Annotated in this window: 109 protein-coding genes, 2 tRNA genes and 1 pseudogene (1 of these 112 only partly in view); 46 read left to right on the top strand and 66 right to left on the bottom strand. The window is 50.0% G+C overall.

Translation table 11 applies throughout. The features are described 5' to 3' along the window. Nucleotides 1-21, top strand: partial view of an LpxL/LpxP family Kdo(2)-lipid IV(A) lauroyl/palmitoleoyl acyltransferase gene (lpxL, locus tag Q0X64_RS00560; protein WP_297807594.1) — the 3' end only. Its footprint begins 894 nt before the window's first position; 21 of the gene's 915 nt are visible here — the last part of the coding sequence; the start codon falls outside the window, past its left edge; its stop codon occupies nt 19-21. On the opposite strand, the gene Q0X64_RS00555 is transcribed toward lpxL, so the two are convergent. The 4 genes from Q0X64_RS00555 to Q0X64_RS00540 all read right to left on the bottom strand — a co-directional run bounded on the left by Q0X64_RS00555 (nt 22) and on the right by Q0X64_RS00540 (nt 2,354). After that, entirely contained in the window at nt 22-510 is a 489-nt protein-coding gene (locus tag Q0X64_RS00555; RefSeq protein WP_297807591.1) for an acyloxyacyl hydrolase, read from the bottom strand. Between the two features lie 130 nt (nt 511-640). Further along, nucleotides 641-1,030, bottom strand: coding sequence for a 30S ribosomal protein S9 (rpsI, locus tag Q0X64_RS00550; RefSeq protein WP_297807589.1), 390 nt, complete (start codon nt 1,028-1,030; stop codon nt 641-643). A 12-nt stretch (nt 1,031-1,042) separates the two neighbouring features. Continuing rightward, the gene (gene rplM / locus Q0X64_RS00545; RefSeq protein ID WP_297807587.1) at nt 1,043-1,471 is read right to left on the bottom strand and encodes a 50S ribosomal protein L13; all 429 of its coding nucleotides are present in this window, start codon (nt 1,469-1,471) and stop codon (nt 1,043-1,045) included. Between the two features lie 85 nt (nt 1,472-1,556). Continuing rightward, entirely contained in the window at nt 1,557-2,354 is a 798-nt protein-coding gene (locus Q0X64_RS00540) for an undecaprenyl-diphosphate phosphatase (protein ID WP_297807584.1), read from the bottom strand. Between the two features lie 112 nt (nt 2,355-2,466). On the opposite strand from Q0X64_RS00540, the gene dld reads away from it, so the two are divergent. After that, a complete protein-coding gene (dld, locus tag Q0X64_RS00535) occupies nt 2,467-4,191 on the top strand; it encodes a D-lactate dehydrogenase (protein ID WP_297807582.1) in 1,725 nt (574 codons plus the stop codon). A 97-nt stretch (nt 4,192-4,288) separates the two neighbouring features. On the opposite strand, the gene serA is transcribed toward dld, so the two are convergent. From serA to Q0X64_RS00520, 3 genes are all read right to left on the bottom strand, one after another. Continuing rightward, on the bottom strand, nt 4,289-5,518 hold the full coding sequence (gene serA, locus Q0X64_RS00530) for a phosphoglycerate dehydrogenase (protein WP_297807579.1): 1,230 nt from the start codon (nt 5,516-5,518) through the stop codon (nt 4,289-4,291). 148 nt (nt 5,519-5,666) lie between these two features. Continuing rightward, nucleotides 5,667-6,011: a HopJ type III effector protein gene (locus Q0X64_RS00525; protein ID WP_297807577.1), complete on the bottom strand. Its 345-nt coding sequence runs from the start codon at nt 6,009-6,011 to the stop codon at nt 5,667-5,669. 215 nt (nt 6,012-6,226) lie between these two features. Then, nucleotides 6,227-6,613, bottom strand: a complete 387-nt coding sequence (locus Q0X64_RS00520) for a YbaN family protein (protein WP_297807575.1) — start codon at nt 6,611-6,613, stop codon at nt 6,227-6,229. A 171-nt stretch (nt 6,614-6,784) separates the two neighbouring features. Between Q0X64_RS00520 and Q0X64_RS00515 the strand changes: the two genes are divergently transcribed. Further along, the gene (locus Q0X64_RS00515) at nt 6,785-9,952 is read left to right on the top strand and encodes an HD domain-containing phosphohydrolase (protein ID WP_297807573.1); all 3,168 of its coding nucleotides are present in this window, start codon (nt 6,785-6,787) and stop codon (nt 9,950-9,952) included. On the opposite strand, the gene yeiP is transcribed toward Q0X64_RS00515, so the two are convergent. Further along, nucleotides 9,936-10,502: an elongation factor P-like protein YeiP gene (gene yeiP, locus Q0X64_RS00510; RefSeq protein WP_297807570.1), complete on the bottom strand. Its 567-nt coding sequence runs from the start codon at nt 10,500-10,502 to the stop codon at nt 9,936-9,938. The two genes, Q0X64_RS00515 and yeiP, sit on opposite strands and share 17 nt — an antisense overlap. A 165-nt stretch (nt 10,503-10,667) precedes the next feature. Here yeiP and Q0X64_RS00505 point away from each other — a divergent pair, with 165 nt between their 5' ends. The 9 genes from Q0X64_RS00505 (at nt 10,668) to gnd (ending at nt 21,221) form a co-directional block, all read left to right on the top strand. Continuing rightward, nucleotides 10,668-13,826, top strand: coding sequence for an HD domain-containing phosphohydrolase (locus tag Q0X64_RS00505; RefSeq protein ID WP_297807567.1), 3,159 nt, complete (start codon nt 10,668-10,670; stop codon nt 13,824-13,826). 73 nt (nt 13,827-13,899) lie between these two features. Next, nucleotides 13,900-14,817, top strand: a complete 918-nt coding sequence (gene ylqF, locus Q0X64_RS00500; RefSeq protein WP_297807564.1) for a ribosome biogenesis GTPase YlqF — start codon at nt 13,900-13,902, stop codon at nt 14,815-14,817. 123 nt (nt 14,818-14,940) lie between these two features. Further along, nucleotides 14,941-15,129, top strand: coding sequence for a hypothetical protein (locus tag Q0X64_RS00495; RefSeq protein WP_297807561.1), 189 nt, complete (start codon nt 14,941-14,943; stop codon nt 15,127-15,129). Next, nucleotides 15,126-15,386 carry a hypothetical protein gene (locus tag Q0X64_RS00490; RefSeq protein WP_297807559.1) on the top strand — a complete coding sequence of 87 codons (261 nt, stop codon included), beginning with the start codon at nt 15,126-15,128 and terminating at the stop codon, nt 15,384-15,386. The genes Q0X64_RS00495 and Q0X64_RS00490 overlap by 4 nt, the downstream gene beginning before the upstream one ends. A gap of 20 nt (nt 15,387-15,406) precedes the next feature. Beyond that, entirely contained in the window at nt 15,407-15,631 is a 225-nt protein-coding gene (locus Q0X64_RS00485; protein WP_297807556.1) for a hypothetical protein, read from the top strand. A gap of 113 nt (nt 15,632-15,744) precedes the next feature. Further along, a complete protein-coding gene (locus Q0X64_RS00480) occupies nt 15,745-17,901 on the top strand; it encodes a TonB-dependent receptor (RefSeq protein ID WP_297807553.1) in 2,157 nt (718 codons plus the stop codon). A gap of 128 nt (nt 17,902-18,029) precedes the next feature. After that, nucleotides 18,030-18,749, top strand: a complete 720-nt coding sequence (locus Q0X64_RS00475) for a peptidase (protein WP_297807551.1) — start codon at nt 18,030-18,032, stop codon at nt 18,747-18,749. A gap of 46 nt (nt 18,750-18,795) precedes the next feature. Then, on the top strand, nt 18,796-19,752 hold the full coding sequence (locus Q0X64_RS00470; protein WP_297807548.1) for a hypothetical protein: 957 nt from the start codon (nt 18,796-18,798) through the stop codon (nt 19,750-19,752). 2 nt (nt 19,753-19,754) lie between these two features. Continuing rightward, the gene (gene gnd, locus Q0X64_RS00465) at nt 19,755-21,221 is read left to right on the top strand and encodes a decarboxylating NADP(+)-dependent phosphogluconate dehydrogenase (protein ID WP_297807546.1); all 1,467 of its coding nucleotides are present in this window, start codon (nt 19,755-19,757) and stop codon (nt 21,219-21,221) included. A 72-nt stretch (nt 21,222-21,293) separates the two neighbouring features. Here the strand turns inward: gnd and modC are convergent, their stop codons facing one another. From modC to guaB, 13 genes are all read right to left on the bottom strand, one after another. Continuing rightward, nucleotides 21,294-22,361: a molybdenum ABC transporter ATP-binding protein gene (gene modC, locus Q0X64_RS00460; RefSeq protein WP_297807543.1), complete on the bottom strand. Its 1,068-nt coding sequence runs from the start codon at nt 22,359-22,361 to the stop codon at nt 21,294-21,296. Beyond that, nucleotides 22,358-23,038 carry a molybdate ABC transporter permease subunit gene (modB, locus tag Q0X64_RS00455; protein ID WP_297807541.1) on the bottom strand — a complete coding sequence of 227 codons (681 nt, stop codon included), beginning with the start codon at nt 23,036-23,038 and terminating at the stop codon, nt 22,358-22,360. Before modB ends, modC begins: the two co-directional genes overlap by 4 nt. Next, complete coding sequence (gene modA, locus Q0X64_RS00450) at nt 23,035-23,778, bottom strand: molybdate ABC transporter substrate-binding protein (RefSeq protein WP_297807538.1); 744 nt, start codon at nt 23,776-23,778, stop codon at nt 23,035-23,037. The genes modB and modA overlap by 4 nt, the downstream gene beginning before the upstream one ends. Nucleotides 23,779-23,836: 58 nt before the next feature. After that, nucleotides 23,837-24,178 (bottom strand): LysR family transcriptional regulator, encoded by a 342-nt coding sequence (locus Q0X64_RS00445; protein ID WP_297807536.1) that lies wholly within the window; start codon nt 24,176-24,178, stop codon nt 23,837-23,839. 132 nt (nt 24,179-24,310) lie between these two features. Continuing rightward, nucleotides 24,311-24,706, bottom strand: a complete 396-nt coding sequence (locus Q0X64_RS00440) for a phosphate-starvation-inducible PsiE family protein (protein ID WP_297807534.1) — start codon at nt 24,704-24,706, stop codon at nt 24,311-24,313. Nucleotides 24,707-24,999: 293 nt separating this feature from the next. Further along, nucleotides 25,000-25,191, bottom strand: a complete 192-nt coding sequence (locus Q0X64_RS00435; RefSeq protein WP_297807531.1) for a DUF6868 family protein — start codon at nt 25,189-25,191, stop codon at nt 25,000-25,002. Nucleotides 25,192-25,602: 411 nt separating this feature from the next. After that, nucleotides 25,603-25,911, bottom strand: a complete 309-nt coding sequence (locus Q0X64_RS00430; RefSeq protein WP_297807528.1) for a DUF3144 domain-containing protein — start codon at nt 25,909-25,911, stop codon at nt 25,603-25,605. A 165-nt stretch (nt 25,912-26,076) separates the two neighbouring features. Beyond that, nucleotides 26,077-26,238 (bottom strand): hypothetical protein, encoded by a 162-nt coding sequence (locus Q0X64_RS00425; protein WP_297807525.1) that lies wholly within the window; start codon nt 26,236-26,238, stop codon nt 26,077-26,079. A 115-nt stretch (nt 26,239-26,353) separates the two neighbouring features. After that, nucleotides 26,354-26,752, bottom strand: coding sequence for a DoxX family protein (locus tag Q0X64_RS00420; protein ID WP_297807522.1), 399 nt, complete (start codon nt 26,750-26,752; stop codon nt 26,354-26,356). Nucleotides 26,753-26,786: 34 nt separating this feature from the next. Then, nucleotides 26,787-27,215, bottom strand: coding sequence for a DUF6524 family protein (locus tag Q0X64_RS00415; protein WP_297807520.1), 429 nt, complete (start codon nt 27,213-27,215; stop codon nt 26,787-26,789). Between the two features lie 180 nt (nt 27,216-27,395). Continuing rightward, the gene (locus Q0X64_RS00410; RefSeq protein WP_297807517.1) at nt 27,396-27,671 is read right to left on the bottom strand and encodes an acylphosphatase; all 276 of its coding nucleotides are present in this window, start codon (nt 27,669-27,671) and stop codon (nt 27,396-27,398) included. Then, the gene (guaA, locus tag Q0X64_RS00405; protein ID WP_297807514.1) at nt 27,662-29,239 is read right to left on the bottom strand and encodes a glutamine-hydrolyzing GMP synthase; all 1,578 of its coding nucleotides are present in this window, start codon (nt 29,237-29,239) and stop codon (nt 27,662-27,664) included. The genes Q0X64_RS00410 and guaA overlap by 10 nt, the downstream gene beginning before the upstream one ends. Nucleotides 29,240-29,303: 64 nt before the next feature. After that, on the bottom strand, nt 29,304-30,767 hold the full coding sequence (gene guaB, locus Q0X64_RS00400; RefSeq protein ID WP_297807512.1) for an IMP dehydrogenase: 1,464 nt from the start codon (nt 30,765-30,767) through the stop codon (nt 29,304-29,306). Nucleotides 30,768-30,830: 63 nt separating this feature from the next. Between guaB and xseA the strand changes: the two genes are divergently transcribed. Both xseA and Q0X64_RS00390 read left to right on the top strand, forming a co-directional pair. Beyond that, nucleotides 30,831-32,339, top strand: a complete 1,509-nt coding sequence (xseA, locus tag Q0X64_RS00395) for an exodeoxyribonuclease VII large subunit (protein ID WP_297807509.1) — start codon at nt 30,831-30,833, stop codon at nt 32,337-32,339. Then, the gene (locus Q0X64_RS00390; RefSeq protein WP_297807506.1) at nt 32,323-33,144 is read left to right on the top strand and encodes a peptidoglycan DD-metalloendopeptidase family protein; all 822 of its coding nucleotides are present in this window, start codon (nt 32,323-32,325) and stop codon (nt 33,142-33,144) included. The genes xseA and Q0X64_RS00390 overlap by 17 nt, the downstream gene beginning before the upstream one ends. Here Q0X64_RS00390 and Q0X64_RS00385 read toward each other — a convergent pair whose 3' ends face one another. The 10 genes from Q0X64_RS00385 to Q0X64_RS00340 all read right to left on the bottom strand — a co-directional run bounded on the left by Q0X64_RS00385 (nt 33,145) and on the right by Q0X64_RS00340 (nt 43,308). Continuing rightward, on the bottom strand, nt 33,145-35,781 hold the full coding sequence (locus tag Q0X64_RS00385) for an ABC transporter substrate-binding protein (protein ID WP_297807503.1): 2,637 nt from the start codon (nt 35,779-35,781) through the stop codon (nt 33,145-33,147). It abuts the gene before it with no gap. A 120-nt stretch (nt 35,782-35,901) separates the two neighbouring features. Beyond that, a complete protein-coding gene (gene lptB, locus Q0X64_RS00380; protein WP_297807500.1) occupies nt 35,902-36,627 on the bottom strand; it encodes an LPS export ABC transporter ATP-binding protein in 726 nt (241 codons plus the stop codon). Between the two features lie 13 nt (nt 36,628-36,640). Then, complete coding sequence (lptA, locus tag Q0X64_RS00375) at nt 36,641-37,471, bottom strand: lipopolysaccharide transport periplasmic protein LptA (protein ID WP_297807497.1); 831 nt, start codon at nt 37,469-37,471, stop codon at nt 36,641-36,643. Continuing rightward, nucleotides 37,455-38,024, bottom strand: a complete 570-nt coding sequence (gene lptC, locus Q0X64_RS00370) for an LPS export ABC transporter periplasmic protein LptC (protein ID WP_297807494.1) — start codon at nt 38,022-38,024, stop codon at nt 37,455-37,457. The genes lptA and lptC overlap by 17 nt, the downstream gene beginning before the upstream one ends. Beyond that, entirely contained in the window at nt 38,008-38,529 is a 522-nt protein-coding gene (gene kdsC / locus Q0X64_RS00365) for a 3-deoxy-manno-octulosonate-8-phosphatase KdsC (RefSeq protein WP_297807491.1), read from the bottom strand. The genes lptC and kdsC overlap by 17 nt, the downstream gene beginning before the upstream one ends. An 11-nt stretch (nt 38,530-38,540) precedes the next feature. After that, complete coding sequence (locus tag Q0X64_RS00360; RefSeq protein WP_297807487.1) at nt 38,541-39,518, bottom strand: KpsF/GutQ family sugar-phosphate isomerase; 978 nt, start codon at nt 39,516-39,518, stop codon at nt 38,541-38,543. After that, nucleotides 39,518-40,507, bottom strand: a complete 990-nt coding sequence (locus Q0X64_RS00355) for a calcium/sodium antiporter (RefSeq protein WP_297807484.1) — start codon at nt 40,505-40,507, stop codon at nt 39,518-39,520. Before Q0X64_RS00355 ends, Q0X64_RS00360 begins: the two co-directional genes overlap by 1 nt. Before the next feature lie 102 nt (nt 40,508-40,609). Then, nucleotides 40,610-41,338, bottom strand: a complete 729-nt coding sequence (locus tag Q0X64_RS00350; RefSeq protein ID WP_297807481.1) for a VacJ family lipoprotein — start codon at nt 41,336-41,338, stop codon at nt 40,610-40,612. Nucleotides 41,339-41,479: 141 nt separating this feature from the next. Further along, the gene (locus Q0X64_RS00345; RefSeq protein WP_297807480.1) at nt 41,480-42,514 is read right to left on the bottom strand and encodes a glycosyltransferase family 1 protein; all 1,035 of its coding nucleotides are present in this window, start codon (nt 42,512-42,514) and stop codon (nt 41,480-41,482) included. Next, complete coding sequence (locus Q0X64_RS00340) at nt 42,514-43,308, bottom strand: UDP-2,3-diacylglucosamine diphosphatase (protein ID WP_297807477.1); 795 nt, start codon at nt 43,306-43,308, stop codon at nt 42,514-42,516. Before Q0X64_RS00340 ends, Q0X64_RS00345 begins: the two co-directional genes overlap by 1 nt. Before the next feature lie 140 nt (nt 43,309-43,448). Between Q0X64_RS00340 and prlC the strand changes: the two genes are divergently transcribed. Next, nucleotides 43,449-45,488 carry an oligopeptidase A gene (prlC, locus tag Q0X64_RS00335; RefSeq protein ID WP_297807475.1) on the top strand — a complete coding sequence of 680 codons (2,040 nt, stop codon included), beginning with the start codon at nt 43,449-43,451 and terminating at the stop codon, nt 45,486-45,488. A gap of 59 nt (nt 45,489-45,547) precedes the next feature. On the opposite strand, the gene Q0X64_RS00330 is transcribed toward prlC, so the two are convergent. The 3 genes from Q0X64_RS00330 to Q0X64_RS00320 all read right to left on the bottom strand — a co-directional run bounded on the left by Q0X64_RS00330 (nt 45,548) and on the right by Q0X64_RS00320 (nt 48,034). Next, complete coding sequence (locus Q0X64_RS00330) at nt 45,548-45,961, bottom strand: hypothetical protein (RefSeq protein WP_297807473.1); 414 nt, start codon at nt 45,959-45,961, stop codon at nt 45,548-45,550. A 317-nt stretch (nt 45,962-46,278) separates the two neighbouring features. Continuing rightward, entirely contained in the window at nt 46,279-46,545 is a 267-nt protein-coding gene (locus Q0X64_RS00325) for a DksA/TraR family C4-type zinc finger protein (RefSeq protein ID WP_297807470.1), read from the bottom strand. Between the two features lie 715 nt (nt 46,546-47,260). Beyond that, nucleotides 47,261-48,034, bottom strand: coding sequence for a nucleotide-binding protein (locus tag Q0X64_RS00320; protein ID WP_297807468.1), 774 nt, complete (start codon nt 48,032-48,034; stop codon nt 47,261-47,263). Between the two features lie 84 nt (nt 48,035-48,118). Between Q0X64_RS00320 and ubiD the strand changes: the two genes are divergently transcribed. Further along, nucleotides 48,119-49,588 carry a 4-hydroxy-3-polyprenylbenzoate decarboxylase gene (ubiD, locus tag Q0X64_RS00315; protein ID WP_297807466.1) on the top strand — a complete coding sequence of 490 codons (1,470 nt, stop codon included), beginning with the start codon at nt 48,119-48,121 and terminating at the stop codon, nt 49,586-49,588. 340 nt (nt 49,589-49,928) lie between these two features. Then, complete coding sequence (locus Q0X64_RS00310) at nt 49,929-50,507, top strand: MarC family protein (RefSeq protein WP_297807463.1); 579 nt, start codon at nt 49,929-49,931, stop codon at nt 50,505-50,507. On the opposite strand, the gene Q0X64_RS00305 is transcribed toward Q0X64_RS00310, so the two are convergent. Genes Q0X64_RS00305 through moaD form a run of 3 tightly spaced genes read right to left on the bottom strand, consistent with a single transcriptional unit; the run spans nt 50,504 to nt 51,577 of the window. Next, nucleotides 50,504-50,899: an MAPEG family protein gene (locus Q0X64_RS00305; protein ID WP_297807461.1), complete on the bottom strand. Its 396-nt coding sequence runs from the start codon at nt 50,897-50,899 to the stop codon at nt 50,504-50,506. The two genes, Q0X64_RS00310 and Q0X64_RS00305, sit on opposite strands and share 4 nt — an antisense overlap. Nucleotides 50,900-50,901: 2 nt before the next feature. Continuing rightward, entirely contained in the window at nt 50,902-51,348 is a 447-nt protein-coding gene (locus Q0X64_RS00300) for a molybdenum cofactor biosynthesis protein MoaE (protein WP_297807458.1), read from the bottom strand. Nucleotide 51,349: 1 nt separating this feature from the next. After that, nucleotides 51,350-51,577, bottom strand: a complete 228-nt coding sequence (gene moaD, locus Q0X64_RS00295) for a molybdopterin converting factor subunit 1 (protein ID WP_297807456.1) — start codon at nt 51,575-51,577, stop codon at nt 51,350-51,352. Nucleotides 51,578-51,624: 47 nt separating this feature from the next. Between moaD and moaC the strand changes: the two genes are divergently transcribed. After that, nucleotides 51,625-52,101 carry a cyclic pyranopterin monophosphate synthase MoaC gene (moaC, locus tag Q0X64_RS00290; protein ID WP_297807454.1) on the top strand — a complete coding sequence of 159 codons (477 nt, stop codon included), beginning with the start codon at nt 51,625-51,627 and terminating at the stop codon, nt 52,099-52,101. A 1-nt stretch (nt 52,102) separates the two neighbouring features. Here moaC and Q0X64_RS00285 read toward each other — a convergent pair whose 3' ends face one another. After that, nucleotides 52,103-53,173, bottom strand: coding sequence for a substrate-binding domain-containing protein (locus Q0X64_RS00285; RefSeq protein WP_297807451.1), 1,071 nt, complete (start codon nt 53,171-53,173; stop codon nt 52,103-52,105). A gap of 116 nt (nt 53,174-53,289) precedes the next feature. Between Q0X64_RS00285 and Q0X64_RS00280 the strand changes: the two genes are divergently transcribed. Together Q0X64_RS00280 and Q0X64_RS00275 are read left to right on the top strand one after the other, a co-directional pair. Continuing rightward, nucleotides 53,290-54,624: a porin gene (locus Q0X64_RS00280; RefSeq protein ID WP_297807449.1), complete on the top strand. Its 1,335-nt coding sequence runs from the start codon at nt 53,290-53,292 to the stop codon at nt 54,622-54,624. 61 nt (nt 54,625-54,685) lie between these two features. Beyond that, nucleotides 54,686-55,489: a substrate-binding domain-containing protein gene (locus Q0X64_RS00275; RefSeq protein ID WP_297807871.1), complete on the top strand. Its 804-nt coding sequence runs from the start codon at nt 54,686-54,688 to the stop codon at nt 55,487-55,489. Nucleotides 55,490-55,526: 37 nt separating this feature from the next. Here the strand turns inward: Q0X64_RS00275 and Q0X64_RS00270 are convergent, their stop codons facing one another. Together Q0X64_RS00270 and Q0X64_RS00265 are read right to left on the bottom strand one after the other, a co-directional pair. Continuing rightward, nucleotides 55,527-55,916 (bottom strand): cytochrome c, encoded by a 390-nt coding sequence (locus Q0X64_RS00270; RefSeq protein ID WP_297807446.1) that lies wholly within the window; start codon nt 55,914-55,916, stop codon nt 55,527-55,529. Between the two features lie 133 nt (nt 55,917-56,049). Then, nucleotides 56,050-57,111, bottom strand: coding sequence for a DUF2333 family protein (locus Q0X64_RS00265; RefSeq protein ID WP_297807443.1), 1,062 nt, complete (start codon nt 57,109-57,111; stop codon nt 56,050-56,052). 164 nt (nt 57,112-57,275) lie between these two features. Here Q0X64_RS00265 and Q0X64_RS00260 point away from each other — a divergent pair, with 164 nt between their 5' ends. From Q0X64_RS00260 to Q0X64_RS00245, 4 genes are read left to right on the top strand one after another with little or no spacing between them, the layout of a single operon-like run. Continuing rightward, complete coding sequence (locus tag Q0X64_RS00260; RefSeq protein WP_297807441.1) at nt 57,276-58,223, top strand: ATP-binding cassette domain-containing protein; 948 nt, start codon at nt 57,276-57,278, stop codon at nt 58,221-58,223. 2 nt (nt 58,224-58,225) lie between these two features. Beyond that, the gene (locus tag Q0X64_RS00255; protein WP_297807439.1) at nt 58,226-58,966 is read left to right on the top strand and encodes an ABC transporter permease subunit; all 741 of its coding nucleotides are present in this window, start codon (nt 58,226-58,228) and stop codon (nt 58,964-58,966) included. A gap of 15 nt (nt 58,967-58,981) precedes the next feature. Beyond that, nucleotides 58,982-60,895, top strand: coding sequence for a Gldg family protein (locus Q0X64_RS00250; RefSeq protein ID WP_297807436.1), 1,914 nt, complete (start codon nt 58,982-58,984; stop codon nt 60,893-60,895). Nucleotides 60,896-60,938: 43 nt separating this feature from the next. Further along, nucleotides 60,939-62,066: a DUF4340 domain-containing protein gene (locus Q0X64_RS00245; protein ID WP_297807433.1), complete on the top strand. Its 1,128-nt coding sequence runs from the start codon at nt 60,939-60,941 to the stop codon at nt 62,064-62,066. 49 nt (nt 62,067-62,115) lie between these two features. Here the strand turns inward: Q0X64_RS00245 and Q0X64_RS00240 are convergent, their stop codons facing one another. Beyond that, nucleotides 62,116-63,036, bottom strand: coding sequence for a chemotaxis protein CheV (locus tag Q0X64_RS00240; RefSeq protein ID WP_297807430.1), 921 nt, complete (start codon nt 63,034-63,036; stop codon nt 62,116-62,118). A gap of 140 nt (nt 63,037-63,176) precedes the next feature. On the opposite strand from Q0X64_RS00240, the gene flgA reads away from it, so the two are divergent. The 3 genes from flgA (at nt 63,177) to Q0X64_RS00225 (ending at nt 64,765) form a co-directional block, all read left to right on the top strand. After that, complete coding sequence (gene flgA / locus Q0X64_RS00235; RefSeq protein WP_297807428.1) at nt 63,177-63,872, top strand: flagellar basal body P-ring formation chaperone FlgA; 696 nt, start codon at nt 63,177-63,179, stop codon at nt 63,870-63,872. 89 nt (nt 63,873-63,961) lie between these two features. Continuing rightward, nucleotides 63,962-64,258, top strand: a complete 297-nt coding sequence (gene flgM / locus Q0X64_RS00230) for a flagellar biosynthesis anti-sigma factor FlgM (RefSeq protein ID WP_297807426.1) — start codon at nt 63,962-63,964, stop codon at nt 64,256-64,258. A gap of 18 nt (nt 64,259-64,276) precedes the next feature. Continuing rightward, the gene (locus Q0X64_RS00225) at nt 64,277-64,765 is read left to right on the top strand and encodes a flagella synthesis protein FlgN (RefSeq protein ID WP_297807424.1); all 489 of its coding nucleotides are present in this window, start codon (nt 64,277-64,279) and stop codon (nt 64,763-64,765) included. Between the two features lie 3 nt (nt 64,766-64,768). On the opposite strand, the gene hemH is transcribed toward Q0X64_RS00225, so the two are convergent. Together hemH and Q0X64_RS00215 are read right to left on the bottom strand one after the other, a co-directional pair. After that, the gene (gene hemH / locus Q0X64_RS00220; RefSeq protein WP_297807421.1) at nt 64,769-65,776 is read right to left on the bottom strand and encodes a ferrochelatase; all 1,008 of its coding nucleotides are present in this window, start codon (nt 65,774-65,776) and stop codon (nt 64,769-64,771) included. Between the two features lie 16 nt (nt 65,777-65,792). Continuing rightward, nucleotides 65,793-66,689 carry a TIGR01777 family oxidoreductase gene (locus tag Q0X64_RS00215; protein WP_297807419.1) on the bottom strand — a complete coding sequence of 299 codons (897 nt, stop codon included), beginning with the start codon at nt 66,687-66,689 and terminating at the stop codon, nt 65,793-65,795. 167 nt (nt 66,690-66,856) lie between these two features. On the opposite strand from Q0X64_RS00215, the gene Q0X64_RS00210 reads away from it, so the two are divergent. The 5 genes from Q0X64_RS00210 to Q0X64_RS00190 all read left to right on the top strand — a co-directional run bounded on the left by Q0X64_RS00210 (nt 66,857) and on the right by Q0X64_RS00190 (nt 75,947). Further along, nucleotides 66,857-67,801: a 2-thiouracil desulfurase family protein gene (locus tag Q0X64_RS00210; RefSeq protein ID WP_297807868.1), complete on the top strand. Its 945-nt coding sequence runs from the start codon at nt 66,857-66,859 to the stop codon at nt 67,799-67,801. 69 nt (nt 67,802-67,870) lie between these two features. Continuing rightward, on the top strand, nt 67,871-71,389 hold the full coding sequence (locus Q0X64_RS00205; protein ID WP_297807415.1) for an EAL domain-containing protein: 3,519 nt from the start codon (nt 67,871-67,873) through the stop codon (nt 71,387-71,389). A gap of 90 nt (nt 71,390-71,479) precedes the next feature. After that, nucleotides 71,480-73,810 carry an EAL domain-containing protein gene (locus tag Q0X64_RS00200; protein ID WP_297807412.1) on the top strand — a complete coding sequence of 777 codons (2,331 nt, stop codon included), beginning with the start codon at nt 71,480-71,482 and terminating at the stop codon, nt 73,808-73,810. Between the two features lie 19 nt (nt 73,811-73,829). Then, on the top strand, nt 73,830-74,807 hold the full coding sequence (locus Q0X64_RS00195) for a histone deacetylase (RefSeq protein ID WP_366517461.1): 978 nt from the start codon (nt 73,830-73,832) through the stop codon (nt 74,805-74,807). A gap of 243 nt (nt 74,808-75,050) precedes the next feature. After that, the gene (locus tag Q0X64_RS00190; RefSeq protein ID WP_297807408.1) at nt 75,051-75,947 is read left to right on the top strand and encodes a crotonase/enoyl-CoA hydratase family protein; all 897 of its coding nucleotides are present in this window, start codon (nt 75,051-75,053) and stop codon (nt 75,945-75,947) included. Here Q0X64_RS00190 and Q0X64_RS00185 read toward each other — a convergent pair. The 6 genes from Q0X64_RS00185 to Q0X64_RS00160 form a co-directional block, all read right to left on the bottom strand. After that, nucleotides 75,937-78,480, bottom strand: coding sequence for a hybrid sensor histidine kinase/response regulator (locus Q0X64_RS00185; RefSeq protein WP_297807406.1), 2,544 nt, complete (start codon nt 78,478-78,480; stop codon nt 75,937-75,939). The genes Q0X64_RS00190 and Q0X64_RS00185 overlap by 11 nt on opposite strands. Next, nucleotides 78,473-79,618: an HD domain-containing phosphohydrolase gene (locus Q0X64_RS00180; protein WP_297807404.1), complete on the bottom strand. Its 1,146-nt coding sequence runs from the start codon at nt 79,616-79,618 to the stop codon at nt 78,473-78,475. Before Q0X64_RS00180 ends, Q0X64_RS00185 begins: the two co-directional genes overlap by 8 nt. Before the next feature lie 153 nt (nt 79,619-79,771). Then, the gene (gene alkB / locus Q0X64_RS00175) at nt 79,772-80,386 is read right to left on the bottom strand and encodes a DNA oxidative demethylase AlkB (protein ID WP_297807402.1); all 615 of its coding nucleotides are present in this window, start codon (nt 80,384-80,386) and stop codon (nt 79,772-79,774) included. A gap of 1 nt (nt 80,387) precedes the next feature. Beyond that, nucleotides 80,388-81,368, bottom strand: a complete 981-nt coding sequence (locus tag Q0X64_RS00170; protein WP_297807400.1) for an FAD-dependent oxidoreductase — start codon at nt 81,366-81,368, stop codon at nt 80,388-80,390. A 23-nt stretch (nt 81,369-81,391) separates the two neighbouring features. Then, a complete protein-coding gene (locus tag Q0X64_RS00165) occupies nt 81,392-81,883 on the bottom strand; it encodes a hypothetical protein (protein WP_297807398.1) in 492 nt (163 codons plus the stop codon). Between the two features lie 97 nt (nt 81,884-81,980). Beyond that, a complete protein-coding gene (locus Q0X64_RS00160) occupies nt 81,981-84,239 on the bottom strand; it encodes a lipopolysaccharide kinase InaA family protein (RefSeq protein WP_297807395.1) in 2,259 nt (752 codons plus the stop codon). Nucleotides 84,240-84,444: 205 nt separating this feature from the next. Between Q0X64_RS00160 and Q0X64_RS00155 the strand changes: the two genes are divergently transcribed. Further along, on the top strand, nt 84,445-84,756 hold the full coding sequence (locus Q0X64_RS00155) for a DUF485 domain-containing protein (protein ID WP_297807392.1): 312 nt from the start codon (nt 84,445-84,447) through the stop codon (nt 84,754-84,756). Further along, on the top strand, nt 84,753-86,414 hold the full coding sequence (locus Q0X64_RS00150; RefSeq protein ID WP_297807388.1) for a cation acetate symporter: 1,662 nt from the start codon (nt 84,753-84,755) through the stop codon (nt 86,412-86,414). Before Q0X64_RS00155 ends, Q0X64_RS00150 begins: the two co-directional genes overlap by 4 nt. 2 nt (nt 86,415-86,416) lie before the next feature. Here Q0X64_RS00150 and Q0X64_RS00145 read toward each other — a convergent pair. From Q0X64_RS00145 to ilvD, 5 genes are all read right to left on the bottom strand, one after another. Next, nucleotides 86,417-86,490, bottom strand: a tRNA-Gly gene (locus Q0X64_RS00145). 55 nt (nt 86,491-86,545) lie between these two features. Continuing rightward, on the bottom strand, nt 86,546-86,914 hold the full coding sequence (locus Q0X64_RS00140) for a hypothetical protein (RefSeq protein WP_297807385.1): 369 nt from the start codon (nt 86,912-86,914) through the stop codon (nt 86,546-86,548). Between the two features lie 176 nt (nt 86,915-87,090). Further along, nucleotides 87,091-87,429: a hypothetical protein gene (locus Q0X64_RS00135; RefSeq protein ID WP_297807383.1), complete on the bottom strand. Its 339-nt coding sequence runs from the start codon at nt 87,427-87,429 to the stop codon at nt 87,091-87,093. A gap of 294 nt (nt 87,430-87,723) precedes the next feature. Further along, nucleotides 87,724-89,172, bottom strand: coding sequence for an autotransporter outer membrane beta-barrel domain-containing protein (locus Q0X64_RS00130; protein WP_297807380.1), 1,449 nt, complete (start codon nt 89,170-89,172; stop codon nt 87,724-87,726). Nucleotides 89,173-90,302: 1,130 nt separating this feature from the next. After that, nucleotides 90,303-91,976: a dihydroxy-acid dehydratase gene (gene ilvD / locus Q0X64_RS00125; protein ID WP_297807377.1), complete on the bottom strand. Its 1,674-nt coding sequence runs from the start codon at nt 91,974-91,976 to the stop codon at nt 90,303-90,305. A gap of 331 nt (nt 91,977-92,307) precedes the next feature. On the opposite strand from ilvD, the gene Q0X64_RS00120 reads away from it, so the two are divergent. The 4 genes from Q0X64_RS00120 to Q0X64_RS00105 all read left to right on the top strand — a co-directional run bounded on the left by Q0X64_RS00120 (nt 92,308) and on the right by Q0X64_RS00105 (nt 97,835). Beyond that, nucleotides 92,308-92,384, top strand: a tRNA-Arg gene (locus tag Q0X64_RS00120). Between the two features lie 119 nt (nt 92,385-92,503). After that, entirely contained in the window at nt 92,504-93,928 is a 1,425-nt protein-coding gene (locus tag Q0X64_RS00115; protein ID WP_297807374.1) for a site-specific integrase, read from the top strand. Next, nucleotides 93,925-97,242: a hypothetical protein gene (locus Q0X64_RS00110; protein WP_297807371.1), complete on the top strand. Its 3,318-nt coding sequence runs from the start codon at nt 93,925-93,927 to the stop codon at nt 97,240-97,242. Before Q0X64_RS00115 ends, Q0X64_RS00110 begins: the two co-directional genes overlap by 4 nt. Further along, on the top strand, nt 97,239-97,835 hold the full coding sequence (locus tag Q0X64_RS00105) for a hypothetical protein (RefSeq protein WP_297807368.1): 597 nt from the start codon (nt 97,239-97,241) through the stop codon (nt 97,833-97,835). The genes Q0X64_RS00110 and Q0X64_RS00105 overlap by 4 nt, the downstream gene beginning before the upstream one ends. A 109-nt stretch (nt 97,836-97,944) precedes the next feature. Here Q0X64_RS00105 and Q0X64_RS00100 read toward each other — a convergent pair whose 3' ends face one another. Then, nucleotides 97,945-98,397 carry an NIF family HAD-type phosphatase gene (locus tag Q0X64_RS00100; protein WP_297807365.1) on the bottom strand — a complete coding sequence of 151 codons (453 nt, stop codon included), beginning with the start codon at nt 98,395-98,397 and terminating at the stop codon, nt 97,945-97,947. Next, the gene (locus tag Q0X64_RS00095) at nt 98,394-99,044 is read right to left on the bottom strand and encodes a DNA-binding protein (protein WP_297807363.1); all 651 of its coding nucleotides are present in this window, start codon (nt 99,042-99,044) and stop codon (nt 98,394-98,396) included. Before Q0X64_RS00095 ends, Q0X64_RS00100 begins: the two co-directional genes overlap by 4 nt. Before the next feature lie 1,074 nt (nt 99,045-100,118). Here Q0X64_RS00095 and Q0X64_RS00090 point away from each other — a divergent pair. Further along, entirely contained in the window at nt 100,119-102,740 is a 2,622-nt protein-coding gene (locus Q0X64_RS00090; RefSeq protein ID WP_297807360.1) for an AAA family ATPase, read from the top strand. A gap of 150 nt (nt 102,741-102,890) precedes the next feature. On the opposite strand, the gene Q0X64_RS00085 is transcribed toward Q0X64_RS00090, so the two are convergent. Next, on the bottom strand, nt 102,891-103,331 hold the full coding sequence (locus Q0X64_RS00085; RefSeq protein WP_297807358.1) for a hypothetical protein: 441 nt from the start codon (nt 103,329-103,331) through the stop codon (nt 102,891-102,893). Nucleotides 103,332-103,425: 94 nt separating this feature from the next. Between Q0X64_RS00085 and Q0X64_RS00080 the strand changes: the two are divergent. The 4 genes and pseudogenes from Q0X64_RS00080 to Q0X64_RS00065 all read left to right on the top strand — a co-directional run bounded on the left by Q0X64_RS00080 (nt 103,426) and on the right by Q0X64_RS00065 (nt 106,468). Next, nucleotides 103,426-103,678: pseudogene (locus tag Q0X64_RS00080) on the top strand (helix-turn-helix transcriptional regulator). Between the two features lie 439 nt (nt 103,679-104,117). After that, a complete protein-coding gene (locus Q0X64_RS00075) occupies nt 104,118-104,807 on the top strand; it encodes a DUF4145 domain-containing protein (protein WP_297807355.1) in 690 nt (229 codons plus the stop codon). A 47-nt stretch (nt 104,808-104,854) separates the two neighbouring features. Beyond that, a complete protein-coding gene (locus Q0X64_RS00070) occupies nt 104,855-105,616 on the top strand; it encodes a hypothetical protein (protein ID WP_297807352.1) in 762 nt (253 codons plus the stop codon). Between the two features lie 81 nt (nt 105,617-105,697). Next, entirely contained in the window at nt 105,698-106,468 is a 771-nt protein-coding gene (locus Q0X64_RS00065; protein WP_297807349.1) for a hypothetical protein, read from the top strand. Here the strand turns inward: Q0X64_RS00065 and csrA are convergent. From csrA to Q0X64_RS00020, 9 genes are all read right to left on the bottom strand, one after another. Next, nucleotides 106,465-106,635, bottom strand: coding sequence for a carbon storage regulator CsrA (gene csrA, locus Q0X64_RS00060; protein ID WP_297807346.1), 171 nt, complete (start codon nt 106,633-106,635; stop codon nt 106,465-106,467). The genes Q0X64_RS00065 and csrA overlap by 4 nt on opposite strands. A gap of 226 nt (nt 106,636-106,861) precedes the next feature. Then, nucleotides 106,862-107,359, bottom strand: a complete 498-nt coding sequence (locus Q0X64_RS00055; RefSeq protein WP_297807344.1) for a hypothetical protein — start codon at nt 107,357-107,359, stop codon at nt 106,862-106,864. An 88-nt stretch (nt 107,360-107,447) separates the two neighbouring features. Next, complete coding sequence (locus Q0X64_RS00050; protein WP_297807341.1) at nt 107,448-107,915, bottom strand: hypothetical protein; 468 nt, start codon at nt 107,913-107,915, stop codon at nt 107,448-107,450. Nucleotides 107,916-108,008: 93 nt separating this feature from the next. Then, nucleotides 108,009-108,803 carry a hypothetical protein gene (locus Q0X64_RS00045; protein WP_297807339.1) on the bottom strand — a complete coding sequence of 265 codons (795 nt, stop codon included), beginning with the start codon at nt 108,801-108,803 and terminating at the stop codon, nt 108,009-108,011. A gap of 21 nt (nt 108,804-108,824) precedes the next feature. Then, nucleotides 108,825-109,361, bottom strand: coding sequence for a hypothetical protein (locus Q0X64_RS00040; protein WP_297807336.1), 537 nt, complete (start codon nt 109,359-109,361; stop codon nt 108,825-108,827). 134 nt (nt 109,362-109,495) lie between these two features. After that, entirely contained in the window at nt 109,496-109,729 is a 234-nt protein-coding gene (locus tag Q0X64_RS00035) for a hypothetical protein (RefSeq protein ID WP_297807333.1), read from the bottom strand. 697 nt (nt 109,730-110,426) lie between these two features. Continuing rightward, on the bottom strand, nt 110,427-111,185 hold the full coding sequence (locus Q0X64_RS00030) for a metallophosphoesterase (protein WP_297807330.1): 759 nt from the start codon (nt 111,183-111,185) through the stop codon (nt 110,427-110,429). Nucleotides 111,186-111,194: 9 nt separating this feature from the next. Beyond that, the gene (locus tag Q0X64_RS00025) at nt 111,195-111,599 is read right to left on the bottom strand and encodes a hypothetical protein (protein ID WP_297807325.1); all 405 of its coding nucleotides are present in this window, start codon (nt 111,597-111,599) and stop codon (nt 111,195-111,197) included. A gap of 1 nt (nt 111,600) precedes the next feature. Then, on the bottom strand, nt 111,601-111,921 hold the full coding sequence (locus tag Q0X64_RS00020; protein WP_297807322.1) for a hypothetical protein: 321 nt from the start codon (nt 111,919-111,921) through the stop codon (nt 111,601-111,603). Nucleotides 111,922-112,210: 289 nt separating this feature from the next. Between Q0X64_RS00020 and Q0X64_RS00015 the strand changes: the two genes are divergently transcribed. The 3 genes from Q0X64_RS00015 to Q0X64_RS00005 all read left to right on the top strand — a co-directional run bounded on the left by Q0X64_RS00015 (nt 112,211) and on the right by Q0X64_RS00005 (nt 114,706). After that, nucleotides 112,211-112,669 carry a hypothetical protein gene (locus Q0X64_RS00015; protein WP_297807319.1) on the top strand — a complete coding sequence of 153 codons (459 nt, stop codon included), beginning with the start codon at nt 112,211-112,213 and terminating at the stop codon, nt 112,667-112,669. Between the two features lie 71 nt (nt 112,670-112,740). Beyond that, entirely contained in the window at nt 112,741-113,574 is an 834-nt protein-coding gene (locus Q0X64_RS00010; protein WP_297807316.1) for an abortive infection family protein, read from the top strand. Between the two features lie 97 nt (nt 113,575-113,671). Then, nucleotides 113,672-114,706: a hypothetical protein gene (locus Q0X64_RS00005; RefSeq protein WP_297807313.1), complete on the top strand. Its 1,035-nt coding sequence runs from the start codon at nt 113,672-113,674 to the stop codon at nt 114,704-114,706. Nucleotides 114,707-114,828 lie beyond the last annotated feature (122 nt).

The raw sequence follows: 114,828 nt of genomic DNA, 5'->3' as shown, positions 1-114,828 counted from the left end.
CATCTCTACAAAAACGTTTAATCAGAAAGCCCTGCTGTAAGTCACAATCAGTGACTCCGATCCCGGATTATCATCGGCGATATCGGCGTTGGACATATGGTGCACGCCCAGCGACAGGCTGCTGTTGTCATTGAGCAGATAGCCCAGATCCAGACCGCTTCTGAATTCCAGACCATAACCCAAATCCAGACTGGCACCGTCTTCATAAGCGGCCACGGCAAAATGCGGCGTCAGCGTCCACTTTGGACTGAACTGCCAGTCATAGCGCACACCGGCATAAGCCCAGTAGCCGCCATCGGAATTCATTGCCAGTCCCAAGGTAGGAATCAGATCCCATGCCGAGGCTAAGGGGGCAAAGCGGTATTCCAGCCCGACTTCAGTGGCATTGTTGTTACTGTTAAACGCCTCGAACGCACCCAGATAAAAAGCAAGCTCAGGCTGATCGTCGGCGCTGGCGAAAGAAGAGAAAAGGGAGAGGGCGATCACTGCCCCGCTGATTGTTTTTTTCATTGTCGCTTCCCTGTAAATCACTGACCTGACTCAATATATAGCATGAGCCTGAAAATACAGGCAAGCAGGCAAAAAAAAAGCCACCCCGGAGGATGGCTTTTTGATGTCTGTAAAGACGGCGTCTCGACAATTAACGCTTGGAGAATTGTGGACGTTTACGTGCTTTATGAAGACCGATTTTCTTACGTTCAACGGCACGGGCATCACGAGTGATGAAGCCGGCTTTACGCAGTTCGGTTTTCAGCTCGTTGTCGTATTCGACCAGTGCACGGCTGATGCCTTGACGAATCGCGCCGGCCTGACCGTTGTTACCGCCACCACGGACGGTGATTTTAAGATCGAAGTTTTCCAGCATATCGACCAGTTCCAGCGGCTGGCGTACAACCATGCGTGAAGTTTCACGACCGAAGTAGTCTTCCAGTGTGCGGGTGTTGATCGAGATGTTACCGCTACCTGGCTTCAGGAATACACGAGCGGTGGAGCTTTTACGACGACCTGTTGCGTAGTATGAATCTGCCATGATGATATCCGATTAGATTTCCAGCGCTTTAGGCTGTTGTGCTGTGTGTGGATGTTCTGCGCCAGCGTAAACTTTCAGTTTGCCGAACATGGAGCGACCCAGTGGGTTTTTAGGCAGCATGCCTTTAACCGCGGATTGCAGAACGCGTTCCGGCGCTTTCTCCAGTTGTTTTTCCAGAGAGATAGACTTGATACCACCAATATGGCCGGTGTGGCGATGGTACATTTTGTCTTTCATTTTGTTGCCGGTTACACGCAGCTTCTCAGCGTTAATCACAACGATGTAATCACCGGTGTCAACGTGAGGAGTGTAAATCGCTTTATGTTTACCACGCAGACGACGCGCGATCTCAGTTGCCATACGGCCTAAGGTTTTGCCGTCAGCATCAATAACGAACCAGTCACGACGTACTTCTGCTGGTTTTGCACTAATGGTTTTCATCCGCGAGTTGCTCCTGATAATTACGCAGGCGGTCCAAATAAAGAGGGAGAATATTACGCATTCAGGGCATGACTGTCAACAGCTATTAAACAAACAGCCAAAGCAGGATAGCGCCCAGTATCAGGCGGTATACGACAAACGGCCACATGCCCATGCGCGCCAGCATTTTCAGAAACAGGAAAATGCAGATATAGGCGCTGATCGCTGACAACACCGCCCCTGTGAGCAGGGCCGTCCAGTCAACGGAAAGCGGAGATTGTACGAGTTCTACAGACTTAAGTCCACCGGCCAGTAGAATAACGGGTATCGACAAAAGAAAGGAAAAGCGTGCCGCCGCATCCCGGGTCAGTCCCAGCATCAGCCCGGCTGTGATGGTAATACCCGAGCGTGATGTCCCGGGTATCAGCGCCAAAGCCTGTGCGACACCAATTATGATCACATCGCGCCAGCCCAGGCTGTACTCATCACGTTGTCTTTTTCCCTGCCAGTCGGCCCAGCCCAGTAACAGCCCAAAGCCAATGGTAGTGATGGCGATCACCAGCGGACTTCTCAGCGCGGTTTCGATAAAGTCGCCCAATAACAGGCCGGCCAGGCCTACCGGAATCGTGCCGAACCCCACAGCCCAGGCCAGACGGCTGTCACCCACGGCTGTTCTGCGCAGCAGCGACTGCCACCAGTCGGCAGTGATTTTTCTTAAGGTATGACGAAAATAAAACACCACGGCTGACAAGGTGCCCACGTGCACCGCGACATCAAATGCCAGTCCCTGATCCTGCCAGTTGGCGATAATCGGCAGCAGGATCAAATGCGCTGAGCTGGATACAGGCAGAAACTCGGTGAGCCCCTGCAGCATCGCCAGCAGGAGGATTTGCATAAAGGTCATGATGGTTGTTTATCCCGGCACAAAGTCAGTGAGTGCAGCGTAGTCTGCACCCCCATGGTAACGCACTGCGTCGTGTTAGAATGTGATAGTTATAGAACAAAAGTGATCGAAAATGAACATGCCCGAAACTGCACACAACGCATTGATCAGTGAATTCAAGGCGCTGATCGGTGCGGCTTATACCCTGACTGACGCGGCCAAGATCCAGCCTTATTGTAAAGGCTTCCGCTTTGGTGAAGGCGTAGCCCTGGCGGTGGTCAGGCCGGGCTCACTGCTGCAGGTGTGGCAACTGCTGCAAGCCTGTGTCAGGGCCGATGTCGCTGTGATCATGCAAGCCGCCAATACCGGCCTGACCGGTGGTTCAACGCCTAATGGCGATGACTATGACCGACCCATAGTCATTATCAACACCATGCGTATCGATCAGATCCAGCTGATTGATAATGCCCGTCAGATCATCGGTCTGGCCGGTAGTACCTTATTCGGCCTGGAAGATGTGCTGGCGCCTTATGGCCGCGAACCGCATTCGGTGATCGGCTCCTCCTGTATCGGCGCTTCTATTGTCGGCGGCATCTGCAATAATTCGGGCGGCGCGCTGGTGCAGCGTGGCCCGGCCTACACTGAGCTGTCATTGTTTGCCCAGATTGATGAAAACGGTCAGCTCACACTGGTCAATCACCTGGGCATTGAGCTGGGGTCAACGCCGGAAGAGATGCTCAATAATCTCGATCAGCAAAACTACAGAGCGGAAGATATTCAGTATCCGGACAAACTGGCCTCTGACAATGAGTATCACCAGCGGGTCAGACAGGTTGATGAAGCCACACCAGCCCGTTTCAATAATGATGGTCGTCGCCTGCATGAAGCTTCGGGCTGTGCCGGCAAGCTGGCGGTATTTGCGGTGCGGCTGGATACCTATCCGATTGCGGAAAAGCAGCAGGTGTTCTACATCGGCACCAATGATGACAAGGTGCTGGCTAAAATGCGCCGTCATATTCTCTCAGAGTTTGAGAATCTGCCGGTTTCCGGTGAATACCTGGGGCGGGATTACTACGACGTCTGCAAAAAATACGGCAAAGATACCTTTCTGGTCATCGACAAACTGGGCTCCAAATACATCCCCAAACTGTTTGGGCTGAAACGCCAGGTTGATCGTATTGCCGGTAACTTCAAGTTTCTGCCCAGCAAACTGTCTGACCACATCATGCAGTACCTGAGCTATTTGTGGCCTAATCATCTGCCAAAAAAAATGGAAGCCTTTCGTGAGCGTTTTGAGCATCACTGGATCCTGGAGATGAATAACGCCGGGGTGGAAGAAGCCCGTCAGTATCTGCGCGAGTTTTTCCAAAACCACGAAGGCGATTTCTTTGAGTGCACGCCCAAAGAAGGCGAAAAAGCCATTCTGCATCGCTTTGTGGCTGGTGGCGCGGTCGGCCGTTATCACACCATCAAACGCAAACAGTTCGGGCCGATGATGACCATTGATGTGGCACTGCGTCGCAATGAAGAACAATGGCTGGAGAAGCTGCCGCCGGAAATTGAAGACAAAATCGAAGCCAAGCTCTACCTGGGGCATCTGTTCTGTCATGTTATGCACCAGAACTACATTCTTAAGAAAGGCGTGGATGCCAAGGCCTTGAAACAGCAGTTGCTGGCATTTTTTGATGCCCGTGGGGCGGAGTATCCGGCAGAACACAATGTGGGTCAGGAATACTTCGCCAAGCCGGCGCTCAAGTCGTTTTACCGCAAGCTGGATCCGACCAATGCCTTTAATCCGGGCATCGGTAAAACCAGTAAGCTCAAGTACTGGTCAGAGGGGCCGGTTAAAAAGTCCTGAACCAGATACTAAAAAGCCGTGCTGCAGTTAATTGCAGCACGGCTTTTTTATTGCCGGATTTATCGCGCTTTGTCAGCGTGAAGCTTGGCAATGGCTCCTAGTAAAGCACTCTCAGGCGAATCGTACCTTCAACGCTCTGCAAATGTTCGTAAGCCAGTGATGAGTCAAACTCTGCAACATCAATCAGCAGGTAGCCGATTTCATCCTTGGTCGACATACTCTGCGCCAGGATATTGATCTCATGCTCGGCAAACAGTCTGTTGACGTTGGACAACACGCCGGGCTGGTTGTGATGGATATGCACCAGCCGATGGGTGTTGGGCCGTGCCGGCAGTGCCAGTTGCGGGAAGTTGACCGAAGATACCGTGGTGCCGTTGGTGGCAAACTGAATAAACTTGTCAGCCACTTCCAGTCCGATATTGGCCTGGGCTTCTACCGTAGAACCACCGATATGCGGGGTCAGAATCACATTGGGGAAGCCCCGCAGTTTGGATTCCAGCGGCTCTTCGTTGGATTTCGGCTCCGACGGGAAGACGTCGATAGCCGCGCCAGCCAGTCTTTTCTCTTCCAGTGACTTAACCAGGTCATCAATCACCACACAGGTACCACGCGCGGCATTGATGAAAATCGCGCCCGACTTCATTTTGTCGAACTCGGCCTTGGTCATCATGTTTTTGGTGGATTCCAGCTCAGGCACATGCAATGACACCACATCGGATGTCCGCAGCAGTTCATCCATGCTGTCCACTTGGGTAGCGTTACCCAATGGCAGTTTGGTGACCACATCATAGTAGATGACATTCATGCCCAACCCTTCAGCCAGCACAGAAAGCTGCGAGCCGATACTGCCGTAACCGACAATACCCAGGGTTTTGCCACGCGCCTCGTAGGCGTTGGAAGCGGATTTCGGCCAGGTGCCGTTGTGCACGCTCCAGCTTTTCTCCGGGATCCCCCTCAGCATCAGAATTAACTGACCGATCACCAGTTCGGCCACCGAACGGGTGTTGGAGTAGGGCGCATTGAATACCGGGATGCCTTTCATTTTGGCTGTTTCCAGATCCACCTGGTTGGTGCCGATGCAGAAGCAACCGATAGCGGTCAGTCTGTCCGCTGCATCCAGCACTTTTTGCGTCAGCTGGGTGCGGGAGCGGATACCAAGAAAGCGCGCGCCCTTGATTTTTTCGATCAGGGTCGCTTCATCCAGGGCGTGGGGAATATATTCAATGTTGGTGTAGCCTGCTTTTTCCAGCGCTTCAACAGCATTTTTATGCACGCCTTCCAGCAGCAGGAAACGCGTGTCATCTTTTTTGTAAGGTTGTAGTTCCATTGCTAGGTTTCTGAGTTAAGAGAGTAAGCCGATAAAACCTTAAAATATTAACACGATACGGCAAATTTTAGATACTTGATTAGCTGCCATACAGGAACGCGGTAAAACCGCGCCATGCCGCAACAAGCAGACCAGTTCAGGCGAAAGCCTATTTGGGGCTCAGCGCCTCACCGGCGAAACGCACCTGATCCCAGCCGCTTTTGATGAAGTTGCGGATATTCTGGTGATCATCACCCTGCGGATTTTTCAGCACGTCCTCACGATAAAAGCGGCCGAAACAGGCCAGCGTTTCCTCTTCACTCAGTGCATTGAGCTGACCGAAAGCCAGAATTTTGCAGGAACCGGTGTTGCTGCCGGCGGCATTATCACTGTCCCCGTTAACGAAGGCAGTCGGGGTGAAATCATAATGCTGCTCAATCACGGCCATGGTGTCATCAAATTCGACACTGTCGGGGCGGTTTTTGAGCTGTTCCAGAAAAGCCTGCAGGTTCATATTCTCTCCATAAAAGCCGGTAATTTTGTCAGCCGGTTCAAGCCTGGTTGTACAGTGGATACTCTGCGAAAGGTCAGTGGTGAAGCCAGCTACAACCCTGCTTATAATAAACGACTGAAGAGAGATGCTAAAGTCAGTAAAAGCTATTACCCCTGCCACAGAGCGCAGCCTGTCTATGCAGGCATGTTGACACTAGCTGATAGCGCTATTGTGCTTTACTTGAGTAAAGTTTCAGACTCTTTAATACGCGAGATAAACCACAACAGCAGCATACACAACGCAACCAACATCAACTGCAGCCAGATTCGGCCGGATAAAACGGCAATGGAAATGCCAAAGGTCGCGATAATCAGCAAATAGACTTTTTTTTTCACCGCAGGGCGCATGGTGTGGGTTTTCTCCCACTGCTGCAAAGGCGGGCCGAACCATTTGTGATTAAGCAGCATGCGGTGAAAGCGCGGTGAGTTTTCGGCGAAACAGGCCAGCGCCAGGATCAGAAACGGTGTCGTTGGCAGTAACGGCAATACCGCACCGATTGCCGCCAGCGCGACAAACACCCAGCCCAGCGTGATAAAAAAGTATTGTTTGAGCTTTTTTCGCATTGCGTTGTCTGGGCAATCCCGTTCAGTACCTGTTGTCTGCAGCCATATCATAGCTGAGAAAAACACCTTAGATAAATCTGCCTGCTAACTATCTGCTTGCAAATTTTTGCGGTATAAAGGTATCAAGTTGTCATATACATTATGGCTTCATGCCTGCCCAGGGACGCCCGAATGGCAAACAATTTATTACACAGACTGACTCACCGTAAGCTGACGATTCGGGTGACGGTGGTGACGGTGTTTATCTTCGCGACGTTGATCACGGCGGCGCTGGCCGTCGGTCTGCAGTATTATTTCACTAAACAAATTGCCACCAATGCCACGCTGTCCCAGTTCAGCAACCTCAGCAAACACGCCAGCCAGTACCTCGAGTCTGTAGATGATCGGGCTGCAAAAGTTGCCAAAGTTCTATCCATTTATCCCAGCCTGCTGGAAGACAGTCTCAGCGGCAATGAAGTCCGCAATGTCTTTGCCGAATTCATGCGTAACAATCCGATGTTTTATGCCATTTACATCGGTTTCGAAAACGGCGACTTCTACGAGTTGATCAACCTTGAAAGCAGCCGCGCTGTTCGCCGCCAACTGGAGGCCGCCCCTGAAGACCGCTGGGTGATCATTCATATTTCTGGTCAGGGAGAGCAGCGCAAGCGGGAATATCAGTACTACAGTGCGAATTTTGAACTGCGTAAGGTGCGCGATGAAGACAGCGAGTACAACGCCACCCAGCGTCCCTGGTTCCAGCAGGCCACGGACAATGAGGTCAGAAAAACCAACCCGTATATGTTTCACAATCTGCAGGCGCCAGGACAGACGTACTCCATCAAGGTTGAGAATACGGATGCCGTGATTGCGGTGGATATCGCCTTGTCTTCGCTATCGGCCTTTTTCAATTTGAACAAGATAGGTCGGCAAAGCGAGATCTTCCTCTACGAGCCCTCCGGTGACCTGGTAGCGTCCAGCGTCAAACCACATGAAGAGATGACCTTGCCGCAGCCTGAACCAATGACGCTTAGTGAATCCCAGCAAGCCGTTGTCGCGCAATATCCACAGTTGACGGTGTCAAACGAAATTGACTGGGCACCGATAGATTTTGCCGTTTCCGGTCAGCCCCAAGGCTATAGTGTCGATTACCTGAATATGCTGTCAGCAATGACCGGTATTGAACTGAAATTTGTGAACGGCTTCACTTGGCTGGAACTGATTGAGCGCTTCAAGGACGGAGATATCGATTTGCTGCAACCGGTGTTTAAAACCCAGAGCAATCAGGCCTTGGGCACATTCTCCGCCCCCTTTATTGCCTTACCCTACTCACTGGTCACGTTGCCAGGGCAACAGCGGGTCAGCCACATCGATGAAATGGCGGGGCGGACAGTGGCTATCCCCGAAGGCTGGTCGATTGTTGAGGTCGTCAGAACGCATTTTCCCAGTATTGAGGTGCGGGAAGTGGCATCGACACGTCAGATGCTGCAATCAGTGAAAAACGGTGAGGTGGATGCGGGCCTGGATATTGACCTGATCCTGGATTACACCGCAGAGCAATATTACATTACCGGATTGCAGTTTCATCCGCAGATAGCGTTTGCACCGGTGGCCTTTCCTAATGAATTACACCTGGTGATGTCTGACGACAAAAAAGCCCTGATAGATCTCTTGAATCAGGCTATTGCCAAAATGGATGTCGCTCACAAACAGGCACTTGAGCAAAAATGGCTGGTTCGCGACAGTCATCTGAAAAGCACCGCAACGGTCCCTTATCCCGAACTGATTGAGCTGGCTGGCCAGCCACAGCATCAGCAGCGCCTGCGGAAAATGCAACTGGATAACAAACCGCATTTTGTCTATGTGGCACCGGTCGATAAGGGTAGTCAAAACCGGGAATATCTGGCGATTGTTCTACCCGTCAGCGATGTGTTGGGGCCGGCGATGCAGAGAGTCTGGTTGTCGATCGCTGTCACTATCGCCTTCCTTTTCCTTTTGATGCCAATTCCCTGGTTATTCGCTTCACCGATTACCGGGCCGATACGCGAGCTGGCGGATGAAAATGAAAAAATCAAACGGCGTCAGTTTGATCAGGTGAAAAAACCGGGAAGCCGTATCAGGGAAATAGACGAACTGGGTCAGTCGATGCTGGCTATGTCTGAATCAATTCAACAGTTTGAGCAATCGCAGAAGGATCTAATGGATTCCTTTATCCGTCTAATCGCCGAGGCCATCGATGATAAGTCACCCTACACCGCTGGTCACTGTGAACGGGTGCCGGAGCTCGCCTTTATGTTGACCGAAAAGGCCGAGCAGGCGGAACAAGGGATTTTTCAGGGCTTCCATTTTGAGTCGAAAGAAGAATGGCGGGAATTTAAAATCGCCGCCTGGCTGCATGACTGCGGCAAAATCACGACACCGGAACATGTGGTGGACAAAGGCTCCAAACTGGAGACGATTTATAACCGTATCCATGAAATCCGCACCCGCTTTGAGGTATTGCTGCGTGAAGCCGAACTGGATTACTGGCGACAGCGTGATAAAGCGCCGGAGCGGGAGTCCGAGTGGCTGGCGGAGTTGAATCAGAAACAGGCGCAGATTCGGGATGACTTCGATTTCGTAGCGCGTATGAATGTCGGCGGCGAATTTCTCAGTGAAGAGAAAAAAGCGCGGATAAAGGACATTGCCGAGATCACCTGGACGCGCTACCTGGATGATCGTATCGGTTTGTCTCCACTGGAGGAGACGCGGCTGAACGATGACCCTCCAACGCTGCCGGTGGAGGAAAAGCTGCTGCAGGACAAGCCGTCGCATTTGATCGAACGCCTGCACAGCACCGACTATGATCCCAAACTGGGCATCAAAATGGATGTGCCACATTATTTATATAACCAGGGCGAACTGTATAACCTGCTCATAGCGCGCGGGACGCTGACAGCGGAAGACCGCTTTAAAATTAACGAGCACATTATCAGCACCATCAGAATGCTGGAAAATCTGCCTTTCCCCGATGAATTAAAGCGCGTGCCGCGTTATGCCTCCACTCACCACGAGACGCTGATCGGGACCGGATACCCACGCAAATTAGCTGCCGGAGATTTGTCGATTCCCGAACGTATCATGGTGCTGGCTGATATTTACGAGGCTTTAACCGCAGCTGATCGCCCCTATAAAAAGGCCAAGCCCATTAGCGAGGCCATCAAAATTTTGTCGTTTATGGTGGAGGATCAGCATATTGATCGTGAGGTGTTTGAGCTGTTCCTTACCAGTGGTGTTTACCTGGAGTATGCGCGACGCTTTTTACCCGAGTCACAAATTGATGAGATCGATATCAGCCAGTATCTCAGGCGCGCGACATAAACTTCGCCGTGGCCGTGTTGATCTTGATGACTTCGCCAGTCTCGATGTATTCCGGCACCTGCACTTCAAGTCCGGTCGACAAAACGGCCGGTTTGGTTCGGGCAGCAGCGGTGGCGCCTTTTATGCCCGGCGCTGTCTCCACGATGGGCAGGGCGACCGTGGCAGGCAGTTCAATGGTGATGAGCTGACCCTCGAGTAATACCGCGACAATATTGTCCAGTGCTTCGCTGATAAAGGGTAAAGCCTGTTCGATGTCAGTTTTGTTAATCATAAACTGTTCGAAGCTTTCATTATCCATAAACACCGTGTTGTCGCCGTCCTGATAGCTGAACTGTACCAGCCGCCTCTCGCAGTCGACGTCCTTCAGAAAGTCTTCGCCTTTAAGCGATTCATCGCGTTTCTGGCCACTTTTTAGATGATTGAAGCGGACTTTGTACAAGGTGGCGGCACCACGTGATGAGGGATTGCGGATATCAATATCGCTGACAATATAGGGCGCATCATTCAGTTCCACCACCATACCGCGTTTTAACTCACTGGCTTTAGGCATCTTCAACTTTCCGGACTGATTAAAAGGCATCATTATAGCGCTTCAATCAGTTCTCTGAACGGCAAGCGGGGTGTGATAAAGTTGGGTAGAATCTGCCAAGACCAAGCAGTAATGAGGGATTATCTTCGCTGGTCTGTATTGATAAATATAAGAGGATGATCTCAGATGGTGTCATGGTTGGGGGGTAAGCCTATCCGTATATCGATCCGGGCGACGGTGATTGCCTTTTTCCTGGTTGCGACCATTATTACCGCCTCGGTGGCTATCAGCCTGCAGTACTTTTTCAGTACCACTATGGCGACCGAGTCGACCCTGGCGGTGTACCAGAAAACCGCGGCCAGCACCCGTGACTACCTCACCGGTGTCGATGGCAGGGCGACCGCAGCGACCCGTATTCTGGGTCAGTTCACACGATTTGTCGGTGATAACGCCATCAGTGAAGATTCACGCCAGCTTTTCGTTGAAGCCATGCAGCGTAACCCGCTCTATTACGGGATTTATATCGGCTTTGCCAATGGCGATTTTTATCAACTGGTTAACCTTGATGCCGATCCGCTGGTTCGCAGCCAGTTGCGTGCCAAACCTCAGGATCGCTGGCTGACCATCACCGTCAGCGGAGAAGGCGAGGCGCGCCAACGGCGCTTTAACTATTACGATGCCGAATTTAATCTGCGTGACAGCCGCAGCCAGAGCACTGACTACGATCCGCGAAAAAGACCCTGGTTTGTTGATGCCGAAGCCGGCGAGGTCAACAAAACCGATCCCTATTTATTCCAGCACCTGCAAGCTCCGGGCGAGACCTATTCCACACGTATTGCCTCCAATCAAGCGGTGCTGGCGATTGATATCACCCTGTCTTCCTTATCAGGCTTTCTTAATGAGCAGGAACTGGAATCAGACAGTGAAATTTACCTGTATCAGCAAACCGGTGAAATTATTGCCTCTAATCAGAAGCCGAGAAAAACAGCTACTTTGCCATCGGCGCCTGAACTGACACTGACTGAGGCGCAACAGCAGCTAATTGAGCAGACTGATTTCCTGACCGTCTCCAATGAGATTGACTGGCCGCCGATTAATTTCGCTGCCTCGGGACAGCCCTATGGTTATGCCATTGATGTGCTGAATTACATCTCGACAATGACCGGGGTGCCGATTCGCTACATCAACGGCCTGAACTGGAGTGAAATGGGCGAGATGTTCCTGAGTGAAGAACTGGACGTGCTGCAGCCGGTCTTTTCCGGCCAGAACCGGCAGTTACTGGGTAACCTCACCGAGTCATTCCTGCAGGTGCCTTATGGCGTGGTGACTGCTAAAGGCGCCGCAAAAATCAGCAGCATTGAGCAGTTATTCGATAAAACAGTGGCGATCCCCGAAGGCTGGTCATTGGGGCATAACCTGGAAGACAATTTTCCACAGATTGAGATCATCCGGGTTGAGAGCGTACGGGCTATGTTCAATGCAGTGCGAGAGGGTGAAGCTGATGCAGCCATTGATACTGCACCGATTCTGAATTACACCGCGGCGCAGTTTTTCATTGATGATGTAGACATTCATCAGCCACTGGACTTCGGTGAAGCTGACATGCCCACCCAGCTGCATTTTATGGTCAATAAATCCCGTGAAGGCCTGACCGAAATCTTCAATCTGGCACTGCAGCAGCTGGGGCCGGATCACTGGCAGGCACTGGAAAACAAATGGCTGCAACAAGGCGAACGCATGATTCGCCAACTGGGTGCGGTGCCCTATGCCGAACTGATGCAGATCGCGCAACAGGGCAGTGCGGACGGCTTACAGAAAATCACGATTGATGGTCGGGAGCATTTCGTTTTTTCGACGCCCTTTGGCGAAGCAGAAGGTAAGAATGATCACTTTGCCATTGTCACCCCTGTGGATACCGTGCTTGCGCCGGGGCTGGAAAAGGTCAAAACCTCGATCTGGCTGACCACACTGGCAGTGTTATTGCTGATGCCGGTGTCGTGGTTATTAGCTTCTCCGATTGTCGGGCCGATAAGACAACTGGCGGTGGACAGTGAAAACATCACCCAGCGTCGCTATCAGGAGGTGCAGGGCGTTTCCAGTAATATTGTTGAAGTCAGTGACCTCGCCGGATCGATGCGCAATATGTCGACAGCGATTCAGCAGCATGAAAAAGCCCAGCAAGAGCTGCTGGATGCCTTTATCAAGGTTATCGCCCAGGCGATTGACGATAAGTCACCCCACACCGCTGGCCACTGCGCTCGTGTACCGGAGCTGGCTTTCATGCTTGCCGCGGAAGCGGAAAATAAACAAGACGGCCCATTTGCCGAGTTTGCTTTCAAAAATGCTGAAGAATGGCGCGAGTTCGAAGTGGCAGCCTGGCTGCATGACTGCGGCAAGATCACCACGCCTGAGCATATTATCGACAAAGGGACCAAGCTGGAGACGATTTATAACCGTATTCACGAGGTGCGGATGCGCTTTGAAGTGCTGTGGCGTGATGCAGAGATTGATTACCTGATCGCACTGGCCGAGCCGGGTGCCGATCAAGCAGCGCTGGCACAGGACAAGCAGGACAAGCAGCAGCAATTGCAGAATGATTTTGCCTTTATTGCCAATGCCAATGTCGGCGGTGAGTTTATCAGTGAAGAAGATGTCGCCCGTCTCCATCAACTGGCGGACATCACCTGGCTCAGATATTTTGACGATAGGCTGGGCTTATCATCAGGTGAAAAGTCCAGACTGGAAGCGGATAACCGTCCATTGCCCGCTCAGGAAAAACTACTGTCAGATCGCCCCGAGCACCTGGTCGAACGCATGCACAGCACGGATTACGATCCCAAGTTCGGTATCAAGATGAATGTACCGCACTATCTGTATAACCTGGGAGAGCTGCATAACCTCGCGATTTCCAGAGGCACCTTGAGCGACGAAGACCGCTTCAAAATCAATGAGCACATGATCAGCACCATCAAGATGCTTGAGAGCCTGCCTTTCCCGGAAGAGCTCAAGCGCGTGCCTCGCTATGCCTCTACTCACCATGAAACGATGAAAGGTACGGGCTATCCACGTAAGCTGACCGGAGACGATTTGTCGACACCGGAACGCATCATGGTGCTAGCTGATATCTACGAAGCGCTGACCGCTGCGGACCGGCCATACAAAAAGGCCAAACCGGTCAGTGTCGCACTCGATATTCTTTATAAAATGGTGCAGAACGACCACGTCGATGTGGAAGTGTTTGAACTGTTCCTCAAGAGTGGGGTATATCTCAAATATGCCCAGCGTTTCCTGCCAGCCAAGCAAATCGATGAGGTCGATATCAGCCAGTATCTGCGTGATGGCTGAAAAACTGGGCTAGAATAGCGGCCATGAATCAGCGAACAGACTCACAGCCCATGCGGCTGCAAGGCAACATGTAATGGCCATTCAATGGTATCCGGGTCATATGCACAAGGCCAGCAAGGAGATGAAAGCGATCCTGCCCAAGGTCGATCTCATCATCGAAGTGCTGGATGCGCGCATTCCCTTCAGCAGTCAGAACCCGATGCTGGCTGAACTGCGTGGCAATAAGCCTTGCATCAAAGTGCTCAATAAAGCCGATCTGGCTGATCCTGACAATATTCGTCTCTGGCAGGACTATCTGGAGCAGGCACAGTCGGTCAAAACCCTGGCGATGAACGCGCAGCAACAGGATCGGATCGCCGAGCTGCTCACGCTGTGTCAGCGTATGGTGCCGGGCAAAGCCAGTAGTGTGCAGCAAATTCAGACGATGATCATGGGCATTCCCAATGTCGGTAAATCTACCTTGATCAACAGCCTGGCCGGTCGTCTCATTGCCAAAACCGGCAATGAACCGGCTATTACCAAAATGCAGCAACGCATCAAGCTGGAGCAGGGCATCGTTTTGCATGACACCCCTGGTGTGCTCTGGCCCAACCTGGAAAACCCGCATAGCGGCTATCGCCTGGCGGTGACCGGTGCTATCAAGGAAACCGCCATCGATAATGATGATATCGCCCTCTACGCAGTGGAATATCTGATGACGGCTTATCCCCAGCAGTTGCAACAGCGTTTTGAATTGACGGCTTTGCCTGACACGGGACTGGAACTCATGGAAATGATCGGTGCCCGGCGCGGTTGCCTGCGTGGCGGTGGCCGGGTAGATCTGGAGCGCACAGCCAAAATTCTTCTCACTGAAATCCGCTCCGGTAAGCTGGGCCCAATCAGTTGGGAAACGCCGGCGATGACCGAAGAAGAATGGGCTGAAGTATTGCGGGTTCGGGAAGAAAAAGCCGCCAAGAAAGCCGCAAGGAAAAACAAAAAACAGCGTCGTTGAGAGCCAAATCCGCTGTGAAGCCGCGTTCTATCTGAGGTTGAAGTTATTAAATGATAATGATTTGCATTTAGATTAATCTGTATTTATACTCATTCCAAACTGTTTTTCAGCACGGGGTGAGAGATGAAAACAGCGCACATCCACAATCAGGGAAGTAGCACCATCCATCTGGCTTTTGATCAGGACCGACTGGAAGCCTTGATCCAGGAGGGCAAACTGCACGCTGCCGATTTTAATTGCCTGGATAAATCCTCCAAACGCACGGTCTGGAGCATGTTGCTATCCGCAGCAGCAAGGACGTTGCAATCATGATCAAGACCGTCACACAAGCCGATTGGCAACAGCAGGCATTACTGGCGGCGAACCAGCAATTGGTCAAACGCTATCAACATCAGCCCAGCGCCTGTCTGGCATTGCTGATCAGCCGCAATTACCGCCTGCTGTTAACCCAGTCGGAAAGACCCGATATCAAACAACTCTGGCAACAAATGTCTCAACGCTGGTGGGAGATGTACTGCCGCCAGCGGCAATTGCCGGAGCTTTCCATGCACGAATTTTTTCCTCATTGATACCAGCAAGGAGTCACTTCATGGCCGCTACTGCCTGCCGCCCACAAACTGTATTCGAGTCCGCGACTGTGGCCATTCAACATTGTCCTGATTGCCAGATGATTCATCTGACCATGGGCTCAATCACCATGCGCATGTCAGAGCATCATTTTTCCGAGTTTGCCAAAGATATCAGCAAGGGCCTGTTTGAGTTTAATACCCCGGCAGAAGGACATATCCAACCCGGTTTGCGTGTGCTGATGTAGCAAAAAAACAACAAATATTTACAAAAATGTTACAAATGTAAATAAATGTAAAGACAATGATTCGCATTTACTCTAAGATATTCCGTGTTTATTTACGTGGAAAGGAAAATAGAGTGAAATTTAAGCGCACTATCTTGGCAAGCGGCGTGGCACTGGCGGCTTCGGCAGGCCTTTATTCTGCAGCGGCGCTGTCAGCACCTGTGGTCACAGAGCTCGATACTGTGACTGTTATTGGTGGTTCGGATGCAGCCAGAGAATTGCCTGGTTCAGCCGCAGTGGTCAGTAATGAGCAGCTGAACATTGAAGCGGCGACCGATATTAATCAAGTACTGAAAACCGTGCCGGGTGTTTATATTCAGGAAGAGGACGGTTTTGGCCTGCGCCCTAATATTGGTATCCGCTCTGCCGCGCCCGGCCGCAGTGAGAAGATTACCCTGATGGAAGATGGTGTGTTGATTGCCCCCGCACCTTACTCCAATCCTGCAGCCTACTATTTCCCAACCACTTCACGTATGCACTCGATTGAAGTGCTGAAAGGCGCGCCATTGCTGCGTTATGGCCCGCAAACCGTGGGTGGTGTCGTGAATCTGGTCTCTACACCTATCCCTGAAACCAATCAGGGCAGCGCTATGTTTATGATGAATGATCGTGGTTCTGCTGATCTGCATCTGAACTATGGCGGCAAAACCGGTCCCTGGGGTTACTCTATCGAAACCGCCCAGCGTCACTACCAGGGTTACAAAGACATCGATCGCTTTGATGACAACAGCGGCTTCCAGATTGAAGACTATGTCGCCAAGCTGTCCTGGGAAGGCGAGCGTAATAAATTCTTGTTCAAGATCCAGCGTTCAATGGAAAACTCGGATGAAACCTATGCCGGTCTCACCGATGTTGATTTCCGTCGCGACGAAAACCGTCGTTACGGTCTGACCCATATCGACGAAATGGATAATGACCACACCGGTATTAATCTCAGCCACGTATTTAACTGGACAGATAACCTGACTTCTACAGTGACCGTTTACCACAACAAATTTAACCGTAACTGGTTCAAGTTTGATGGTGTTAATCCGGAAACCGGTGAAAATATTCTGGATGATGCCAATGGCGGTAACGCTAATGCTCAGGCCATTCTTGACGGCACTCGTGATGTGGCCGGTCTGGGATACAAAAACAACAACCGCGCCTATGAATCACGCGGTGTTCAGGCCAACTTTAACTGGTTACTGGGTGACCACGATCTGAACTTCGGTGCCCGTGTTCACCATGATGAAATGGATCGTTATCAGCCAGTGGATGTTTATGATCAGGTTAATGGCAACCTCGTCTATGCCAGTTCAATTCAGCCAACCGGTGGTGATAACCGCTATGAAGAAGCCGATGCCTTCAGCCTGTGGCTGACCGATGATTATCAGGTCACTGACAGACTGTTACTGAACCTGTCTTTGCGTATGGAAGATGTGGAAACCGAACGTAATCAATACGCTAATCCACAGCGTACCGTTATGGACGAAGAGCGTGAAAACGATTACCGCGAATATATGGCCGGTATCGCTGCGACCTACGACCTGACTGATAACTGGCAGGTACTGGCAGGCTTCCATGAGGGTATGACCCCGCTGGGTGGCGGTGCCAATGATGGTGATGAGCCGGAAACCAGTGATAATTGGGAACTGGGCGTGCGTTTCAATAACGGCATGTTCTACTCTGAAGCGATTGCCTTCTACAGTGATTTCAAAAACTTTGCTGAACAATGTTCTGTGGGTAACCCCTGCAGCAGTGGACAGACATCGGGTTCTGAAACGCTGGGTGGTGCTGAGGTCAAAGGTCTGGAATTCCTGGCCGGTGCGCTTTTCACAGCAGGTGATTTCGATATCCCGGTGGATCTGATGTACACCTACACCGATGCCGAAACTTCGGATCAGGGTGGTGCTGAAGACGGCCTGACACTGCAGAGCATCCCTGAAAACATTGCCAGCCTGCGTGTAGGTCTGGAACACAACAGCGGCTGGAACAACTATGCCGTGGTGAAATACATCGATGAAACCTGTGCCGTGGCCGGTTGTAACAAAACCAGCAGCAGCTTTGATGAAACCGACGCGCTGACCACCGTTGATCTGATCAGCCGTTATCAGTTCACTGCGGGACCGGAAGTGTTTGTGAAAGTGGAAAACCTGTTCGACAGACAGGAAATCATCTCTCGCAGCCCGTTTGGTGCCCGCCCCAATATCGAAAGAACGGTTTGGGCCGGTGTCCTGGTTGATTTCTAATCATAATTTTCAGCACCCAGAAAAAGGCAGCTTCGGCTGCCTTTTTTGTCTCTGTTGGCCGTTGGGCTACACATCTAACTCTATCGCTGGCAGACTAAGCGCTGTCACCTGAACGGAAAAGCCAATTGATGCAGAGCCAAAAAAAGACTGCCGGCGTGATTGTTGTAGTTATCGCAGCGATGCTGATGCTGGCGCATATGGTCAGTGGTCTGCTGCTTAATCATGCGGCTGCTTTGCAACTGGAGAGGCATTTTGTCAGCTGGAACTGGTTACTCAAGCATTACGATAAGGGCGAGGTCGAAGCCGATGCGGTGTATCTTATCGATAATAAAATCTTTTCCCAGTTTGATGGTCGCGTGTTTGTTGATGCAAAACCCATCACACACCTGGAGCGACCAGTGGTGGGCGGTATCAAACTTGAAGATCTAATTGTGCTGGCGACGGATAAGGCACTTATCCTGTTGAACCGGGAGGCGGAGTTTGTCGATCGGCTGGGCGCAGCTGACGGTGTGCCGGCCCCGATTCAGAATATCGGCATTTATCATGGAGAACCCGTGGTGCAGGCAAAAAGCGGTATGTGGCGCAGCAACTTTATGCTGGATATCTGGGAACCGATGTCGTTACAGGGCGTCTCATGGAGTGAGCCTCATCCGATGCCAGACAACGTCGCTGCTGACTTGCAGACCTTTTTCCATGGCAAGGGCGTGTCGCTCGAACAATTGCTTAAAGATATACATCACGGCCGTGTTCTCGGCCCAGCCGGGGTTTGGCTGGTGGATATTATCAGTGTGTTGATGTTGATGCTGGCCATGGGTGGCTTGTGGTGCTGGGCAAAACCCCGCAAATAGCGGCATTTGTGTCATCATGAACTAAACTGGAGGCGGGATAAAAACAATGAGACAGGCAGATTTTCCCTATTTGCCAAAAGATTTTGTTCAGACAGAAGATGGTCTCATGTTTGCTGTGGTCAGTTATCACCCGCACCAGAATAAAGTCGGCTGCTTTCTTCGCTACGTCAATCACGATGGTGTCTGGCAGAAAGTTGATACTGCTCAGGCTAATCGCCTGCTTGCCCGCCATTACCCGCAGTACCTGTTCAAATCCCGGCAGTTTGATGCTGAATTCCATGCGGTTGATATCTGCGACATCATCGCCCACCACCGCCCCGAAAAACGATTGAAAACCCTGCTGGACGAGCAAAATCCGCAGGATGAGATCGAACAAAAACTATTTCGTCTGATCACTATTTTGGTGCAGTTTGGTGTCAAATGTGACTTTTTGGGGCTCACCGGTTCAATGTTGATTGCTCAGCAAAAAGCCGGTTCCGATATTGACCTGGTGGTTTACGGCCGGGATGCTTTTCACCAGACGCGCGATGCGGTCAGGCAGGGAGTGGCCTCGGGCCTGATCGAAGAGCTGGATTTGTCGCTGATGCGGGACAACTTTCAGCGCCGTGGCGGTGAATTAAGCTTTGATGAATTTGCCTGGCATGAATCTCGCAAATTCAATAAAGCAGCAATTGATGGCACTAAGTTTGATATCGGCATGGTCTGCCTTCCCGAAGAGCTGGAACATGACCACCATCATTACATCAAACAGGGAGTTTCTACCGTCAAAGCCGTGGTCCTGGATGACCACCGGGCTTTTGATTTTCCTGCCCATTATCTGATTGATAACGATATCACCCCCGAGGTGGTGTCGTTTACTCATACTTATGTGGGGCAGGCGCAGGCGGGTGAGACCATTGAAATAACGGGTGCTGTTGAATGTGACTCCGCCTCGGGTCAAAGGCGACTGGTAGTGGGGTCAACGCGAGAAGCTATTGGTGAATACATAAAGGTGTGTAGATAATTATGAGTGAAGTGGAGAACGCCGCTAAAGCGGATATTGGGCTGGTCGGCCTGGCAGTTATGGGCCAGAACCTGGTGCTCAACATGAATGACAACGGCTTTACTGTGTCGGTTTACAACCGCACGACCAGTAAAGTCGATGATTTTCTGGCTGGCCCGGCAAAAGGCACTAACATTCTGGGCTTTCATGAACTGAAGTCGTTTGTGGAGAGCCTCAAGGCACCGCGCCGCATCATGCTGATGGTCAAGGCCGGCCCGGTGGTCGATGCCTTTATCGAACAACTGGTGCCCTATCTCGACAAGGGTGACATTATTATCGATGGCGGTAATTCGCTGTATAACGATAGTGACCGCCGCACTCATGAACTGCACAAAAAAGGCATGCTGTTTATCGGCAGCGGTGTCTCCGGTGGGGAAGAGGGCGCGCGCCATGGGCCGTCTCTGATGCCTGGCGGGAATCATGCCGCCTGGCCTCATATCAAACCGATTTTTCAGGCGATTGCCGCCCATGTTGATGGCGAACCCTGCTGTGACTGGGTAGGTAACGACGGTGCCGGTCACTACGTGAAAATGGTGCATAACGGTATCGAATACGGCGATATGCAGCTCATTTGCGAAGCCTACCAGATGATGCGCGAAGGTCTGGGCATGTCCGGTGATGAAATTCAGCAAGTATTTGCCGAGTGGAACGAAGGCGTGCTGGATTCTTACCTGATCGAAATTACCCGCGATATCCTCGCCGTCAGAGATGAAGACGGTGAACTGCTGGTGGATCATATTCTCGATACTGCGGGTCAGAAAGGCACCGGTAAATGGACCGGTATGAACGCGCTGGATCTGGGCATTCCCCTGACCTTGATTGGTGAAGCGGTGTTTGCCCGCTGCCTGTCGGCGCGCAAAGATGAGCGGGTACGCGCCAGTAAGGTGCTGCCGGAGATTGTGAGCAAGTTTGAAGGCAATAAGGCTGAAATGGTCGATGCCATTCGTGATGCGCTTTACGCCTCCAAGATTATTTCCTACGCCCAAGGCTATATGCTGATGCGCGAAGCAGCCGAAATTTACGGCTGGCAGCTGAATTATGGTGGCATTGCCCTGATGTGGCGCGGTGGCTGTATTATCCGCAGCCAGTTCCTGAGCAAGATCCGTGATGCTTTTGATCTGAACCCCGAATTGGAAAACCTGCTGCTGGATGACTTCTTTATCGAAGCCATTACCCAGGCCCTGCCGGGCTGGCGTAAAGCCGTGGGCACCGCGGTGGCGCTGGGCGTACCGGTACCGACCTTCAGCAGTGCCTTGTCATTTTATGACGGCTATCGCAGCGAACGGCTGCCGGCCAACCTGCTGCAAGCTCAGCGTGATTACTTTGGCGCCCATACCTATGAGCGTCTGGATAAGCCGCGTGGCGAGTTCTTCCATACCAACTGGACCGGACGCGGCGGTGATGTGTCGGCATCGACCTATGATGTCTAATCTGCCATCGGTCTGAACAAAAAAGGCGGTCCTGTGACCGCCTTTTTTATGGCTGAAAGCCCTAAACATTTATCAGACCAGTGGTGACACGGCCTTGACCTGGGCATAAATGTATTTGCCCGGCACCAGCCCCAGCTTATCGGCGGATTTGGCCGTGACCCGGCTCAGAATAATCTGTCCGCCGGCATTGAGGCGAACCAGCCGCAAGGCTGTGCCATCGGCGACCATGGACTCGACCACGGCCGGAAATATGTTGAGGATGCTACTGTCTTCGGGGTGGCTGAGTGTGAGGCTGACATCCCGTGCCAGGATTCGCACTCTGACGCGACTACCCAGCGCTAACTCACTGCGTGTGACACGGATATGCCCGCCGGCAAAACGCAACAGGCTGAGACCGTAATCCTGCTCATGGCCGGCGACTTCGCTGTCGACCACCGCCGCAGCCTCTTCATAGCGCGCAAAGGGCAGGTTCAATTGAGATAACAGGTCCACCGTTTCACCACTGGCCAGTTGCTGCCCTTTATCCAGTAACACCAGGTTATCACTGAGGCGGGCGACTTCCTCAATCGCATGACTGACATATAGCATCGGAATATCCAGCTCCTGATGCAATGACTGGATATAGCGCAGGATTTCCTGCTTATGCGGAATATCGACGGCGGCCAGGGGTTCATCGAATAGCAGCACTGAGGGTGACGTCGCTACTGCACGGGCAATCGCCACCCGCTGCTTTTCACCACCAGAGAGCTTATCGATACGCCGCTTGAGTAAGGGAGACAAAGCCAGTAAATCAATCGCCTGCTCCAGAGATACGCGGCGTTTATCACTGACCTGGCGCTTCAGCCCGAACTGCAGGTTGTTATACACATCAAGGTGCGGAAACAGGCTGGCATCCTGGAAGACATAGCCGACATCGCGCTGGTGGGGCGGGCGGAAAAAGTCTGCATCCTGCCAGATCTCACCGGCCATTTTAACGTCACCATTAGCCGTGTTTTCCAGGCCGGCAATGGCCCGCATCAGACTGGTTTTACCACAGCCCGACGGCCCGAATACGGCCGTGACCTGACCCGGTGTCACCTCGAGCGAAACATTGACATCAAAGTCGCGCCGGGGAATGTTCAGTTTGACTTCAAGACTCATGAGCGCAGCACACTGAAACGTCGGTTAAGGCCATACACGGCCATCAGCATCAGGAAAGACAGCAACAACAATCCGGCTGAGAGCAGATGAGCCCGGGTATATTCGAGTGATTCCACATGATCATAAATCGCTATCGACACCACGCGGGTCTCACCGGGAATATTGCCGCCAATCATCAGTACCACCCCGAACTCGCCAATCGTGTGGGCAAACCCCAGCACGGCTGCGGTCAGAAAGCCGGGTCGGGCGATGGGCAACATCACGTTAAAAAAGCGATCCAGCGGCCCGGCACGCAGTGTCGCCGCCTGTTCCATCACATTATCGCCGATGGCGGTAAACACGTTCTGCAATGGCTGCACCACAAAAGGTAATGAGTAGAACACTGAGCCAATCACCAGGCCGCTGAAGGTAAAAGCCAAAGGCCGTCCGCCCATCGACTCCGACAGGCCGCCGATGGGACCATTAGGGCCCAACATGATTAACAGGTAAAAGCCCAGAACAGTGGGGGGCAGTACCAGCGGCAGAGCTATTACCGTCTCAATCAGAAACTTGAAGCGCCACTGACTCCGAGCCAGCCACCAAGCCAGCGGCGTGCCGATCAGTAGCAGGATTAAGGTAGTGATCGCTGCCAGTTTGACCGTAATCCACAGCGCCATCAGATCAGAATGCAGGCTCATGGCCGTGAATATCCGAAACTTTCAATGATCTGCCAGGCCGTATCGGACTTGATAAAAGCCATCAATGCGCTGGCGGCGGGTTTATCCGATAACTGAACAGCCTGTTGTTCTATCGGCTGGTAAAGGGTGGGGGGCACCAGCCAGTGGCTGCCCTGGTTGGTTGTATCCAGTGCCTGTAGCTGGGAGCGGGCAATCAGACCCAGTTCGGCGTTTCCGCTGATAATGTACTGAAAGGTCTGGCTAATATTTTCGCCGCGCACGATTTTATCCTGCCATTGTTGCCAGACGCCGCGGGCCTCCAGGGTTTGCTGCGCCGCTTTACCGTAGGGGGCGAGCTTGGGATTGGCGATGGCCAGATGACGAAAGCCGCCGTCCAGCAAGATGTTTCCCTCACTATCGATTAGCGTTTCATTGGGACTCCACAATACCAGTTGGCCCAGGGCATAACTGAATCGAGAGCCTGGCTGAATTCTTTTTTCCCGTTCAAGTCGTTCAGGTCGCTCGGTATCGGCAGCAAAGAAAGCGTCAAACGGGGCGCCATTGAGGATTTGCGCGTAAATTTTGCCGGTGGAGCCGAAGATCAGATCAACACGATGATCTGTTTGCTGCTCGAACTGTTCACTGATTGCCTGCATGGCATGGCTGAAATTGCTGGCAACGGCCACCCGGATAGTCTCGGCATGCAACGGCAAGGGTAATAACAGCAACAAGGGCAACAGCCATTTTGTATTTAAAAGCATCAGTGGGCCCAGTTCAGTATCGATCGGTATCAGTGCGCATAACGGTGTGCAAAATTTTTCAGCCCGGCAGTTTATCGGTCTGATCCGCCAGAAACTGCTCAAACTCGCGATCAGTGCGGCGATAGGCTGCAACGGCTGCTTTACCTGCCTCGGTCAGCGTGGCATGACCGCCGCCACGGCCACCGGCGTTGAGCTTGAGCAGAGGGGTGTCACTATGTTCATTCATTGATTTGACCAGCTTCCAGGCATAGCGGTAGGACATATCCAGCGCGCCGGCAGCCGCGCTCAATGAGCCCAATGCCTCAATTTGCTCCAGCAGTTCCACCCGTCCATGGCCAAGAATGCTGCCATCGGGGCCTTCAATCCAGAGTCTGCCATGTACGGTGAATTGCGCTGCCATGATCCTTACCTGTTATTAATCCAATATTATCGTAATGCACAGGTATGCATAACGCAAAATACTCAGCTTTTTGAACAGGGTTGCAGGCATAAAAAAAACGGCGGTATGAACTACCGCCGTTAACAAGGCCGGTTAGCTTTTGACCTCTTCTTTCATTAATGTCTTACAGTAATGAATCACAATGATGGATAGCCCCAGCAATAGAATCGCCGAGGTGACACCGATAATGCGCCAGGTATCGATGTTTTTCATATCCAGAATCAGGTAGCGAGCTAAGGCTACAATAGCGATATAAAGCGGTATTTTTATCGGCAATTCGCCCGACTGGTAATACACCGCCACCATGGTAATGACTTCCAGATAGATAAACAGCAGCAGCAGGTCGGTCAAAGACACAAAGCTGTTATCCACCATGATTTTGACTTCGATACCAATCGCTACCAACGTCGCCAGTGCCACAACGATAAGACCAAAGTCCTGGGCCAGAGCCAGCGCGCGGCTGACGGATTTTTTTACTTGGTGCTCCATAGGTTTTCCTCCTACACGTTAAAGCACCCTCGCCAGAAAGACTGTTTTTTAAACATGCTCGGAGAGTTGTTTAAGAAGCAGAGATCCTTGCGGGGGAGGAGGATATTAGCAGAAAAAAATAAAAAGGGTTGACCCGACGTCCGAAATTGAAAGTCGCTGTGGAATCAGAGACAAATCTGATCGGCGGATAGCAGCATGACAGGGAAGATGAGCGGCATCTTTAGCTTTGCGTCATGGGATAAGCGGTCACAGCCATTTCAATGCCAGGTATGGCACCAGATTAAAGACAATGATCAGTACTTTGTAAAAGCCAGAAAATAGAGGTAGGCGGGCATCAGTGTATCTGCCTCAAGGCCGGTCAGTCTGTTATGAATACGGATAACCCAGCGACGGCAAAGCGTAAGCATAAGGGTACTGAAGATCAGCAGACCGAGATTAATCAGGGTCATCCAGCCAAATAAACCTGTTAAAGCAGCGTGAGTCATGGGCAGGCCCTCCCTAGATAATTGGCAACCAGCGCCGACCACAAGCCACTCTTATAATGCCGGAATTGTTAACTTATTTCGAACGAAATTAGCAGGCTGGGAAACGGGGATAAGGAAGAAACTATTCTACTGAGCATTACTGTTGAGCGAAATACAACTGCTTCAACACGTCGGGATTCACGGCTGAGCTTGAAGGCTGTGATTGTGGCGGGGTTTCCGGCTCGGGTTTTTCGTAGCGGTCCGACGACATTAATGCCCTGGTAGCGCAGCCGCTCAAACTGAGTAACAGCAATAGCGAACAGATTATCGCGGTGAATCGGAGGGGAATAACGGGATGGCTGCTAATCATAAAAAACTCCGAAAAAACACACCATGCATGCTAGCGTATTTTTCCGGAGTCTGCCGTGAAATTTAAGAATTGGCCTGCATTTTTCTGGAAGCTTCAATGTACTTATCGAAGTTATCGATATAGTCATCGAGGTTCAGTTCCAGCATTTTCCGGTATTCGTTAACGAAAAACTCCAGGGTTTCGGCTTTGGCATCAGCCATATCCTCACCGGTTTTCCAGCCTGAAGCACTGAACCAGGCACTGTAGCGTGCCAGTCCGTACATAAATGCAGCACTGACCTGACCGGATTCTGTGCCCGATTGCATCTGTTCATTGGCAAGACGAATAAAGCTGTCAGCACGGTCAAAAAATTGGGGATCTCTCTCACTCATAGGAAGGTTGCTTTTTATATTGGTTTTATCAGCCTGAGTCAGGCATGAAAGAGCAGCTTACCTCAGCACCGGCCTGGAGTAATCAGGACTCACACACCTTTAAAGCCGGGAATCTTTCTTGTTGTAGAAACGCATGAATGAGAGACAGGGCAGGCAAGTCTGCTTTTAATGCCGGTTTTTCAATACCCGAATCAGTTTAAACACGGCCAGTACCAGCAACATACCCAGCCAGCAGGCATAGGCAGGAAACCACACGGACCACCATGTGGCATGAATGGGGTTTGCTGCAGTCTGATCCAGTATCAGTGCCGCCAGCAGATTCAACACGGCGACAATCAGCAAGCCTGTTAGGCCAATTCTCAGTAAGGAGTGGGGCATAGAGATGAGAGTTTGCCACTGGCAAGCGGCGTGGCTCACCAGTGGCAAAGTTATTTATGGCGGTTTAAGCCTTGTTACGTTTGCAGAGGCTGTCAACACTCCAGGAGCCGCCACCGGCAAAAGCAAAGTACAGGAAAACAAAACTGAACATCGTGGCCAGTTCACCGCCATTGTTCAGTGGCCAGAAACCCTGTGGAGCGTGGGCAATAAAGTAGGCAAATGCCATCTGACCAGAAAGCAGGAACGCGACCGGGCGGGTAAACAGGCCGATCAGCAGTAACAAACCACCGACGACTTCCAGCACGCCCGCCACCCCGGATAAGGAAAACAGTTCAAAGGGATAGCGCTGCTCCGCCGGAAAGCCGAACATTTTCTGTGTGCCATGCGCCATGAACAGAAAGGCGGAAACGATTCGTACCAGGCTCAGCACCCGAGGCTGCCATGCGTTGATCAGGTTGTCCATATAATTTCTCCTTGTTGTCTAAGTCAGTTTTTTATTATTCATCCACATCATCCATATCGGCCTGACCTGACAGGCGACGGCGCACATGTGACCAGGACATGCCCACAGCCAGCACGGCAGCTATCAGGAACAGAACGATAAAGCTGAACACGGATTCGTTTTGGATCCCCAGTAATCCCAGGTCAACCAGCCACCAGATAATAATGGCAAAAAAGGCGAGGGCCAGTAGCAGGCCGAAGCTGCCCAGTGAGCGTAAGGTCGCGCGCAGGTAGACGGTCCAGCCGATCAACAAAATGATCGAGACCAGCGCAAAAGGCGGAGTCATAAAGCTGCCACTGCCTAAAAAGGCATCGCGGGCCCAGTGGTAATAACTCAGGCCGGTGGGATTATAAGTGACATAAACCAGTGCCAGCGCGAATATGAAACGCCACAGAAAACCTTTGGAGTCGAATTGCTGAGCCATCAAATGTCCTTATGTTGATATTTTATTGTGAGGACATCATAGCTTTTGTGTCTGCTTTAGCAAACCGGGCAATTCACCCAAGTTCAAGTGGGTGTGTTTTTCTTAAAGAGAGGTAACAGAGGAGAAAGTGTAGCTGGCACAGTGCCAGGCAAGTCACGGCGAGAGGCTCATGTAACAGAATTAGCGTATCTTGAAATCCGGAAATTCGCCGGTGGGATTGTGTTCAGACACAGACACATCGGAGACATCCGCAAAGCGCGGGCCCTTTCGGGCCCAGGCCGACATCTGCTCAAGGATTTCAGTGTCACCCTCGATTACGATTTCCACACGGCCGTCAGTCAAATTACGCACCCAGCCGGTGAGTGACAACTCTCGGGCCTTTTCCCAAGCCGAGACCCGGTAACTGACGCCCTGAACGCGTCCGCTGATAATCAGATGGTAACGCTTTATTCCCATTCAATCGTGGCGGGCGGCTTGCCGGAGATGTCGTAAGTCACCCGTGAAATACCCGCTGTTTCGTTGATGATACGGCGTGAAACCAGATCCAGAAACTCATAAGGCAAGTGTGCCCAGCGCGCGGTCATGAAATCAATGGTTTCCACAGCACGTAAAGACACGACGTAATCGTAACGACGGCCATCCCCCATCACGCCGACTGATTTGACCGGCAGGAACACAGCAAAAGCCTGGCTGGTTTTATCATACAGGTCGTGAGCACGCAGCTCTTCAATAAAGATATGGTCGGCTTTACGCAGCAAGTCGGCGTAGTCTTTTTTGACTTCGCCCAAAATACGTACGCCCAGACCCGGTCCGGGGAACGGGTGACGGTAAACCATATCGGACGGTAGGCCCAGCTCAACGCCAAGTTTGCGTACTTCATCTTTAAACAGCTCGCGCAGTGGCTCTATCAACTTGAGCTTCATATGCTCGGGCAGGCCGCCGACATTATGGTGGGTTTTAATCACCTGCGCTTTGCCGGTTTTGGCGGCAGCAGACTCGATGACATCGGGGTAGATTGTGCCCTGGGCCAGCCAGTTAACGCTGCTCAGCTTGGCGGCTTCTTCATCGAACACATCGATAAACATGTTGCCGATGATTTTGCGTTTCTTTTCCGGGTCATCAACACCGGCCAGCGCATCGAGGAAACGATCTTCGGCATCAACCCGGATCACACGAATGCCCATATGCTTGGCAAACATCGCCATCACCTGATCGCCTTCGTTCTCACGCAGCAGACCGTTATCAACAAACACACAGGTCAGTTGATCGCCAATCGCCTTGTGCAATAGCGCGGCCACTACTGAGGAATCCACGCCGCCCGACAGGCCCAGCAGCACTTCATCATCGCCGACCTGCTCACGAACCTGGGCGATATGGTCTTCGATAATATTGGCGGCGGTCCACAGCGTGTCACACTGGCAGATTTCTACCAGGAAGCGCTCAATAATGCGCTGACCCTGGGTGGTGTGGGTGACTTCAGGGTGAAATTGAACGCCGTAGAAATGGCGATCTTCATCCGCCATACCGGCAATTGGCGCACTGTCGGTGCTGGCAATGACCTTGAAACCTTCAGGCAGTCCGGCAACGCGATCACCGTGACTCATCCAGACATCGAGCATCCCCCAGCCTTGTTCGGTGGTGTGATCTTCGATATCACGCAGCAATTGCGAATGACCTCGGGCACGGATCTGGGCGTAGCCGAATTCACGGTGTGAGGAAGATTCAACCTGTCCACCCAACTGGCTGGCCATGGTCTGCATACCGTAGCAAATGCCTAACACCGGCAGGCCCAGTTCAAAGACGCATTGCGGTGCGCTCGGAGCGGCTTCACCTATGGTGGAGTCAGGACCACCGGAGAGAATAATGCCTTTGGGGTTAAATTCACGGATCTCGGCTTCACTGATCTCCGGGTTTCTAAGCTCACAATAAACCCCGGCTTCGCGGATACGGCGCGCGATAAGCTGGGTGTACTGGGAACCGAAATCCAGGATAAGAATGCGGTGATCATGAATATTGGTGGTCATTGAAATCTCTTCAACAGGTTAAAAACAGCACTGCCCCGGGCGGGGCAGTGTGTGAGTTACTGCCTTAGTTCAGGCGGTAGTTGGGCGCTTCTTTGATGATGGTCACATCATGGACGTGACTTTCACTCATGCCGGCCGCGGTGACTTTGACGAATTCCGGCTTGGTGCGCATTTCATCAATCGTGGCCGAACCGGTGTAACCCATGCTGGCGCGGATGCCGCCAATCAGTTGGTGAACCACGGCGCCCAGGCTGCCTTTGAATGGAACACGACCTTCAATGCCTTCCGGTACCAGCTTGTCGGCTTCGCTGGACTCCTGGAAGTAACGGTCACTGGAGCCTTGTTTCTGTGACATCGCACCCATGGAGCCCATGCCTCGGTAAGATTTGTAAGCGCGGCCCTGATAGAGCTCGACTTCGCCGGGGGCTTCTTCAGTACCAGCGAACATGCCGCCGATCATGATGGTGTGGGCACCGGCGACCAGCGCTTTGGCAATATCACCGGAGAAGCGGATACCACCGTCAGCAATCAGCGGTACACCCGTGCCTTCGAGGGCGCCAGCAACATTACTGATTGCGCTTATTTGTGGCACACCGACACCGGCGACGATGCGGGTGGTACAGATAGAACCGGGACCGATACCGACTTTAACCGCATCTGCACCGGCTTCAACCAGCGCCAGCGCGGCTTCGGCCGTGGCGATATTACCGCCGATGATCTGTACCTGAGGGAAGTGTTGTTTGGCCCATTTGACCATGTCCAGTACGCCCTGCGAGTGACCGTGGGCGGTATCCACCACGATGACATCAACACCGGCCGTGGCCAGCGCTTCAATACGGGTTTCACTTTCTGCGCCAATACCAACGGCAGCGCCGACCCGCAGACGTTCCTGGCTATCTTTGGAGGCCAGTGGGTTATCGGTTTGTTTCTGAATGTCTTTGACGGTAATCATGCCGGTCAGGTGGAAGTTGTCATCAACCACCAGCACTTTTTCAATCCGGTTGGTGTGCAGCAGGTTGAGCACTTCCTCGCGGGAGGCATCTTCCTTGACCGTGACCAGTTTGTCTTTCTTGGTCATGATTTCTGAAACCGGGTTGTCGTAATGGGTTTCAAAACGCAAGTCGCGGCTGGTGACGATACCGACCAGGTCATCGCCATCCACCACCGGCACGCCGGAAATATTATGTGAGCGGGTCAGCTCAACTACTTCGCCGATGGTAGTGTTCGGGCCAACAGTAATCGGGTCACGAACGACACCACTTTCGAATTTTTTGACCTTACGAACTTCCTCGGCCTGTTGCTCGATGGTCATGTTTTTGTGCAGAATACCCAGACCGCCTTCCTGCGCCATCGCAATGGCCAGACGGCTCTCGGTGACGGTATCCATCGCCGCTGACAGCAGCGGAATGTTGATCGTGATATCACGGGTCAACTTGGTGGTAAGACTGACATCACGTGGGAGGACGTTCGAGTACGCTGGCAGTAGCAGTACGTCATCAAACGTCAGGGCTTCTTGAGCAATTCTCATCAGACTTGTTCCTGAAATTAGCTGTAATATGATCCTGCAATTATATCAGGAAAAGCGCTTTTAATGGCATCCCCAAATACATCTAATTCAACCGGTACACTGGCAAACCGGGCGGTCAAAGATATCTATCCGGTCTCGCGTCTGGTGCGAGAAGCCCGTGTGCTGCTGGAAGGCTCTTTTCCCCTGCTGTGGGTGGAAGGCGAGATTTCCAATCTGGCGATGCCGGCTTCCGGTCATATCTATTTCACTTTGAAAGACGAAGTGGCGCAGGTGCGCTGCGCCATGTTCCGGGGGCGTAACCGTCAACTGCGTTTCACACCCGAAAATGGTATGCAGGTTCTGTTACGGGCGCGTGTCAGCCTTTACGAAGGCCGCGGTGAGTTCCAGATTATTGTTGAGCATATGGAAGAGGCCGGCAGCGGTGCGCTGCAGCGGGCTTATGAAGCGCTCAAGCAAAGACTGGGTCAAGAAGGCCTGTTTGATGAGGCGCATAAAAAACCGATTCCCGCTCTGCCACAAACCATTGGCATTATTTCCTCACCAGACGGCGCCGCATTACACGATATTCTGAGCGTGCTTAAACGCCGCTTTCCGGCGGTGGCTGTGGTGTTGTATCCGGTGGCGGTACAGGGCGAAGCCTCGGCACGGCAACTATTAGAAGCGGTGCAACTGGCTGATGCCCGTAAGGACTGTGATGTGCTGATCATCAGCCGCGGCGGTGGTTCGCTGGAAGATTTGTGGAGCTTTAACGATGAAAAGCTGGCACGGGCCATATTTGATTGCGAACTGCCGGTGATATCGGCGGTCGGCCACGAGATTGATTTCACTATCGCTGACTTTGTGGCCGATGTCAGGGCACCCACGCCGTCGGCGGCGGCGGAAATGGCCGTACCGGATGGTCAGCAATTACTGGCCACCATCCAGGGCCTGATGCAGAGACTGACTGCCCGCACCCGCCAGTGGCTCAGCGGTGAACAGCGCCATTTGCTGCATTTGCAACGCCGCCTGCCCAGACCTGAACTGCAGATCCGTCAGCAAAGACAAACACTGGATCAATTCAGGCGAATGCTGGATTCCGGCTGGCTGCGCATCCAGCAAAACCGGGCCCAGAAGGTCGACTTTTTGGCAGCACGGCTAAAGCATCCCCAGTCACAAATCGACAGTCAACGGAATTTGCTGAGCAATCTCCGTCACCGATTGCAGACCGCATTCAAAGCTGAGCACAAACAGGCCTGGCAGCAGCTAACCTCGCTGGATTCCCGCTTGCAACGCCAGCTTCCGGCACAGCGCGTCGAACAACAGCAGGGCCATGTCACCGGCTTAGGGCGACAGATCGACAAACTGATGCAGCTACAACTGGATGCGGCTCGGCAGCGTCTGGGCGAGCAGCTAAGAACCCTGGACGCCGTGAGCCCGCTTAACACGCTTGAGCGCGGTTACAGCATCAGCAGTCGGGCTGATTCCGGAGAAGTCATTACCCGCAGTGATCAGGTCGGACAGGGTGATGAGATCCGCGTTCGTTTGCACCAGGGCGAGCTGGCCTGTGAGGTGAAAAGTGTTAACGACAAGTAAAAACCTGCTGCTGGCTCTCTTGTTTTGGCCACTGATGCTGTCGGCGCTGCCGCAGGAAAATGCCGTACCCGGTGGCGTGGTGATACTGCCGCTATCACCGGCATCAAGTTATAAGCCCAAGGCCAGCTTTGACGATAAACCGGTGCTGGTGGTGGCCGAAAATGGCCTTTGGCAGGCGGTGATTGGCGTGCCTTTGGATTTGCAGCCGGGCACGCATCAGCTTGAGGTGGATAAAAACGGCCAGCCGCGCAGCCTGACATTCAAAATCAACGATAAGCAATATCCGACCCAGTACATCACCATTAAGGACAAACGCAAGGTCAATCCCAACCAGTATGATATGGAGCGGATTAACCGCGAGAGAAAACGCATTGATGCCGCCCTGCAACACTGGACTGAAACCAATGAGGTTGACTTTAACTTTGTCTGGCCGGTGAAAGGCAGAGTCAGCGGCCTGTTTGGCCGCCGCCGGGTGTTTAACGGCGAACCGCGACAACCGCATAGCGGTATGGATATCGCCGCCGCTACCGGCACGCCGATTCAGGCCCCGGCAGCGGGAATTATCCGTGGCACGGGTGACTATTTCTTTAATGGCAATACCGTGTTTATCGACCATGGTCAGGGTCTAGTCACCATGTTCTGCCATCTGAGCCGGATCGACGTCAAAGACGGCCAGCCGGTAGAGCAGGGAGAATCCATCGGGCTGGTAGGCGCCACCGGCCGGGTGACCGGGCCGCATCTGCATTTTGGTATCAGCCTCAATGACGAGCGGGTGGAGCCGAGACTGTTTTTACCGGCGCAATAATTACAGCAAGGGCTGCAAGGTTCGGCTCAGTAGTTTGAAGTCGATCGGTTTGGTGATGTAAACCCGGAACAAATCTTCCGCGGCATCAATATTTTCCTGCATCGCCGCCGCCGTCACCGCGATCAGCGGAATATGGCTTAGTTCGCTGTCTTCACGGAGAATGCGGGCCATTTCAATACCGGATATGCCGGGCAAGTTAATATCCATCAGAATCACATCAGGGGTCATGGTCTTGAGCAGTTCCAGCCCTGCTTCCGCACTCTCGCAGGTATGCAAACAGACACGCTGATGACGGGAGAAGAACACTTCCAGCAACCGGATATTGGCCGGGTTATCCTCAATGTAAAGCACATGGCGCATGGGCTTGTTATGACTGTTATCACTGCGCCGCAAGAGTAATTCATCGTAATGACTATCGGCTGGAGGACCCGGCTGCGCATGATCATCACCGCGCTGTTGATTGGAGAGCGGCAACTCTACCCAGAAGCTGCTGCCCTGGCCTTCACTGCTGGCAAAATCAATGCGACCGCCCATAGCCTCGATCAGGCGCTTGCAGACGCTGAGTCCGATACCTGATCCTTCATTACGGCTGTGTTCCTGTCCCAGCCTTTCAAAAGCGGTGAAAACGCTATGCTGTTTGTCTTTGGGAATCCCCGGACCGGTATCAGTGACGGTCAGCTTCAGCATGTTGTTATGGGGCTGCATGCTAGTACTGATGTGCACTTTGCCACCGGCCTGATTATATTTAATGGCATTACTGACCAGATTGATAAAGACCTGCTTGAGCTTAGTGAAATCAGCCAGTACCACGCCGTCCGTTTTTTCCGTCTTTTCAATCTGCACCTGATGCTGATCGGCCAGGTTTTCCAGCAAGGGCAGGCAGTCTTCAATGACGGCATTGATATGCACATGATCACTGGAAGTACGGATATTGCCTGATTCAATTTTGGACAGTTCCAACACATCATTAATCAGTGTCAGCAAATGTTCACCACTGTGAATGATTTGATTGATATTCTTTTGCTGGTGGGCGCTCAGTGGTTCATCATTGTCATTAAGCAGTAACTGGGCAAAGCCGAGAATGCCGTTCAGCGGCGTGCGCAGTTCATGGCTCATTGCCGAGAGAAACTCTGACTTGGCATTGTTGGCACGCTCGGCTTGCTGTTTGGCCTCTAAAAGCGCTTCCTGTTCGGCTTTTTTGCGGGAAACATCACGGGCTATGCCGGTGAAAAGATGCTGTCCCTGCCATTTAAAGTCGCTGATAGTGAGCTCAATGGGAATGGTTTTACCGTTTTTGTGCAGCGCTTCGACTTCCACCGCTTTACCCAGAATACGGCTCTCTTCGGTAGACATAAAACGCGCCATACCCAGTTTGTGCAGATCGCGGTAACTGGCCGGCATCAGCATGGTGATGTTCTGGCCGATAACTTCTTCGGGTGGGTAACCAAACAGGCTGATACAGGCTTTGTTGTAGTGTTCAATGTCACCGGCCTGATTGATGGTGATCACGCTGTCGATCGTATTATCCAGCAGGGTTTGTAAACGTTGACCTTCATGCCGGGCAGCCGCTTCCAGAGATTTACGGTTTTGCAGTTCCTGTTCCAGTTTGGTGGTGCGATCACGGATCTGTTCAGTAAGCAGCTTGTTATGATGTTTCTTGAGCAGATAACTAATCAGGGCCAGCAATGCCAGCAGACCCAACGCCAGAGTCAACCATTGGTATAACTTCGATTGGCGTACTGACTCATGATAGAGAAAGTTATCCAGCCCACTAATCTCGTCATAAAGCCCCAGATCGCGGTAGGTTCTGGCAATTTTCTGCCAGCGGCTACGCGTCATATGACCGAATTCCACGGTCGGATAGAGGCTGAGCTTGAGTAATTGCTCAGCTTCATAGCGCAAATGCGCCCGGCTTTTGCTCTGGGTATTGTATTTGTCCAGAATCAGATCAATCATCGCCTCGGGGTTGTCGGCGGCATAGCGCCAGCCCTGGTAAGTGGCCTCACGAAAAGCCTTGACGACGTCTGGGTGATGCTCCAGGTACTGGCGCGAGGTGAACAGGATATCGCTGTAGAAGTTGATACCGTAGTCTTTGGGCGCAATAGTCCGATAGGGAATACCGCGCTCTGACATTCGAAACGGTTCATTCGAAATATACGCGGTCAGCGCATCGACCCGCCCGGCAACCAGGTCATCAATGTCACTGGATTCAGGGGCGGTGAAATTGATCTCACTGGTATCGATATCCTGTTTGAGAAAGATGGCTGCCAGATCGTCGGCATAGGATTGGCGGGTCAGGGTTTTACCGGCAAAGTCATCGGCGGAGTAGATTCCCGAATCATCACGAACCAGCCACACATACGGGCTGTTCTGGAAGGTCGCGCCCAGCGCCACCAGTGGACGACCCTTGAGATATTCAACGACGATGCCGGTGCCCGACAGGCCGAATTCAACCCCGCCGTTTTCAACTTCATCGTAGGGGTGGCTGAAACCGGTTTCTATTTCAACATCAATGCCGGCTTCGTCATAAAAGCCCAGTTCTTTGGCGGCGTAAATACCGGCGAACTGAAACTGGTGCTGCCAGTGCAGTTTAATGGTGACGTCATGCGGCTGATCCTCGCCGGTTTCATATGCCATAGCGGCACTGGAAAAAAGCAAGAACAGACTGGCAAATAGGTATCGTAAAGTCATATATGACGGCGCATCGGGTGAAATTGCATCTTATCCCGAACCGCTCAGTTTCGCCACTGTTTATGCTTACATTCTGAAGTCGCGGCCCAGGTAGACACTGAGTACTTGTTTATCCTCAAGAATTTGCTCCGGCGTGCCGCGGGCAATGACTTCACCTTCATTGAAAATGTAGGCGCGCTGACAGACATTGAGGGTTTCGCGCACATTGTGGTCAGTGATCAGAATGCCAATACCACGCTCGGCCAGTTGTTTGATAATGCCCTGAATATCCAGCACGGAAATTGGATCAACGCCGGCAAACGGCTCATCCAGCAGAATAAATTGTGGGTCCATGGCCAAAGCCCGGGCGATTTCCACCCGCCGGCGTTCACCACCGGACAGTGCCATGCCCTTGGAGTGGCGGATATGCTCGATATGAAAATCCTGCAGTAGCTGTTCCAGCAGCTCTTTTTTGGCATCCATGCTGAGTTCGTCACGGGTTTCAATAATCGCGAAGAGATTATCCTCAACACTGAGTTTACGAAACACCGAGGCTTCCTGTGGCAGATAGCCAATGCCCAGCTTGGCCCGATCATGAATCGGATAATCGGTCAGATCGTATTGATCCAGGAATATAAAGCCATGATCAACAGGTACCAGCCCTACGATCATGTAGAAGCTGGTGGTTTTACCGGCGCCATTGGGACCCAGCAGTCCGACGATTTCACCACTTTTGACATCCAGCGAGATATCTTTGACCACCTGGCGGTCGCCATAACGCTTCGCCAGTTGCTGCGCAGACAGAATACTCATAATGCCCCGGCTTTTATTGCAGGTAGCGGCTGTTGACCCAGCCAATCACGACTTCACCCTCGATCATGCCCCGCACCTGGGTCCAACTGGACTGGCGGGTCAGGACGATCACTTCAAGCTCCTGGTCGAATGTGCCCAGTCGCTGATAGCCGGTACCGGGACCGGAGCGCACATTCAGACGGCTGGTCGTCATCGCGGTTGGGTAGCTTTCAGGCTCTTGATCTGCTGCAACTTCAGGCTCAGCCGGCTGACTGGGTGCTGATGTGGAGTCAGGCGTTTCTGTTGCTTTTGGTTCAGTGGCCTCTTTGGGTTCGTCGCTCGCCGGTTCACGGGCAGTTTGCGGCTGGATGATGATATGAACGCGGCCTTTTTTCTGCTCCTGTCCATCGACGGTGACCGGGTTGGAGTTGGCACTGACCACATTACGGGCGATGTCGTATTCGATATAGTTGCCGGTGAATTCGTCACCGTTTTGCCAGACATAGCCATCGCCGGTGAGGTAAATTTCCTGACGGTCAGCAAAATATTCCATTTTCAGCGCTTTGGCTCTGACCGGGTTTTCACCGGGTTGATGAACCTGTTCATAGGTGGCGCGTTTACCTTCGGCTACCGCCTTGGTCAGCTGTTTATTCTCATCATAAAAGAAGGTAATGATATCGCCGGTAATGCGCAGGGTGCCCTGGGTCAGGATGGCATCTCCCTTGTACTGGGTCACGCCCTCGCGATCATCCATTTGCGCATGATCCGCCTCGATATTGATCGGTTTCTGGCGGTCGCTGGGCAGACCCCAGGCCAAGGCTGGCATCAACATCAAAGCGACAAAAAATTTAATTGGCAGGCGCATCATATTGTCCTTTTACCCTCGAATGTAGATTGATGGTTTCGTCATCCAGAACTGCATGCAGGCCGACAGACTCCGTCACGCCCTGTGGCGAGTTGATGGTCACCGGCGCATCGGTATAAGCCGTGTTATCCAGGTTATGCAAAGTCAGCTTCTCGGTCAGCATATTGAATGCCGGATTGTTCTTGTTTGTGATAATAACATTTCCGGTCAGCAGGATTTCGTCAGCTTCGCCCTGGGTGTAGCCATGATTGGAGGTCACTTCCCAGTTATCCTGGCCCGGTTCCAGGAACTCAGTGGTCGGATTGAGGATTTCGGTGGAGTCATCGTCCGGATAGTGGGCCATTTCATCACCGGTGATCAGCCGGGCTGGTTCACCATTGAGGTTCATGATGGTCATGGTGAAGTCGGTCATCGCCATATCGCTGGTACGACGCAACTCACTGGTCTGCTGAGGCGGCTTGGCACTATCGTGAAAAATCATCCACAGGCTCAGCCCAGCCAGAACCAGCAGGCCGATACGGGCATAGATCGGCAGATTAAAAATGGCGTTCAATTTGGTCCTGCAGGTTGCCCTGTCCTTCCATAATCAATTCACACACTTCCCGGGCCGCGCCCATGCCGCCTCTTGACGGGGTGATCCAATGCGCATGTTTTTTGACCACATTGTCGGCATCCTGCACTGCCACGGCGAGACCCACACGACTCATAATCGATAAATCAACCCAGTCATCGCCGACATAGGCGCATTCATCAGGGCTTAAACCCAACTCTTCGATCAGTTCCTCGAAGACCGGCAGTTTGATGCGTTTACCCTGATAAACATGGTTGATGCCCAGGCCATTCATCCGGTGTTCCACGGTTTTTGACGTGCGGCCGGTAATAATCGCTATTTCGACCCCGGTGTATTGCAGCAGTTTCATACCGTGGCCGTCACGTGAATTGAAGGCTTTGTACTCCTGACCATCATCGCCAATAATAATGCGTCCATCAGTTAGCACGCCGTCAACATCAAAGACGACCAGTTTGATTTTCTTCGCTTTTTCCAGAATATCCTGCATTTTTTGTCCTGTCAGACCACCCCGGCGCGGAGCAAATCATGCATATTGATCGCACCTGCCAGCCGTTGCTGATCGTTGATAATTAAAAGGCCGTTAATTTTATAACGCTGCATCAGTTCCAGCGCTTCCGCCGCCAGCATGTCAGGGCGGCCGGTTTTACACTCACGGGTAATAAACGCTGAAAGAGGCTGCTTGTGAATATCGATTTCCTGGGCCAGCACCCGGCGTAAGTCACCGTCAGTAAAGATGCCGACCACTTGCTGCTTGCCGTCGATAACCGCTGTCATGCCCAGTCCTTTTTCCGACATTTCAATCAAGGCATCACTGATTAAGGCTGACTCATCAATGGTCGGAATGGCAGTACCAGTGTGCATAATATCACTGACGTGCAGCAGTAAACGCCGCCCAAGCAAACCACCGGGGTGCGACAGGGCAAAATCCTCGGCGGTAAAACCGCGGGCCTCCAGCAGGGCAACCGCCAGGGCATCGCCCATCACCAGTGCGGCAGTGGTGCTGGAAGTGGGGGCCAATCCTAATGGACAGGCTTCTCTTTCCACACTGACATCAAGGTGGGCACTGGCGCACTGTGCCAATGTTGAACCGGGCCGGCCGGTCATCGTGACCAACGGTACGCCCAGGCGTTTGATAAGTGGCAGGATAGTTAGTATTTCTGTGGTTTCGCCGGAGTTGGATAAGGCCAGCACCACATCTTTATTAGTGATCATGCCCAGATCACCATGACTGGCTTCACCGGGATGAACAAAAAAAGCCGGGGTGCCGGTACTGGCCAGGGTAGCGGCGACTTTGCTGCCGATATGGCCGGATTTCCCCATACCGATGACCACAATGCGGCCGCTGCATTCAAGCATAAACTGACAGGCTTGCAAGAAGTCTTCGTTGATCCGGTCTCTGAGTGCCGAGACGGCTTCCAGCTCGGTATCAATGACTGCTGTTGCCAGTTGCCTGATTTTGTCCTGTTCTATCTGCATTAACTGAGTCCGGGCACGTTCTGATAAGCCAGAAGACTGTTATAGCTAATATAGGTGACTATCAGCAAGAGCCCGGCAAAGCGGCCGATACGTCCTTGCGAGCAGAAACGGGCAAATAGATAAAGCCCGATAGCCAGCCCAATCATGAATGGCAGGTCACGATACAGCAGCATGGGGTCGACTTCGGTAGGAGCAATCAGTCCCGGCATTGCTAACACCGCAAGCAGGTTAAAAATATTGGAGCCGAGTACGTTACCGACTGCGATATCGTGTTCGTTTTTGAGCGCTGAAATAATGCAGGCAGCCAACTCCGGCAGACTGGTGCCAATCGCCACAATGGTCAGGCCGATGACAAGATCACTCACGCCCAGCATGGTGGCGATGCCACTGGCGCCCCAGACCAGCGATTTAGAACCGATAAGCAATGAGGCCAGACCAATTATGAAAAGCCAACTGGCCTTACCGGTGGACATGGATTGTTCGGCATATTCCTGCGCGAATTCGGCCTCCAGCGGGTCATTTTTACCCAGTCCCCGGTAGGCCATCCAGCCCATGCCACCAATAGTCAGCAGAAAACCGGCAAACAGGATACTGCCGTCAACACGGCTTAATACGCCATCAAGCAGCATAATGATTGATACCAGCATGACAAAAGCCAGTACCGGAAACTCGCGACGCAGTGTGGCGGAATTGACAACCAATGGGGAAATCAGCGTCGTCACCCCCAGCACCAGGCCGACATTGGTGATATTGGAGCCTACCGCGTTACCTATACCCATTGCCGGTACACCGTCAAAAGCGGCCAGCGCTGACACCAGCATTTCTGGTGCTGAGGTACCGAAACCGACAATAGTGACACCGACAATCAGCGGTGATACGCCGAGGTTACTGGCGATATTGGCGGCCCCGTCAATAAAACGATCGGCCCCCCAAATCAATACGGCAAAGCCAACTACGATGGCGAGAACAAATAAAATACTGCTGGTCATAAAAGTCCGTTATGGCGGCTGAATGTCATGAATTTGAAACATAAAAAAGCCGGGTCAAACCCGGCTCTTCATTATAAGGTGTTGTCTGTGGCTTGTCGTCAATCACTCGTCTTCAAAGATGTCGAACTCGTCATCTTCCAGCGGTGGGTTGCCGTCATAGACCAGGTTCTGGCGACGCTGCATGTAGGCATCGCGGACATAGCTGTATTCATCCAAAGCCGCTTCATCAAGGACTTTTTCAGCTTTCAGCAGATTGGCGCGGGTATCTACAACGCGAGTACCGACGAATGCCAGACGTGCATCGTCACCCTCCACATACATGACAGGATCCGTAAACATGTCGCCGATCAGGCCGAAAGTGTCACGGACATTACGTGGACCGAAGAAAGGTAGAACCACGTAAGCACCGGGATCAGCGCCCCAGACACCCAGCGTCTGACCGAAGTCTTCATTGTTTTTGTTAAGACCGGAGAGACTAGCCACATCAAAAATACCACCGACACCGACGGTGGTGTTGACCACGAAACGGTGGGTGTCTTTGTAGGCCTGATAGAACTTGCCCTGCAGCAGGTCATTGATGATCACAGTGATGTCGTTGAGGTTGCTGAAGAAGTTGCTGACGCCCTGACTGATGGGATCAGGGACCACTGCATCATAGCCTTTGGCTACCGGTTTAATGACGGCGGTATCCACGGCGTCGTTAAACTTGTACATGGCGCGGTTATAACCTTCCAGTGGATCACCGGCAGTCTGGTTGGTGGTAGCGCAGCCGGTCATGACGAGCAAAGCTGCGACAATGCCTACTTTGAATAAGTGCTGAAAATGTGGCATCGAAATTAAGTCCCTGTTTGTTCTTATTGACTGGCAAATAATCTCACGGCGATTAGGGCCGATCAAGTTTATCTGTTGCAATATTGGCAAACGAGGGGTCGGTTGAGTTGTAAAAATACAACACTTCAGCGCTGATTGACTTCAAGTCTCGCTCGACAGGGCCTCGGTGTTGCTGGCTTGACGGTTGTCCACCATATAGCCGGCAAACACGCTCGAACAGGCCTGCCAGTTGTGTTTGCGTGCATAGGCGATACAGGCCGCCGGGTCTATGTGATGTGCCATTCTTACAGCTTCACCCAGATCATCACTGAGACTGCCGGTGAGTCCATGCTGCACGACATCGGCCGGACCGGTCACCGGGTAAGCTGCGACCGGCACGCCACAGGCCATGGCCTCCAGCAGTACCAGACCGAAGGTATCCGTTTTGCTTGGGAAAACAAACACATCGGCAGCGGCGACATAACGGGCTAGCTCCTTGCCAAAGCGGGCGCCGGTGAATAACACATCCGGATATTTCTGACGTAGTTGATCCAGATCGGGCCCGTCACCGACCACAACTTTACTGCCCGGTACATCCAGATCCAGAAAAGCTTCAATATTTTTCTCTATCGCCACCCGCCCCATATTAAGCAAGACAGGACGTGGCAAATCGAGTGGCTGCGGATTATCGGGCGTAAAAATATCGGTATCCACACCGCGGCCCCAGACTTCAACATGATCAAAGCCGCGTTCCAGCAGCCGCTGTTGTTGCGATCGGGTCGGGACTAAAGTACGAACCGCCTTGCCATGAAAGCGTCTTAGCCAGGCATAGGTCCAGCTTAAAGGTATCGGTGCCCGCAGCCGGACATATTCCGGAAACTGGGTGTGGTAAGAGGTGGTGAAGCTGATCTTGTTACGCAGGCACCAGCGCCGCGCTGCCATGCCCAGCGGGCCTTCGGTGGCAATATGCACGGCATTGGCATTGAGGTCATCAAGCAGTTTTTTCACTCGTCTGCCGGGTAACACGGCAAGGCGGATACTGGGATAGCTGGGGCAGGGGATGGTGTTGAAATCCTGCGGGGTGATGACATGCACCTCATGCCCCATTTGCTCCAGACATTGGCGGGTTTGCTTGAGGGTACGCACAACCCCGTTGACCTGGGGTTCCCAGGCGTCAGTGATAATAACGATACGCATCAGGCTGCTTGCACCAGGACTTTGGGCTGCTCGACCAGTTCGGTCCAGTTGAGGATTTCCATTTCACCGTTGGGGTGTTCAACCAGCGCAGTACAGCTTTCTACCCAGTCTCCGCAATTGTAGTAATCAACATCGTGATGGCGGGCGATTTCAGCGCGGTGAATGTGACCACAGACTACGCCGTCCACACCCTGGCGCGCAGCTTCATGTGCTACCGCTTCTTCAAAGTGACTGATGTACTGCACGGCGTTTTTGACTTTGTGCTTGAGAAAAGCTGCCAGAGACCAGTAGGAAAAGCCCATTTTGCGGCGCACCAGGTTGACGTAGCGATTGGCCCGTAACAGCCATTCATAAAGGCGGCTGCCGACCTTGGCCAGCATCGGCGAAATTTTCACGACACTGTCGAACTGGTCACCGTGCAGGATCAGCAGTTTGCGGTTGTCGGCGGTGGTGTGAATGATTTCATTCTGGATTTCGACATTGCCGAACACGGCGCCGTCAAAGTCCCGCAACACCTCATCGTGGTTACCGGGGACATAGACTACCTTGGTGTTATGCTTGGCTTTACCCAGCAGGGTGCGGATCACATTATTATGTGCCTGAGGCCAGTACATTTTCTTTTTCATTTCCCAGACATCAATAATGTCACCGACCAGGTAGAGGTAATCACATTCAACTTTATGCAGAAAATCGAGCAGAAAATCGGCGCTACAGCCGCGAAAGCCGAGGTGGATGTCTGAGATCCAGACACTGCGAACTTTTATCTTTTCTTTCTGACTGACTTGTTTTTGCATAATGTGCCCTTACCTTTTATCTTGAGCGCACACTAACCAACTCTTGTTGCAGCTTTATTAACTTTTTGTTGCAAAAACATGACGTAAGACCTGTTGAAAGGCGGTCCTACCTACATTGCCTGCTTTGACCAGAGAGAATTATGACGAATCCATTATTAGAGAATTACACCCTGCCGCCGTTCTCCAAAATCAAGCCGGAGCACGTTGAACCGGCTGTGACCCAGGCCATTAAACAGGCCCGCGAGGCGGTCAATGAATTGCTGACCAATATCTCCCAGCCGACCTGGGACAACCTGGTTCAGCCAATGGAAGAAATCGAGGCCAGCATCGATCATGTCTGGTCACCGGTCAGTCATATGAACTCCGTGGTCAACTCCGAGGAACTGCGTCAGGCTTTTAACGCCTGCCTGCCCATGCTCAGTGAATTCGGCACCGAACTGGGTCAGAACGAAGACCTGTATCGGGCCTACAAAAATCTGGCTGACAGTGATGAATACCAGAAGCTGGACACCGCGCAGAAGAAAGTCATCGACAATGCGGTACGCGATTTCCGCCTGTCCGGCGTTGAACTGCCGCCCGAACAGCGCGATCAATACAAACAGATCACGCAGAAGCTGACCGAGCTCAGCGCCAAGTTTGAAGAAAACCTGCTCGATGCCACCCACGCGTGGAAAAAGCATATTACCGACGAATCAATGCTGTCAGGCCTGCCGCCATCCACGGTCGCCATGGCTGAGCAATTCGCCAAACGTGATGGTCTGGAAGGCTGGGTGTTTACCCTAGACTTCCCATCCTACATGCCGGTGATGTCCTATGCCGACAACCGTGATTTGCGCGAGGAAATGTACACCGCCTTTGCCACCAAGGCCTCTGATCAGGGCCCCAATGCCGGCAAATGGGATAACACCCAAGTCATGGCCGAGATTCTCAAATTACGTCATGAACTTGCGCAACTGCTGGGCTTTAACAACCACGCTGAGCGCTCGCTGGCGACCAAAATGGCGCAAAGCCCCGACCAGGTGATGGACTTTTTGAATGATCTGGCGGCACGAAGCAAACCGATTGCTGAAGAAGAGTTCGACGCGCTCAAGGCCTATGCCAAAGAAACCGCCGATATGGACGACCTGGAAGCCTGGGATGTGACTTATTTCGCCGAGCAACTGCGCCAGCAGCGCTATGCCATTTCAGCGGAAGAAGTGAAGCCCTACTTCCCCGAAGACAGAGTCGTTAACGGCCTGTTTGCGGTGGTCAATAAGCTTTACGGCCTTGAGATTAGCGAGCGCAAAGATGTCGATACCTGGCATAAAGATGTGCGCTTTTTTGAAATCCGCGAGGCCAGTGGTGAATTGCGCGGCCAGTTCTATCTTGATCTTTATGCTCGCCAGCGCAAACGCGGCGGTGCATGGATGGATGAATGTCTGGTTCGCCGTAAAGTCGGCGATGGCGTGCAAACGCCGGTCGCTTTCCTGACGACGAATTTTTCAGAACCGGTAGGCGATAAACCGGCGCTGTTTACCCATGACGAAGTCACCACGCTGTTCCACGAGTTCGGCCACGGTCTGCATCATATGCTGACCAAGATCGATTATTCGGGCGTGTCGGGCATCAATGGTGTGGCCTGGGATGCGGTCGAGTTGCCCAGTCAGTTTATGGAGAACTGGTGCTGGGAACGTGAAGCGTTGGATTTGATTGCCGGTCATTATGAAACCGGTGAAGCGCTGCCCGATGAGCTTTATAACAAGATGATTGCGGCGCGTAACTTCCAGTCAGCGATGATGATGCTGCGGCAGATTGAATTTTCGCTGTTCGACTTCCGCCTGCACCTGGAATTCGATCCGAACGAAACCAATCAGGTTGAAAAAGTGCTGGCGGAAGTGCGTGATCAGGTTACCGTAGTCAAGCCGCCCAAGTTCAACCGCTTCGCCCATAGCTTTGCGCATATCTTTGCCGGTGGCTATGCAGCCGGTTATTACAGCTATAAATGGGCGGAAGTCTTGTCGGCCGACGCCTTTTCCAAGTTTGAGGAAAAGGGCATTTTCGATCGTCAGACCGGTCTGGAATTTCTGTCTTCAATTCTGGAGCAGGGCGGTTCAAAGGAACCGATGGAACTGTTTATCGAGTTTCGCGGCCGTGAGCCAGAAATAGATGCCTTGCTCCGGCATTCCGGTATTGCCGCTTAAGGCAGCCACAAAAAAAGGGCCGGGAGGCCCTTTTTTTATGTCACTCAGATAGTGGCAAATTAAGAGTTCATGCAGGCCTGCACGTTTTGCTGTGCTACCTGAATCATATTCATCACTTCGTCTTTAGTGATTTTGCCTGATTCCACATCCTGCTTGAGTTGTTGGTTCAGCGCCTGGGTGGTGGTGGAAACCTCTTCACCTTCAGCAACCGGCACGACCGCCATTTCCTGATAGTTTTCCGGGAAGTGGCTCATGCCCTTCAACTGGCAGCTTGCCATTTTGGCAACATAAGCATTGGTTTCAGATTTAATCGCCTGGGCTGTCATATCAGGTCTGTCACTGCTGAGTTTTTTCATCACCAGCGGTTTAACCTGTTCGCTGTAGTTTTGTTTATATTTTTCTTCAACTTCGGCATCCAGGGCCATAGCCGGGCCGGCGAAGAAAAACGGAATGAGTAAAAGCAACTTTTTCATAATGTCCTCCATTGGGCGCCCTGATAAAACATCGGACTTCGATGCGCTACCTTATGGGCATTGAGATCAATTTCCTGTGAACCGGTCTTGCTTATAGCAAATTCAACCATGATGTTCGCTTAATACAGACCACGTAGCCTCTCACAGAATTCATATACTTACCAACTTTTGCCAGCAAGTCGGAATCAACGCCCAGGCTCAAATACTGATTTGCTGGGAGTAGCAGGCAATCAGATTGGCTTTTGATAAGTTATCTGGAGATAGCGAACACAAAAAAGGGGCGCGTGGCCCCTTATTGATAGACATGCAAGCCGTATTTAACGTAGCTGGCTGTCCTTGCTGCCACGACGGTTAAATAGACCGGCGGCTTTGTTCTCATTATCGATTTCTTCCTGACACTGCACGCAAAGACGCACGCCGGGAATCGCCTCGCGGCGCGCCTCAGGGATTTTTTTCTCGCATTCTTCGCAGTGGGTCAGGCTTTCGCCCTTGGGCAAGTTGCTGCGTGCCTGTTGCACGGCATCTTCTACACTGGCGTCGATTTGATCTTGTACTGCCCCGTCTCGGGACCATCCTCCAGCCATGACGAACCTCCTGATGACTGTTTCAGTATTATTACTTGATTATAAAGGATTGTTTGGGGGAAACCCAAAGGTTTTGGTTTGCTGATAAATGTTTGTTTTGTGTTCTGTTCTTAGATGTTTGTGTGTTTGATTAAGTTCTTTTCATCATCCTGAATTGGGACGCTGCCGCGGGGCGTTCATTTATTTTGCTTGCCCAAAATAAACGAACCAAACAAAAGGGCACCCCTTGCGCTGGCCTGCGGCTCCACTGCGTTGCTCGCTTTGTCTGGCGTCTGGTCAAAACTCGCTAACGCTCAGACACTGACCAGCCGTCATCCAGACAAAGCTGCGCTACTCGTCAGCACAAAAGGGGAAAGAAAAGCGGGAACAAAACTTAAGTTGGGGTGTGACTCTCTCCCTCTCCCTTGAAGGGAGAGGGCTGGGGTGTGGGTGGATCCGCCCTTTTGCAAAGCCGAGCATCGGAGAAATATTCGGATCAGCACGACGTCTGTTTGAGCCAGCGACAAACTTGTCTGGAACAAGTTTGGACGTCACAGACGCCCGAAGGGAGAGAGACAGGGATGTCGCGAATCAGTTTCGGCGTGCCCGAATATTTCGAGAAGCGCAGGGAACCCGCAGGGCAAGCATGAGGCTGGCCTTTTTTGGTTCGTTTTTTGGCCACGCAAAAAATGAATTGCTGAAAGTGATTTCAGCAGCACATTTAACACTAGAAAAATCAACTTTTGTCAGAGCCGTTGTCTGGCACGATAAATTGATTTCTTATTGACAAAGTATCTTGATCATTAGTGTGTTGGAAAAGGTCGTCTTTGCTGTCATAAGAGAATCTACTGTGAACAGCCCCATCAAGTTGAAGTAATTCTAAATTTTGATTGGATATTCTCCATTTGTGTTCATTTCTATTGTTACCCTCTGTGATATAACCATCAGGACTAAATACAACTCTTTTGGAACGTTTAGTTTCAGGGTTGAAGAAAAGTCTGTATGGACGTGTTGTTAATAATTCGGAAAGTGAAGCTGGTAATTTACCTACAGGATCTTCTCTAGGTATCAGTACGCGTTTTATTTTGTTTGAGGATGGACCAAGAGCCGCACACAAATTCCCATCCGATCTTTCACCTTGATAATCTGTACTTGTCACGCCCAAAAGGTCAGTAGGTAGGTCTAGGTTAGAAAACGAGCGAGGTTTCACTATAAAACAACTCTCTCTTCCAAGGGCACCAATGAAAAGGCCAAGCTCGAAGATAACATTATCCCTGACGGATTGTTTTGATTTATTGCGGGAAATGACTTCATCGTCTGGGGTGAAAACAAAAACTGCGGCATCAAATATCTTTGTCTGTTTAAACAACGATTCAATGGACGTTTTTGAGGGCTCAAAAACGCCTTGCGGCCATACAGTTATTTCAAAGTAGTATTCAAGGTTTTCTTGAATTGCGTAGGCAACATCTAATCCTTCAGTAGAAGACGCAATAAATATACGCTTTTGCATTGCATGCTATCCCTAACATTGGCGTTTATGTGACGTAAAATTGCTAAGCTACACCAATAAAATTAAAAACTAAATTATTAAACAATGAAATACACCGATCTCCGCGACTTCATCGACGGCCTGGAACAGCAGGGCGAACTCAAACGTATTACCACCGAAGTCGATCCTTCGTTAGAAATGACCGAAATTGCTGACCGGGTTTTACGGGCTGGTGGTCCGGCCTTGTTGTTTGAGAATCCAAAAGGCTCCAATGTCCCGGCTTTATTGAACCTGTTTGGTACGCCGAAACGGGTGGCGATGGGCATGGGCGAGGATTCGGTGACGGCTTTGCGTGAGGTGGGTAAGTTGCTGGCTTTTCTGAAAGAGCCGGATCCGCCCAAGGGTATGAAGGATGCCTGGCAGAAGTTGCCTATCTTTAAGCAGGTGCTCAATATGGGCCCGAAAGTTGTCAAAAAGGCGGCTTGTCAGCAGCAGGTGCTGGAGGGTGATGACATCGATCTCGCCAATTACCCGATTCAGCTTTGCTGGCCGGAGGATGCGGCGCCCTTGATTACCTGGGGGCTGGTGGTCACTAAAGGGCCGCATAAAGAACGTCAGAACCTGGGGATTTATCGCCAGCAGGTGATTGGCAAGAACCGGGTGATTATGCGCTGGCTGTCGCACCGCGGCGGTGCGCTGGATTTCAAAGAATGGCAGCAACAATATCCGGGTGAGCCGTTTCCTATCAGTGTGGTTTTGGGTTGTGACCCGGCCACCATTCTGGGGGCGGTGACGCCGGTGCCGGATACGCTCTCGGAATATGCGTTTGCTGGGCTGTTGCGTGGTAGCAAGACCGAACTGGTGAAGTGTTTCGGTAATGATCTGCAGGTGCCGGCCAATGCCGAGATTGTGCTTGAGGGCATGATTTACCCGGAGGATATGGCAGTGGAAGGCCCTTACGGCGATCACACCGGTTATTACAATGAGCAGGAACGCTTTCCGGTAATGACCATTGAGCGCATCACCCAGCGTCAGAACCCGATTTATCACAGCACTTACACCGGTCGTCCGCCCGATGAACCGGCGGTGTTGGGCGTGGCTTTAAACGAAGTGTTTGTGCCGATTCTTCAAAAGCAATTTCCGGAGATAGTCGATTTTTATTTGCCGCCTGAGGGCTGTTCCTACCGGATGGCGGTGGTGAGCATGAAAAAGCAGTATCCCGGTCATGCCAAACGGGTGATGATGGGCGTGTGGTCGTTTTTGCGGCAGTTTATGTATACAAAATTCGTGATCGTCGTTGATGATGATGTGAACGTGCGTGACTGGCAGGATGTGATCTGGGCGATTACTACCCGTATGGATCCGGTGCGGGATACGACGATGGTCGAAAACACGCCAATTGATTACCTCGACTTTGCTTCGCCGGTCTCAGGGCTGGGCTCTAAGATGGGGATGGACGCCACCAATAAACTGCAGGGAGAAACTGACCGCGAGTGGGGCAGACCCATTGAGCGTGACCCGGCTGTGGTGGAGCGCGTTGATGCCATCTGGGCTGAATTGGGGCTAGATAAATAGTGCTGGGATGGAGATGCCTCCGCTTCGGTCGGCATGACAGAGGGAGGGGGCACATAACAGTGGGAGGGCGGCATGATAAGTGAAAGGTCGGCATGACAGAGGGAGAAGCGGCATAACAGTTGGCGCTACGGTCAGCATGACATTCGGACTATGGCACGGCTCCAATACCGGCCGGGCTGAGAACTTGATGGCCGATATGACACCGATACGCTGATTGTTTATATCCCCGATTTTGTCACCTCGAGCGAAGCCGAGAGGTCTCATCAGCACTGCTCATGCCGGGACAGGGATTGCGTCATAATAGATTGAGTCCTGAGTAACTATCGTCAGGGAGAACACTATGATTGAAAGCGCTTTGCTATTGTTTCTGGTGATCGACCCGTTCGGCAATTTGCCGTTTGTGTTGGCGGTTTTGAGCGGCGCTGAAAAGCACCATTATCGGAAAACCATTCTGCGTGAAACTTTCCTAGCATTTCTCATATTAGTGGTGTTTGTTCTGGCCGGTGAGGCTTTGCTGGGGTACCTGAATATCGAACGGGCATCTTTGATGGTCGCCGGTGGCGTTATTCTGTTTCTGATCTCGCTGAAGATGATTTTCCAGTCGGCCAAGGATGTGTTTGCCGGCGACTACAGCCGTGATTCTTTTCTGTTCCCGATTGCCGTGCCCTGTCTGGCCGGGCCTTCTGCCATTACCACGGTGATGATTCTGCGCTCTCAGCAACAAACCGATTTGCTGGGTTTGTTGCTGGCGCTGCTGGCGGTACTGACGGCCACCTTTATCGTCTTTCTGCTGGGGCGCAGGCTCAGTGACTGGCTGGGTGAGCGCGGTATTCGCGCAGTGGAGAAACTGATGGGGCTGTTGTTGAACCTGGTCGCCGTCAATATGTTGTTGATTGGTGTGCGTGATTTTCTAACTTAGTTACCACCAAGAAAATAACCGGCAATCAGATAAAAGATATTGAGCAGCGCCAGCACAATAATCAGGAAGAAGGTCACTTTCATACCCAGCACCCGGCGCTTGCCATCCGCATTTTTCAGTGCTGAAGCGTGGATAAGACGGCCGCTAATCAGGGCAATACCGGCCAGATGAATCAGCCACCAGAAAGCGCCCATTAATTCCAGCATCAGCATCAGGATGAGCGTGATAGGCATATATTCGGTGGCATTGCCCTGGGTGCGAATCGCGGCCTGCAAATCGGGATGTCCGCCATCCCCCAGTGCAACCCGATGCTGGCGTCTGAGGGCAATCACGCTCAGGGAGAGTTTGACCAGAAGCAGGGCGCAGAGGCTGGCATAAAGGGCAGTAATCATAATCAGGCTCCCTGGCTGTGTCCGTCAGTGTTTTCTTCTACCCAGTGTTCGCCCTCGGGCCCGTATTCTTTCTTCCACAGCGGGGCGTTGTGTTTGAGTTCTTCAATCAGCCAGTCGCAGGCATCCAGTGCGGCGCGGCGGTGGGACGACCAGCAGGCAATGACCACGATCGGATCGCCGGGGTAGATATCTCCCACCCGGTGCACGATCAGGCAATCCTGCAGAGGCCAGCGGCAGCGGGCCAGCTTTTCCAGCTTCTCGAGGTAGCGTTCGGTCATTTGCGGATAGTGTTCCAGCACCATCTTTTCAAGGTTTTTTCGCTGGCTGAAATCCCGCATGGTGCCGATAAATGTGGCGGTGGCGCCGATTTCACCAGCTGACTGCTGCGCCTCAGCGTCCATGATTAACTGCCAGGGCTGAACAGGCTTGTCGCTGATCCCGCTACTCACGCTAGCCTCCGGTCACCGGTGGGAAAAAGGCCACTTCATCACCGTCTTTCACGGGGGAGTCGAACTTGGCATAGTCGAGATTGATCGCGACCAGCACATTATCGGGACGCGGTGCATTATCGGTGGCCTGCTGCCAGGCTTCAGCGGCATTAGCGGCCTGATTCAGCTCGACTTCGGCCTTACCGACTTTTTCCCGCAGGCTGGCAAAAAATTTGACTTGAATACTCATCTGGTTGATCGTTTTAGCGAAATTAGAACTCTAGGATAACATCTGCCATGTCTGAATTGACCCATTTTAATCAGTCCGGTGAGGCCCATATGGTCGATGTCGGCGGCAAAGACGTGACCGACCGGGTTGCCGTTGCTGCTGGTAGCATCAGCATGCTGGCCGACACCTTCAAACTGATTGAACAGGGCGGACATAAAAAGGGCGATGTGCTCGGCATTGCCCGGATAGCGGGCATCATGGCGTCCAAGAAAACCTCGGATCTGGTGCCTTTGTGCCATCCGTTGGCCCTGACTAAGGTCACAGTCGAGTTTGAACTCGATGCTGACAACGCCACAGTCCATTGCCAGAGTCGGGTTGGCACCAGCGGCCAGACCGGCGTGGAAATGGAAGCGCTGACTGCCGTGCAGGTCGCTTTGCTGACGATTTACGATATGTGCAAGGCGGTCGATCGCGGCATGGTGATGAGTAATATTCGCCTGCTGGAAAAAGCCGGTGGCAAGAGTGGTCACTGGACCAGAGACTAAGCTAGCCGAATATCTCGCTGAAACTCACCAGTTCGCCGGAGCGGCCGGTGTCATAACCGCTAAATCCAGCGAGTTTGTCATCAAAGGCCTCACCTTTTAGCAGGGCAATGATTTCCTGAACTCTTTCATCATCAATCAGCTTCTTGGGCACGGCCAGACAGTAGTGTTCCCACACCTGCGGGATAAACTCCAGGTTGAACTTGTCCGCCATCGGCGCAATGCCGAAACCGACATCAGCAGCGCCACTGGCCACCATCGCCGCTACCGCCATATGGGTGAACTCTTCATGTCGATAGCCGTTGATCTGGCTGGCCGGCACATTGTTGGCGAGCAACAGCTGATCCAGCAGCAGGCGGGTGCCGGAATCGGCCTGGCGATTGATAAAGGTCAGACCGGGCTTGGTCAAAGAATGAATGTCCCGTATTTGTTTGGGGTTGCCGGCGGCGACCATCAGGCCCTGATTGCGTCTGACCACGTAAATCAACTGATGGTTGTCTTCGCTGAGGTTATCCAGGTAATCGTGTTTGAGGTGATGACCTAGCTCACCCACCGGGATATGAAAACCGGCGATATGGCAGTCGCCATTACTCAAAGCCCGCAAACTTTCCAGACTGCCGTGAAAGTGCAGGTCCAGCTGAAAATCGGACTGCTGATTAATCAGATCCCGCAGCGCTCCGACAGCCAGCCCGTGACTGGCAAAGATGTTGAAGCCATCAGCCTCACTGCGGTTGATGATGGATTCAAAGTCGCGTTTGAACTGGGTGGAAAAGTTATCCAGTTCCGGTGAAAAGGTCGCCGCCAGGTGGCGGTTGCCATGCATCAGTTTCTCGCCTGCCGGAGCCAGTTTTGCGCCGCGGCCCCGTTCCAGCAAAACCAGTGGCTGACCCAGTAAGTCCTGCCATTTATTGAGCAAGCCCCAGGCAAAGCGATAGGACACGCCGATTTTATCGGTGGCCTTTTTCAGTGAGCCTTCAGTTTGCACAGCCTCCAACATTTGAAACAGCACCGAATCGATATTATACGTCTCGCCGTGATGTGACAGCTGCCAGTGAAAGTTGATTTTGATATCCATATTTATGAATTTTATTTCATATTTTAAATCAGGTAAATCCCAAATAAGCTGGCTTTTAAGCATATTTAATATGCAGATAAAAACATATAAGTAAAATTCACCACAAGGAATCAGTTATGAAACTCAAAACACCTGTATTGCTGGCAGGGCTGGCAATGATGACAGTGAGCCCGGCCTACGCTGGCTCGGAAATTGAAACACTGATCAACATGCTGCATGAGAACGGCTCGGTCAGCGATGAACAATACGAGCGTTTAATGGCTGAGCTGAATCAGAACCAGACTCAGGCGGCAGCAGAGAAAGCCGAAGTGGATGAAAAACTGGCCGAAGCGACCAAGCCGTCTGATGTCGAAGTCAGCACCAACGGCGGCCTTAAGATTCAGACCCGTGACGGCAAGTTCGCGACCAAAATCGGAGGCCGGGTTCAGGCCGATGCCGCGGCTTACGGCGGCGATCCGAAGATGGGGGATGGCACCGAGATCCGCCGTGCACGGCTTTACCTGCAGGGCACCATGTACTACGACTGGGGTTTTAAACTGCAGTATGACTTTGTGGATGACGGGGCCAGCGGCATCAAGGACGCCTATCTGAGTTATAACGGTTTTGACAATCTTGAGCTCAAAGCCGGTAACTTCAAGGATCCATTCAGCCTGCAGGAGCAGACCAGCTCCAAATTTGTCACCTTTACTGAGCGGGCATTGCCCTCGGCGTTTTCTGCCGGACGGCACATCGGCATGATGGCCAGCACCGCTCATCAGCACTGGACACTGGCCGCTGGTCTGTTTGCTGATACCGTCAGTGCTGAAGGCGGACAGGATGATGAAGGCTGGGGCGCCGGCACTCGGGCAACCTGGGCACCGGTCAATAACAAAAGCGAAGTGGTGCATCTGGGACTGGGGCTGAACTATCGTGAAACCGGAGGCAGCAACCAGACCCGCTTACGCCAGCAGCCGGAAACCCATATTGCCGGCGTCAATATTGTGGATACCGCTACGATTGACGCCGTCAGCGATTTTTATAAAGTCGGTGCTGAAATCGCCACCGTGCAAGGCCCGTTCTCAGCCCAGGCCGAATATATCACCACCTCGGTGAAGCGTGATATGGGCAACAATCTGGATTTTGATGGTTGGTATGCTCAGGCGGGTTATTTTCTCACCGGCGAATCACGTAACTACAGCAAGGGCAAATTCGGTAGCATTACCCCCAAATCCAACGTCGGCGAAGGCGGCATCGGTGCCTGGGAGCTGGCTCTGCGTTACAGCACGGTGGATCTGAGCGATGCTGATATTGATGGTGGCGAAGCCGACTCGATGACCCTGGGGCTCAACTGGTACCCGACACCGACACTGCGCTTTTCGGCCAACTACGTGAATGTGCTCGATGTCGAGGGCGGAACCTACGATAACGATGAGCCCAGAGTGTTTCAGGTCCGCAGTCAGTGGGCGTTTTAGTCATTGTTTCCACTTAAATTTATGCTAAATTCGGGATAAGACCGGAAAAGGAGAAATCGTGATGTTAAAAAAATGGATAAGCGTTCTATTTTTAGTGCTGATGACCAGTTCAGTGCTGGCCGCGGATCGTTTACGACTGGCTACCACCACCAGTACTGATAACTCAGGACTTTTGGCTGTTTTAAACCCGGCATTTGAAGACAAATTCGGCGTCAAAGTCGATGTCATCGCCGTGGGCACTGGTAAAGCATTACGTTTGGGGGAAAACGGTGATGTCGATGTGGTGCTGGTGCATGCACCCAAGGCCGAGCTGGAGTATGTCAAATCAGGCCATTTTATTGACCGTACTGCGGTGATGCACAACGATTTTGTTATCGTTGGGCCGGCTTCGGATCCGGCTAACATTGCCAGCGCCCGCAATGCGGCCGGTGCCTTTAATCGTATCGCCAGTGCCAAAGCCGACTTTGTTTCGCGGGGCGATGACTCGGGGACTCATAAAAAAGAAATTACATTATGGGATAACGCCAATCTGCCGGTACCGTCAGCAAGCTGGTACGTGGCTGCCGGTCAGGGCATGGGCGCGGTATTGAAAATTGCTGATGAGAAGCAGGCTTACGCGCTGGCTGACCGGGGCACGCAGATTGCCTATGCCGACAAGATGGATCTGAAAGTGCTGTTTGAAGGCGATGAAGTGTTGTTCAACCCCTACCACGTGATGGCCGTGAACCCGACCAGGCACAGCGTAAAATATGAACTCGCCAAGCGTTATATCAAATTTATTACTGGCGCCGAGGGGCAAAAGATTATTGCCGACTTCAGGTTGCGGGATCAGACTCTGTTCCATCCGGATATGCTGGACCAATGAGTTGAGGGGACCGGGCTGCGACGCAGCCCGGTCTCATTTACTTGGCTTTACGGGGTTTGACTTCACCAATCGCTCCGTCAGCGCGGGCTTTTAAGTATCGGTAAAGCTGCTCGCGGCCTTCCATCACCTTGGGATTGGCAGCCCAGGCTGGCATGCTGCCGATGGTGCCGGATTTACCGTTTTCCACCACGCTGAAAAATTCTTCTTTGCTGATAACGTTCAGGCTGTCAGCCAGGTTGGGGCCGACCATGCCCTGACCATAGGTACCATGGCAACGCGCGCACCAGTTACGGTAGAGCTTGAAGCCTTTGTAGGTTTCGGCATCCAGTTCATGTTCGTTGGTGACCGTGTAGGGGGCTTCTTCAGCAAAGCTGGCAGCAGTGAACATTAACAGCGCCAGGGCTGCAGATTTAAACAGGGTTGTCATTACAGTTTCTCCTCATTCAAACAATGAGCAGACCTCATCTCTGCTCAATGCTGAGAACTGTAAGGAATAAGTCCCTTCTGTGAATGGGTGATTTGCCCCGAGCCTATGGCAAATCACCCAGCAGTAGCCTCAATCAACCCCGGCTTAACAAGTCCCTTAAATCAATGATCGCCGCATTGGCCCGCGAGATGTAGGACGCCATTACCAGCGAGTGGTTGGCAAACAGGCCAAAGCCACCGCCGTTGAGGATGATGGGGCTCCACAGCGCGGCCTGAGTCGCTTCCAGCTCACGTATGCTCTGGCGCAGGCTGACCAGTGCGTTTTTCTTTCTGAGGATATCGGCGAAATCGTGCTCCACTGCCTTGAGCAGATGGATCAGCGCATAGGTCGTGCCACGGGCTTCAAAGAACACATTATCAATTTCATACCAGGGCGTTTTGGTGATCCGTTCATCTGCGCTGGGGGTGGATTGCTGGGCATCGGGTTCGCCGGCCAGATCTGTATTCACCCGGTTCTGGCCGACACTGGCACTGAGGCGCTGTGACAGACTGCCCAAGCGTTTTTCCACTATCGCCAGCCAGGCCGAGAGGTTATCGGCACGGGCATAAAACTGGGCATCATCGGAATTATTGCTCAGCCGTTCCAGGTAGGATTGCAAGGCTTCCACCCCGGTGCGATATTCGCGCTCGGTAGGCGGGAACAGCCAGGATTCGGAATTGAAATTGAACTGAGGTTCAGCAATCGCCAGGTCGGTGTCTTCCAGAGACTGCGACTGGCTACGACTGATGTCATTGCGCAAGGCGCGGGCGAAGTCACGGATCTGCACCAGTACACCGAACTCCCAGTTGGGAATATTGTCCATCCACACGGATGGCGGCATGACATCGTTCGACAGGTAGCCTCCCGGCTTGTCGAGCAGGTTCTGCGCCAAGCGGATGACTGTGGCGGTGGATGTGTAACCGGTCACCAGTTGCTGTTGCTGGCTGCCGGCCTGCTTTTGGGCAGACTGCAGCGGGTCGAAGCGATCCGGGGCCATGCTCCACCACATCATCAGCACGATCATCAGCAAGACAATACTGCCGATGACGAATCCGCCGATTTTCAGTATTTGCTTGCGGGTGGTGGTGTCGGCCATGCTGTCACTGACAGTCCAGCCGAGATCTCGGAATTTCTGGGATAAGCGTTTCAGGGCCATAGCAAACTCTTGTTGTGGTTGTTGGGAACAGCTTATGCGCTAATTCCCGGTAAAACAATGTGTGAAAGTCATTGGCCATCAGAGTTCGACTTGACTTCGCCGCGGTGACATCAGAATAATGACAGGTTTGCAAAAATGATTAGGAATCTAGGGACGCGCTGGGTATGACAACTAGAATAGAGATTGAGGACTTAGCCAAACATTTTGGTGCCATCAAAGCCGTTGATGGCGTGTCTTTCTCGGTCAGCAAAGGTGAAGTGCTGGGTTTCCTCGGGCCTAACGGTGCCGGTAAATCCACCACCATGAAGATGATCACCGGCTTTCTGAGCCCCACCCGGGGTACGGTTCGGGTCTGTGGGTACGACGTCTTGACCGATCCGATATCGGTTAAAGCCAACTTGGGGTATCTGCCTGAAGGGGCGCCGGCCTATGCCGATATGACCCCGGACAGCTTTCTCCACTTCATTGCTGAAATCCGTGGCCTCAAAGGCAGCGATAAGAAAAAGGCGGTGGCGCTGGCGGCTGAACGGGCCCGCATCACCACGGTGATGTTCCAACCCATCGAAACCCTGTCTAAAGGTTACAAACGCCGTGTCGGTCTGGCACAGGCGATTCTGCACAACCCACCGGTACTGATTCTGGATGAGCCCACCGACGGTCTGGATCCCAACCAGAAACACGAAGTGCGCACCCTGATTAACGAAATGGCCGAAGACAAGGCCATCATCATTTCCACTCACATCCTGGAAGAAGTGCACGCGCTCTGTAACCGCAATGTGGTGATCTCCAGCGGCAAGATTAAATTCGACGGCAGCCCGCAGGAACTGGAATCACGTTCGCGATACTACAATGCGGTCTGCGTCAATGTCGCCAATATCGAGCAGCAGACTTTTGAAAGCTTCCTCAGCTCACTGGAGTTTGTGGCCAGTGTCGAGCCACTGTCTGGCGCTGAGGGCTTCCGGGTGTATCCGCGAGATGGTCAGCAGATTACCGCTGAACTGTCGGAAAAAATCCGCGCCAACGGCTGGGACATCGATGCTCTGCATGCCGAGGCCGGCCGCTTGGATGAAGTTTTCCGTAGCATTACCATGCCCAACGCGGAGTCAAAATAATAATGAATATGCAAAATATCTGGTTCATTATGAAGCGTGAGTTCAACGGCTACTTTGCGACGCCGGTGGCTTACGTATTCATTATCATTTTCTTGTTGCTGACCGGTTTCTCGACCTTTTATGTCGGTAACTTTTTTGAACGCGGCGAAGCGGATCTTTATCCGTTTTTCTCCCTGCACCCCTGGCTCTATATCCTGCTGATACCGGCCATCTCGATGCGGCTTTGGGCGGAAGAGCGCAAAAGTGGTTCAGTCGAACTGCTGATGACCCTGCCTGTGTCTGTGTTCGAGGCCGTGCTGGGCAAGTTTATGGCTGCCTGGGCGTTTACCGGTCTGGCCTTACTGCTCAACTTCCCGCTGTGGATTACCGTTAATTACCTGGGTAACCCGGATAACGGCGTGATCATTGCCAGCTTCCTGGGCAGCCTGTTGATGGCGGGCGGTTTTCTGGCGATTGGCTCGTGCATCTCCGCCATTACCAAGAATCAGGTGATTGCCTTTGTAATTAGTCTGGTCATTAGCCTGATTTTCGTTCTGTCAGGGTTTGGCATTGTGATTGATTTCTTTGCCGGTTGGGCGCCGCAAACGCTGGTGGATGCCATCAGTTCTTTCAGTTTCCTGACCCATTTCGATGCCATCAGCAAAGGCGTTATTGACCTGCGGGATATGTTTTATTTCATCTCTCTGATTGCCATCTGGCTGTTTGCCAATGCGCTGATCGTCAACGCACGCAAGGCCGACTAGGAGACAATCGCGACCATGAACAAACAACTCTTATCAACAACCGGTCTGCTACTGGCCATTATTCTGTTCATCTCCTTCAATATCGTGGTGAACGGCAACTTCAAATCCGCACGGGTGGATTTGACGGAAGATAATCTCTATACCCTGTCCGAAGGCTCTCTGCAGATTTTGTCCTCGATCGATGAGCCTGTGACACTGCGCTTTTATTACACGGACAAGGTGGCGCAGGCACTGCCCAGTCTGAAGGCTTATGCCCAGCGGGTGCAGGAGCTGCTGCAGGAATATCAGCGTGCTTCTAACGGCATGATTCGTCTTTATGTGATGGAGCCGCAGCCATTCTCAGATGACGAACAGCGCGCCAAACAATACGGCCTGCAATCAGTGCCGATTGAAGGCGAGCCTGATCCTTTGTATTTCGGTCTGGCCGGAACCAACACGCTCGACGGCGTTGAAACCATTCCGTTTTTCCAGCCGGAGAAGGAAGACACGCTGGAATACGACCTGACCAAGCTGATCTACAAGCTTTCCAACGATGATCGTAAAACCGTCGGTGTGGTCAGCGCGCTGGAAGTCGATGGCGAGCAATACGATCCACTCAAGGGCGAAGTGTCTTCTGATAGCGGTGCCAAGCCCTGGGCGATGATGGATGAGCTGCGTGATATGTTCAATGTCACCACGCTGCCTAAGGACATCCGCCGCATTCCGTCGAGCATTGATTTGCTTGTAGTGGTGCATCCCAAGGAGTTTGCTGAAACCACGCTCTATGCCATTGATCAGTACGTGCTGAATGGCGGCAAGCTGGTGAGCTTTGTTGATCCGTATGCCGAACTGGATGAGCCGGAGAAAGATCCTGACAATCCGATGTCGGCCATGCTGGCCTCACGCAGTTCCAATATGGATAAGCTGTTCCAGGCCTGGGGCATTGAGCGGGCACCGGCTGATGTGGTGGCTGATCGCAAAACTGCCACCAAGGTGGACTTCGGTGCCAAGACTGACCATAAGCCGATTGATTATGTGCTATGGCAGGGGCTGGATGAAAACAACTTTAACAGTGAACAGCGCATTACTTCAGCGTTGAACCGGATTAACCTGGCGACGCCGGGTTATTTCAAACTGCTGGATGATCGCACCACCGAGATCACGCCACTGCTGTCATCAAGCAACGAGGCCATGCTGGTTGATAAGCGCGTGGTGCAGTTCCGTAATGATCCGGTCGCGCTGCTCACCAAATATGCCCCCGGCACGTTGAGTTACCCCTTTGCTGTCAGGGTGGAAGGCACAACTAAAACTGCATTCCCCGACGGCGCCAAAGCCATGACTGGTGAAATCAAGAAAATGTCAGGTCATATTGATGAGGCCAAACAGCCGATTGATGTGGTGGCGATTGCCGATGTCGATATGCTGGACGACCGTTTCTGGGTGCAGACTCAGGACTTCTATGGTGAGCAACTGGCGTTCAATACCTCTAATAATATTGATTTCCTGATCAACACCATTGAGGATTTGACCGGCAGTGAAGGTCTTATCAGTGTCCGCTCGCGGGCGGGATTCTCACGTCCGTTCCATAAGGTCATTGCCTTACAGCGTGATGCTGAAAAACGCTTCCGTACCAAAGAGCGTGAACTTCAGCAAAAACTGAAAGAAACCCAGCAGCGCATTGCCCGCATGCAGGTTCAGCGTAGTGGTAGTGGTGAGCAAATCATGACGCCGGAACAGCAAAAAGAAATCGCTCAGTTCCGCCTCACCGCCAACAAGACCGAACAGCAACTGCGTGAGGTGCAGGCGAACCTGCGTAAAGATATCGACAAGCTGGATACCCAGCTCAAGTTTTTCAACATCGGCCTGGTGCCCATCCTTGTTGCCTTACTGGCCGTATTCACCGGCTGGATGCGGATCCGCAAGCGTAACAAGGCCCGGGGCCAGCAATAAGCGATAACAAACTCAGTCGATAAGACAAACTAGGTTGAAAACGATGACAAAAAAACTCAATAGTCTGACTATCCTGTTTATCCTCACTGCACTGATGGTGGTGCTGATGCTGGTGACCATCTATCGGGCGGAGGACAGTCAGGATAGCTATGGTCTGCTGTTCCCGGATCTGTTTGAACAGCTCGGTGACGTTGATAATGTGCATTTCACCAGTGCCGAGGATGAGTTCACGCTCTACCGTGAAGGCGAAGACTGGTTTATTCGTGAGCATTACAACTATCCCGCCAATTTTGACGAGGTCAAACGCACGCTGATCGATATTGCCGAAGCAGAATTGCTGGAGCGTAAAACCGATAATCCTGACGAGTTTCCCCTGCTGGGCGTTGAGGGCGCAGCCCCCGACACCGAGGGTGGTGAATCAGTGAAAATCAGCATGAAAAACGGTGACGAGCAGGTCGCCGGTCTGATCCTGGGCGAGCAGCGTGAAGTGACCATGCAGGCGGGCCCCAGACAGTTTTATGTGCGCCGTGACGGTGAACAGCAAAGCTGGCTGGCAGAGGGTTACTTACAGATCAATCCGGTGATGCTCAACTGGATCCAGGGTGAAATTATCAATCTGGCGCGTGAGCGCATTGCCCGGGTTGAGATTAGCCAGCCCAACGGCGATACCGCAGTCATCGAAAACATCGGCAAGAAAGACCAGTTCGGCACGCCTGAAGCTGGTGAGAAAACCGTTTTCAAATACCCGCAACTGGGTTATGACATTGCCGGTTCGCTGCATCAGATGCGTATGGAAGACGTGAAACCGGTGGATGAATTCTCACGTGGCGATGCCGATGTGGTGACCGCAACCTTCATTACTTTTGATGGGCTGGAGGTCACCACCAAAACCTCTTTCATCGATGGTTTTTACTACACCACGCTCAGCGCCGACTTTAATGCCAAGGCGATTGAGCCGGCGCCCAGTGACATTCAGGAATTGGATGTCACCAAAAAAGCCGATGCGGTGCGTGAAGAAGTCGCCAAGCTCAACAAGAAGCTGTCACCCTGGGTCTACCGCGTCAGTGGCTTTGTCGGTACTAACCTGATGCGTGCCAAAGCGGATATCGTTACCGAACGCAACAATGCGATACCGATGCCGCCGGATATGACCGGTTTCGGCCCACGCTGATTGGAATTGGCTCAGACAAGAAAAAGGCTCCTGCGGGAGCCTTTTTTGATCAGGCGATGAGTTTTTGCACTTCGGCTGCCAGTTCATCGGCCGAGAACTTGGGCAGAAACTTGTCGGCCCCGACTTTTTTTACCAGCGCCTGATTGAACGTGCCGCTCATCGAGGTATGCAGTAAGACCTGCAGATCTCTCAGTGCCGGGTCCTTTCTGATTTCCGAGGTCAGTGTGTAACCATCCATTTCCGGCATTTCAATATCAGATATCAACAGCGAGACATGGTCTGCGACTTTGAGCCCTTCAGCTGCCCAGTTCTGCAGGATCTGTAAAGCTTCACGGCCATTTTTAGCGATGGTGGTGTCGACGCCTATTTGCTCCAATGTACGTTTGATTTGGTTACGGGCGACACTGGAATCTTCGGCGACCAGCACCCTTTTGCGTTGTTCGCTGTTCTGCTCCGAAGCCTGTTCGGCAATATCGGCCGATACTGCCGTATTGCTGCCCATGACCTCGGCCAGAACCTGCTCCACATCAATAATCTGCACCAGTTGCTCATCAACCCGGGTAATCGCCGTCATGTAGTTATCGCTGCCCGAGGCTGCCGGGGGCGGCAATACATCTGACCAACTGATATTGATGATGCGGTCCACGGCACTGACCAGAAAGCCCTGCACCGAGCGGTTATACTCGGTCAGAATGACAAAGTTGTTGTTGGGCTCATTGACCGCGGCGCGGCCAATGCTTTGTGACAAGTCCACAATATTGACAGTCTGTCCACGGATCGAGGCGACACCTCTGCTGAAGCGATGGCCACCGGGTATTTTGGTCAGAGAGGGGCAGGGAATGGCTTCGCGAACTTTGAATACATTAATCCCGTAGAGCTGGCTGCCACCGAGACGAAATAATAGTAATTCCAGGCGGTTGTTACCGGCCAGGTTGGTACGCTGGTCGATACCATCAATCAGACTGTCCATAAAAACTCCCGAGAAGCTGTTATAACGCTATCGGCCTTAGCGGCAAAGTCTTGAGCCAGTCCGCTATCATCAAATACAGGCATGGTCTTTGCAGATGAATTGCTGAATCCACTGGATGCGCTTTTCCGAGGTCAGCCATCATGCGTTTGTTAAAAATTATACTGAGTTTCACTGTCGTTTTTCTGACACCACTGCAGGCAGAGTCATTGCAGCCACTGCCGGGCATTGAACAAGCAGCTTATGAGCATGCCTTGAACGATGCGCAGGCCAGCTACAGTCAGCCACAGGTGGTGGTGGAACCCTTGGATAAACGCTTGCGTCTCAATCAATGTGAGCAGCCTTTGCATACCTTTTCCAACTCCTCGGCAAATAGCGTCGGCAACCGTACTATCGGTGTGAAATGCCAGCATCCCAGCGAGTGGACGGTGTATGTGCCGGTCAGGGTCAAGGTGATGAAGCAGGTGGTGGTGGCTGCCAGACCACTGGCCGCCAATCGCAACCTCACCCGCCAGGATGTCAGGCTGCAGGCGATGGATATTGCCGATTTGAGACAAGGATACATCAGTTCACCTCAGCAGGTGGTAGGCCAGCAACTCAAGTATCCGCTGGCGGTGGGTCGGGTGGTACCCGGCCGCAGCCTGAAGCTGGAAAAAATAGTCCGTCGCGGAGAACAGATTGTACTGGTGGCTGCTGCTGGCTCAATGGAGGTGCGGATGAACGGTACCGCGCTGGATGATGCCAGCATCGGTGACAGGGTCAAAGTGAAAAACAGTTCGTCAGAGCGTGTGGTGGAAGGCATCGTTCAGGCCCCGGGCATTGTGAAAGTGACCATGTAGCGTCAAAATTCAGACAATCGTGGAAAAGGCTCAAGTTTTATCCGGGGCGACCGATAACTGAAACATAAATGTATTCGGAGACAGCATAAATGGCTGAAATCAATAACATCAAACCGACTCTGCAACCGGATGTCGGTTCCTCGCGTAACGTCAGCGAGCGGGGTGGGCGTACCTCGCAGTCGACAGACGTTTCACAGGCAAGCGCACAAACAGATAAAGTCAGTTTGAGTGATGCTCTAGCCCAGCTCGAACAGACGCTGGCTGAGGTGCCGGAAGTGGATAGCGCCAAAGTCGAAGCTATCAAAAATGCGATTGAGGATGGCTCTTACAGCATTGATAGCCAGGAACTGGCACGAAAAATGATTGATTTTGAGGGAGACCTGTAAACCAAAGGACACCCCATCATGTCGATGAATGCGCTGCAACAAGTGAGTTCTATCCTGCAAGCCGAGCTCAATCACAGCGTCAAACTGGCGCAACTGCTGCAACAGGAGCGCGAAGCGCTGAAAGCCGCCAACCTTGAACAGGTCAACCATCTGACCCGCGAAAAACAGCCGCACCTGGTGCAACTTGAACAACTGGGCCGTCAACGCGAACAACTACTGAAAGCGGCAGGATTTCCCGGCGGCAAATCCGGTTTGCAGGCATTTATTGCCAACCATCCTCCAGAACAAGCTGAGCCGGTCACGGCGCTGGTCACGCAACTGCGTCAGGCGGCAAAAGATTGCCGCGACAATAATCAGATAAACGGCGGCATTCTTAACGTCAACCGTCAGCACCTGGTAAGAGCTCTGAGCATTTTAAGGGGCCGCGATCCGGAAAGCAGTGCCTATGGCCCCGGCGGTGAATATACCAGTCAAGTGGTCAGGCAACCGTTGATAGGTCGGGTCTGAGCCTCAGCGGCACCAGTCAGCCAACAAGTCCACCCACACCGGGTGGTCGTTCATGCAGGGAATTAACTGCAGTTTTTCCCCGCCCGCCTCTTTGAACACTTCTTCGCCCTGGATCGCAATTTCTTCCAATGTTTCCAGACAGTCGGTAACAAAAGCCGGACATAACACCAGCACTTTCTTAACGCCTTGTGCGGCCAGTTCTTTGAGCCTGTCTTCAGTACTGGGGCCGAGCCACTTGGCCCGCCCCAGCCTGGATTGAAAAGCCACCGAATAACGCTCTGCCGGCAGGCCTGCCTGCTCAGCGAAAAGCTGGGTGGTGCGCATCACCTGATGGCGATAGCAGGTTTTGTGAGCAGGGTGCGGTACCTGACAGCAATCTGACCGTTGCAGGCAGTGGCTACCGCTTTTATCCAGTTTGGTGATATGTGTTTCCGGCAGGCCGTGGTAACTGAACAGAATGTGGTCATAATCCTGCTCAAGATAGGGCTGAGTGCTCTCGACCAGGGCATTGATATAGCCCGGGTGTTCGTAAAACGGTTCGATGATAGTCAGTTTGATATCAAGCTGATGCTTGGCGATCACGCGCTCGGCTTCGGCCACAGCGGTGGTGACCGTAGAGTCGGCAAAATGCGGATAGAGCGTTACAAACAGGATTTCGCTGATATCAGGGTCTTGGCACAGTTTGAGCAATTGCTTTTCAATGCTGGGGTTGCCGTAACGCATCGCCATTTCCAATGGCAGATCGACTTTTTTCTGAACCGCCTGTTTGAGCTGATCAGACAAAACGATCAGCGGCGACCCGTCATCCAGCCATACGCTCTGATAAGCCTCGGCCGAGGCTTTGGGCCGGGTGGGCAGTACAAACAGGCTGACGATCAGCCGTCGCAGCAGCCACGGCAATTGAATCACATAGCGATCCATTAAAAACTGATTGAGGTAACGGCGAACGGCCCGGGTTTCGGGCGCATCGGGCGAGCCAAGGTTGGCCAGTAACACTGCGCGTTTTGTCATGTGTCTCCGTGATTATTTATTGCAAAACGTTATCCAAAGCGGATTTCAGATCAGTATATTCAAACTGGAATCCGGCTGCCCGGGCTTTTTCCGGCTGGGCACGTTGCCCCCCTAAGAGCAGTTGCGACATTTCACCCAGAGCCAGCTTCAACACACAAGCGGGCACCATCATAAAAGCGGGTCTGTGAAGTTTTTGTGCGAGTGTGCGGCTGAACTCAGCATTATTGACCGGCATTGGCGCAGTGCCGTTAAAGACGCCCTCTGCCTGCGGTTGTTTGCTGAGGAAAATAAACAGGTTGGCAATATCTTCCAGATGGATCCAGGGCATATACTGCTGACCATCAGAGACCGGGCCGCCCAGGCCCAGTTTGAATGGCAGCAACAGTCGCTGCAAAAAGCCGTCATCTGGCGCAAGTACCAGCCCGGTGCGGACAATGCAGACCCGCACACCGAGGTCTTTGGCTTTAAGCGCGGCCTGTTCCCAGCGCTCACACAACTGGTGAGCATATTCATCGTTGAAACTGCTTTGCTCGTTGATCAGCTTGTCCTGCTGATCGCCATACCAGCCCACGGCCGAACCGCTGATCAGCGTCAGGGGTTTTTTGTCGCGCTTGGCGATCCAGCTGACCAGTTGCTCGGTGATGCCGATGCGGCTTTGTTCCAGGATCTGCTTGCGACGCTCGCTCCAGCGTGCATCTGCAATGGGCGCACCGGCCAGGTTGATAATGACATCGACCTGCTCATGGTGGCCGATTTCATCAAGGCTGGTAATCGCCACGGCAGAAAGGCCACAGCGGCGGTGGACTTTGTCACGGCTGCGGCTGAGCACAATCACGGTATGTCCGGCCGCCTGCAGTTTTTGGCAGAGGCGGGTGCCGATAAGCCCGGTACCGCCGGTAATCAGATAATTCATAAGTCATCCATTTATTGATTGTCTGAATTATAGAACATCGCTTCTCAGCTAAAGTTTGCACGGTGATAAGATAGTGTCAGGCTTTCACAGGATTTTGCACTCAGGCCCATTACATTCGCGATTAGAGCAACCATGGCTAAGCAGGTGAGGCAACAGTGACAGAAGACATGAAAATCAAGGTCGGCATCAGCAGTTGCCTGTTGGGTGAGTCTGTGCGTTATGACGGCAGTCACAAGCACTTGCGTCTGGCCACAGAAAGCCTGTCCCGCTATTTCGACTTTGTTCCCGAATGCCCGGAAATGGGCATTGGCATGGGCGTGCCACGCAAACCTATCCGGCTGGTGGGTGATGTGGACAAGCCCCGTGCCGTAGCGGTCCACGATGAAAGCCTGGAATATACCGACGCCCTGACAGCCTTTGCTCAGCAAAAAGCAGATGAGCATGATGACTTGTCAGGTTATATCTTCATGAAAAACTCGCCCAGCTGCGGCGTGTTTCGAGTCAAGGTTTATCAGGAAAATGGTTATCCCGCTCAGACACCGGGACGTGGGCTCTATGCCCGGGCTTTTATCGATGCCCACCCGCTGCTGCCGGTAGAAGAATCCGGCCGTCTCTGTGACCCCATGCTACGGGAAAACTTTATTACCCGGGTGTTTGCTTATGCCAACTGGCAGGCGCTGAGGAGGGAAGGGCTGACTGCCAACCGTATCATTGATTTTCACTCGCGTTATAAATATTGCCTGATGGCACACTCGCCGGATAAATATGGAGAGTTGGGGCGGATGCTGGCCGATGCCGGCAACCATGATCCGGAGGAACTGGGCGAGCGCTACTTTGCCGCGTTGATGGAAACACTGCGCAGCCTGGCATCGCGTAAGACCCACACCAACGTATTGATGCACCTGCAGGGCTATCTGAAAAAGAAAATCAGCAGCCATGAAAAAGCGGAGCTGAAAGGCATCATTGAGCAATACCGAACGGCTCAAGTGCCGCTTATCGTTCCGATGACCCTGCTCAAACACCATTTCAATAACCACCCTGATCCCTACATTAACCGACAGGCCTATCTTCAGCCGTATCCTGATGACCTCAGCCTGCGCAATGCCATCTAGTCTGACTCCCCATCACAGGCCATTCTGATTTACACTGGAGCATCAGCATGATCAGGGACTGATGCTTGAGTGAATAAAACTATTGTCAACAATGGCCTGATGGCATTGAGTCTGCTGGTGAGCGGAGAGCTTGCCAGCCTGCTGACTTTGCCACCGCACGGTGCCTCACCGTTCTGGCTGCCAGCGGGTATTGCGGTGGCTGCGGTGCTGCTCTGGCGATATGCCTTATTACCCGGCCTGATTATCGGCGCGGTGATATTGGGCATCAGCCAGCACCATGCCGATGCCGGTATATCCTGGTGGGTAGCCGGGCTGCTGTCCGGTGTCTGGGTAAGCTTACTGGCGCTGATTGCCAGAACCCTATTGCGCCGCAAGCGGCTTTGGCCGGATGCGCTGCTGCGTGAAAAACAGATCATCCGTTTTCTGATACAGGCGGCTTTGATTGCGCCCCTTGTCCCTGCCTGTTTGCTGGCACTGGCGCAGTGGCTGCCAGAGAGTCAAACTTTATCTCAACTGCTGCATCTGATTTTGCAATGGTGGCTGAGTAGTGCGGTGGGTGTGGGAATCGTGACGCCGCTGATGCTGAGCGGGTTTGCTCAGCCACGCAGAGACTGGCAGCCGAGGATCTTCAGTGTCTGCTTGCCTGTGGTGTGTCTGCTGATAGCGGTGCTGGTGGTGGTGATCGTAGCCCGTGACCGCGATGCGGCACTCAATAAAACCCGCTTTGAATCCAGTATCAAGGTGGTTCAGACCCTGGTAGAAAATGAAATCAACTACCACCAGTCGCTGCTGCAATCCCTGCAGGCTTATTTCAATCACAGTGAACAGGTCTCTGGCCGCGAATTCCAGCAGTTCGTGCAGGATTATTCTTCACATACTCATGACATCAGTTATCTGGCCTGGCTGCATTTTCGAGCTCAGGACACCACGCCAGCGCTGACCGTTCAATATCTCAGTCATTTTGAGCCCAGCGAATCGATCACCGCTCACCAGGGTCGGGACCTGTGTCCTCTATTGGGCAAAGCGATGTGTCAGATGCTGCCTCAACGCAAGCGCCTGTTGCTCAACAGTGAACGATTGGCGACTTTACTGGGTGGTAACGAAGGGGATTACAGTCTGTTTCAGCGCCTGGATAGTCCTGATGGTCAGCCTCTGGGCTGGCTGATGCAGACGGTCAATTATGTCACCCTGTTTGCTGATTTGAATCAGCGGCTGCCGCAGAGCTGGGTGGATTTCACGGTGACCAACCTGAATGAAGGCAGACTGATTCATGATGGCATCAATAAAGCTGGTGAAGCATCAGGCTGGCAGACGCCATTGCAGGCTTCCCGCATTATCAGTCTGGCGGAACAGCGCTGGCGTATTGATTATCAGCCCTCTGAATTATTTGTTCGTAGCTATGCCAGTTGGTTGTTTTATTGGGTTGCCGTGCTGACATTGCTGTCAGTGTCACTGATGCTGACCTGGCTGCTGGCGATGAGCGGCCGTGTCAGTCTGGTTGAAGAGGAGGTGGCGGATAAAACTCGCGAACTCAATAGTCGCAGTGAGTTGCTCGCCGTCAGTGAGGAAAAATACCGGCGGCTGGTGGAGAATATTCAGGATGAATATTTCCTTTACAGCCATGACAAAGAGGGCATATTCCACTATATCAGCCCCTCAATAACGCCGATGCTCGGCTATAGTCAGGCAGAATTTATGACTCATTATTCGCGGTTTATGCCTGACAACGACAGAAACCGTGATGTGGCGTCATACACAGCCTCAACGCTGGCAGGAAGCAAAAGTAACTACGAACTGGATATCTTCAATAAATCCGGCAAGCTGCATACCCTGGCAGTGACAGAAATGCCCAGCTATAACGATGCCGGGGAGGTCGTCGGTGTCGAAGGTATTGCCCGCGATATTACCGAGTTCAAGGTGTCTCAACAGAAGCTGGAAAAGCTGTCACTGGCTGTTGAGCACAGCCCTAACGCCGTGCTGATCATGGATAAAAATGGTCAGGTGGAATATGTGAATCCCAAATTTACCGCCATCACGGGCTTTAGTAACGATGAAGAGCTGGGACAGTGGCCTGACCTGATTAATTCGGGCATCAACGCGCCCGGTATTTATGAGGAAATCTGGCGCCTGATGCTGGCAGGGCAGGAGTGGCAGGGCGAGTTGCAGAACCGCAAGAAAAATGGTGACTTGTACTGGGCGCAGGAGCTGATCGCGCCGATGATGGATGAAACGGGTGAGGTCACACACTTTGTTGCTACCCAGGTGGATATCACCGAAGCGAGGCGACTCAGCGAGGAAACGTCTTATCAGGCCACCCATGATCAGTTAACCGGGCTGATTAACCGCTATGAATTTGATCAACGTCTGAACCGGGTGATTGTCGCCGCCAGACACAACCTGACTGAACATGCGCTGTGTTTTATGGACCTGGATCAGTTCAAGTTGATCAACGATACCTGTGGCCATATTGCCGGTGATGAATTGCTGAGACAAATTGGCAGCCTGCTGCAGGGTAATGTGCGCTCGCGTGACACCATTGCGCGCCTGGGCGGTGATGAATTTGGCATTCTGATGGAGCATTGCGGCATTGACCAGGCTCATCAAGCCTGCCAGCAAATTCTGACCTTGCTGCAGGATTTTCGTTTTCACTGGCAGGACTATACGTTTACCATCGGTGCCAGCATAGGCCTGGCCATCATTGACCAGCACACGCGTGACGCCAACGAAGCATTACGTTATGTGGACACTGCCTGTTACTCCGCCAAGGATGCCGGCCGTAACCGGGTTGAAGTGCATCGTGAGGACAGTCTGCGTCTGCAACAGCGACGCGGTGAAATACAATGGAGCACTGAAATCAGTGAAGCGCTGGATGATGACCGCTTTCTGCTCTACGCGCAGCCGATTATGCCACTGCAGTCGCCGGATCAGGGCATGAGTTATGAAGTGCTGATCAGGATGCTGCGAAAAGATGGCGAGATATCTCCCCCCGGTGCCTTCCTGCCGGCGGCAGAACGCTATAACTCGATCACCCGTATCGACCGTTGGGTGGTCAGCCATACCCTGGACTGGCTGACTCGAAACGCCGCTGATTTGAACCGTGTCGCGTCGATTTCAATCAACCTGTCGGGACTGACGCTCAGTGATGAGTCTATGTTGCGCTTTATTATCGAAACGCTGGAACAGGGCTCGGTCCCGGCCGAGAAAATCAAGTTTGAAATCACCGAAACCGCCGCCATCGCCAACCTGAGAGCGGCCACCCAGTTCATAGAAACTTTGCTGGGGTATGGCATCCGCTTCGCTTTGGATGACTTTGGCAGCGGCCTGTCTTCCTTTGCCTACCTGAAAAAGTTACCGGTGGATGCGCTGAAAATTGATGGTATGTTCGTCAAGGACATGCTCAGTGACCGGCTGGATTTTGAAATGGTGAAATCAATTAATGAAATCGGCCATGTCATGGGACTTAAAACCATCGCCGAGTTTGTCGAGAATAACGCTATTCTGGAGCGCCTGCGCGAAGTAGGTGTGGATTATGTGCAGGGCTACGCTATCGGCAAACCGATGCCGATTGATGATATTCTCAAAGATTAAGTTGACGGACACTGAGCCATGAACAGGGATGATCCACAGATATTAAAACAGCAGGCACTGTTACTCTATCAGCAAGCACTGTCTTCCAACGTGACCGTTATTGGTGTTGCGGTGTTGATGTCTTACTTATTCCATGACCACAGTCAGGGTCATTTGCTGATGGTTTGGAGTATTGTAATCAGTGTATTGGCATTTTCACGTCTGCTGTTACTGTTTCGGTTCAAATTTCATTCAAAGAATAGAACAATTGAACCGCTGAAGTGGATTCATGCCTACGTGTTCGTGACCTTCTTGATTGGTCTGGCCTGGGGAAGTTCTAGTATTTTTTATGTGCTCATTAATGAGATACAAATCAATACGCTCTTTTATATTCTAATTTGTACGGTAGTGGCAGCAGCCGTGCCTGTTCTATCAGCATGGTTCCCTGCTTATCTTGCCTATACCGTTCCCCAGTTGGTTTTACTGACTTCAATGTCCTTTTACCAGATGCAGTCTACGCAAGCCCAGAGTCTGCTCTATTTCCTGACTTTTGCCTTTGTCGCCTATTACCTGATGATGATGTCACTGGCAAAAAAAGCCAACGTGAATGTGGTTCAGGGGTTGTTGTTACAGCGAAGGAATCAGAGTCTGCTGGATAAGCTTAACCATGAAGCCAGACAGCGTGATCAATTGGTTAAGGAGCGAACACAAGCGCTGCTAGAGGCAAACAAAAAGCTCAAGTCCAGTCAGGGGCATATGCTGAAACTCTCACGTGCGGTGGAATCGAGTCCCAACCCTATTTTGATCACGGATGCTGATGGTTATATCGAGTATACGAACAAAAAGTGTGAGCAGGTCTCGGGTTACAGCTCAGATGAAGTACTAGGAAAAAAGCTGGACAGTTACATGTCCACTACTTTTCCGCGCAGAAAGTTAAAACAGATTTGGTCGACACTCGCCAGACGCGGTGAGTGGAGTGGTGAAATCCGTAACCTCAGAAAGGATCAAACGCACCACTGGATAAAAGTCTATCTGGCCGCGGTCCAGGATAGCGGCAAGGTGACTCATTACGTTGTTATTTATGAAGACATCACCAATTCAAAACAGCTCGCTGAAAGGCTGTCCTATCAGGCGACGCATGATGACTTGACTGGTCTGATTAACAGGGTTGAGTTTGAGAACAGACTCACGGAGATGGTGGCCGATGCTAAGCGCCATGAATCGGAACATGCACTGTGCTTTCTGGATTTGGACCAATTTAAAATTATCAACGATACCTGTGGCCATATCGCTGGCGATGAATTGTTACGTCAACTTGGTAAGTTACTGAGTGGCTCTACCAGAAAAACTGACACTCTGGCCAGGCTGGGAGGAGATGAGTTTGCTATTTTGATTCCTGATTGCCAGTCTCAACAGGCTCAGCAGATCGCTGATAAATTCAGAGAATTGATTGAGGCGTTTCAGTTTATCTGGGATTCACAGGTCTTTACCATTGGCGTGAGTATTGGCGTTACGGTGATTGATCGCCGCTCGGCCAACCGCACAGAAGTACTCAAACAAGCAGATACTGCGTGCTATGCAGCTAAGAATGCAGGCAGAAACCGTGTCTATCTTTACGAGCACCAGGATTCGCGTCTCGCAGAACAGGAAGGTGAGTTCAAGTGGGTCAATGAGATAAGAGAAGCTTTGCTGGAAGAGCGACTGGAACTGGAAGTTCAGCCAATTATCCACACCGGATCTAACCAGTTGGATGCTTTTGAGGTTCTGGTTCGTCTGCGGGGAAGACAGGGAGAGCAGTATCCGCCGGGCGCATTTCTTCCTTCGGCCGAGCGTTATAACTTGTCAGATAAGATCGATAAATGGGTTATCGACAATGTGTTTGATTGGTTGGAAACGCATATACAAACGTTACCTTTTCTCAAAACAATGGCGATTAATCTGTCGGGTGCCTCATTGGGGCATACTGATATGCTGGCTTATATTACCAGCAAGCTCGCCACAGCTGGTTTCAGTGCTTCGTTGATAAAGTTTGAAATTACAGAAACGGCAGCCATCGGTAATATGCGTAATGCCAACGCTTTTATCAAAGCCTTGTCAGAAATAGGTTGTCAGTTCTCGCTCGATGATTTTGGCAGTGGTTTATCATCATTTGGCTATCTCAAAAACCTGCCTGTGCAAAGCATCAAAATCGATGGCATGTTCGTGCGGGATATGATGAGTGATCCTATTGACCTCGAGATGGTTAAATCAATTAACGATATCGGTCATGTAATGGGGCTGGAAACCATTGCAGAATTTGTTGAGAGTGAAGACATCTGGGCAAAACTAAAGTCGATCGGCGTCGACTATGGCCAGGGTTACTACCTTGGCAAACCCATGCCGATTGATTTTATTCTTCACCCCGACAGTGTCAGTTGGATGAATACTTCGAAACTAGCCTGAAAACAGATAGGCAAACGAAATGAATCGACGTGATTTTATATCAGTCATATTAGGGTCGGTTGCATTCAACCGATATGCTAATGCGGGACAAAAAAGTCACACTGCTGTCCTGCTTGATGATCGTTTCAGTCAGCATCAAATCTCTCCGGCTCACCCTGAGTCGCCAGCACGATACCGGACACTAAAAAAGGCTGTTATGGCCATGCCCGAGCAGCCTGTGCTGGAAAAAATGGAACCACTGGCTACTGAACAGGTAGAACCCTGGCTGTTGCAGATCCACAGTAAGCAACATATTGACGCGATAAAATCAGACGCTGAGACATACAATAATGTCCTGCCAGCTACCGCTGCATGTCTTGCTGCCGTTGATGCCGTCATGCAGGGGAAAGTCAGAAATGCTTTTTGTGCGTCCCGGCCACCGGGCCACCACGCGCTGAACACCGGCCGTGAAGAAGGTTTCTGCTATTTCAACCACATTGCGATTGCCGCCCGCTATGCTCAGCAAAAATATGAAGCGGAAAAAGTGCTGATCATTGACTGGGACTATCACCATGGCAATGGCACAGAGTGGGCTTTTTACAGTGACCCCTCGGTGCTGTTTTTCTCCACCCATGATCAGTATGCCTATCCCGGCACCGGCAGCCCATCCCGAACCGGTGAGGGGGATGGTGAGGGCTTCAATATTAATGTGCACCTTGGTTGTGGTACGGACGATAAAGCCATTCTGGCCGCCTTTGAGCAACACCTGCGACCCGCACTGACCAAATTCAAACCAGATCTAATCCTGGTCTCTGCCGGGTTTGATAGCCGCGTGGATGATTTACTGGGCTGTTTTGCCATCACTGATCAGGGCTTTGCGCAACTGACGCGCTGGGTCATGCAACTGGCGGATGAGTTTTGTGATGGGCGTCTGGTTTCGGTGCTTGAAGGTGGATATAACATTCAGGGCAATGCCCGGGCTGCAGTCAGTCATCTTGAGGCATTGACACAGCAATAAGTAAAAGTCAATTTTCTGACAGATCGTTTCGATCACATTTTTCAGCGTTTGTCCCTGCTAATCTCAATAAACTACGCTTGTTTTTAAGTTATTGATATTTATTGATTTTATTCCTTGTCGGCAGGTTTCTATAAAGGCGTAGTGTCGGGGTGGCACAGCTTCTGCAAATAATCTGTTGTACACGCCGAGAATACAGTTTCCAGCTGGCTTCAAGGTCAAGACAATAGGTTCAAGGAGAACGCAATGAACGCCACTGCCCAATTGAAACAAAATGTGTCAGATGTGCAGACAGCAAGCACGTCTGAATATGAACAACTGAAGACTTTTTATGATGCCAAGTACAAAGCTGGCTGGTTTTCAATGAAAGGAACGCCGCGGCCGTGCTTCACCCCAACACTGCTGAGCAGTATTTCCTCTTACTTTTCCAGTGTCAGACAGGAAATGCTGGCAAGCCAGGGCGAAAAATATGACTATCTGGTGCTGGCATCAGATATTGATGGTGTTTTCAATCTGGGCGGTGACCTGGAGTTGTTTTCTAAACTTATTGCCGAACAGGATGCGGATGGCCTGCTACGGTATGCCGTCAGTTGTATTGATGTGCTGTATGCGAACATGATTCACCTCAATACTGATCTGACGACCATTGCCCTGGTGAAAGGCGATGCACTGGGTGGCGGTTTTGAGGCAGCTTTGTCCAGCAACGTGCTGATTGCAGAGAAGGGCACTAAGTTAGGTCTGCCGGAGGTGTTGTTTAACTTATTCCCCGGGATGGGGGCGTACTCGTTGCTCTCCAGAAAAATTGGCGCTGCGAGAGCGGAACAGATGATTTTGTCGGGCAAGCTTTACAGCGCGGAAGAATTGTTTGAGATGGGCGTGGTTGATGAACTGGCTGAAGCCGGAGACGGTGAACTTGCTGTCTATCGCTACATCAACAAAGCTTCCAAAAATCAGAACAGTCATCAGGCCCTGCGCAGAGTGCGCGATCTATGTAACCCGGTGAGTTACGATGAGCTATTGAATATCACCAAGATCTGGGTCGAATCAGCTTTGAAGTTAAGACCCAAAGATTTGCGCATGATGCAAAGGCTGGTGCAGAGACAGTCGCAGAGAACACAACACACTGAAGCTGTTACTGGCTAGTTTGATGGGCCTCGGTTTGAAGCGCGCTCTTGAGTCCCGAGAGCGTGTCTTCAAACACTTGGTTGATTTCCTGTACCAGGCCCTGCATCTCGTCAGAGTTGATTTGATCAGGCTTCAGTTGCTCTGCTTCTCGGCACAGCGAAGATAAGCGCTGTGCCCCCAACTCGGTTGAAGTACCTTTCAGGGCGTGCAGGCTTTCGCGGTACTGATAGTAGTCATCTGACCATGACCGATTGATGATTGTCAGATGTTTTCTGCCGTCCATGGAAAACCCCTCAACCAAATCTGCCATGAAATGAGCACCACCACCCAGCGCCTCAAGATCCTGCAGATGGCGGTGATTGATAAGCGCTTCTTTTGACTCATCCTGTGTTGCCGTTTCCGTAACATCTGGCTGCAGTTCAGCAAGCTGATTCGAGATAACTGCAATGTGGGCGAGCAGTTTTTTTGAGTCTATGGGTTTGGTCAAAAACAAATCGGCACCGGCCTCTTTGCTACGTTGTTCTGCCTCGGGCGTGGCATCAGCCGTCAGCATAATAGAGGGAATTTTTCTGGATGAGTCGATAAAACGCATTGCCTTGAGGATCTCGGCGCCCGAGTACTCCGGCATATTCATATCCAGTATCATCAAATCAATATCATCGTGTCTGTCGCTGATGATATCCATCGCGATTTCACCATTATCAGCGAGTAAAACATGATGGCCCAACTTGCCAAGCATGCCTTCCAGTACCCGCTGGTTAACATGATTGTCCTCGGCTACCAGAATAGTGAGGGCTTTTTTACTGGTTGCTTGTGAGTGATAGAAATCGTTCAGGCTGACCACATTGCTGGATGATTGATGTGAGGCTTCTGAAGCATGCAGTGCATTGAACAACGTGCGTTTATCGGCTAAATCCCGAATTGATGACAGGTAATAGAGGTTAAGCGCATCATCCGTTAACAAATCGTCTTCGGGATGAATCAGGATGAGCGATAGCTGTTCAAGTTGTTGTTCCTGGGAGAGCATCTGAGCGTATTGCACAGGGGTGATGCCCGACATACTGTTTTGTTCAACAATCAGCGTATCAAAGGGTTGGTTATGACTGTCAGCATTCATTAGCGCAGCCATGGCCTGTGCTGAGGAAGTGACTGTCTGGTGTTGAACATGCCAGCTGTCAAGGTTTTGTCGCAGCTCATGGGCTGATTGTTCACTGGTTAACAGGAGTACTTTTTGGTCAGTTAGTTGCAATGCGTGACTAGAGTCGGTGTCAAAAGCGAGCTCGAACCAGAATGTGGTACCTGAGCCCAATTCGCTTTCTACGCCTATCTCTCCTCCCATGAGTTCAACGAGTTGTTTTGAAATAGTGGTGCCGAGTCCCGTCCCCTGATATTTAACGGCGCCGCTGTTGTTCGCTTGAGTGAAATCTTCAAAAATTGTTTCAATATTATCCTCTGAAATACCAATGCCGGTATCCTGAATTTCAAAGCGGATTCTCACTTTATTCGCCATTTTATCAGCATCAAGTTGCTGAATGAGCAGCTTGACGCTGCCTGTATTTGTAAACTTTATCGCATTCCCCATCAGGTTGATCAGTACCTGCCTCAGGTGCTGCGGGTCACCCAGTAAGTGGAAGTCGATTCTGGAGTCGATGCATTGCGTGACTCTCAAGCCTTTAGCCGTGCCCATCGTTGACTGTAACTGAGTGATGTTGTTGGTAAGACTGTGTAAATCGAAGGGTTCTCTGGCGATGTTGATTTTACCAGCCTCAATTTTTGAGATATCGAGGACGTTTTCGATCAGCCCCAGCAGTGTATTGGCCGAACTACGCATAATGCTGACGAATTCATGCTGTTGACGGCTCATCGAGGTCTCACCCAGCAAGTCAGCAATACCAATGACGCCATTCAAGGGCGTACGCAACTCATGTGACATATTCGCCAGAAAGCGGCTTTTGGCCTCATTGGCAAGTTTTGCTGAGCGGATGGCTGCGTGGAGTTTGTTGATCAGGAACGCGGAGTAGAGCGGGATGAGTAGCAATAACAAAAGCAGACTGTAGCCGATTGGCTTGTGTTGAATATCCTGCCAGTAATCGCCTGTGCTCAGTGCGGTAGTGAAGCCAAGGATACCGATGGCCAGTGATATGTAAAGGTAATGACTGCCAAAACGAAAGCCGTTGCCGAGAATAACCCACAAATAAATGACAAATAGAAAAACACTCTCATCACCGGAGTAAATCATCAGAATGGAGAGCGATGTCAGATCCAGCCAGATACCGGCGACACGCCTGACAGGTGAAGGTCTTGGTCTGAGATAAATAGCAATGGCAATAGCAATGGCACCCGCGTAGTAGACCATGGTAACCAGGCTGGGGGTGGAGAGCAGGGTTGTCAGAAACTGTTCATCTGCTCCCCATGGCACACAGAAATAGAGCAGTATGGCCAGTCCAATGCCCAGGCGGACTTTGATTGCCTGTTCAGGTTCACTGTCACCTGTTTCAGGTAAGAGGCGTGATGTCTTTTTTGTTTGTTCCGTCTCGCGGGTTTCAGACATTTGGCTCAGTCTCTGATGCCGGCGTATCGCTGTAATCTTGCTGAATCTGTCGTATCGCATCCAGTCGTTGCATAAATGCATCGACACATTGTGGATCCAGATGCGTGCCCGATTGCTGCTGTATGTAAGCGATGGCCTCATCCGTGTCCCAGGCCTCTTTATAAGGGCGGGCTGACACCAAAGCATCAAACACGTCGGCGACGGCAACGACACGGGCAATCAGGGGAATATCGTCACCGGCCAGTCCATTCGGATAGCCTTTACCGTCAAAACGTTCATGGTGATTGAGGGCAATGATGGCCCCGATCTGCATGTAGCGTGACTGGCTGTCAGAGAGAATGGCGTGTCCAATCGTGGTATGGGATTGCATAATTTCCCACTCGTAACCATTGAGCTTGCCGGGTTTGAGCAGAATACCGTCGGGGATGCCTATCTTGCCGATATCATGCATCGGCGCGGCATATTCCAGATCTTCACAGTCCTGTTCACTGAACGTGCCCATGGCTTCAGCAATCTGGCGTGAGTATTTTGCCATCCGCAGGACATGATTACCCGTGCCTTCATCACGGTATTCACCGGCCCGGGCCAGCCGCAGGATAGTCTCTTTTTCACGCTGGATGATCTGTTCGGTGGCGACATCGACCTGTCTGGCCAGCCACTCGGCCCGATCCTGAATAATCAGGTTTTGTTCCTGCATTTTCAGCAGGTTGCGGCAACTGGTTCGGCATTCTATCTGATCGATGGGGCGGGTCAGAAACGCGGTAGCGCCGGCTTCCAGTGCTTCGTAGCGAACTGCTTTTTCACTGACCACGGTGATCATCATGATCGGCACGTTTTCACAGTGTGCCTGTTGGCGAACACTGCGGATAAACGCGATGCCATCCATTTCCGGCATCCGGTAGTCAGTGATGATAAGGTCCGGGTCGTTATTGCTTATCCAGTCGAGGGCTTCAGTCGGGCTGCCAAAGGCAGTGACTTGCAGGTTGTCAGCGATTTGCTCGATGACCTTTTGAAGGATCGCACGGCCGGTAGTTTGATCATCAATGATCAGTACATTCTTTTTTCTGTTCAGAATACTTTGCCTCCTGGCAGAAATATATGGTTGCTGGCCCTGCTGTTTATTTTTTTCGCCAGTCAAGATTACGTACCTCAGTATCGTGGCGTGTCTGACCGTGCATCCTGCAATAATGCCACTACAAAGCCCGGCGGTTAAAATTCCCTGTGTTCCGGGGGAAATAAGCGATTACAGCTATTATCGCTAGTGAATATTATTTCGTCTAGTAACTGGGTCTCAATCTGCTTGTCGCAAAGTGAGGTTAAAGCGTTTTTGGCCGGTATCCGGGTGATGAGCCAGTTTTAGTGGACGGATGCCATGAAAGCGCAGCCGATCTTCCCCGCCCCAGACCACGACATCGCCATGCTCAAGCAGGTAGGCATCAGGTTTGTCTTTGCGTCTAAGACCACCGAACAGAAAGATGGCCGGCACGCCCAGTGAAATGGATACGATAGGTTGATTGAAGTCGCGTTCATCTTTGTCCTGATGCAGCCCCATGCCGGCACCCGGCTGATAACAGTTAATCAGGCAGACATCGGGGCTGAAGTCGGCAAAGCCCGTCTCACCGGCGGCATCGCGAGCCAGTGCTGAGATCAGGTCCGGCATGGGCGGCCAGGGCTGTTCGGTCAGGGGATCAGTCGCTTGGTAACGATAACCTTTTGCGTCAGTGACCCAGCCCCGCTGGCCGCAGTTACTCAACTGTGCTTTCATTTTGAAGCCACCCGGGGTTGTCATTTGTCTCAGGGGGGACTGCCGGGTCACCGTTTCAATCAGATCCAGCAGCGCTGTTGCCTGACTGGCAACAAAGCCTCGTAAAATCACGCTGTCGGGGCCGATGTTTTGTCTGGACATCTCAGTGGCCGTTATTTAACTGTTCAGCCAGCAGCCTCGCGCTGGTAAAGGCCGCTTCAACCCGCCCCTTGATACACCAGTCACCACAGGCAGCGAGCTTCAGGCTGGGATCATCATAAAAGCCGGGCGGTGCCTGTTTGGGCAGATTGGCATAGTGCCAGCGCTTGATATCGGCAGATGCAATCAAATCCGGGCTGATACCGGTCACCGCCATCACATTGTCAATCATCATCTGTTTGACCTTTTCAAGATCAGAATCCAGATGCTGGCCGGCCCATTTGTTGGTCGAATGGGCCAGTAAGGCAAAGCCATCACGCTGTGGCTTACTGCTGTTAACTGAAACCCAGCTGATATCAGCCTGTTTGACCAACGCCGCCTGGAACGGCAGCCGCGGATCTTGTTTGAGGCCGAGCATCAGCGCATAGCAGGGTTTCATCGGGATCTGGCTGATGACGTCATGGTGACAGAATTCAGCAGGCATCAACTGAGCCGTTTGCACTGAAGGCAGGGAAACAATCACCCGGTCGAAGGGCCCATATTGTCTGTCATCGTCGTCGGTTAACAGCCAGGATTGATTCTGCCTGCTGAGTTCGTTGATCCGGGTCTGATAGCGGATATCCAGCCCCTGCGCCAGGTGGTCGCCAATAGCCGCCATATTGGGGACACCCACATAATGAGGAAACTCCTCGGTCCAGCGCCGCCGGGCAGTGATATGGCCGGCCTCCATCTCTACAAAATCGGCATGCCAGTCAGCGACAACGCCGGCTTCAATCAATGTTGTGAGGAAATCCTGAAACTGCGGTGAGCGGGCAGTGAAGAATTGGGCACCATGATCAAATACCACGCCGGTCCCGTCTCGACTGGCAACACGACCACCGGGACGGGATGATTTTTCAAACAGGGTAATCTTATGGTCTGTGCTAAGATGACGGGCCAGCGTCAGCCCTGCCATACCGGCACCAATAATGGCTACGGTTGTCATAGGAATATCGTACGGACTGACATTTACTGTGGCACCACTCTGACATAACCGCGGTTGCCACGAATCAGCGATGCATAGGTGCCGGGAGCCAGGCGCTCTTTGTCACTGTTGACGGCCTGAACGACAGCAATTTTATCGCCGTCTTGCTGACGCAGAATATATTCCACGCCCAATGACGATTTGATCTTCTCATCCAGGAACTGGCCGGCAATGGCACCCCCAACCAGGGCAATGATAGTAATGGCGACCCCCGCCGGGTTGTCGCTTTCGGTAATACCATAGGCCGTGGCACCGGCCACGGTGGCCCCCACCGCCGTACCCCAGCCAGGACGACCGGACTCGTCCAGACCTTCAATTTTCACCAGGCGGGAAGAAATGACCCGCACATCTTCAATTGCCATGGTTTGCCCGACTTCACTGGCATAGTAGCTGCTCTGAGAGCGAGAAGCACAGGCATAAAGCAGCGGCAGAATCAGGGCAATAAGAAGCATCAGTCGAAGTGGGTGCTGAGTCATGGCAAACTCCATTAACAAGATTCATGCGCCAATATGCAGCAGCGCGGGCTCTAATCAAATTGACAGCCGCTGAAACTGAATTACTGCGTTAACAGGATCAGTGCTTTTGCCTGATTGCCTGCCACCAGCGTTGAATCGCTTTACGACCATAACGGCGTTTGAAATTAACTTTAAAGTCATAAAGGTAAAAAGGCAGGCGTCGCCGCGCCGTGAAGGTTTTGGGCTTGAGCATGCTCTGCAGATAATGCTCAACCAGAAACTCTCGGCCCGGCCAGTGCAGTTTGTGACAGATCCGCGTCAGATCCGACAGTCGCTGTTTGAGCGGGGTGCTGCGGTTGTAAAAACGCGCCCGGTTGATATCTATCAGAGTGAAGGTGAGCTGCTGATCAGCTTGCTTTTTGATCAAAATATTGCCGCCGGCCAGATCACGGAAAAACACGCCATGTTCATGCATGCGCAGCAGGAAGGCAGCGAGCTGACGATAGGCCTCTTCACTGGCGATACCCTGAAACTCACTGGCCCCGTCATGAAAAGCGATCAGCATGTCACGGGCTGAGAAGTCGTGATCGACTTTTTCACAGACAAATAAATTGTCCAACATCGAACCACCCTGTTTTTCGAAATAGGCCAGTGGTTGGGCGGTTGCAATGCCTCGGCGTGACAGCTCTGCAGCGGCAATCCAGCTGCGCCGGGCCTTACTGGGCTTGAGTCTGTCCAGCAAGCGTTTATGTGGATGCATTTTTATTGGCTTCTTCGCTACCACCTCAAAGCCACCTGGGCCGGGCACGGTCCAGATCAGGTTTCGGGCTTTGCGAAGCGTGTTGCCCTCGCTGGCCTGAGGCAGGTTATCGGGGCGCATCTGGCTGATGATTTGCTCAGCCTGTTTGGCATTATCAGCAATGACCACGCCCTGCCAGCCATTTTGTCGGATAGGATAATAGCGGCCATGACGGCGGTGGGCGAAGATTGATTCCAGTGGCCCGCTTTGCGCCCAGTCTTTAACGGCTACCGCATGGGTTGCCGGCCAGGCAAGGTAAGTGGGACTTTCAGTAATAAAGCAGGGCGTCTCGTCTGCCTGCTCGCCATCGCGGCTGAAGAAGCTGGCCCGCTGCCAGTCCCGCGATTCGTATAGTGCATCCAGCGAACAGGCCTTACCATTAATAGTCCAGGCCACGTGGATAAGCTGGGTCTGATTACGGAAAGCATGCACTTCCACATTGTTGCTGGTGGACAGTGGCCCCAGGTAGTGACTACCGGGAATCAGACTATTGAACTGTTTGAGCGCATCAAAGCCGGGACGCAGTCGGAAGTCCGGCAATTGGCCCAGAACGCTCTGGTAATGGGTGATACGCTCAAGCTCGGGGTAACGCCCACTGCCATCATCAATCAGGCCTTCACGCCAGCACAGCAAAGGGCCCCAGAAAGCCTGTTTCAGTGCGCCGGATGCGGCTAATAAAACCATGTAACGTGTCAGGTAGTCTGCCTGTTTCTGTTCTTTTTCCGCCAGCAGCCTTTCAATGCGTGGCAAGGTCCAGAAAGCAGCCGGGGAAATCATTTTATCGACACCGTTTCTGTGCCCAATCCGCTGTATCAGCCGCGCTTTTTTAACCAGGTTCACCTTGAGCCGGGTCGCCCACTGGAAGCCGATAATGCGGTGGTCATAACGCTCGGGTTCCGTGACCCGCTCACAGAACAGGTTGTTGGTATGGACGTCGGGCAGCATGGCGTCATCCTTCATCTGCGCCAGCACCGAGAAGGTATAAAAAGGCTCAAAGTCCGAGATATTGGGACCGGCCAGGGTGATGTGTCGGGATTTGATTTCCTGATGGGCAATATCCCAGGCGGCAAAAAAACCCTCGGTATTGTAACCGGCCCAGCGGCGGCGGTTGATGGTGGAGCCGACTTCAATCGCGTGTAACTGGCTGCCGAAGCGGTCGCAGACTTCGCTGACGAACTCACGCCAGGTTTGTTGCGCCTCAGTCTCTGTCATGGTGAAGGCTGCTTCAAAGGGCTGAACCAGGTGCAGCAGCACTTGCAGGTCAGTGTTCAGTAACTTTTCCAGCAGGCGGGCAGCCGGGCCGTTTTCATCGCCGTAACTGAAGTCCAGGCGCACATTGCGGACACCCAGTGATTTGAGCTGTTGCAGAATAAAATCATCAACGGCCGGGTCTGCCGAGGCCGCCACGCCGACACCGGTAAAGTCTGCAGCGACTTCGTGCAAAGCCGGCGGTATATGCCCGCCCGGGAAACGCAGCCCGCCTTTAAACACCTGTTTCAGCGCACTCAGTAATAGCCTGCTGTTCATCACGGCAGGGACATTTTTTTGGGATTTATCAATCGGTGGCTGTGTGCTCATAGCGCTTGTGTTCTCTGGGGACAGGCTGTTAGTGCGGCTGGAGATGGCTTTCAATAAGTCGCATTCAAATGGCGTTATTTTGAATCTTCGGGCATCAAAGCACAACTTCACGGGGCTGACGGTGGTTTGTATTGCCGATTTAAAGCCCGCATAATCGGCCAGAAGCTGAATACATAATCAAAAACAACAGCCGAGAGAGAAAACAATGAGCGCGGATCTTTACGAGCAGGTCAAACGCAACCCCAAGTTTCAGCAACTTGTCAGACGCCGGGCCCGATGGGCATGGGGGCTGGCCAGCCTCATTCTGCTGATGTACTTCGCCTTTATCATGCTGATTGCCTTTACCCCTCAGTGGCTGGCACAGCCGATTGCGACGGGCAGCGTGATTACACTCGGCATACCCATAGGCGTGCTGGTCATCATCGTGGCGTTTGTGCTCACCGGTGTCTATGTGCACAAGGCCAACAGCGATTTTGATCGTATCAACCAGCAAATTATCAGCGAGACAGAACAATGAGCCTGCGTCAGATTGCGATATTTTTCCTGGCTTTTTCAGCGTTGCCGGTGTCTGCTGCAGAGGCGATAAAGGGGCAGGTGGAACAGCAACCATTAAACCTGCCTGCCGTGCTGATGTTTCTGCTGTTTGTGGCTGCCACGCTGATCATTACTTACTGGGCGGCGAAAAACACCCGCTCAACTTCGGATTACTATGCTGCCGGCGGCGGCATTACCGGCCTGCAGAATGGTCTGGCGATTGCCGGTGACTATATGTCGGCGGCCTCTTTCCTGGGCATTTCCGGGCTGGTGTATTTATCCGGTTATGACGGCCTGATTTATTCCATCGGTTTTCTGATCGGCTGGCCATTAATCCTGTTTCTGATTGCCGAACGGCTGCGTAATCTGGGCCGCTATACCTTTGCCGATGTGGCCTCCTATCGGCTGGCGCAATTGCCTATCCGAACCCTCTCAGCATTTGGTGCTTTAGCCGTGGTCGCTTTGTACCTGATTGCGCAGATGGTCGGGGCGGGTAAGCTGATCCAGCTTTTGTTCGGGCTGCCTTATGAGTTTGCCGTAGTTGTGGTCGGTGTTTTGATGATGCTTTATGTGACCTTCGGCGGCATGATTGCTACCACCTGGGTGCAGATTATCAAGGCGGTGTTGTTGTTATCCGGTGCCACCTTTATTGCGGTGATGGTTTTGCGTCATGTCGGCTTTGATTTGAACCTGTTATTTGAGCAGGCGGTGGCCGTACATGACAAAGGTGACCAGATCATGGGGCCGGGCGGACTGGTGTCTGATCCGATATCAGCGATTTCGCTGGGTGTGGCTTTAATCTTCGGTACTGCTGGTCTGCCGCATATATTGATGCGCTTTTTCACTGTGGCTGATGCCAAACAGGCCAGACGTTCAGTGTTCTTTGCAACCGGCTTTATCGGCTACTTTTATATTCTGACCTTTGTCATTGGTTTCGGCGCCATTGTGTTGCTCACCGCCAACCCGGACTTTTTTGATCAGCAAGGCCTGCTTATCGGCGGCAATAATATGGCGGCGATACATCTGTCTCAGGCTGTCGGTGGTGATATCTTCCTGGGCTTTATTTCAGCCGTAGCTTTTGCCACTATTCTCGCGGTGGTGTCCGGGCTAACGCTGGCTGGGGCTTCGGCTATCTCTCATGATCTTTATGCCAGTGTGATCAGAAAAGGTGAAGCCTCGCATCGTGACGAAATCAGAGTGTCCCGCATTGCCACGGTGGTGCTGGGGATTGTAGCCATCGTGCTGGGGATTTTATTCGAAAAACAGAATGTTGCCTTTATGGTGGGGCTGGCTTTTGCCATTGCTGCGAGTGCCAACTTCCCGATTCTGTTCCTGTCGATGTACTGGCATCGCCTGACCACTCGTGGTGCCCTGATTGGCGGTTTTGCCGGGCTGGCGACAGCGATTGTGCTGGTGATCCTGGGGCCGATAGTCTGGGTCGATATTCTTGGCAATGCTGAAGCCATCTTCCCCTACAAGTACCCGGCATTATTCTCGGTGCTGACAGCGTTTATATTGATCTGGTTGTTTTCCGTGACCGATAACAGTCAGCGTGGCAAAGATGAACGGGCCTTGTTCGAGCACCAGTTTATTCGTTCACAAACCGGTATCGGTGCCCACGGCGCGAACGCCGATCATTAAACTGGAGCGGGTGATGGGAATCGAACCCACATCATCAGCTTGGAAGGCTGAGGTTCTGCCATTGAACTACACCCGCGAATAAAGCCGGGTGCCGGTCAGCGCTGACCGGCATAAATATTCAGTGGCTGGTTCTATTTGTTTGAAGATTTCTGCTGCTGCATGCGAATACCTTCGCTCCATGTGGTAGGCATACGATTCGGTTTTTGTTGGCGAGCTGTATTGCTTGCTGCTGCTTTGACCACAGGCTGGGATTTCTGCATCCGCAATTTTTCTTTATTGACCAGGTAACCCCATGTGCCAGGCGTCTTCAATAGCCTTTGCTCCTCAGTCATTTTGGTAACAGCACGAGTATCATTCTGCTGGGGGTGATTGGCTTTCATGCGTGAGTATTCGGCTTGCAGAATATCGTTATATGAAAGTGGGAGTTGAGCGTAGCTGGCGGGAGCGAGTGCCATGGCCGCAACAGAGGTTAATACCGTCAGAGAAAGTTTGTATTTCATAATTAGAGTTATCCGGTTGTGGGATGGCGCTTTGAGAGTCTAGCTGACTCATGAAGCAACACAAGCACCTGAGCCAGTAAGTCCATCCATATTAAAAGCAGACTCATTAGCTAGACACGTGTATTGCGGAATTGTTCTCCGACCCCGGTTTCAAGTCAACCGGCACTGGCAGAAAATCAGGGGCTGTCGTCGCAGCCTTTGCCCGCATATATGCCCATCAGCATGGTCCGACGTTGTTCTGCGGCTTTCATTCGTTCTTCTGCGGATTGTTTGTTTTTGCCAATCACTGCGTTGGCCCCATTGGTCGCCACGGCCGCGCCGATACCTCCACCGGCCCAGCCAGCAAAATGACCGGCGATACTGGCACCAATCCCGGCCATATCACTTTTAGACTGGCTGGATTTGGAGGTTTCAATAACCGTTTCCATCGCGCTGATTTCATCAGTGATTTGCTGGCAGCTCATTTGACCATCGCCGGGCTGAGTGACATGAATAACATCACTTTCTTCTGCCATAACAGGCGCAGTGGTAAACGCAAAAGACATTATCAGGGGGAGATGAAGATTTTTCACAGCTCGTGCTCCTTGAGGTGAGTCAACAATAAACCTGACTATGAATTTAATAGATTGCTGAAATTAATCAAGTTTTATTCATCTCTCGAGCTCATAAAAGTGGAGGATCTGTAAAAATTGATTTTTATTATCCGGCACTCAGTTATTGTCGCTTTCCTGAAGTCAGCTCAATATCGCATTCACACAAAAAAGCCCCAACATTGTTGAGGCTTTACCTACGGTCATTGTTGATCTGATTTACAATACATACTCCAGACTAATACTACCTGTCGCATAGCTCTCGTTACTGTCACCGCCAAACTCGATATCAGCGATCAGACTGAGATTATTTTCATTCGCAACACGTAAGCTGGCACCAGCAAATCCATCAGTCACATTTTCGTCACCCACAGTAGCAAACTTGAATTGATTACCGGCAACACTGACAGCGGTGTCATCATCATCGGTATGACGTGAATGGATACCCACTCTGATTTCCAACTCACTTGCCTCGTCGAATTGATAGGCAGTGGCAAGTTGTGCCTTGACAGTAAATGCCCTGGCTTGTCGGCTATCAACAGTCAGATTGGAGTTTGTAGTACCCGTCTCACGGTAATCATCCAACCAGGCGACGCTGTAATTTACACTGACGGACGGACGTAGCTCCAGTCTGTCATCGACGCTGAAGGCTGAACCGATAGACAGTCCAGGGCTTATAAACCAGCTATTGAAGCCAGACTGTGCTGTCTCATAACCGTTCAGGTTATCGACCACTGACCGGTCGTTGTTATGATCACCATAACCGGCAATGAGTGAGCCTGTGATATTGACACTATGCATTTTGCGATTGGCATAAGCACCGACGTAATAGTTGTCCGCATCAGTCTCAAAGGATGTGGTCTGAGTGTTTGTGCTAGTGCTCACGATGCCGCCAGTGACACCAGCACGATAACCATTTCGATTCCATTCATAGCCGAAATTCATCCCGACGTGATTATGATCATAGCCAAGAGCCCTGCCTTCGGCGTCACGACTAAAGCGTCCCCCGAAGACCTGTGCCCAGGTCACTGGCTCTGTTTTTCTGGCATACATTCCCGGAGACAACTCAAGAGACGTCAGTTGTATAGGTTTCAGTGACTTCGACTGCGCCATACGTTGACCAATCACATTGTGAATGGCTGAAGTCATACTGGCTAATGCGACCCCACGGGTGGACTCAACAGTCGGATCAATGCTGATAACTGAGTTTCCGTCGACTACTCCGGTGCCCAACAGGTTTATGTTTTCCACATTCTCAAAGGTCAGGTTTGCAGAGCCGATATCATAGATGTTCGCCGTATCGTTATCGCCACCATCATCTCCCAGATCAATGCGACCTATGATTTGAGACCCCGGCCGCAGATTAAGTGTGATGTCATTAGAATGGCCCATAATGGCATAAGAGTCGGAACTGCCCGTCAAAATAGAGCCACTATTATTGATAGTGGCATTGCTGCCCAGTGATTCAATAGCGATGCGCTGTTGACCGCTGGTAGATATGCTACCGCTGTTGTTGATAGTGGTGTCAATGCTATCTGACCGAATCCCGCTAGCATTAAAACCACTGGTTGTGATGTGGCCGCTGTTATCAATAGTTGCGCCGCTGGCTTGTGCCCAGATCCCATGTGCATCACTGCCGCTGGTGGATATGCTGCCTGTATTCTCCATGGTGGCGTTATCGCCAACAGATTTGATGCCAGAGGCAGTATTACCGCTGGTGAGTATCTTGCCATTGTTGTTGATAATGGCAGAACTACCCTGTGAAGTAATGCCGTCTGCGCCACTACCACTGGTGGCGATGATACCGCTATTGCTGATGTTGGCGTTGCTCTCGAATGAGAAAATCCCGTAACTTAAATTGCCGCTGGTGAATATACCGCCACTATTGTTGATATCAGCGTTAATACCTAATGATCTAATAGCCCAGCTGCTCCCTCCATTAGTGGTGATTGTCCCACTATTATTGATTGTGGCATCTCTGTTATTAGAATGAATCCCAAGACCAAAGCCCGAGTTAGTGGTGATTATGCCACTGTTATTGATGGTGTCCTCAATGCCTGCAGATAATATGCCGAATGAGCCGTACCCAATGGTGTCAATGCGGCCGTTATTGTTGATGGACGCATGATTGCCTGTTGACCGAATGCCACTTGCATAAAAACCGTTGGTGCCGATGCTGCCGCTATTGTCGATAGTGGCACTGATCCCAGTTGACCGAATGCCATTTGCATAATCACCAGTGGTATCGATGCTGCCGCTATTATTGATGGTTGCACTGATGCCAGTTGACCCAATGCCATATGCATAATCTCCAGTGGTAGAGATTATTCCGTTGTTATCACTACTGATATTATCCCCGGGTGCATCAATCGCGATGACGCCTGATGTGCTCAGCTCACCACCCGTTTCAATAGTGCCAGTTTCATTGTCATTCAGTGTTTGTCCTGCTGTGACCGTCTCACCATCCTGAATCGTAAAGCTTGCAGCATAGCCTGGAGAGCTGAGTGTCAGTGAAATGGCAATTGAGAGAATTTTGGGTGTGTGTTCAACAAGAATGATACGCGCCTCCTTTTAACCGTGATTCATTTCCCTATGGCGCCACACAATGGAAGGCCAAAAAATGGGTCAACGTAACAGAGACGACTTTTTTGTTGCAAACATGTTTTTTGACGATCAAATAGCTATCAAACATGCGTATTAATGCAGGTTTTCGTTGAGTTATAAGTTCAGGGGGGCGACTGAAATAGCTTCCAGAGTCACCTTGAATCTCTACAGATGATGCATCGCTTGCCGCTTGCTCACAGATTTTTATCGGTGACGGCACCTTCAGAGGCAGAGGAGACCGTTTTGGCGTATTTCGCCAGCACACCGCGTGTGTAGCGCGGTGGAACAGGCTGCCAGGCTTCGCGTCTTTGTTGTATTTCTGTATCGCTCAGATGAAGCTGCATGACAGCGTTTTCGGCGTCTATGGTTATTTCATCACCATTCTCAACCAGTGCAATCGGACCGCCATCAAAAGCTTCGGGGGTGATGTGCCCAACCACAAAGCCGTGGCTGCCGCCAGAGAAACGGCCGTCGGTGATCAGGGCCACATCGTTACCCAGGCCTTTACCAATAACGGCAGAAGTGGGGCTGAGCATTTCCCGCATGCCCGGCCCGCCTTTGGGACCTTCATAGCGGATAACGATGACATCCCCTTTTACGACGGTGCCATTGAGAATATCCCGTTGCGCCTCTTCTTCAGAGTGAAATACCCGGGCTTTACCGGTAAACCGTAAGCCTTCTTTACCGCTAATTTTCGCGACGGCGCCCTCTGGTGCCAGATTTCCCTTGAGAATGACTAAATGGCTGTCTTTTTTAATGGGCTGGTCAAAGGGGCGAATAATGTTTTGATCAGCTGGGTAGGGCGCAACACCAGCCAGATTCTCTGCCAGGGTTTTGCCGGTCACTGTCAGACAATCACCATGAAGCAGTCCCCGGTCTAGCAGGCTTTTCATCAAGGGCTGAATACCGCCGATGGCAATGAGTTCCGACATCATGTATTTGCCGCTGGGACGTAAGTCCGCCAATACCGGGACACGACGCCCAATACGGGCAAAATCATCCAGGCTGAGATCCACATCCACGGCATGGGCCATACCTAATAGATGCAAAACCGCATTGGTCGAGCCACCCAGTGCGATTAACGTGGTAATGGCATTCTCAAAGGCCTGCCGGGTCATGATATCGGCGGGTTTGATGTCCTGTTCCAGCAATGCCATCACGGCAGCGCCGGCCCGGCGGCAATCCTCAGCCTTTGAAGGAGAGACTGCTTCCTGCGCAGAGCTGTTGGGCAGACTCATGCCCAGCGCTTCAATCGCTGAAGCCATGGTATTAGCTGTGTACATGCCACCGCAGGAGCCGGCGCCGGGAATCGCCGTTTCTTCAATCTGCTTTAACTCCGCCGCTGAGATATCACCGCGTGCATGTTTTCCCACGGCCTCAAATACAGAAACGATATCAGTGTGGTTAGCACCAGGCTGGATGGTGCCACCATAAACAAAGACCGATGGGCGGTTTAAGCGGGCCAGGCCAATAAGGCAGCCAGGCATGTTTTTATCGCAGCCACCGATGGCGACCAGTCCATCGAAGCCCTCACAGCCGGCAACCGTCTCAATTGAGTCGGCAATCACCTCACGCGACACCAAAGAATATTTCATGCCAATGGTGCCATTAGCAATGCCGTCAGAAATGGTGATGGTGTTAAAAATCACCCCTTTAGCGCCTGCTTTGTCAGCACCCTCACAGGCAAAATCAGCCAGTTGCTTGATATGCATATTGCAGGGCGTGACCATGCTCCAGGTCGAGGCGATGCCGATTTGAGGCTTTTGAAAATCAGCATCATTGAAACCAACCGCCCTTAACATCGCTCTGGCCGGTGCTTTACCGGTTCCGTCGACGACTGGGGATGAATGTTTTCGCTTATCTGTCATGGCCTGAACTCACCGCGTTATGAATTTATGAAGACTTTAACATCCAAGTCGACAGGACAACATCGGTGAGGTATTTCGGTGTGGACGTTTCAACAGTCAGACACCAGAAACTCTACAAAAAGGTCATGAAGCGCAGAAAATGAGCCTTTTTAATGATCAGCCGCTTAGTCACCGGTTGAGCTCAACTTGATTCGAAGCCCTTATCAACGCCTGTTATAATGCACAGCCACTGTCCCCGTAGCTCAGCTGGATAGAGCATCCCCCTCCTAAGGGGAAGGTCAAGGTTCTTAAGTAGACCATTATAAAGTGCATGCGTATAGTATGAATTCAAGGGGTGGTAGCTCAATTGGATAGAGCATGGGCCTCCTAAGCTCAAGGTTGCGGATTCGAGTTCCGCTCACCCCGCCATTTAACTGCACTTAAAGGTAATTTCCATAACAGAAATTAACTAATTTTATTTCAAATTGTGCTTAACGCTTGCAGAAAGGTGCAGCTCTGTTTACTGTGAAAGGTAGACCTTGTTGTGGATGCGCGCGTTAATGGGCTTTAAAACACCAGCTCTGAGAATGGTTAAATATCCAGATCCTATTTTTGGTGGAAATGCCTACAGGCTCATTCACCTAAAAACCCTGGAAACCATTCCCTTCTTCACTGATTTTTTGAGTCACAGAAAGAGTTTAGGTAGTGCTCCCAACTCAATTGATGCCTATGCATATGACCTGAGCGTGTTTTTCAATTACTTGACCACTTCTTCTGAGGTTGTTGAAGACATGCTAGTGGAAAACACTACTCCATTATTCGGAGTTGTGAGTGTGTTTCCCGATTTTCTTATGGTGGCTGATAGGTCTTCAAACAAGTTGGTAAGAGAAGTCTCTCATCGTCTTGGTTGGACGCCTGTAAGCTCAAGCTCCAAGAATAGAATGTTATCTACCCTGAATGAGTTCATTAAATCAAGCGCGAGCTATCAACGCACTCAACTTGAGCTTTCACAGCTAGGGTTGGTCGAGGTTACTAATTCCAAAGAGATCTTTGCAAAGGATCTCCTGGCCAAGAGAAATATTTCGTCAAATGAGCGCCTTGCTTTGTTACACAATTCATTCTTGGCCGGAGTTGTTTCTGGGGGGCCATCACTGATCAGTTCTACCTTCTTTAAGTTCAAGAAAGCTGGGGGGGAGAATGAGGTTGATGAAATAAAAGCGTTTCCAATTGAGCGCTCTATAGACACTCTTAACAATGCAAGGTTAGCGAGAGATCAAGCTTTATGGGCTCTGCTCATGGGTACTGGAATTCGCATAAGTGAGGCTTACACAATCTTAATGGAAGATGTCCTGCCAATTGATGAAAAAGTGTATGTGATTGATCCAAACACAAGAATTGATAAGTTTCCGCTAAAGAAAGGTCATAATTCTCGCTTGGCTCACAAAGGTAGGAAAACGAAAGAAACATTTTTTATCGAGCCATTTCGTTCTATTTTCTTTAAGTCACTAAGGCATTATTTGGACCATGAACGTCCGGTGACTTCGCACTCAGTCCTTTTTGTAAAATTAGAAAAGAATGTTTTAGGAGAGCCATGCTATCTCATAAGCAACGCGAATACATACAATAAAGCTTTTAAAAAAGCTGCTGAAAGAGCTGGTGTAACTAGGTACACGGTTCATTCTTTGAGACACATGTACGGGGTTTTTGTAGTTAATTTCTTGCCCACTAGCTATGGTGCAGGACTACCTCTTGAGGTTGTCCAAATCATGATGGGGCATGCATCAATTAAGACAACCTCACACTACGCAAAAAATGACAAAGAAAAGGTGCGAGGGGAGCTTGAAAGGTTTAATAAGCTCGTAACTGGCGAAGGTTTGAGTATTGATGATGCTGTCAGTAATGATTTGCTACTGGAGCAAATACATACTGCATTGACCAAGATTTCGTCAGTGGGACAGGAATTTAGTGGATGAACTCTGAAATTAGAGACTTTGAAATCCATGATTCTGACACTGTAATACAGGCTTCGATTTCGTTCTTGAGTAACGCGGAAAGTGTCGATATCTCAGTTCCATCGTTCTCTTCAATAGCCATTCATGTCAAAAATGAACTCCAACATATATCAACTGAAACAGAGCCTGGTAAGTCAAGAAGACTCATCAATCTCTTAAGTTTTAGGAAAACAAGTAACCCTGAATGTAGAAAAAAAGATGAGTTGACCAGTGATTACCTAAAAAGAAACATCTCTCGTCAAGTGAACTACACATCATTGAAATCCAAGCCTATTAAGCGCATCCACTCACTCATTAATCAGTGTATTGACCTTCTACTTCACTTCTTAGTGAATGAGGGGATACTTGTTCTAAAGACTAATGACCTCCCTCTGACTGATTTTGTAAGTCACGAACTTATGAGTTCGAAACTTTGGTCCGTTTTCCCCCAATTTCAGAAGTTCTTTATTCTTTTCAGAAGCCCAAAAACCTCCTCTGAATATGCATACGCGATACCTGATGAGTGGAGGTCGTCATTTGATAAATATTTATCCTCCGAGAATTATCGAAACCTGGGAAATATCGTCAATTGTTGGCGAAAAGTTGCATTGCGCACAAATGCTACTTCATTTGGGGAGCTGAAAACCTCATCTTTTATTGATTATAGGCGCTTAGTTCCCTACGAAGCTGCTCTGCCGTGGGGGAGGCTCGTTCCTGTACTCAATGAGTTAGGATCAAAAATAGATTTCAGCCTAATTGTAGGGTATGCAAGTCCGGGGATTAGTTCAGTAAGTGATCTTGATGTTTGTCATGATGAGATAGACCACAGAATTGAAGATAAAGCTAATTTTGAACATATTCGAATGCCTGAGCTCTTTGGAACGTCTGGCTTAGAAAAATCCACTTACCTTGTCACAAAAAAGCGAACCGAGAGCATTTCTTACGAAGAGGATGAGTGGTCGATCAACACTGTTGAGTTATCAAGATATAGACCTCACCGGCTAGCTGAGACAATGGCTGAAAACCCTTGGGTGATGAGCGAGCTAGAATATATCGAGTCATTACGAGAGGAAGGCACCCGTAAAAATGCTCGCTCAGCATTGAGAGATCTTAATATTTATCTGTTCTCTTACCTAAGTTGGTTTTTTGATTCACACAAAGATCTTCCATACTCATTTCCAAGTTGTCCAAGCCTCTTTTTCTCGGCCATCTTTATATCAACGAGTGAAATTGTTAACCAGAGCCTCTATGGGAAGTTTGGTGTTTATCCAATCTCGTTTATGAGATTTTTTAAAATAATAAACTCAAGCGCTAATGAGCATACATTACAAGCAAAAATGCATAGGGTCAGAAAGTACTTTGATTATTGCTTGGTTAAGTACGTTGGCATAAAAGGATTCGAAATAAAGCATAATCCTATAGACGAAACCGTAGCAAGGTCTATTAAGGCTCCATCTTATAGGGGTAAAAGCAGTAAGGCGATATTCGAAATTGATTATTGGCTTCTATTTTCAGAATACCTCAATTCCTTTTCTGAAAAGCTTCTGTCGATGATCGATGAAAGATGTACTATTCCCCACCAAGGTCCGATTGGGGTGGAGTTATCCGGGACGATAAAGGCCCTAGATTATGAATTAGAACTGGGAATAACATTACCACTGTATCTTCCTAGAACGAAAACATTAGATGGGCAATTAGTCCTAGCACCGCAATATGCATTAGCACTGACCATAATGGCGTCATCTGGACTGCGTTTATCCAACACTATGTGGTTAGAGGACTCTATTTGGGATAACGATCAAATTGATAATAAAAGAGAGTGTGCAGATATAGTCGTATCGACTGATAAAGTAAAAGAGGGGGTATTTAAATCAGTTGTTAAACGACGAACATATAACCTGCTTAAGAGGTTTGAGGGCCTGAGAGCTGAATTGGCAAACTCGCCAAAAAAAGCCATTCAGTACAAAGGCTCTGAAAACTCAAAATGGGGTGAGTTGGTTCCTTTTCTTGGTGTTGGGCATAGTAATAACAACTATGACAATGTCGCCTCAGGCTTACTGACTCAATTGCTCTATGATTTTGAGCACCAACTGGGTCCTAATAAAGTCTCACAAGTGGGATCTCACGTATTCCTTGCACCAATCAAGCACAAACAAACCGCTACAAGGACACCAGAAACAAAGGCCATGTTGTTTGATACTGGCTTTGATGATTACGCTCTTCACATTCTTGGAGAGAGAAGTGCCTATTTCACACCGGTAGCTCCTCGAACGTTGATCACGCCTCACTCACTCAGAAAAACGCTTGATACTCATCTTGGACTCATTCTTGGAGCTGAATTTGTTGGTGGGATAATGACAGGGCAAACTAAAGCTACAGTCGAGTATTACATGGAAGCAACGCCAGAGCGATATGAGAGAGCTATGGAGATCAAGGGGCAAATATCCTCAGAAATGCCAACAGTCGCCAGCGTTCAAAGCTTATTAAAAAATGAAGACCATGTACGAAAAGTATTCATGGAACGAGGGTTGGAGGGGCTCGGTGGCTTTCGTCTCTCTGTAAAAAAATTAAATCATGAAGAACTGCCAGAGCAAGTCAATCCTAATGACATCGCAGTCAATGCTACGCACATTTGTATCTACGGTAATGAGTGCCCCAAGGTTATATTGGATCAACTTGGCAAGAAAGATTGTGGCTTGTGTCCAATTGCTGTCTCAACCCCAAGTGACCTAGTTGCCATTGCAGCTCAAATAAGGTTCCATGCTGATAATATTCAGGAGCTTAATAGCCAAATCGCAGACTTGAAAATTAGCAACAGTCAACGCTCAGTGCTTATCAAGCAGCGTGTCCATGAGTGTGAGCAGGCTGCCAGTTGGCATTCGAGGTATGAATTTATAAGAATCGCATCCCAGGATGAGCAAGGTTTTATTGTTCTGGATGATGGTCTTGATGAGGTAAAACGGACACTCAAAAGTATCAGTAACCTCTCTAATGGCGAAGAATTGTACGCCAGGCTTATGGAGGTTCAGTCTAGTCCAACTTTACAAAGCGGCTATCTCAAGCGTGCCGCTCAAAAATTAAGTCGAAAGATTCTCAGACAGATTGAAGCTGATGACTATGAGGTTCCTGATATTAACCCTCTAGAAATTTCAATAGCACTTCTTCAGAAAGTTGCGGGCATGCACAAAATCTCCAGTGAGGATGTCAAAAGGTTACTAGATGATTCACATCCCAAACATTTGCAGCGACTATCTAACAATTTCAATAGTTGGTTATGGGGGGAGGCTCTCAAGTGAGCACATTACGCAGAAAAACTGAAGCAATGCATGCAAAGCAGAATGAGCAAACTCGAGCCCGCGCTGCAGTTATAACGAAAATGTTAAATCAATTGTTAAACGCAAAAATCAAGCCAGATAACCGAACAGCGATCAGTAAGCTGCTTGCCGAAAAAATTTCCGAAGTTGAGGGTAAGCCCTGTTCTAATACTACAATCTTGAGAAGTAAGGTGTATGGGCGTCTTATCGAACAGTTCATGTCAGATAGTGGATATGTCGTTACTCAAAAAAATAAAGGAGCCCAAAACAATCTTCTATCAGCACAGCTTGAGATTCGTGAGCTTCGAAAGGAAAATGAGCACCTGAATAGGTTGCTTGAAAAGAGCCTCTCTAACATCGCTTTGCTTGAAAATGAAGGCCAAAATAGTTCAACCAGAAAAGTCCCGATTAATGACTCAGTAGATCGGTTTTGTCGAATAATAAATATGCTTTTAGAAAGGCTAGGGACCGACATTGATAAGCAATTAAGAGTAGTTACTGATACTTATGACCATTCAATTTTGTTTGACCAAAGTACTCTTCCTGAGTATTTCAAGTGGATGGAGAAGAATTAAAGTGTTTAAGTCTAGCAACTTTATTCCATGATTCGTTTTCTCAATTTTTGTTTCTGGCTACGCATCCCTCACAAGTCGCTAATGAGCTGTGAAGCTGATTTGGAATTCATTACTGCATCAAAACCAGTTCTTTTAGTTTCTCTGCGAGAAATTCAAGCTCCTTATCGGTAATATCTGGCATTGCGTGGGTATATGGCTGTTTGTATTCTTGTGTCTGAATCAATCGGTGTTTTTGCGTTTGCTTTATGTATGGCGGGTAATCATCAACAATAATGACTTTTTCAATATCGTCATGAACAAAGCGTAAATCTTTGTGCTCTCCTACCCAGTCTATGTAACGGATGTTTTCAAACCACCTGGGTGCATTATTCTCCTTAACCAGCGTGGATGCTATTACCCTGAACCGTCTCTCAGGTACTTTTGTAAAAATACAGATATTCTCATGACCAAACACTTCCTCACACTGCGTTAAAAACTGCCTCAATCCAGGGCGAGGAAACTGACTTATGGCGTTGGTAATGAGTACGCCCTCAAGGTCAAGAGCGAGAATTAAGTTACTCATAACTTGGACAGTTGTTGTTTAGAGGTCAGCTTCTCAAACTGTGCATCTGCAGCAAGGAGGCGTTCTTCATAGATTCTAGTTACTTGTTTGACAGCCTCTGATTGAAGCTCTTTGCTTCTTAGAATCTCCTCATTAAGTCGCTTTATTGTGTCAGCATCATGCTCATTCTTCTGTTCAGCCTTGATTAACCTTTCTCTCATCTCAGACACCTCAACGTTTTTATGATTGAGTGCTGTCAGAGCTTCATCTAAATCTGACTGAAGTCGTTCAGCCAGGCTTTCGAGCTGCTCACATTCATTTTGGTAAAGGTGATAATTTTGATTTGCCTGTTCCACAGCTTTGGCTGCCGAATCCTGGGCAACTTGGATCGACTCAGACATCATCTTTTCAGCAATAGACCACCATTGGGCGCCCACTTTTAGGGATGCCTCTCGGATTTGTTCTGGCATTTCTATCATGCTTTTGACTTGGTTCTTGGCGCTTTGCTGCCACTCTCTTACATGCTTACCTATCGTTGTAAGTGAGCCGCCTAACTTGTCGATGATCAGCTGCTGGGTGGGCATCACACTGTGTTCCTGCATATATGCCTCAATGAAATCAAATACCTGATCTTTACTGACTGGTTCTCTGCGTCTTCTCGTGTCCATCCATTTATCCCTGTTAGTAGTATTGATAGTAGTAGTATTACTACTAAATGCATGAAGCATCCGACCTCATGCTTTCAGGGGAATAAGTTGACACACTCATCAGCCTGGTGCAAAATTATTTTGCACGTAAGTTATTGATTAAGATGGTTAATATTAACATCCCAGCCATGCATATTTAATACAATATAGGCATTTTTCGAATGAGTTATTTGCTAGTGACTTGAGGAAAAAGTGCCTAAAAAAGATCGTCATATATGACTAGTTAACTATGGTGCAAGAGTTCGAGGACATTGTGTTTATGAAGAATATTGGAAAAGCCCAACCTGAACGGGCGGAAGGCTTTTAGCAACGAATTAGGCTCAGGTATTCACCGAGATAGTAATAAGAGAGCTTCTGATATTATTCAATGTAATTGCTTAAAGCTATGAGCAAGGTAGCGTGACTGTAACCAGTAATCTAACTGGTCCTTAAGTGAGCGACTGCTTTGCTCATGACCAGAAGCTGATAGCTGCATTACTCAACCTGTTACTGCATCGCGCTCATACAGTGAAGAACCTAAACAACAGTTATGTCTTGAAGGAGAGGGCCGCCTACATTGCGCTGGTAACCGTCCAACGTAAAATAGGTAGACCGCATGGGAGAGTCAATAATAGACTGCTGAGAACATTCTGAAATTCCAGTGCTCTGGAAAAATTAGACACATACGCAAGTCTGCGCAAGAGCAACATTTATCGGTGTAAAAAATTAGGAAACTCCCATATTCCATGAGTAGGTGTAAAACACCAGGGTGGAAGTAAGAGACATACAATATGCCTAAATTTAAGGCTAGATTGCTAATTCAGAAAGACAAAAACTGGACTCAACAGACTATATGTCTTTTGCTAATGTTCATAGCGTACTTAAGTTAATCTGCAGTAATGATGAATTGTTTCTGCTATGGATACCAAAAATAATCTTTGGTAATGGTCCCTTTTAGATTCAATACTATCTGGCCCGTGTGCTGATCAAGTATAGATGCGTCTTTTAGCGGTCTGGAATAAACGGACAAGTAACCCTTAAATAAGGAGATCTTTGATGATCAGGTCTGAGTACTTTCGCTTTTTGCAGACGCTAGACACACCATCAGAGCCTGAAGCTGTCCGTAAAATCGCCAATTTGGTCGCAACCAATTTAGATCAACTATTACCTCTGAGCACTTATCAAGGCCAACGAATCAAACGAATTGTTGAGCTAGCCCAAGGTAATTGGGAAACAATTAGCACCATCATTCAGCCAGTTCCCCAATATGATGAAGAGCACGTGGCGAAATTTTCCCAGCTCAACCGTATAACAGTAGGCCCCTTTCGTGGCTTTGCCAAAGAGGAAACTTTTGATCTAGCAAGCCGCCTAGTGCTCATATACGGTCCAAATGGTTCTGGTAAATCTAGTTTCTGCGAAGCACTGGAATATGGCTTGCTGGGTTATGTTGTCGAAGCTGAAAATAAACGATTTCGAGACCAAAATGAATATCTGAAGAACGCATACGTAAATCAGTTTTCACCGCCGAGTATTTATGGGTTTGATGGCGAAGGTAACGAAATAGATGTTGCTCCCAATGAATCAGGTTATCGTTTTTGCTTTATAGAAAAGAATCGCATTGATAGTTTCTCCCGAATTGCAGCTCAGGCGCCTGCAAAACAGATGGAATTGATTTCCACCTTGTTTGGTCTTGACTCGTTTGCAGAGTTTGTTCGTAATTTCACTGCAGAAATAGACGGCCGTTACATAGACCTGGAGGGGAGAAACGCAATACTCCTCGCAAAGAAGCGGCAGGCTCTAAATGGTGCACAGCAACAAATTCAAGACTGCAACAATGAGCTCCAAAAAATTACTGCTGAGGAATTGAGGCTAGCCCATCAATACAGAGAAGGCACTAGCTTCAATCTGATGGTATCAGAACTAAATGGAAGTGACGAAGCGCCTGGGAGAATTGAGCTTCTTGAAAATGAGCTGCAGCAACCAGCGATGACTAGAAGCAATTTAGCCAGTGTATCCTTGGAAACGTTGGGTAATACAATTACAACGACCATCCAAGAGCTGACCATAAAGCAGAGAGAGCTAGCCGCAGCCAGCCTTCAAGTCTCATTTAAACAACTATATGAAACGGTTTTGCAACTGGAGCAAAGTAGCCCGAGCGAATGTCCTGCATGCAAAACACCTCTAAGCGAGGCCAACGTAAACCCCTACACGCACGCAGGCCAAGAGCTACAAAAGCTCCAGAAACTGGCTCTTACCCAGCAAGATACAATGCGGCTTGAGCAGAGCACAAGACAGTCCTTGTTTCAAGTCTCACAAATCATTAACACGTGCTTGAAATACCTCCCGCAAAACAATCCTTTAAAACCATATGAAATAGAAGGTAATGGACAACCCGGCATCGAATGGTGGAACTCCCTTCTTTGCAGAATGGCTGATGGCTACACACCATGGCAGCATTTAGCCGGCCAAGTTAAGCATCTTGAGGATAATGACAAAAAGCTTGACCAAGCTACCGCACAGAAAAGTCACAAGCTAGATGAACTGAACAGACTTCGTGAATACAGCCATCAAATTACAGTGCTTCAAACTCGAAGGCAGACAGCAAACACGACCATTTCATCAGCCCAAAAACTGATAGATAATTTCCAGAATAAAAATGCACAATTAATTGCGGATGTTGAAGCAGAAAAGGCCTTGATATCTAGGAACCAGTCGATCGCTAGTGCATATGCTTCATTCGTCCGAAAGCTGAGCAATTACAATAATAATTTACCTTCACAGTTAGTGGCAGACCTCGGTGAAAGGGTTGTCACTCTTTATAACGCCTTCAACCGGAATGATTCAAACTCAGAGCAATTAGCAAACGTTACGTTACCACTGACGCAGAACGAGAGACTTCAAATTGCATTTTGCAATAACCCTCACCAGAATTACGACGCCCTTCATGTACTTAGTGAAGGGCATATACGATGTCTTGGCCTAGCAATTTTGCTGGCGAAAAATCTCAAGGAAAATGCTCCTGTCTTAATTTTCGATGATCCAGTAAATGCTATTGACGATGATCACAGGGAATCTATTCGACGAACGCTTTTCGAGGATCATTATTTCTCACATAAACAAATACTATTGACCTGTCATGGTGAGGAATTCTTCAAGGATATTCAGACTCTATTACCTGCGCAGGAAGCCAGACTAGTTAAATTATTCTCTTTCTTGCCTCGTCTCGAAGAGCCCCACATCCGGATAGACTTTAACTGTGCTCCCCGGAACTATATTCTTGCTGCTCGAGGACACATAAATCATAACGAAATCAGAGAAGCTCTAACTAAGTCACGCCAAGCTTTAGAGTCGCTCGCAAAAGTCAAAGTGTGGAGATATGTCACTAAGTACGGTGATGGCAACCTGAGCCTGAAACTACGTTCACCATCAGCACCAATAGATTTGAGAAATCTTACAGAACAATTGAGGAGCAAAATTGGTAAACAAGAATTCTCTGCACCTAACAAAGAAGCAGTCTTTACCCCAATTGATACCTTGCTAGGATTCAGTGGTGATTCACGCGAATGGCGATATCTCAACAAAGGAACCCATGAAGAAAATGATCGTACAGAGTTCGATAGGCATACTGTTGAAGCAATCATTTCTGCCTTGGAGGATATAGATGTTGCTCTGGAGTAATATAGCTTATACGAGCTGTAATTTATGTCGAATCCCCATCCATGTCACTTTAACTAATCCACAGGGACGGGGAATTTTTTAGGCAAGGTCATGGGTAGCAATACTGAAACCTCTGGCATATAGCAGCCAAGTGTATGTGAGCTCTGATTTTTACTCGAGTAGTTGCTGTGTGCTACTGAAGAATAGAGATTTATGCTTAATCAAGCTTTCAGATACTTCACCTAACTTAGAGAACACATGATGAGTGTCGTTCATGGTTCTGACAATGTAGCAAACACTTTTTTCTTTGCTCTCTTCGCTGATTACCCCCATCCAAATCTCATCTACGAACTCCATCAGCACTTGTTCGGTTGCAGGCTCAGGGAATGAGACGACATAAACACTGTCTACGGTGACATCATTCGAGAGCATCAGCAAAACTAGCTCATTTCCATCAGCCAGATACTTGGTATCAAATTTTTGCTCACCTTCGATACCCCCTTCATATAAAACAGCCATGAAAAACTTGCTCTGGTTTTTGGTATATGGCTGAGACCAGGGCGGTAACAAAAAGAGCTTCTCAGCATTTGTATCAGTAGTAGTGTTTGTCATTGTAGTACAGGGAAAATCCATAATGAACGTTTTAGATTCTAGCCCTATAGTGTTCATTTTGGCTACATGATCTTTTCTAATGAAATGGAAAGACATGAATATCAGTCAGGCCTTCGGTCTAGCACTGCGAGAAATAAGAAAATCAAGAAACTTAAGCCAGGAGGATTTTTCGCTCATCTCCAGCAGAACCTACATTTAGCTCACTAGAGAGAGGCATAAAAAGTCCGACATTAGAAAAAATTGAAGAAATGTGCTCTACTCTAGATACGCACCCGCTCGACCTATTGAAATTAGCATATGAGAAGCTAGAAACTAAGATCGAGTTCGTGCTCAAACTCTTCAAGTAAAGGAATGGCACTGGACATGGAAATAGACAGTCTCAGCAATTTGAACGACCACGATTTTCTTATTAGGGTCGAAGAACGTATTCGTCTGGGTGTAAACCTTTTCCCTAAAGATGATGTGATACGTTTGCACAATCTCGCCAATCATCCATTACATGATATTGAATCTCTTGATCTCACTCATTACCGGTTACCTAAAGACTTTGCGATAGAGTTAATAAGTAAAGTAAAAATATCTAACTGACTTCATCAGGGGCTCTGCGAGGACTAATTTCTGGTCAAGTTTATTTTTAACCGTTTGGAGGTAGTACCTGAGGGGGGGGGGGGTAGCCATAGTCACATGACAAATCGCTCAAATTCATTCTGGCCACCTCAAAGCTAGACCTCCACCAGGGTGACAACGCTTGCAGATAAGCAAACGTAAGACATAAAAGAGAATAACATGCGGCAAATCACACACAGTCAAGTCAGAAAGTGGACGAATTTAGGAAACATTTATATCCCGGCATCTTTCTCCACATGGTGTCCTCACTGTTCTGAAAAGGTTACTTTCGCCACGACCCAGCAATATCTAGATAAACCGAGAGCATGCGCGATCGCTTCGTCAAAATGTCCAGGTTGTGACCACCATGTAGGGGTTTGGTCTTTTGGTATGCATGGCCCAGAGTCAGCTGAAGTATTTATACATCCAAACACTGGTGAGCCACGCCCAAGCAAACCTATATCCTCTCTAGTACCAGAAGCCTTGTTCCGTTCTTATTTGTCAACGGTGGATGCATACAACTCAGGTAACTATGTCGCAACTGCCGTATGTTGTAGACGAACACTTGAGGGATTGTTTCAAGGTTTGCTACCAGACAATGAAACGAACCAAACATTGGCGAGAGCAATACGAGCCGTGGCAGAGTCCGTTGATCTCTCAGAACCGATCAGAAAGCTGGCAGATGTTCTGCGTCACGGAGGCAATCTCGGCGCTCACTTTGATGCGGAGAAGGAACCAGATGAGCAAATGGCCCTCCAGATGCTAAAACTTCTTGAGAACCTTATCGATTACTTACACGTGCTTCCTAAGGAAATAAATAGTTTAGAAGGCCTATTAGACCGTGACAATGCTCCCCATCAAGGTGCGTAGCTATTACGTACCATAGACTAGTTCATAGTTAGTTTTTCAGACAAATTATGGAAGTTAATCAGGCTTTAATCCCAATATTTATTGAAACAGAAATACCCAAAGGCATAAAACAAATAGGAACAGGCGTATTTATAGATTTTCGCTCTCAACCTTTCCTATTTACAGCAGCTCATGTAACGGATTCTCTTCAAAACGGGAAACTGTTAGTGCCAACAATAGAGGGGCTTGAAGAGATAGAAGGATACCTGGCACATCTTGATTTACTGCCGGAGTTATCAAGAAACGATGACAGCATAGATATGGCTTACTATCGTTTAAGCAATGATTTCGCTAGAAAGCTGTTCGTTTATTTTCAACCTCTCATAAAAAAAATCGAACTGGTTGAGAGTTCGTTGGAGTTAAACGTTCTATCAGTTGTTGGATATCCGGCAAGTAAAAGTAAGAAGAATGGAGGCAGCTTCTCCTCTGAACTAGCCTATTACCGGGGGATTGCTGCAGACAATGAACTTTATGAAAAGCATAATCTCCTTACTGACCAAAATATAATCATTCACTTCCATAAAAAAAATGCTCTTAATCCAGATAATGGGCAGAAAATGAACCCTCCAAGTCCACGAGGAGTGAGTGGAGGGGCGATATTTGCATGGCCTTATGGACAAGAGTTCTCCCAGGATTGGCGTCTACCTATGCTAGTAGGGATTTTGCATAGCTATAAAGAAAAAGAGGGGCTTTTTGTGGGCACAACATTGTTACCCTACTTAACTGCCACAGCGTTAGGAGAAATGAGAGGTTATTCTGGGCTCCTGTAGTAAAAAATTGGCAACAGCACAGAAACAGTGCTTTAAAGTAAATTCAGGTGAGTGTTCCACACAATAAACAATAAGAAAGCAATGAGTACTTTAGTCACTTTCGATTCTAATGTTTGGGAAAGCATCGTAGATGAGAACAAGCGTAACAACTCAGATGATGTTTACACTAAACTTTATGAATTAATAATCAGGGGCGCAATCGAGCCATACTTTTTTGAGGGGATAGCTACAATAGAAACAATCAAGAAGGGAGATAGGAAAGGATATTATGCTAACTACAGCGCAGGAGTTTCCATGTGTGCTGATGGTGAAGAAGTCTCATCAAAAAATGGTGCCAATGCCCCTGAAATATCAGAATACTTAAAAAGAGTTATTCCTCAAGCGCTTGAGATGGGATTTAGATTTACGGCTTTACCCAGAATAGGAGCGCCGAAATTAAATCTGTCTGATAAATACTGGGCTCCCAGCAATAAATATAGTGATAAAGAGAGGCTAAAGCGCTCTTTCGAGTGCGCGCGTTTTATCGAAAGCCTTGGCGCAGGCAAAGGCAAGCTAATGAATGAACTAGGCGCACAAAATGGTGGGCTTGTTCCACATACCAAAAATGATAATTCAATAACTGTTAAGAATTATTCCAAGGCAGTTAGTGAATGGACAGATGGCGATGCTTTAGCTGCAAGTTATGGCTATGGAATAGATTATTTCTGCACAAATGATAGGGCTAGCGGTGCTGGAAGCACATCAATTTTTCACGCAAGCAATTTGCAGCAGCTCGAACAGAAGTTTCCAGTTAATGTCGTTTCTCCAGAGGAGTTAGTTCAAGCTCTTGCTGAAGCGAATAAACTGATCTAGTCTTCTTCACCATTTATCCTTAGATAAATCTCTTCACGATGGACAGAGACGTCATCTGGGGCAGTGATGCCAATCTTAATTTGGTTGCCCTTGACTCCAAGCACTGTTAGTTCAATATCATCATTGATGATGATAGTTTCACCCACTCTTCTCGTCATGATAAGCATGTGAGATCGCTCCTTGATCCTATGTAATTAAAAATCAATAACAATACTGTTCTAGCATTTTATCTTCCATACGTCTCAAATCGTAAGTAAACAGCCTGACTTGGATTATTCATTGCTAACTTAATACTGAGTAGCATTGTAATGAGATTTGCCAGTATTACGGAACGCTGCAAATCACCAGCAGGAAAAACCGAGCGAAGCGACGCTTTTGACTGTCCGAGTATGTTTAGATTTCATCTTCTTGAACTCCTGCCGCTACGCCTTTTAATAAGGATTCCATTGCATTTGCACCGTCAATAAGTGCCCAACCTTGATAAAGACGCTCTGAACCATCCTCTTGTTTATTTTCTAATATTCCAGAGGAAATTGAAAATTGGCGAGCCATATCATATGTATCTGGAAGTTCTGCCTTATGGGATTCAAGAAATGATAAACCTGCAAACATAAAACCTCTTCTCTCACCGTCATTATTCCTAGGTGTATATTTGAGAATTTTAGCCGCTTGGTATTGAATGCTTGTTAATTGGGTAATTTGTTTTTTCAATACTTCCTGCTCAGCTGAAAAGCTTGCAAAATTTGCTACGAGAACTGAAGCAAAAAGAGCAATAAAAAAACCGTAAGCAGCATGAACCCAGTTGCCACGTACACCAGCTTTTTCCATCAAGAAGCTGATTATGGTAGCAGCACCACTTATTAACCCAATCACTAGTACTAATTGTTCCATTAAAATTCCTGAAATCTAACGCTTAATCTCAGCAGACGAAAACCGCATCGCGGTTTTTGGTCGGCTTAAGCGATTTGTTGGGGCTTTCCTACTCAAATAGATCACGATAATTGGCGCTTTCTAAACTCTCATTTAAGTCAATAACTCTGACATGTTTAGATGCGTGAAGTGCTAATTTACTGTCTTTTGTTACAAGATAGGCATTTTCAATATGAGCTATACAAGCAAAAACCAAATCAGCACCGTACAACTTATCGAAACCGTCGATAGTAAAGAACTCATAGGATTTAGAGACTAAATCTCGATCGACAGCATATAACTGGGCATGTTTATCAAATATGTAAAACTCTCTCAGAATATTAATTCCTTTCCTGTGCATTTTTGAGACCGTCGCGTTGACTTCAAAAACAGCAAGGGTTGGGAAAATATTTAAATACTCTCCTTTTATCCAGCCATCCGATAAGTCTCTAATCAAGCTATGTCCCGGAGAGTATCCCTCAGCATTCGGCTCTTTAATATTTACTATTGCAGATGTATCCCAGACAAATTTGTTCATCAGAATTCGTTGTCCTCTTGAGCCCTAACGCCCGTCTCAAGCGCGGGTTTGTAGCCGCGAAGCGGCGGTAAAGTGGTCGCCGTTTAGCCGATTTTAGATGATCTTTTCAGACACACCTTTAGGGTATGTTTTAGATATCGTCGCAAAAGTGCTTTCGCCTTTCGTGTGTACCCGAACCAATTTAGCAGTGCCGAGACTATTGGTGATTGCAAGATCACATCCAGTCGGAACCATGGGGACTCCTAGCTTCTTGGCCCATGCCTCCAGCACTGTACTAGAAACACTGAATGCGTTGTGACCGTCAGAGAGGGCGGCCCCAATCTCGAGAATTCGTGACATTCCGAGATTTCCCAGCTTATTAGCCAGTGCCTTATCGGAAAGGCGAAAATACGCTGATTCCCCGCCCCAGCTTCCAAGGAGAGGCAATACGCCTTTGTCGCTATAATGCAGTGGCAAGGTGACAATCCAAAACCTCCCTGGCCTTATAGCCTCTTGCGATTGAAAGGGGCTATATAGAAAGACTTTGTCGGCTTCTTCCTGACTCAGAAGGTTCATAGCAACTAGGTCATTAAGCCGTTTCTTTAAAAACTCTAATGACGAAGGAACTAGTCCCTGTTGCATCGCCGCCACCTCATGGTCTAACAACCTGGCGTAGTGCCAAGCTCGTATTCGACATCCCGCCAATATCGGTGTCAGCTCATATTCTCGGAACGAGAAGAAGTCTGCGGAAAACCTGTTCGGCTTTAGTTTTTGGTAAGGCGAGCTATTCAAATGCTCATCCATCAATCTTTGGTCTTCAGAGTAATAGTCGAAAATCAACTGTGATTCCGCTGTGAGCGTGCGCTTTAGCTCAGCATTAAAAGTTCCTGGATTCCAGAGGTCTATCACGTTGCTTCTTATCCTTACGACCTATCGCCTCAACATGCGGCGCACGTAGTGCGTCCGGGTCGCGTCTTTTACGGGCGAACTTGATTGACTTGTGAGGTGAGCCTCTGAAACAGGGCAACATTTAGTGTCAGCACTCGTTAGATAAGCTACCGACACGCCTGATATTATTGCTACCACCAAACTCAGGACTGCTGTTATAAGCCAGCCATTTCGCATTTCTGATTTACTTTGGAAGTAGGTTATAGCTTTGGGGCCAATATATAAAAATGAATCAAAATGTTCAGATTCACATATAGTGACACCATCATAGGACTGTTCTCCGTAGCCCTGCGAATACGCTTGAAAAAGCCTAACTTGCCTGTACGTATCTAATTTGCCAGATTCAGTTTCAAAAATTGGACCAGTGAAACCAATATATCCAGCCTCTAATAGTGCAGACAACCCATAGAAATCACGATGATCACCATGTTTCCGGTGCATTTTTTCGGATAACTTCCTAACGCCAAGATCATCAAAGTCATAGATGCATTTAAGAGTTTGGTGAAGTGATCTTTTCATTATCCCTCATACTTATCTGTCTACAGGTAACGCCGAAGGCTGCGGCGCATGCTGTTAGCGCGTCCGTAGCCCTTACTTGTTAGGTGTGCGTACTCGCCGTAGAGCACTATCCCCCCCTGCTGTTTTGCCTGAACCTAACCCCACTGCCCCATAACAATGGCCGATACCGACGCCGTCGAAAACATTAGAGCAGCGACCAGAAGCGTTGAAGCCAAGATGTACTTGTTTCGATTCAGCGCATAAGAACCAAAGGTCAGTTTCGACACAATGCTACCTACTGCAACTGGCAAAACTATCGCAAGTGCTAGAGCCACCCAAGGACCTACTGACTGGATGATTGTCCCTACGCCGACGAAGAGTGCTTCCATTCCAGACTCCATCAAGTACACCTAACAGCATGTTTAGTGGATCTAGAGAACCGTTAAACAATTTTTATTTTGATAGGTGTAAGTCCTTTTCTCACTATGAAACATAGTGTTACCTCAATCCTTTGGCGTGTAAAATGATAATTCAGGAATTAAAGTCTGCTTATCATTTTTCTTGATGAATCTATAATCATCAACTTTTCCCTTTTTATCAACCCTTTAAGTCACTATTGAAGGTATTTTTATGGGGTGATGAGCGGACCGTAACCAAGAAACCGGAGCTTCTGGGAGCAATGCGGCTAGAAATTCGACGTCGTAACTATGGCCCTAAGACTGAAAAAGCTTATTTTTACTGAGCTCGACAAGGGTTAATCGGTCACAAGGACATAAAAACGACAATTTTTAAAACGCATGTTCTACCTAAAGGTGCCCAAGCAATTAACAGTCCTTTAGATGAGTTTTAATCCAAGCACTGAATACAAGAACCTGTAAGCTCAAATAACCATAGATTAAGCCTGCATCAAAAGCGGGCTTGCTCTTAATACGACCACAATCCGGCAATGAAACTTGATCAATCTGAATCCAGAAATTAGGTGGTTGTTTCATGCCAAATCTAGAACAGTGGTGTCAGCCCTCTATAACATCTTGATTTTATGTATCAGAAATCTAATTTTGCTTGGGTCCACACTAAAATGAACAGTCAGATAGAGATAATAAGTTGCGACTTGAAAGGGACAGGAATTTTTTCAGGTTTATATCCTTTCTGATTACTCACCAACCTGCAGCCCTGAACCTCAGTATCTAGATTTGAATGAGTATGCCCATAACACCATAAATCTACCCCATTCATTAAATGTTCAAGGTTTGAAACGAAGCCAGGGCTCATTTCATTCATGCCGAAATCTTTGTGATTGCAGAGAAATGATGGGGCGTGATGCGTAACTACCACTGTTTTGCCGGAAAAGCTCTCGCGTAACTTCTCTTTAAGCCATGATAGAGAAGTTAGATGCTCTTTATAAGCATCCTGAGCACTGAAGCGGCGCTCATCGATCCTAATGACTTTATGATCCATAAGTGCTGCATCTAATATTTTGATATTTTTGTCACGCTCGAATGGCCCGTATTCATCAAAGTAGTTGGTCCATAGTGTTGTACCTAAGAAACGCACCCCATCAATAATGACTTCATCTTTCTCCAGAAAGTGCAGCTTGTCGTACTGAGCAGCGTAATCTCTCATTTCTTGTGTTAATGCATGATATTCATGTTTGTAATATTCATGATTACCTGCAACATAGATAACGGGCTTCTTGTGAAGTCTTCTGAGCTCTTCCGCCCATTCCAAGCCATATAGTCCAGTATCAATATCACCGGCCAGGATAATTAAATCTGTGTCTAATGCTGGGAGACTGAAAAAGCCAATCTGTTCTATGTGCAAATCCGAGTAAAGCTGAATTTTCATGTTTCTTTCTCAATATTCCCTGGCACAGTTATCACACACAACCATTATCCATCCAGATGAAGTTGCCTGCTTATAGCCCGCCTCGCCACAACACTCACATGTAATAGAGGCTTGGAGACTAGCCTGCTGAATGAGTTCTTCTATTTCTTCAGTGCTTCGGTTCATATAAAACCTTAGCCCGCCAAATTTTTCTTTAACCTGACGGACCTGAGGCAACCCAGATATTGGGGTTCCATTTTGTTGCATTACCTTTGCTATGGATTCGATCTTAGTAGAGAGTTGGTAGATGGTATCGAACCAACCGTCACCACATTCAAATTCTCTTCGGTTAACGATAGTTTGAGTCCCATCACTGTTTGTCCTATAGATTAGAGGACATTCCTCAAACAACCTCTCTGTGAGACTTTTGTTCATCTTATGCCTCCCCAGTTGTCTGAGGTTTGAATTGGATTAGCTCTTCATCGGTTGCAATGGAGTAACCTTCCTCAATCGTGCCGAGGACTACCATCACAGTGGGATGCATTACTCCCCGGGGCTCAGTGAACTTATACTGAGAACCTGAGCGTGTCTTAGCAGTGAGGTTCATGGTGTCTAGCTCTCTAATTTCTGTACTGATTCTCCATCTCCGACCTGAAATTTCGAAACCAGCGATGTGAAATGTGCCGAGCTTTTTTAGCTTTATGACATTCCATGCCTTCATCTGAGCATGGCCTGGTGGGATCAATTGTATATCCATTTTTTACCTAATTTAGGCTTGGTGGATATACATAAAAGCAGAAAAGAGAGCGGGGTTGCAACCCGTTGAAAATCACTGTAAATTAAGGATTAATCCTTTTTAAATCAGGGTCTTGCGATTTATATTATACAATATAAACTTTCCCCTCTAACCTAGGCTTTTAGAGGGGCATTTTTGAGGTCAAATCAGCGCAATTGTTCATAACATTATTGTCATTGTGCTCACGTTATTCGGATAGCTACGGATAGCTAGCACCTCTCAAACATACCCAAGTAACAAGGATGGATGCATGAACAGACCAACTATTCCCAATCTACGCACTTGGCCGAGAAATTTAAGCACTACGCAAGGAGGCGGACTCTCCACCTCTCAGTATGGAGGCATGTCAACTTCTCAATATGGAGGGGCTTCGACAGCACAATTTGGTGGCCTTTCAACATCACAATATGGAGGCATGTCCACGTCTCAATATGGCGGTTTATCCACCTCCCAATACGGTGGCCTCTCGACTTCCCAATATGGTGGTTTATCAACATCCCAATATGGTGGCTTGTCTACTTCTCAGTACGGCGGTTTATCGACCTTACCAGGCGGCGGGATGTCTACATCAAATCTTCAGGTATATCAGAGCAATATTCCACCATGGCCTTATTTTGTGAGAGAGCTTGAAGCAAGAGGGTATAATTGGGCTTCTGACTTAATACGGGAGCACTTACCAGAACATCTGTGGCCTGAGAATTATTTTTAGGTACTTTCTCGACAATCCTGATACAGAATTATTTGCCAGAATACAGAATTTGAATTGCTATAGTCAGCACGATGAAAAAAATACCAGCCCCTGTAATAGCTGTACTGTCTGAAAACTTACCAAATTTCGAAACACATGCTAGCTTAGACAACCTTTTTTCTTATGCAGAAGCTCCGGGGGAGCCCCCGGAAGGTTCAAAGCCCGTTAAAGTTCAAGCTTGGCTCAGGAGAGTCAATAAAGAAACCGATAGGCCATTAGAAATACTTGGCCGCCTGATCGAGGGTTACATGGAGTTGCCAGAATTAGAGAGTCAAGATTCTGCTTGGTTTGGTGAACCTAACGTGGATGGAAAAATAGAGTTCAGAAAAAAGATAAAAGCAATACTGTCTCGCTGCAATCTCAATTATATTCCCGGTGGGCTCATTTCAGATGGCAGCCACACTCCCAGCCGTTCCTTGGCAGAGCTCATACAAGGACGTGATATCCCCACCATTGATGCTGAGTTTAATAGGGCTATTTCAAACGTAAATTCACAGCCCAGAGAAGCTGTTTCAGCCGCATGCAACATACTTGAATCAATATTCAAGACATACATTGAAGATGAACATTTGGAAATGCCTCAAAAGCAAGATTTGCAAAATGTATGGAAAGTTGTGCGCTCTGATTTAGGCTTTGAGCCCGGTTCTCTAGAAGATAACGATTTGAAAAGAATTCTTTCAGGAATAATATCGGTGGTTGATGGTATTGGTGCTTTTAGAACTCACGCTAGCTCAGCACATGGCCAAGGAAGGAAAGTCTATAACCTAAAACCAAGACATGCCCGCTTAGCCATTCACTCAGCCCACACCATAGCATTATTTGTGATCGAGACATGGGACGAAAGAAAAGTTAGAGTGCAGAACTAACCTCATTCATGACATCAAGCAAATCATACTTCTTCAGATGTATCATTTGAGGCATAGAACTATAAAACCACCACTGCAAAGGATTGCTCACGATTAAATGATAAAGATCCCAATTGGTAAAGATTCCAAAACAGGACAATTAAGGCAGATTGAAGACCTTGATGATGAACTTCATAAAGGCCTTAAATGTAATTGTGTCTGCATAGGTTGCGGTGGGCAATTGCAGGCACGTATGGGGAGAAAGCGGGCTCATTACTTCGCCCATCATCGCAAAGAAGACTACAAGGAGAGTTGCGCTGAGACGGCACTCCATGTTCTAGCAAAACTCATTGTTCTAAAAAATAAGAAATTACTACTCCCCAAATATTCTGAAAAAAGTACAAGTCGAGATGAGCTGGGTGAGGAGATTTCAGCAAGCTATGAAGTCTTTGAATCAGCAGTTGATCTCATTGAGCCTACAGCTGAAAAATATCTACCTGAAATAAATATCAAACCAGACGTCTTTGCTAAGTTTGAAGTCCTTGGTGATGTTTGCGATTTAGCTATTGAGTTTGCAGTAACTCATTTTGTTGATGAAGATAAGCTTCATAAGATAAAAGAAAATGATGTCAATCTGGTTGAGATAGATCTCTCAAAAATACTCTTCAAGGCTAAAGAGCTCTCCCCTGATGTTATCGAGGAATTTATCAATAAAAGAACAAATTGGAAATTCATTAACATTAGTGAGGAACTGAAAAGTTCGATCAAAAAATTAGCAGACAAGGCATGTATTGAGAAAGTAAATGAGAGAAATAAAGTCATCAAGCTTTGGTGCGAACAGCTTCGGAGTTACTTCTTGAAACAGGGCACTATAAAGCTACCTGACTATGTCTACCCGGAGCATGTAATCAAGCCCAAGATTGAGCTGCATCAAGCACGTTCTATTCCACTAAAAGACATTCCACCACCGCCAAAAATTGGACTTAGTCTGGAAGTTGAAGAGATTAACCATTTGGAGGATGGTTGCATTAAATTCCACTTGAGTTACAAAGGTAAGAGCGCTGAGCTACCCCTAAAACTGACTAAGTCTGAATGGTCTCAAGATAAAAAGACGAAGTCTTATTTGATTCGGGTAAGCGGATTAAATGGTTGATCTTACCTTTGCATGAGAGTGAGACAGACCGGCATCTCATCGGATTATCTGGTTGATGCTTCACCTACTGCTGGTGCATGTTTCCTTCGCTAATTCCAGCAAGAACCCCACACGCCTCAACT

This window comes from uncultured Methylophaga sp., from assembly GCF_947259025.1.
In the GTDB taxonomy this organism is placed as follows: Bacteria; Pseudomonadota; Gammaproteobacteria; order Nitrosococcales; family Methylophagaceae; genus Methylophaga.
Note: the sequence above shows the minus strand (reverse complement) of the source record. Positions and strands in the feature narration are given on the sequence as shown.

Excerpts from the sequence above, each read along its gene's own strand:
- Q0X64_RS00185 (WP_297807406.1), bottom strand. The coding sequence starts at position 78,480 with ATGTCTGAAACCCGCGAGACGGAACAAACAAAAAAGACATCACGCCTC.
- Q0X64_RS00540 (WP_297807584.1), bottom strand. The coding sequence starts at position 2,354 with ATGACCTTTATGCAAATCCTCCTGCTGGCGATGCTGCAGGGGCTCACC.
- Q0X64_RS00555 (WP_297807591.1), bottom strand. The coding sequence starts at position 510 with ATGAAAAAAACAATCAGCGGGGCAGTGATCGCCCTCTCCCTTTTCTCT.
- Q0X64_RS00165 (WP_297807398.1), bottom strand. The coding sequence starts at position 81,883 with ATGACTCAGCACCCACTTCGACTGATGCTTCTTATTGCCCTGATTCTG.
- dld (WP_297807582.1), top strand. The coding sequence starts at position 2,467 with ATGAACATGCCCGAAACTGCACACAACGCATTGATCAGTGAATTCAAG.
- Q0X64_RS00190 (WP_297807408.1), top strand. The coding sequence starts at position 75,051 with ATGAACGCCACTGCCCAATTGAAACAAAATGTGTCAGATGTGCAGACA.
- Q0X64_RS00265 (WP_297807443.1), bottom strand. The coding sequence starts at position 57,111 with ATGGCCCTGAAACGCTTATCCCAGAAATTCCGAGATCTCGGCTGGACT.
- Q0X64_RS00030 (WP_297807330.1), bottom strand. The coding sequence starts at position 111,185 with ATGAAAATTCAGCTTTACTCGGATTTGCACATAGAACAGATTGGCTTT.
- Q0X64_RS00310 (WP_297807463.1), top strand. The coding sequence starts at position 49,929 with ATGATTGAAAGCGCTTTGCTATTGTTTCTGGTGATCGACCCGTTCGGC.
- Q0X64_RS00350 (WP_297807481.1), bottom strand. The coding sequence starts at position 41,338 with ATGCCACATTTTCAGCACTTATTCAAAGTAGGCATTGTCGCAGCTTTG.
- Q0X64_RS00195 (WP_366517461.1), top strand. The coding sequence starts at position 73,830 with ATGAATCGACGTGATTTTATATCAGTCATATTAGGGTCGGTTGCATTC.
- gnd (WP_297807546.1), top strand. The coding sequence starts at position 19,755 with ATGAGTGAAGTGGAGAACGCCGCTAAAGCGGATATTGGGCTGGTCGGC.
- Q0X64_RS00275 (WP_297807871.1), top strand. The coding sequence starts at position 54,686 with ATGTTAAAAAAATGGATAAGCGTTCTATTTTTAGTGCTGATGACCAGT.
- modC (WP_297807543.1), bottom strand. The coding sequence starts at position 22,361 with ATGAGTCTTGAAGTCAAACTGAACATTCCCCGGCGCGACTTTGATGTC.
- Q0X64_RS00040 (WP_297807336.1), bottom strand. The coding sequence starts at position 109,361 with ATGAAAAGATCACTTCACCAAACTCTTAAATGCATCTATGACTTTGAT.
- lptB (WP_297807500.1), bottom strand. The coding sequence starts at position 36,627 with ATGAGTATTCTGTCTGCGCAGCAACTGGCGAAGCGTTATGGCGACCGC.
- Q0X64_RS00285 (WP_297807451.1), bottom strand. The coding sequence starts at position 53,173 with ATGGATATCAAAATCAACTTTCACTGGCAGCTGTCACATCACGGCGAG.
- Q0X64_RS00240 (WP_297807430.1), bottom strand. The coding sequence starts at position 63,036 with ATGGACAGTCTGATTGATGGTATCGACCAGCGTACCAACCTGGCCGGT.
- Q0X64_RS00345 (WP_297807480.1), bottom strand. The coding sequence starts at position 42,514 with ATGCGTATCGTTATTATCACTGACGCCTGGGAACCCCAGGTCAACGGG.
- Q0X64_RS00260 (WP_297807441.1), top strand. The coding sequence starts at position 57,276 with ATGACAACTAGAATAGAGATTGAGGACTTAGCCAAACATTTTGGTGCC.
- serA (WP_297807579.1), bottom strand. The coding sequence starts at position 5,518 with ATGGAACTACAACCTTACAAAAAAGATGACACGCGTTTCCTGCTGCTG.
- Q0X64_RS00525 (WP_297807577.1), bottom strand. The coding sequence starts at position 6,011 with ATGAACCTGCAGGCTTTTCTGGAACAGCTCAAAAACCGCCCCGACAGT.
- Q0X64_RS00320 (WP_297807468.1), bottom strand. The coding sequence starts at position 48,034 with ATGCAAAAGCGTATATTTATTGCGTCTTCTACTGAAGGATTAGATGTT.
- Q0X64_RS00415 (WP_297807520.1), bottom strand. The coding sequence starts at position 27,215 with ATGGCTCAGCAATTCGACTCCAAAGGTTTTCTGTGGCGTTTCATATTC.
- Q0X64_RS00270 (WP_297807446.1), bottom strand. The coding sequence starts at position 55,916 with ATGACAACCCTGTTTAAATCTGCAGCCCTGGCGCTGTTAATGTTCACT.
- Q0X64_RS00495 (WP_297807561.1), top strand. The coding sequence starts at position 14,941 with ATGAAAACAGCGCACATCCACAATCAGGGAAGTAGCACCATCCATCTG.
- Q0X64_RS00170 (WP_297807400.1), bottom strand. The coding sequence starts at position 81,368 with ATGACAACCGTAGCCATTATTGGTGCCGGTATGGCAGGGCTGACGCTG.
- flgM (WP_297807426.1), top strand. The coding sequence starts at position 63,962 with ATGGCTGAAATCAATAACATCAAACCGACTCTGCAACCGGATGTCGGT.
- Q0X64_RS00385 (WP_297807503.1), bottom strand. The coding sequence starts at position 35,781 with ATGGCATATGAAACCGGCGAGGATCAGCCGCATGACGTCACCATTAAA.
- Q0X64_RS00130 (WP_297807380.1), bottom strand. The coding sequence starts at position 89,172 with ATGGAGAATACAGGCAGCATATCCACCAGCGGCAGTGATGCACATGGG.
- ylqF (WP_297807564.1), top strand. The coding sequence starts at position 13,900 with ATGGCCATTCAATGGTATCCGGGTCATATGCACAAGGCCAGCAAGGAG.
- Q0X64_RS00305 (WP_297807461.1), bottom strand. The coding sequence starts at position 50,899 with ATGATTACTGCCCTTTATGCCAGCCTCTGCGCCCTGCTTCTGGTCAAA.
- moaC (WP_297807454.1), top strand. The coding sequence starts at position 51,625 with ATGTCTGAATTGACCCATTTTAATCAGTCCGGTGAGGCCCATATGGTC.
- Q0X64_RS00435 (WP_297807531.1), bottom strand. The coding sequence starts at position 25,191 with ATGACTCACGCTGCTTTAACAGGTTTATTTGGCTGGATGACCCTGATT.
- guaB (WP_297807512.1), bottom strand. The coding sequence starts at position 30,767 with ATGAGAATTGCTCAAGAAGCCCTGACGTTTGATGACGTACTGCTACTG.
- Q0X64_RS00160 (WP_297807395.1), bottom strand. The coding sequence starts at position 84,239 with ATGAGCACACAGCCACCGATTGATAAATCCCAAAAAAATGTCCCTGCC.
- Q0X64_RS00070 (WP_297807352.1), top strand. The coding sequence starts at position 104,855 with ATGGAAGTTAATCAGGCTTTAATCCCAATATTTATTGAAACAGAAATA.
- ilvD (WP_297807377.1), bottom strand. The coding sequence starts at position 91,976 with ATGACAGATAAGCGAAAACATTCATCCCCAGTCGTCGACGGAACCGGT.
- Q0X64_RS00360 (WP_297807487.1), bottom strand. The coding sequence starts at position 39,518 with ATGCAGATAGAACAGGACAAAATCAGGCAACTGGCAACAGCAGTCATT.
- rplM (WP_297807587.1), bottom strand. The coding sequence starts at position 1,471 with ATGAAAACCATTAGTGCAAAACCAGCAGAAGTACGTCGTGACTGGTTC.
- rpsI (WP_297807589.1), bottom strand. The coding sequence starts at position 1,030 with ATGGCAGATTCATACTACGCAACAGGTCGTCGTAAAAGCTCCACCGCT.
- flgA (WP_297807428.1), top strand. The coding sequence starts at position 63,177 with ATGCGTTTGTTAAAAATTATACTGAGTTTCACTGTCGTTTTTCTGACA.
- xseA (WP_297807509.1), top strand. The coding sequence starts at position 30,831 with ATGGCATCCCCAAATACATCTAATTCAACCGGTACACTGGCAAACCGG.
- Q0X64_RS00520 (WP_297807575.1), bottom strand. The coding sequence starts at position 6,613 with ATGCGAAAAAAGCTCAAACAATACTTTTTTATCACGCTGGGCTGGGTG.
- Q0X64_RS00420 (WP_297807522.1), bottom strand. The coding sequence starts at position 26,752 with ATGGACAACCTGATCAACGCATGGCAGCCTCGGGTGCTGAGCCTGGTA.
- Q0X64_RS00210 (WP_297807868.1), top strand. The coding sequence starts at position 66,857 with ATGAAAATCAAGGTCGGCATCAGCAGTTGCCTGTTGGGTGAGTCTGTG.
- prlC (WP_297807475.1), top strand. The coding sequence starts at position 43,449 with ATGACGAATCCATTATTAGAGAATTACACCCTGCCGCCGTTCTCCAAA.
- kdsC (WP_297807491.1), bottom strand. The coding sequence starts at position 38,529 with ATGCAGGATATTCTGGAAAAAGCGAAGAAAATCAAACTGGTCGTCTTT.
- Q0X64_RS00005 (WP_297807313.1), top strand. The coding sequence starts at position 113,672 with ATGATAAAGATCCCAATTGGTAAAGATTCCAAAACAGGACAATTAAGG.
- Q0X64_RS00330 (WP_297807473.1), bottom strand. The coding sequence starts at position 45,961 with ATGAAAAAGTTGCTTTTACTCATTCCGTTTTTCTTCGCCGGCCCGGCT.
- Q0X64_RS00015 (WP_297807319.1), top strand. The coding sequence starts at position 112,211 with ATGAACAGACCAACTATTCCCAATCTACGCACTTGGCCGAGAAATTTA.
- Q0X64_RS00155 (WP_297807392.1), top strand. The coding sequence starts at position 84,445 with ATGAGCGCGGATCTTTACGAGCAGGTCAAACGCAACCCCAAGTTTCAG.
- Q0X64_RS00250 (WP_297807436.1), top strand. The coding sequence starts at position 58,982 with ATGAACAAACAACTCTTATCAACAACCGGTCTGCTACTGGCCATTATT.
- Q0X64_RS00135 (WP_297807383.1), bottom strand. The coding sequence starts at position 87,429 with ATGGCAGAAGAAAGTGATGTTATTCATGTCACTCAGCCCGGCGATGGT.
- hemH (WP_297807421.1), bottom strand. The coding sequence starts at position 65,776 with ATGACAAAACGCGCAGTGTTACTGGCCAACCTTGGCTCGCCCGATGCG.
- Q0X64_RS00065 (WP_297807349.1), top strand. The coding sequence starts at position 105,698 with ATGAGTACTTTAGTCACTTTCGATTCTAATGTTTGGGAAAGCATCGTA.
- Q0X64_RS00445 (WP_297807536.1), bottom strand. The coding sequence starts at position 24,178 with ATGGCAGCGCAATTCACCGTACATGGCAGACTCTGGATTGAAGGCCCC.
- Q0X64_RS00055 (WP_297807344.1), bottom strand. The coding sequence starts at position 107,359 with ATGGAACAATTAGTACTAGTGATTGGGTTAATAAGTGGTGCTGCTACC.
- Q0X64_RS00095 (WP_297807363.1), bottom strand. The coding sequence starts at position 99,044 with ATGGACACGAGAAGACGCAGAGAACCAGTCAGTAAAGATCAGGTATTT.
- Q0X64_RS00505 (WP_297807567.1), top strand. The coding sequence starts at position 10,668 with ATGGTGTCATGGTTGGGGGGTAAGCCTATCCGTATATCGATCCGGGCG.
- Q0X64_RS00110 (WP_297807371.1), top strand. The coding sequence starts at position 93,925 with ATGAACTCTGAAATTAGAGACTTTGAAATCCATGATTCTGACACTGTA.
- alkB (WP_297807402.1), bottom strand. The coding sequence starts at position 80,386 with ATGTCCAGACAAAACATCGGCCCCGACAGCGTGATTTTACGAGGCTTT.
- Q0X64_RS00085 (WP_297807358.1), bottom strand. The coding sequence starts at position 103,331 with ATGACAAACACTACTACTGATACAAATGCTGAGAAGCTCTTTTTGTTA.
- Q0X64_RS00475 (WP_297807551.1), top strand. The coding sequence starts at position 18,030 with ATGCAGAGCCAAAAAAAGACTGCCGGCGTGATTGTTGTAGTTATCGCA.
- Q0X64_RS00035 (WP_297807333.1), bottom strand. The coding sequence starts at position 109,729 with ATGGAAGCACTCTTCGTCGGCGTAGGGACAATCATCCAGTCAGTAGGT.
- modB (WP_297807541.1), bottom strand. The coding sequence starts at position 23,038 with ATGAGCCTGCATTCTGATCTGATGGCGCTGTGGATTACGGTCAAACTG.
- Q0X64_RS00100 (WP_297807365.1), bottom strand. The coding sequence starts at position 98,397 with ATGAGTAACTTAATTCTCGCTCTTGACCTTGAGGGCGTACTCATTACC.
- modA (WP_297807538.1), bottom strand. The coding sequence starts at position 23,778 with ATGCTTTTAAATACAAAATGGCTGTTGCCCTTGTTGCTGTTATTACCC.
- ubiD (WP_297807466.1), top strand. The coding sequence starts at position 48,119 with ATGAAATACACCGATCTCCGCGACTTCATCGACGGCCTGGAACAGCAG.
- Q0X64_RS00090 (WP_297807360.1), top strand. The coding sequence starts at position 100,119 with ATGATCAGGTCTGAGTACTTTCGCTTTTTGCAGACGCTAGACACACCA.
- Q0X64_RS00255 (WP_297807439.1), top strand. The coding sequence starts at position 58,226 with ATGAATATGCAAAATATCTGGTTCATTATGAAGCGTGAGTTCAACGGC.
- Q0X64_RS00485 (WP_297807556.1), top strand. The coding sequence starts at position 15,407 with ATGGCCGCTACTGCCTGCCGCCCACAAACTGTATTCGAGTCCGCGACT.
- guaA (WP_297807514.1), bottom strand. The coding sequence starts at position 29,239 with ATGACCACCAATATTCATGATCACCGCATTCTTATCCTGGATTTCGGT.
- Q0X64_RS00470 (WP_297807548.1), top strand. The coding sequence starts at position 18,796 with ATGAGACAGGCAGATTTTCCCTATTTGCCAAAAGATTTTGTTCAGACA.
- Q0X64_RS00340 (WP_297807477.1), bottom strand. The coding sequence starts at position 43,308 with ATGCAAAAACAAGTCAGTCAGAAAGAAAAGATAAAAGTTCGCAGTGTC.
- yeiP (WP_297807570.1), bottom strand. The coding sequence starts at position 10,502 with ATGCCTAAAGCCAGTGAGTTAAAACGCGGTATGGTGGTGGAACTGAAT.
- Q0X64_RS00150 (WP_297807388.1), top strand. The coding sequence starts at position 84,753 with ATGAGCCTGCGTCAGATTGCGATATTTTTCCTGGCTTTTTCAGCGTTG.
- Q0X64_RS00245 (WP_297807433.1), top strand. The coding sequence starts at position 60,939 with ATGACAAAAAAACTCAATAGTCTGACTATCCTGTTTATCCTCACTGCA.
- Q0X64_RS00490 (WP_297807559.1), top strand. The coding sequence starts at position 15,126 with ATGATCAAGACCGTCACACAAGCCGATTGGCAACAGCAGGCATTACTG.
- Q0X64_RS00515 (WP_297807573.1), top strand. The coding sequence starts at position 6,785 with ATGGCAAACAATTTATTACACAGACTGACTCACCGTAAGCTGACGATT.
- Q0X64_RS00325 (WP_297807470.1), bottom strand. The coding sequence starts at position 46,545 with ATGGCTGGAGGATGGTCCCGAGACGGGGCAGTACAAGATCAAATCGAC.
- csrA (WP_297807346.1), bottom strand. The coding sequence starts at position 106,635 with ATGCTTATCATGACGAGAAGAGTGGGTGAAACTATCATCATCAATGAT.
- lptA (WP_297807497.1), bottom strand. The coding sequence starts at position 37,471 with ATGCGCCTGCCAATTAAATTTTTTGTCGCTTTGATGTTGATGCCAGCC.
- Q0X64_RS00010 (WP_297807316.1), top strand. The coding sequence starts at position 112,741 with ATGAAAAAAATACCAGCCCCTGTAATAGCTGTACTGTCTGAAAACTTA.
- Q0X64_RS00410 (WP_297807517.1), bottom strand. The coding sequence starts at position 27,671 with ATGGGAATAAAGCGTTACCATCTGATTATCAGCGGACGCGTTCAGGGC.
- Q0X64_RS00075 (WP_297807355.1), top strand. The coding sequence starts at position 104,118 with ATGCGGCAAATCACACACAGTCAAGTCAGAAAGTGGACGAATTTAGGA.
- Q0X64_RS00140 (WP_297807385.1), bottom strand. The coding sequence starts at position 86,914 with ATGAAATACAAACTTTCTCTGACGGTATTAACCTCTGTTGCGGCCATG.
- Q0X64_RS00020 (WP_297807322.1), bottom strand. The coding sequence starts at position 111,921 with ATGGATATACAATTGATCCCACCAGGCCATGCTCAGATGAAGGCATGG.
- moaD (WP_297807456.1), bottom strand. The coding sequence starts at position 51,577 with ATGAGTATTCAAGTCAAATTTTTTGCCAGCCTGCGGGAAAAAGTCGGT.
- Q0X64_RS00225 (WP_297807424.1), top strand. The coding sequence starts at position 64,277 with ATGTCGATGAATGCGCTGCAACAAGTGAGTTCTATCCTGCAAGCCGAG.
- Q0X64_RS00280 (WP_297807449.1), top strand. The coding sequence starts at position 53,290 with ATGAAACTCAAAACACCTGTATTGCTGGCAGGGCTGGCAATGATGACA.
- Q0X64_RS00115 (WP_297807374.1), top strand. The coding sequence starts at position 92,504 with ATGCGCGCGTTAATGGGCTTTAAAACACCAGCTCTGAGAATGGTTAAA.
- Q0X64_RS00050 (WP_297807341.1), bottom strand. The coding sequence starts at position 107,915 with ATGAACAAATTTGTCTGGGATACATCTGCAATAGTAAATATTAAAGAG.
- Q0X64_RS00355 (WP_297807484.1), bottom strand. The coding sequence starts at position 40,507 with ATGACCAGCAGTATTTTATTTGTTCTCGCCATCGTAGTTGGCTTTGCC.
- Q0X64_RS00215 (WP_297807419.1), bottom strand. The coding sequence starts at position 66,689 with ATGAATTATCTGATTACCGGCGGTACCGGGCTTATCGGCACCCGCCTC.
- Q0X64_RS00430 (WP_297807528.1), bottom strand. The coding sequence starts at position 25,911 with ATGAGTGAGAGAGATCCCCAATTTTTTGACCGTGCTGACAGCTTTATT.
- Q0X64_RS00440 (WP_297807534.1), bottom strand. The coding sequence starts at position 24,706 with ATGGAGCACCAAGTAAAAAAATCCGTCAGCCGCGCGCTGGCTCTGGCC.
- Q0X64_RS00025 (WP_297807325.1), bottom strand. The coding sequence starts at position 111,599 with ATGAACAAAAGTCTCACAGAGAGGTTGTTTGAGGAATGTCCTCTAATC.